The organism is Neobacillus niacini (assembly GCF_031457145.1).
Taxonomy (GTDB): Bacteria; Bacillota; Bacilli; order Bacillales; family Cytobacillaceae; genus Neobacillus; species Neobacillus niacini_J.
The window spans coordinates 1-115,343 of record NZ_JAVDVZ010000014.1; the positions used below are offsets into that span (position 1 = coordinate 1).

96 protein-coding genes, 9 pseudogenes and 1 riboswitch (1 of these 106 running past the window's edge) are annotated in these 115,343 nt (G+C 35.2%); of the genes and pseudogenes, 19 read left to right on the forward strand and 86 right to left on the reverse strand.

All coding sequences use genetic code 11. The features are described from left to right. Positions 1 to 276: 276 nt before the first annotated feature. The gene (locus J2Y03_RS23440; protein ID WP_310199210.1) at positions 277 to 1,116 is read right to left on the reverse strand and encodes a DMT family transporter; all 840 of its coding nucleotides are present in this window, start codon (positions 1,114 to 1,116) and stop codon (positions 277 to 279) included. Between the two features lie 166 nt (positions 1,117 to 1,282). Here J2Y03_RS23440 and pdxR point away from each other — a divergent pair. Then, positions 1,283 to 2,678 (forward strand): annotated as a pseudogene (gene pdxR / locus J2Y03_RS23445) (MocR-like pyridoxine biosynthesis transcription factor PdxR). Between the two features lie 315 nt (positions 2,679 to 2,993). On the opposite strand, the gene J2Y03_RS23450 reads toward pdxR, so the two are convergent. From J2Y03_RS23450 to J2Y03_RS23480, 7 genes are all read right to left on the reverse strand, one after another. Continuing rightward, the gene (locus J2Y03_RS23450; protein ID WP_310199016.1) at positions 2,994 to 3,455 is read right to left on the reverse strand and encodes a hypothetical protein; all 462 of its coding nucleotides are present in this window, start codon (positions 3,453 to 3,455) and stop codon (positions 2,994 to 2,996) included. Positions 3,456 to 3,789: 334 nt separating this feature from the next. Beyond that, entirely contained in the window at positions 3,790 to 4,560 is a 771-nt protein-coding gene (locus J2Y03_RS23455) for a hypothetical protein (RefSeq protein WP_310199018.1), read from the reverse strand. A 354-nt stretch (positions 4,561 to 4,914) separates the two neighbouring features. Further along, entirely contained in the window at positions 4,915 to 6,180 is a 1,266-nt protein-coding gene (locus J2Y03_RS23460; RefSeq protein ID WP_310199020.1) for an erythromycin esterase family protein, read from the reverse strand. Positions 6,181 to 6,196: 16 nt separating this feature from the next. Next, on the reverse strand, positions 6,197 to 6,754 hold the full coding sequence (locus J2Y03_RS23465; protein ID WP_310199022.1) for a DUF2812 domain-containing protein: 558 nt from the start codon (positions 6,752 to 6,754) through the stop codon (positions 6,197 to 6,199). Further along, positions 6,741 to 7,058, reverse strand: coding sequence for a PadR family transcriptional regulator (locus J2Y03_RS23470; RefSeq protein ID WP_310199023.1), 318 nt, complete (start codon positions 7,056 to 7,058; stop codon positions 6,741 to 6,743). The genes J2Y03_RS23465 and J2Y03_RS23470 overlap by 14 nt, the downstream gene beginning before the upstream one ends. A gap of 1,257 nt (positions 7,059 to 8,315) precedes the next feature. Then, a complete protein-coding gene (locus tag J2Y03_RS23475) occupies positions 8,316 to 8,696 on the reverse strand; it encodes an NUDIX domain-containing protein (protein ID WP_310199025.1) in 381 nt (126 codons plus the stop codon). Between the two features lie 323 nt (positions 8,697 to 9,019). After that, positions 9,020 to 9,640, reverse strand: a complete 621-nt coding sequence (locus J2Y03_RS23480) for a reverse transcriptase domain-containing protein (protein WP_310199027.1) — start codon at positions 9,638 to 9,640, stop codon at positions 9,020 to 9,022. A gap of 681 nt (positions 9,641 to 10,321) precedes the next feature. Between J2Y03_RS23480 and J2Y03_RS23485 the strand changes: the two genes are divergently transcribed. Beyond that, the gene (locus J2Y03_RS23485) at positions 10,322 to 10,597 is read left to right on the forward strand and encodes a hypothetical protein (RefSeq protein WP_310199029.1); all 276 of its coding nucleotides are present in this window, start codon (positions 10,322 to 10,324) and stop codon (positions 10,595 to 10,597) included. A gap of 202 nt (positions 10,598 to 10,799) precedes the next feature. On the opposite strand, the gene J2Y03_RS23490 is transcribed toward J2Y03_RS23485, so the two are convergent. The 8 genes from J2Y03_RS23490 to J2Y03_RS23525 all read right to left on the reverse strand — a co-directional run bounded on the left by J2Y03_RS23490 (position 10,800) and on the right by J2Y03_RS23525 (position 16,123). After that, entirely contained in the window at positions 10,800 to 11,456 is a 657-nt protein-coding gene (locus J2Y03_RS23490; RefSeq protein ID WP_310199031.1) for a hypothetical protein, read from the reverse strand. Between the two features lie 313 nt (positions 11,457 to 11,769). Continuing rightward, positions 11,770 to 12,813, reverse strand: coding sequence for a serine hydrolase domain-containing protein (locus J2Y03_RS23495; RefSeq protein WP_310199034.1), 1,044 nt, complete (start codon positions 12,811 to 12,813; stop codon positions 11,770 to 11,772). Between the two features lie 145 nt (positions 12,814 to 12,958). After that, the gene (locus J2Y03_RS23500; protein WP_310199036.1) at positions 12,959 to 13,096 is read right to left on the reverse strand and encodes a hypothetical protein; all 138 of its coding nucleotides are present in this window, start codon (positions 13,094 to 13,096) and stop codon (positions 12,959 to 12,961) included. A 46-nt stretch (positions 13,097 to 13,142) separates the two neighbouring features. Then, positions 13,143 to 13,274, reverse strand: coding sequence for a hypothetical protein (locus J2Y03_RS23505; RefSeq protein ID WP_310199038.1), 132 nt, complete (start codon positions 13,272 to 13,274; stop codon positions 13,143 to 13,145). 82 nt (positions 13,275 to 13,356) lie between these two features. Further along, complete coding sequence (locus tag J2Y03_RS23510) at positions 13,357 to 13,806, reverse strand: SgcJ/EcaC family oxidoreductase (RefSeq protein WP_310199039.1); 450 nt, start codon at positions 13,804 to 13,806, stop codon at positions 13,357 to 13,359. Between the two features lie 158 nt (positions 13,807 to 13,964). Then, on the reverse strand, positions 13,965 to 14,189 hold the full coding sequence (locus J2Y03_RS23515) for a cyclase (protein WP_310199041.1): 225 nt from the start codon (positions 14,187 to 14,189) through the stop codon (positions 13,965 to 13,967). A gap of 247 nt (positions 14,190 to 14,436) precedes the next feature. Next, the gene (locus J2Y03_RS23520; RefSeq protein ID WP_310199042.1) at positions 14,437 to 14,901 is read right to left on the reverse strand and encodes a DUF3291 domain-containing protein; all 465 of its coding nucleotides are present in this window, start codon (positions 14,899 to 14,901) and stop codon (positions 14,437 to 14,439) included. Positions 14,902 to 15,220: 319 nt separating this feature from the next. Continuing rightward, positions 15,221 to 16,123, reverse strand: coding sequence for a LysR family transcriptional regulator (locus J2Y03_RS23525; protein WP_310199044.1), 903 nt, complete (start codon positions 16,121 to 16,123; stop codon positions 15,221 to 15,223). A 105-nt stretch (positions 16,124 to 16,228) separates the two neighbouring features. On the opposite strand from J2Y03_RS23525, the gene J2Y03_RS23530 reads away from it, so the two are divergent. After that, entirely contained in the window at positions 16,229 to 17,614 is a 1,386-nt protein-coding gene (locus J2Y03_RS23530; protein WP_310199046.1) for an MFS transporter, read from the forward strand. Continuing rightward, positions 17,611 to 18,555 carry an NADP-dependent oxidoreductase gene (locus J2Y03_RS23535; RefSeq protein WP_310199048.1) on the forward strand — a complete coding sequence of 315 codons (945 nt, stop codon included), beginning with the start codon at positions 17,611 to 17,613 and terminating at the stop codon, positions 18,553 to 18,555. The genes J2Y03_RS23530 and J2Y03_RS23535 overlap by 4 nt, the downstream gene beginning before the upstream one ends. Before the next feature lie 666 nt (positions 18,556 to 19,221). On the opposite strand, the gene J2Y03_RS23540 is transcribed toward J2Y03_RS23535, so the two are convergent. From J2Y03_RS23540 to J2Y03_RS23600, 13 genes and pseudogenes are all read right to left on the reverse strand, one after another. Further along, the gene (locus J2Y03_RS23540) at positions 19,222 to 20,478 is read right to left on the reverse strand and encodes a nucleoside permease (RefSeq protein WP_310199050.1); all 1,257 of its coding nucleotides are present in this window, start codon (positions 20,476 to 20,478) and stop codon (positions 19,222 to 19,224) included. A gap of 50 nt (positions 20,479 to 20,528) precedes the next feature. Continuing rightward, the gene (locus J2Y03_RS23545) at positions 20,529 to 21,464 is read right to left on the reverse strand and encodes a nucleoside hydrolase (protein ID WP_310199052.1); all 936 of its coding nucleotides are present in this window, start codon (positions 21,462 to 21,464) and stop codon (positions 20,529 to 20,531) included. A 243-nt stretch (positions 21,465 to 21,707) separates the two neighbouring features. Continuing rightward, positions 21,708 to 21,809, reverse strand: a riboswitch (purine riboswitch). Positions 21,810 to 22,325: 516 nt separating this feature from the next. Further along, on the reverse strand, positions 22,326 to 23,315 hold the full coding sequence (gene xerA, locus J2Y03_RS23550; protein WP_310199053.1) for a site-specific tyrosine recombinase/integron integrase: 990 nt from the start codon (positions 23,313 to 23,315) through the stop codon (positions 22,326 to 22,328). A gap of 460 nt (positions 23,316 to 23,775) precedes the next feature. Next, positions 23,776 to 24,579 carry an Ltp family lipoprotein gene (locus J2Y03_RS23555; RefSeq protein WP_310199055.1) on the reverse strand — a complete coding sequence of 268 codons (804 nt, stop codon included), beginning with the start codon at positions 24,577 to 24,579 and terminating at the stop codon, positions 23,776 to 23,778. 392 nt (positions 24,580 to 24,971) lie between these two features. Further along, entirely contained in the window at positions 24,972 to 25,943 is a 972-nt protein-coding gene (locus J2Y03_RS23560) for a hypothetical protein (protein ID WP_310199057.1), read from the reverse strand. Between the two features lie 29 nt (positions 25,944 to 25,972). Then, on the reverse strand, positions 25,973 to 27,424 hold the full coding sequence (locus J2Y03_RS23565) for an MBOAT family O-acyltransferase (protein WP_310199059.1): 1,452 nt from the start codon (positions 27,422 to 27,424) through the stop codon (positions 25,973 to 25,975). 155 nt (positions 27,425 to 27,579) lie between these two features. After that, positions 27,580 to 28,989, reverse strand: a complete 1,410-nt coding sequence (locus J2Y03_RS23570; RefSeq protein WP_310199061.1) for an AMP-binding protein — start codon at positions 28,987 to 28,989, stop codon at positions 27,580 to 27,582. Next, the gene (locus tag J2Y03_RS23575; RefSeq protein WP_310199063.1) at positions 28,982 to 29,230 is read right to left on the reverse strand and encodes an acyl carrier protein; all 249 of its coding nucleotides are present in this window, start codon (positions 29,228 to 29,230) and stop codon (positions 28,982 to 28,984) included. The genes J2Y03_RS23570 and J2Y03_RS23575 overlap by 8 nt, the downstream gene beginning before the upstream one ends. A 1,247-nt stretch (positions 29,231 to 30,477) precedes the next feature. After that, positions 30,478 to 30,864, reverse strand: a complete 387-nt coding sequence (locus J2Y03_RS23580; RefSeq protein ID WP_310199212.1) for a hypothetical protein — start codon at positions 30,862 to 30,864, stop codon at positions 30,478 to 30,480. Beyond that, positions 30,831 to 31,445, reverse strand: coding sequence for a hypothetical protein (locus J2Y03_RS23585; protein ID WP_310199065.1), 615 nt, complete (start codon positions 31,443 to 31,445; stop codon positions 30,831 to 30,833). The genes J2Y03_RS23580 and J2Y03_RS23585 overlap by 34 nt, the downstream gene beginning before the upstream one ends. A gap of 189 nt (positions 31,446 to 31,634) precedes the next feature. Beyond that, positions 31,635 to 32,305, reverse strand: a pseudogene (locus J2Y03_RS23590) (GNAT family N-acetyltransferase). Between the two features lie 18 nt (positions 32,306 to 32,323). Then, positions 32,324 to 32,995 (reverse strand): GNAT family N-acetyltransferase, encoded by a 672-nt coding sequence (locus J2Y03_RS23595; RefSeq protein ID WP_310199067.1) that lies wholly within the window; start codon positions 32,993 to 32,995, stop codon positions 32,324 to 32,326. A 31-nt stretch (positions 32,996 to 33,026) separates the two neighbouring features. Then, positions 33,027 to 33,890 (reverse strand): annotated as a pseudogene (locus tag J2Y03_RS23600) (carbon-nitrogen hydrolase family protein). Positions 33,891 to 34,133: 243 nt separating this feature from the next. Here J2Y03_RS23600 and J2Y03_RS23605 point away from each other — a divergent pair. From J2Y03_RS23605 to J2Y03_RS23615, 3 genes are all read left to right on the forward strand, one after another. After that, entirely contained in the window at positions 34,134 to 35,609 is a 1,476-nt protein-coding gene (locus tag J2Y03_RS23605; RefSeq protein WP_310199069.1) for a spore germination protein, read from the forward strand. A 133-nt stretch (positions 35,610 to 35,742) separates the two neighbouring features. Further along, positions 35,743 to 36,738, forward strand: coding sequence for a GerAB/ArcD/ProY family transporter (locus tag J2Y03_RS23610; RefSeq protein WP_310199071.1), 996 nt, complete (start codon positions 35,743 to 35,745; stop codon positions 36,736 to 36,738). After that, positions 36,735 to 37,826 carry a Ger(x)C family spore germination protein gene (locus J2Y03_RS23615; protein WP_310199073.1) on the forward strand — a complete coding sequence of 364 codons (1,092 nt, stop codon included), beginning with the start codon at positions 36,735 to 36,737 and terminating at the stop codon, positions 37,824 to 37,826. The genes J2Y03_RS23610 and J2Y03_RS23615 overlap by 4 nt, the downstream gene beginning before the upstream one ends. A gap of 61 nt (positions 37,827 to 37,887) precedes the next feature. Here the strand turns inward: J2Y03_RS23615 and J2Y03_RS23620 are convergent, their stop codons facing one another. Further along, positions 37,888 to 38,253, reverse strand: a complete 366-nt coding sequence (locus tag J2Y03_RS23620) for a winged helix-turn-helix transcriptional regulator (RefSeq protein WP_108669074.1) — start codon at positions 38,251 to 38,253, stop codon at positions 37,888 to 37,890. Positions 38,254 to 38,401: 148 nt separating this feature from the next. On the opposite strand from J2Y03_RS23620, the gene J2Y03_RS23625 reads away from it, so the two are divergent. Further along, positions 38,402 to 39,394, forward strand: a complete 993-nt coding sequence (locus J2Y03_RS23625) for an NADPH:quinone oxidoreductase family protein (RefSeq protein ID WP_310199076.1) — start codon at positions 38,402 to 38,404, stop codon at positions 39,392 to 39,394. 44 nt (positions 39,395 to 39,438) lie between these two features. Here J2Y03_RS23625 and rpiA read toward each other — a convergent pair. Next, positions 39,439 to 40,095, reverse strand: a pseudogene (gene rpiA, locus J2Y03_RS23630) (ribose-5-phosphate isomerase RpiA); the annotation flags it as partial. Between the two features lie 95 nt (positions 40,096 to 40,190). After that, positions 40,191 to 40,298, reverse strand: a pseudogene (locus J2Y03_RS23635) (hypothetical protein); the annotation flags it as partial. 316 nt (positions 40,299 to 40,614) lie between these two features. Between J2Y03_RS23635 and hxlA the strand changes: the two are divergent. From hxlA to J2Y03_RS23650, 3 genes are all read left to right on the forward strand, one after another. Beyond that, on the forward strand, positions 40,615 to 41,247 hold the full coding sequence (gene hxlA, locus J2Y03_RS23640) for a 3-hexulose-6-phosphate synthase (protein ID WP_133370872.1): 633 nt from the start codon (positions 40,615 to 40,617) through the stop codon (positions 41,245 to 41,247). A gap of 8 nt (positions 41,248 to 41,255) precedes the next feature. Beyond that, a complete protein-coding gene (hxlB, locus tag J2Y03_RS23645) occupies positions 41,256 to 41,813 on the forward strand; it encodes a 6-phospho-3-hexuloisomerase (RefSeq protein ID WP_310199079.1) in 558 nt (185 codons plus the stop codon). Between the two features lie 115 nt (positions 41,814 to 41,928). Continuing rightward, complete coding sequence (locus J2Y03_RS23650) at positions 41,929 to 42,648, forward strand: 3-ketoacyl-ACP reductase (protein ID WP_026566628.1); 720 nt, start codon at positions 41,929 to 41,931, stop codon at positions 42,646 to 42,648. Positions 42,649 to 42,707: 59 nt separating this feature from the next. Here J2Y03_RS23650 and J2Y03_RS23655 read toward each other — a convergent pair whose 3' ends face one another. The 3 genes and pseudogenes from J2Y03_RS23655 to J2Y03_RS23670 form a co-directional block, all read right to left on the reverse strand. Beyond that, positions 42,708 to 42,971: a hypothetical protein gene (locus J2Y03_RS23655; protein ID WP_026566627.1), complete on the reverse strand. Its 264-nt coding sequence runs from the start codon at positions 42,969 to 42,971 to the stop codon at positions 42,708 to 42,710. 566 nt (positions 42,972 to 43,537) lie between these two features. Next, positions 43,538 to 43,729 (reverse strand): hypothetical protein, encoded by a 192-nt coding sequence (locus J2Y03_RS23660; protein ID WP_310199082.1) that lies wholly within the window; start codon positions 43,727 to 43,729, stop codon positions 43,538 to 43,540. 16 nt (positions 43,730 to 43,745) lie between these two features. Continuing rightward, positions 43,746 to 44,479 (reverse strand): annotated as a pseudogene (locus J2Y03_RS23670) (LysR family transcriptional regulator). A gap of 117 nt (positions 44,480 to 44,596) precedes the next feature. Between J2Y03_RS23670 and J2Y03_RS23675 the strand changes: the two are divergent. After that, the gene (locus J2Y03_RS23675; RefSeq protein ID WP_310199086.1) at positions 44,597 to 45,070 is read left to right on the forward strand and encodes a DinB family protein; all 474 of its coding nucleotides are present in this window, start codon (positions 44,597 to 44,599) and stop codon (positions 45,068 to 45,070) included. Here the strand turns inward: J2Y03_RS23675 and J2Y03_RS29020 are convergent. From J2Y03_RS29020 to J2Y03_RS23725, 10 genes and pseudogenes are all read right to left on the reverse strand, one after another. Further along, a pseudogene (locus tag J2Y03_RS29020) lies at positions 45,053 to 45,322 on the reverse strand (HNH endonuclease signature motif containing protein); the annotation flags it as partial. The gene J2Y03_RS23675 and the pseudogene J2Y03_RS29020 sit on opposite strands and share 18 nt — an antisense overlap. Positions 45,323 to 45,558: 236 nt before the next feature. Then, positions 45,559 to 46,278, reverse strand: coding sequence for a hypothetical protein (locus J2Y03_RS23685; RefSeq protein ID WP_310199089.1), 720 nt, complete (start codon positions 46,276 to 46,278; stop codon positions 45,559 to 45,561). Beyond that, positions 46,275 to 47,150 carry an ABC transporter ATP-binding protein gene (locus J2Y03_RS23690; RefSeq protein WP_310199090.1) on the reverse strand — a complete coding sequence of 292 codons (876 nt, stop codon included), beginning with the start codon at positions 47,148 to 47,150 and terminating at the stop codon, positions 46,275 to 46,277. Before J2Y03_RS23690 ends, J2Y03_RS23685 begins: the two co-directional genes overlap by 4 nt. Positions 47,151 to 47,172: 22 nt before the next feature. Further along, positions 47,173 to 47,862 carry an alpha/beta fold hydrolase gene (locus J2Y03_RS23695; RefSeq protein WP_310199094.1) on the reverse strand — a complete coding sequence of 230 codons (690 nt, stop codon included), beginning with the start codon at positions 47,860 to 47,862 and terminating at the stop codon, positions 47,173 to 47,175. Between the two features lie 65 nt (positions 47,863 to 47,927). Next, entirely contained in the window at positions 47,928 to 48,512 is a 585-nt protein-coding gene (locus J2Y03_RS23700; protein WP_310199096.1) for a TetR/AcrR family transcriptional regulator, read from the reverse strand. 2 nt (positions 48,513 to 48,514) lie between these two features. Next, complete coding sequence (locus J2Y03_RS23705; RefSeq protein ID WP_310199098.1) at positions 48,515 to 49,273, reverse strand: alpha/beta fold hydrolase; 759 nt, start codon at positions 49,271 to 49,273, stop codon at positions 48,515 to 48,517. A 275-nt stretch (positions 49,274 to 49,548) separates the two neighbouring features. After that, positions 49,549 to 50,955: a catalase gene (locus J2Y03_RS23710; RefSeq protein ID WP_310199100.1), complete on the reverse strand. Its 1,407-nt coding sequence runs from the start codon at positions 50,953 to 50,955 to the stop codon at positions 49,549 to 49,551. Positions 50,956 to 51,494: 539 nt separating this feature from the next. After that, entirely contained in the window at positions 51,495 to 51,704 is a 210-nt protein-coding gene (locus J2Y03_RS23715) for a hypothetical protein (protein ID WP_132097401.1), read from the reverse strand. 410 nt (positions 51,705 to 52,114) lie between these two features. Next, positions 52,115 to 53,569: pseudogene (locus J2Y03_RS23720) on the reverse strand (AAA domain-containing protein); the annotation flags it as partial. Between the two features lie 29 nt (positions 53,570 to 53,598). Next, a complete protein-coding gene (locus J2Y03_RS23725; RefSeq protein ID WP_310199105.1) occupies positions 53,599 to 53,898 on the reverse strand; it encodes a hypothetical protein in 300 nt (99 codons plus the stop codon). 365 nt (positions 53,899 to 54,263) lie between these two features. Here J2Y03_RS23725 and J2Y03_RS23730 point away from each other — a divergent pair, with 365 nt between their 5' ends. Next, complete coding sequence (locus J2Y03_RS23730) at positions 54,264 to 55,826, forward strand: ABC-F family ATP-binding cassette domain-containing protein (RefSeq protein ID WP_310199107.1); 1,563 nt, start codon at positions 54,264 to 54,266, stop codon at positions 55,824 to 55,826. A 582-nt stretch (positions 55,827 to 56,408) separates the two neighbouring features. Here the strand turns inward: J2Y03_RS23730 and J2Y03_RS23735 are convergent. The 3 genes from J2Y03_RS23735 to J2Y03_RS23745 form a co-directional block, all read right to left on the reverse strand. After that, a complete protein-coding gene (locus tag J2Y03_RS23735) occupies positions 56,409 to 56,576 on the reverse strand; it encodes a hypothetical protein (RefSeq protein ID WP_310199109.1) in 168 nt (55 codons plus the stop codon). A gap of 81 nt (positions 56,577 to 56,657) precedes the next feature. After that, entirely contained in the window at positions 56,658 to 56,942 is a 285-nt protein-coding gene (locus tag J2Y03_RS23740; RefSeq protein ID WP_310199111.1) for a hypothetical protein, read from the reverse strand. A gap of 907 nt (positions 56,943 to 57,849) precedes the next feature. Continuing rightward, positions 57,850 to 58,170, reverse strand: a complete 321-nt coding sequence (locus J2Y03_RS23745) for a ribonuclease E inhibitor RraB (RefSeq protein WP_310199113.1) — start codon at positions 58,168 to 58,170, stop codon at positions 57,850 to 57,852. A gap of 174 nt (positions 58,171 to 58,344) precedes the next feature. Here J2Y03_RS23745 and J2Y03_RS23750 point away from each other — a divergent pair, with 174 nt between their 5' ends. Next, positions 58,345 to 58,635 carry a BRCT domain-containing protein gene (locus tag J2Y03_RS23750; RefSeq protein ID WP_310199215.1) on the forward strand — a complete coding sequence of 97 codons (291 nt, stop codon included), beginning with the start codon at positions 58,345 to 58,347 and terminating at the stop codon, positions 58,633 to 58,635. 90 nt (positions 58,636 to 58,725) lie between these two features. On the opposite strand, the gene J2Y03_RS23755 is transcribed toward J2Y03_RS23750, so the two are convergent. The 4 genes from J2Y03_RS23755 to J2Y03_RS23770 all read right to left on the reverse strand — a co-directional run bounded on the left by J2Y03_RS23755 (position 58,726) and on the right by J2Y03_RS23770 (position 64,031). Then, positions 58,726 to 59,055, reverse strand: coding sequence for a DUF6884 domain-containing protein (locus J2Y03_RS23755; RefSeq protein WP_310199115.1), 330 nt, complete (start codon positions 59,053 to 59,055; stop codon positions 58,726 to 58,728). A gap of 40 nt (positions 59,056 to 59,095) precedes the next feature. Beyond that, a complete protein-coding gene (locus J2Y03_RS23760; protein WP_310199117.1) occupies positions 59,096 to 60,235 on the reverse strand; it encodes a hypothetical protein in 1,140 nt (379 codons plus the stop codon). 665 nt (positions 60,236 to 60,900) lie between these two features. Further along, a complete protein-coding gene (locus tag J2Y03_RS23765) occupies positions 60,901 to 61,725 on the reverse strand; it encodes a helix-turn-helix domain-containing protein (RefSeq protein ID WP_310199119.1) in 825 nt (274 codons plus the stop codon). A 425-nt stretch (positions 61,726 to 62,150) separates the two neighbouring features. Further along, a complete protein-coding gene (locus tag J2Y03_RS23770; RefSeq protein ID WP_310199121.1) occupies positions 62,151 to 64,031 on the reverse strand; it encodes an RNA-directed DNA polymerase in 1,881 nt (626 codons plus the stop codon). A gap of 277 nt (positions 64,032 to 64,308) precedes the next feature. On the opposite strand from J2Y03_RS23770, the gene drt3a reads away from it, so the two are divergent. Then, on the forward strand, positions 64,309 to 65,649 hold the full coding sequence (gene drt3a / locus J2Y03_RS23775) for an antiviral reverse transcriptase Drt3a (protein WP_310199123.1): 1,341 nt from the start codon (positions 64,309 to 64,311) through the stop codon (positions 65,647 to 65,649). Positions 65,650 to 66,223: 574 nt separating this feature from the next. Here the strand turns inward: drt3a and J2Y03_RS23780 are convergent. The 9 genes from J2Y03_RS23780 to J2Y03_RS23820 all read right to left on the reverse strand — a co-directional run bounded on the left by J2Y03_RS23780 (position 66,224) and on the right by J2Y03_RS23820 (position 83,944). Next, entirely contained in the window at positions 66,224 to 71,536 is a 5,313-nt protein-coding gene (locus J2Y03_RS23780) for an FtsK/SpoIIIE domain-containing protein (protein WP_310199125.1), read from the reverse strand. Further along, positions 71,533 to 73,065, reverse strand: coding sequence for a hypothetical protein (locus tag J2Y03_RS23785; RefSeq protein ID WP_310199217.1), 1,533 nt, complete (start codon positions 73,063 to 73,065; stop codon positions 71,533 to 71,535). The genes J2Y03_RS23780 and J2Y03_RS23785 overlap by 4 nt, the downstream gene beginning before the upstream one ends. After that, on the reverse strand, positions 73,065 to 74,906 hold the full coding sequence (locus tag J2Y03_RS23790) for a hypothetical protein (RefSeq protein ID WP_310199127.1): 1,842 nt from the start codon (positions 74,904 to 74,906) through the stop codon (positions 73,065 to 73,067). The genes J2Y03_RS23785 and J2Y03_RS23790 overlap by 1 nt, the downstream gene beginning before the upstream one ends. Positions 74,907 to 75,209: 303 nt before the next feature. Beyond that, entirely contained in the window at positions 75,210 to 76,025 is an 816-nt protein-coding gene (locus J2Y03_RS23795; RefSeq protein WP_310199129.1) for a phosphoadenosine phosphosulfate reductase domain-containing protein, read from the reverse strand. A 12-nt stretch (positions 76,026 to 76,037) separates the two neighbouring features. Further along, complete coding sequence (locus tag J2Y03_RS23800; RefSeq protein ID WP_310199131.1) at positions 76,038 to 79,451, reverse strand: hypothetical protein; 3,414 nt, start codon at positions 79,449 to 79,451, stop codon at positions 76,038 to 76,040. Beyond that, a complete protein-coding gene (locus J2Y03_RS23805) occupies positions 79,448 to 80,314 on the reverse strand; it encodes a DUF4007 family protein (protein ID WP_310199133.1) in 867 nt (288 codons plus the stop codon). The genes J2Y03_RS23800 and J2Y03_RS23805 overlap by 4 nt, the downstream gene beginning before the upstream one ends. A 445-nt stretch (positions 80,315 to 80,759) precedes the next feature. Further along, positions 80,760 to 82,634: a DUF2075 domain-containing protein gene (locus tag J2Y03_RS23810; protein ID WP_310199135.1), complete on the reverse strand. Its 1,875-nt coding sequence runs from the start codon at positions 82,632 to 82,634 to the stop codon at positions 80,760 to 80,762. Further along, entirely contained in the window at positions 82,631 to 82,945 is a 315-nt protein-coding gene (locus J2Y03_RS23815) for a nucleotide pyrophosphohydrolase (protein WP_310199137.1), read from the reverse strand. The genes J2Y03_RS23810 and J2Y03_RS23815 overlap by 4 nt, the downstream gene beginning before the upstream one ends. A gap of 339 nt (positions 82,946 to 83,284) precedes the next feature. Continuing rightward, complete coding sequence (locus J2Y03_RS23820; protein ID WP_310199139.1) at positions 83,285 to 83,944, reverse strand: hypothetical protein; 660 nt, start codon at positions 83,942 to 83,944, stop codon at positions 83,285 to 83,287. 323 nt (positions 83,945 to 84,267) lie between these two features. Between J2Y03_RS23820 and J2Y03_RS23825 the strand changes: the two genes are divergently transcribed. Further along, complete coding sequence (locus J2Y03_RS23825; protein WP_132097346.1) at positions 84,268 to 84,570, forward strand: EthD family reductase; 303 nt, start codon at positions 84,268 to 84,270, stop codon at positions 84,568 to 84,570. Between the two features lie 82 nt (positions 84,571 to 84,652). Beyond that, a complete protein-coding gene (locus tag J2Y03_RS23830) occupies positions 84,653 to 84,820 on the forward strand; it encodes a hypothetical protein (protein ID WP_310199142.1) in 168 nt (55 codons plus the stop codon). A gap of 245 nt (positions 84,821 to 85,065) precedes the next feature. Here J2Y03_RS23830 and J2Y03_RS23835 read toward each other — a convergent pair whose 3' ends face one another. The 16 genes and pseudogenes from J2Y03_RS23835 to J2Y03_RS23910 form a co-directional block, all read right to left on the reverse strand. Continuing rightward, positions 85,066 to 85,827: an IclR family transcriptional regulator gene (locus tag J2Y03_RS23835; RefSeq protein ID WP_310199144.1), complete on the reverse strand. Its 762-nt coding sequence runs from the start codon at positions 85,825 to 85,827 to the stop codon at positions 85,066 to 85,068. A gap of 257 nt (positions 85,828 to 86,084) precedes the next feature. Continuing rightward, the gene (locus J2Y03_RS23840) at positions 86,085 to 86,405 is read right to left on the reverse strand and encodes a hypothetical protein (RefSeq protein ID WP_310199146.1); all 321 of its coding nucleotides are present in this window, start codon (positions 86,403 to 86,405) and stop codon (positions 86,085 to 86,087) included. A gap of 401 nt (positions 86,406 to 86,806) precedes the next feature. Continuing rightward, positions 86,807 to 88,189 carry a cytosine permease gene (locus J2Y03_RS23845; protein ID WP_310199148.1) on the reverse strand — a complete coding sequence of 461 codons (1,383 nt, stop codon included), beginning with the start codon at positions 88,187 to 88,189 and terminating at the stop codon, positions 86,807 to 86,809. 184 nt (positions 88,190 to 88,373) lie between these two features. Beyond that, a complete protein-coding gene (locus J2Y03_RS23850; RefSeq protein ID WP_310199151.1) occupies positions 88,374 to 89,159 on the reverse strand; it encodes a creatininase in 786 nt (261 codons plus the stop codon). Positions 89,160 to 89,265: 106 nt separating this feature from the next. Beyond that, positions 89,266 to 89,394, reverse strand: a complete 129-nt coding sequence (locus tag J2Y03_RS23855) for a hypothetical protein (RefSeq protein ID WP_310199153.1) — start codon at positions 89,392 to 89,394, stop codon at positions 89,266 to 89,268. A 728-nt stretch (positions 89,395 to 90,122) separates the two neighbouring features. Continuing rightward, positions 90,123 to 90,455, reverse strand: coding sequence for a hypothetical protein (locus tag J2Y03_RS23860; RefSeq protein ID WP_310199155.1), 333 nt, complete (start codon positions 90,453 to 90,455; stop codon positions 90,123 to 90,125). An 84-nt stretch (positions 90,456 to 90,539) separates the two neighbouring features. After that, positions 90,540 to 91,526, reverse strand: a pseudogene (locus J2Y03_RS29145) (DnaD domain protein). Between the two features lie 336 nt (positions 91,527 to 91,862). After that, complete coding sequence (locus tag J2Y03_RS23870; protein WP_310199157.1) at positions 91,863 to 93,065, reverse strand: MFS transporter; 1,203 nt, start codon at positions 93,063 to 93,065, stop codon at positions 91,863 to 91,865. Between the two features lie 181 nt (positions 93,066 to 93,246). After that, positions 93,247 to 94,083, reverse strand: coding sequence for an enoyl-CoA hydratase/isomerase family protein (locus J2Y03_RS23875; RefSeq protein WP_310199158.1), 837 nt, complete (start codon positions 94,081 to 94,083; stop codon positions 93,247 to 93,249). Positions 94,084 to 94,133: 50 nt separating this feature from the next. Then, on the reverse strand, positions 94,134 to 94,697 hold the full coding sequence (locus tag J2Y03_RS23880; protein ID WP_310199159.1) for an OsmC family protein: 564 nt from the start codon (positions 94,695 to 94,697) through the stop codon (positions 94,134 to 94,136). Positions 94,698 to 94,741: 44 nt separating this feature from the next. Beyond that, positions 94,742 to 95,698 carry an NAD(P)H-dependent flavin oxidoreductase gene (locus J2Y03_RS23885; RefSeq protein WP_310199161.1) on the reverse strand — a complete coding sequence of 319 codons (957 nt, stop codon included), beginning with the start codon at positions 95,696 to 95,698 and terminating at the stop codon, positions 94,742 to 94,744. A 63-nt stretch (positions 95,699 to 95,761) separates the two neighbouring features. Continuing rightward, the gene (locus tag J2Y03_RS23890) at positions 95,762 to 97,444 is read right to left on the reverse strand and encodes an AMP-binding protein (protein WP_310199163.1); all 1,683 of its coding nucleotides are present in this window, start codon (positions 97,442 to 97,444) and stop codon (positions 95,762 to 95,764) included. Positions 97,445 to 97,472: 28 nt separating this feature from the next. Continuing rightward, positions 97,473 to 98,786 (reverse strand): TRAP transporter large permease, encoded by a 1,314-nt coding sequence (locus J2Y03_RS23895; protein WP_310199165.1) that lies wholly within the window; start codon positions 98,784 to 98,786, stop codon positions 97,473 to 97,475. 15 nt (positions 98,787 to 98,801) lie between these two features. Beyond that, entirely contained in the window at positions 98,802 to 99,278 is a 477-nt protein-coding gene (locus J2Y03_RS23900) for a TRAP transporter small permease (protein ID WP_310199167.1), read from the reverse strand. A gap of 201 nt (positions 99,279 to 99,479) precedes the next feature. Then, entirely contained in the window at positions 99,480 to 100,538 is a 1,059-nt protein-coding gene (locus J2Y03_RS23905; protein ID WP_310199169.1) for a TRAP transporter substrate-binding protein, read from the reverse strand. A 105-nt stretch (positions 100,539 to 100,643) separates the two neighbouring features. Continuing rightward, the gene (locus J2Y03_RS23910) at positions 100,644 to 101,450 is read right to left on the reverse strand and encodes an enoyl-CoA hydratase/isomerase family protein (protein WP_310199171.1); all 807 of its coding nucleotides are present in this window, start codon (positions 101,448 to 101,450) and stop codon (positions 100,644 to 100,646) included. A 302-nt stretch (positions 101,451 to 101,752) separates the two neighbouring features. Here J2Y03_RS23910 and J2Y03_RS23915 point away from each other — a divergent pair, with 302 nt between their 5' ends. Then, complete coding sequence (locus J2Y03_RS23915) at positions 101,753 to 102,637, forward strand: LysR substrate-binding domain-containing protein (RefSeq protein ID WP_310199219.1); 885 nt, start codon at positions 101,753 to 101,755, stop codon at positions 102,635 to 102,637. Positions 102,638 to 102,872: 235 nt separating this feature from the next. Here J2Y03_RS23915 and J2Y03_RS23920 read toward each other — a convergent pair whose 3' ends face one another. From J2Y03_RS23920 to J2Y03_RS23950, 7 genes are all read right to left on the reverse strand, one after another. Beyond that, positions 102,873 to 104,537, reverse strand: coding sequence for a UvrD-helicase domain-containing protein (locus tag J2Y03_RS23920; protein ID WP_310199173.1), 1,665 nt, complete (start codon positions 104,535 to 104,537; stop codon positions 102,873 to 102,875). Next, positions 104,500 to 107,115, reverse strand: coding sequence for a hypothetical protein (locus J2Y03_RS23925; protein WP_310199175.1), 2,616 nt, complete (start codon positions 107,113 to 107,115; stop codon positions 104,500 to 104,502). The genes J2Y03_RS23920 and J2Y03_RS23925 overlap by 38 nt, the downstream gene beginning before the upstream one ends. Positions 107,116 to 107,118: 3 nt before the next feature. Next, positions 107,119 to 109,632, reverse strand: coding sequence for a UvrD-helicase domain-containing protein (locus J2Y03_RS23930; protein WP_310199177.1), 2,514 nt, complete (start codon positions 109,630 to 109,632; stop codon positions 107,119 to 107,121). A 186-nt stretch (positions 109,633 to 109,818) separates the two neighbouring features. Then, a complete protein-coding gene (locus J2Y03_RS23935; RefSeq protein WP_310199179.1) occupies positions 109,819 to 110,139 on the reverse strand; it encodes an iron-containing alcohol dehydrogenase in 321 nt (106 codons plus the stop codon). Between the two features lie 137 nt (positions 110,140 to 110,276). Next, on the reverse strand, positions 110,277 to 111,623 hold the full coding sequence (locus tag J2Y03_RS23940; protein ID WP_310199181.1) for an FAD-dependent oxidoreductase: 1,347 nt from the start codon (positions 111,621 to 111,623) through the stop codon (positions 110,277 to 110,279). A 357-nt stretch (positions 111,624 to 111,980) separates the two neighbouring features. Then, complete coding sequence (locus J2Y03_RS23945; protein ID WP_310199183.1) at positions 111,981 to 112,700, reverse strand: DUF6241 domain-containing protein; 720 nt, start codon at positions 112,698 to 112,700, stop codon at positions 111,981 to 111,983. 374 nt (positions 112,701 to 113,074) lie between these two features. Next, positions 113,075 to 113,938: a gamma-glutamylcyclotransferase gene (locus J2Y03_RS23950; RefSeq protein ID WP_310199185.1), complete on the reverse strand. Its 864-nt coding sequence runs from the start codon at positions 113,936 to 113,938 to the stop codon at positions 113,075 to 113,077. A 179-nt stretch (positions 113,939 to 114,117) separates the two neighbouring features. On the opposite strand from J2Y03_RS23950, the gene J2Y03_RS23955 reads away from it, so the two are divergent. Continuing rightward, complete coding sequence (locus J2Y03_RS23955; RefSeq protein ID WP_310199187.1) at positions 114,118 to 114,312, forward strand: hypothetical protein; 195 nt, start codon at positions 114,118 to 114,120, stop codon at positions 114,310 to 114,312. Positions 114,313 to 114,316: 4 nt separating this feature from the next. Here the strand turns inward: J2Y03_RS23955 and J2Y03_RS23960 are convergent, their stop codons facing one another. Both J2Y03_RS23960 and J2Y03_RS23965 read right to left on the reverse strand, forming a co-directional pair. Further along, positions 114,317 to 114,598, reverse strand: coding sequence for a 5-methylcytosine restriction system specificity protein McrC (locus J2Y03_RS23960; protein WP_310199189.1), 282 nt, complete (start codon positions 114,596 to 114,598; stop codon positions 114,317 to 114,319). Positions 114,599 to 114,726: 128 nt separating this feature from the next. Next, positions 114,727 to 115,343: the 3' portion of an extracellular catalytic domain type 1 short-chain-length polyhydroxyalkanoate depolymerase gene (locus tag J2Y03_RS23965; RefSeq protein ID WP_310199191.1), read on the reverse strand. It continues 556 nt past the right edge of the window; 617 of the gene's 1,173 nt are visible here — the last part of the coding sequence; its start codon lies off the right edge, out of view; the stop codon is at positions 114,727 to 114,729.

A 115,343-nucleotide genomic window follows, 5' to 3' on the forward strand; every position in this document is an offset into this window, starting at 1 on the left:
TTCGATTAATCAGTTATAATTGCGTTTCAGCAATCCTCCTATTTCGTGCTTTAGCACTTATAAGGAAACGTTTCGCACAGTACATTTCTTCACAATCTCCATTTCTCTTAATTAGCGTTACTAAACAATCTGGCCCTATACACAAAAAAGACGCGTTCCTAAATAAACGCGCCCGATTGTTGAAGAACTATACTATCTTATGTTACTGCAAATTCAAATACCTTTACATTGTTAAAAGGTTATTAGACACCCGGTACGTTCTGTTTATAAAAGCTTTTACCTTGAAAATCGTTTTGCTGCAGCAACACAAAACACCACACCGACATTTACTAGAACGAGTAAAAAGTCAACTTCCTCTTGAAGAATAACAGCTGCAAGTAAGAGCCCAAAGAATGGTTGCAATAGTTGTAACTGCCCCACTGATGCTATGCCACCTTGAGAAAGACCCCTATACCAGAAAACAAATCCTATATACATGCTAAACAAGGAAACATAAGCTAAACTCACGTATGTTCCAATACTAATTCCTTCCCAAGAACTTGGAAAAAGATAAATTGAGAGTATGGCCATAAAGGGCAGGGACAATACAAGCGCCCAAGAAATTACTTGCCAGTTACCTAATTTACGAGATAATTTAGCCCCTTCTGCATAGCCTAAGCCACAAACTATTATAGAGATTAACATATAAAAGTCGCCAAGTAGCGAAGACTCTCCTCCTTTAAAGAAAGCAAACCCTGCAACCAATAAGCTTCCTATTACCGAGAAGACCCAAAAAACAGGGCTGGGTCGTTCGCCACCTCTTATTACAGCAAATATGGCTGTTGACAATGGAAGAAGACCTAAAAAGACTATGGCATGAGCAGAAGTATTATGCTCAAGTGCCAAAGCAGTGAGAAGTGGGAAGCCAATAACAACTCCGAGCGCCACAATAATTAGTGATAATATATCAGATTTTTCAGGTCGTTTTGCTCTTAAAATCATTATGACTAACACGGATAATAATCCAGCAATTGCGGCACGAAATACCGTAAGAAAGTATGGATCAAGCTCGCCGACAGCAACACGAGTTGCAGGAAGGGAACCGCTAAATATAAGTACTCCTATAAAACCATAAATTCAACCTTTTGCTGTTACATTCACTATAATCACTCCAGAATCCTATATTTTGAATTATCTGGTCAAAATAATCATATTGATTATAATAAACGTAAGCTTAAATTGACCTTTTGAAAAAGGCCAGTTTTATATTTTTTAACAAAGTCAGTTTGAAGGGGTACCATCAATGGACTTAACGCCGTTTTTAGACAGGGATTCCAAAATTCCATTGTATCAAACTTATTAAATTCTTTAAAAGTAATATGCACGATGGGCGAATTAAAAAAGGGATGAAACTTCCCTCAAAAAGACATTTAGCCAAAAAACTACTTATTAGTCAAACAACTGTTGAACGAGCATACGATCAACTCTTAGCAGAAGGCTATATTTTAAGTAAGCCAAGGAGCGGGCTTTTTGCAGATTATGATGAGTCATTTTTGATACACCCTGATTCAAAGACTGCTGAATTACCTGTGCAAGATGTTAATGTAATAACAAATGAGATCATTGATTTTCACTATGGTCACGTTGATTCTAGTTTTTTCCCCCTTTCTGCTTGGAGAAAGAGCGTGGTTGCTAGCTTAGATAAGTATTCAGAAAAGCTTTGTCGACCTGGTGACGTCTTAGGAGAGATTGAGCTTCGAACACTTATAACCGAGTACCTTTACCAATCCAGAGGCGTAAATTGCGATCCAAATCAAATTATTATTGGTGCAAGCACCTCTTACCTCCTGCAGATGTTATGTCACATTCTAAACACCAGTTTAAAAGTGGGCTTCGAAGAACCTGGATACCCAAGATCTAGAGAAATTTTTGAGTTAAATCGAAAAGAAATCATCCCTTTACCACTAGATAGTGAAGGTTTAAGAATGGACGCAGTTAAGAAAAACATCCCTGACTTAATTTATGTAACACCGTCGCATCAATATCCTTTAGGAAGAATTATGACAATTAATAGAAGGCTAGAATTATTAAAATGGGCAGCTGATAATCATTCGTTTATTATTGAGGATGATTATGATGGTGAATTTAGATACAGTGGTCAACCTATTCCTTCCTTACAAGCGCTTGATAAGGAAAATCGTGTTATCTATTTAGGGAGTTTCTCAAAGTCCTTTCTTCCTACACTACGCATTAGCTATATGATTCTTCCGCAGTCATTATTAAAGAAAGCAACTGAGGTTACCTCGCTATTTAAACAAACGGTTTCTTCAAATAATCAATATGCTCTTGCGGAGTTTATACAAAATGGAGAATGGCAAAAACACTTAAATAGAATGAGAAAGCTTTACCGTAAGAAAAGAAAAATCATTTTAGAAGCAGTTAGAAGTGAGCTAGGTGATAAAGTTAAAATTCACGGGGAAAATTCCGGTCCACGAATGCTCATTGATGTTTATTTAGAGTTAAGTGAACAAGAACTCATACAAAAAGCTGAAAATCATGGTGTAAGAGTTTATCCTGTATCTGATTCATACAAAAAAGGTTATGAATTTAAAACAATTTCTTTAGGATTTTCAGGAGTATCAGAAGAAGAAATAAAAAGAGGGATTTATTTACTGAGTAAATCTTGGGGTTTAAGATAAGAGATTTCCTGCCGCCCTTATTCGGGCGGTTTTTTATTTTTCTAGAAGCTATACTTCTTCAATTATCTAGCCCTTAAATGCAAAAAGAGCGTAATCCTTACTACAGGAAAGCGCCCTTTTCTTGAATAAGCAATAATAGATTATTCATTTCCCTAATTCCATTAAATATGCCAAAAATCCCTGCTTTTTTGATCGAAAGTCGTGATTTTTGGCATTTTAATGATTATAGTTTATTTTGAAAACACTACACTACCTATAAGTCAGCCGTTTTATTACCTTAACTTGGTAGACTGTCAATCCCTGACGCTACCCCCTTTAGAAAGTATCCGCCTCTTTTTCATAAATCTCTGTTTCAATCGCTTCAACATGCTCATCTTTTAGCTTTTGTTTTGGATGAGGATGAAACCAATGGATTTCTCCTTCGTGAACAAACCCTTTGAACTCTTGTCCTTGCACTTTAAGAATGACTTGACGGCGCTCGTGTGGTCTGTCTTCAAACACTTGCTTCATTTCAATATCATTAATCCAACCAGAAATCCCACTTTGCCCCAACAATTCGCGGATTTTGTTTTCGATTTTCGCTTCTTTTTCCTCACCTAATATTTGTTTTGGATTTGGATGCATCCACGTAATTTCACCCTCGTGAAAATGACCTTTAAACTCATCTCCATCAACAGTAAAAGAGAATTCGTGTCTCTTATGTATTGGGTGGCCACTAAGTATTTGTTCAACTTCAAAATTCCTAACTTCCGGATTTTCTACATTTTCTTTCGTCATCGTCTTTCCTCCTTAGTAATCTACATATTATGAGGATGTCCCAAATCTCAGAAAAAATGACTAACGAATCATTTTGTACTCTACTAATTAAATTTGTTCTAGTTAAATTAGAACATACCATAGTTCACTTCTTCACTTACCTACATGAGTTTAGTGAATCCTTACATAATCGACATTCCTTTAAAATTTTCTGTTTGATCTATTAAATGACCCTATAATGGGAAAAGCACTTACCTTATTACAGGAAAGCGACCTATAATGGAATAAATATATGTATAATTTCACTTGTGTGGGGGACTGTCCTTTAGAACTTCAAATCCTTCAGGATAGATGCTTATCGACACTTCTGTGAATCTGACATTTTGTTTTTGATTAAGTTATGGAGTTCTTCTGTACTTTTCTTTTGCTCTGTTGAGCTATGCCTTGACTGCTTCTTTGTAATTTCCTTGTATGAAATCTGATCTGTATTACCCCATCTCTTCCAGGGAACTTTATCGTATTTATGGTGCTGGTAATACTTCCATGGATGGATACTCCCCGGCGCATAATTATACGTGCCCATGTTTACCGGATCGTTTACCATCTGACCCGTCTCAGCATGATAGACAACTTCAAAGCGACCATTCGATGATATAAACTTCACATTATAAGCAGCGTCATATTGGCTAACTTCATACCGGTGATATCTAGCGCTGAATAGCTGCCATTTGCCACATGCCACTAGTTCAATCATTTCTTCTAATTGTTCAGGCGCCCCTCCATATCGATTCAGATCATTGCGAAAATAATGAATCTCTTCCGTGATATAAGGGAGTTGTTTGACATGTTGATCAAATGTCTCAAAAAACAGATCAAATTGCTTATGCCCATTCAGAAGCTCTTGATTTTCCACCAGATCACGCATTATAGGCGTTAGGATTGCATGTGATGCAATTGCTTTGGATGTATCAAATATATACCATTTTCGATGCTCAGAGCGAATTTGTTCATACCGCTCTGAGAGTTCAGAAAAGTATGCCTCTGATAAAAAATCAGCCTTGATCGCTATAGGCACAACCGGATATACAAAGTCTTTCTCTAGTCGATGGTACCCGTATATCGACACTAAAAACACGAAAAAAAGAATGATAAGAACCGTTTTTGGCGACCGACTTTTGATTACTATCCTAATTTTTTGCCCCTCCTCTTCTCCCAATTTCAATCATTCCTCGCCAATCCTTTTTCCTGTATTTCCTGCACTATTGCAATTTTCATTTGACAGTTTATTTTCTATATAAACATCAAATTACCTGCTGTTATTCAAGAATCTTGGCCCGATGGAAGCGCAACCTTTCCCCTGTTAAAGCGCCCTATTATTGAACGCTGATTCATTTTGATAGAATCGCATTCTATTAATTGCTTAACAAAATTTAACTGCCAATCATTTGTGCCCTAAACAGCAATTCTATACCTAACATTGTTATTCAATTACGGTTGTAGGATTTGCTTCTTTTACAATAATAATACCGTCATAGGCTTGACTTGGTGTCATTTTAATTGTATAGAACATTTTCGAAATCTTATACCAGGACTTAAAATCGTCCCCTGTATTGATCATTTTTTGCTCTTTATTGATAATTTCCGAGAAATCCTTTGATTCTTCAGCTTTTTCAAATCCGACGTAGAAGATATTTGGCTCCACTTCACTAAATGCATCCACTAGACCATTATGGTTCTTGACTGTGAAAGTCTCTCTTTTATCGGAGTTGCGGTTTAAGGCCTGAAATTCGCTGTTTATTAAGTCAGTGCCAATCGCAAAATATTTCGGACCGTATAACTCGTTTAAATAACTTCCCATCGATTTATAACCAGCTAACGAGGCAGATGTTTTTTCAACATGTCCATTATGTCCCGAGAATAACACCATATCATGACCGCGGGTTGCTTCGAATTCAGAAATCCATTGCAAATTGTCAGCTAAATACTGATCACGAAGTTGTGAGTAATCCCCATCATTTAAAAATAGAGCTGTACGTTGTTTCATAAGCTGTGCATACTGTAAAGCAAAGGCAAAAGCTTCTGGAGATGACTGTTCTACATAAACCATTTTATTTGATTGTAAATCTAAAACGATATTATCGAGCGCATTATCAATTTCCTTCAGCTGACTCGCCGATAACGACCTCATTGTATTATTTGAAGCATGTTCCAGTTGTTCTGCATATTTGTGTTCCGCATCCATGTTAACAACTTCATAATAATCAAGCAGACCTTTTTTACTGTAATCATATCGCTGCATATCATTTCCGTAAAAATATATTTTCTCATCTTCGCTCGCCGTAGCATTATAATCACGCATCCATTGAATAAGATTGATCATTTGCTTCGTCTTATAAATGCTGTAATCAAGAGCGTTCACGGCTTCTTCAGCAGTACCATTTCCCCCTAAAATAAAACGATTAATCTGCTGCCCACCTCCAAAATCTGCCTCTAGGACAAAGACATGGACATTCTCTTTTTTATTTAATACCTCAAATACATCTTTTTTCAACTCTTGAAGTTCAACGTTACCATGTGTCGCTTCTCCCAAGCCTATTACTTTTACGTCATTTGGGATATCGATTTGTTCTACGGTTGAAATGTATTGCTCGGCTTCGTCAACTGTTGTACCACGGTTACAACCTACTAATAATACCGAAATAAATATTGTCGCAAATAATAAGGAAATTTTCTTAAAAAATATCATTTTACACCTCCTCGTATTATTTTTCTTTTAACATTGAATACTTTCGATAAGCTTTATAGAAACTGCTACCAAAGAAAACAACCATAAGGGCGGGAAGCAACCTTAAAAGGGCAAATGGAGTTTCAAATAAAAATGCTTTCCAAAATAATGCACCTTTCATACTCCAAAGACCTTCGGCTAAATATAAACCCTTGTCAGGCATAGAAACCAAAAACAGCATACCCAACCAAAATGAATAACCCATCAATCTTTTATAATAATTACTCTTTGATTGACGATCCGAGAAGATTTCATTTTGATCATTATCTTCTTTTTGCCAATATCGAATTCCACCAAGCCAGGAGCCATTTATATAAATCCAACCGAAGTCTTCATATATCCCTTTGTAATCTTTGAACTTTTTCTTTGATAAATAATCTTGATAATCCAGTCGCATCACATATCTCTTGTCGGTTTTTTCGAAAATGTATATTCCTAATCCACTAATATTTGTACAACGATAGCCTTTTTGTAATTGCTCGTTCAACCATTGCTCCTCTTTTTCAATATCAAAAAATATCTTAAATTTCTTCATTCGATTCACTTCCTTCGTACAGGGATAAAATATGCAATAACCTGTTTTGTTCCATTTTCAAAATGGCGCTTCCTTCGGCAGTTATCATATAAATTTTTCTCCGACCCGAATTTCCAACAGGCTCAATCCAACCATGCTTATCCAAGTTTTCAATCGCACCGTATAATGTACCAGCTGCTAATATAACCATACCATTACTTATTTTTTCTATCTTCTGCATTACAGCATAGCCATGGAGTGGCTCACGCAGAGCTAATAAAATATAATGCATGGTTTCAGACAACGGCAATAATTTATGTTTCATCTTCTCACCCTCTATTCAGTTCGGCTATATAGTTGAACTTAATAATAACATAATACAGTTCAACTGAATAGTCAACTATGTTTTCAAAATTAATCAAAGGAACTTAAAGTAAAAAGCTTAATAACAAGGCAAATTTCAATCTAAAAAGTCGCTTTCCTTTATGTAGGAAAAGCGACTTTTTGTGTGTTATATGAGATTATTTATTGAACTACCTCAACCAGCAGTACATTAACTACAAGTTAAAGAAGCGTTAATCCTTCTAGGATCAACGTACCAGTTAGTCCAACATGGTATAGTTTTATTCTTCTTCCATCCATAGTACAGAGACATCCTTCCAGCCATAAGCAACATCATCTACTACCATTCCTCCAAACTCACTCTTCACACTTGGTCAGTTCTAAAAAAGTTAGTTTATTATCCTCTAAAACGACCTTCTACCTACGGTATAAATAATTTTGGTAAGCAAAAAGGGGTGTTACTTTTGTAAGATTTGGTAATGCCTATTCCCTATAGAGGATACTTTTAAAAGACGAAGGACAAAAAAACGAGAATTTTGTCGAATGATATAAACGTTAAGCAAATAGTCTGATTACAATAAGCAAGACAAGGAGGTAATACCTCCTAAAAAAGTAAGTATTCTCACGAACCAATACGATTTTTCTATCAGCCTTCAACTTACTTATATATGTCTTTAATAATCAAAATTATAAATTATAAATTTTGAGGTGCAAATATGTCATTTAATCTTAAAAGTAAAGTGTTAGAGAAGAAAAAAAAGAAGGAAATACTTATTCGTAAATTAGATTTACTGTTGAAACAAAACAGAAAATTAAAGACTTATAGTAAAGATGCATAGATTCCAGTTATCTTAGAAGAGAATTTTATAGAAAGTATTTATAATAAGGCTGTTTTTGTAAATATTGCTGCTCCGAGCTAAGTTTTACGTCCTAAAAAGGTTTTTTTCTGTGTAATATTTTATCCTATCAGCGAATTTCAGAGATCTATCAGCGAAATTTCAGGTTCTATCGGCGAATCAAAAAAGATTTTTATCAAAAATTACAATATAAAGGTCAGCTGTCAAATGAGATCGAACAAGGCCATCCTTCTTCCTCTAACCTACCACTTTACTTCAATAAGAATAGCCATACTTCCTTCTTGAAGTATGGGAACCGTTAACTAATTAATAGAATTTTATTTTTTTAAGTGTCCATTTAATTCAATTAATTTGTTCTTAATAAGAGGGTCGATTTCTTCGGGTTATTGATTAAATCTAAAAAATCCGGCTTCTATTCCTTGATTACTCTCTGGAGTTATTTCTCCTTCGTACTCGGTACATAAATAACCAATTGCAACAGTATGATACCTTTCATCGACTCGATTTATTAATTCCTGGCCTGAATAGACACCAAACAATTTTAACGCCTTGATATTTATGCCTATATTTTCAAAGACAATTCGTGTAATACACTCTTCAACTGACTCATTTAACTGTAAAGTGCCACCTGGAATAGTCCAGATTCCATCTACGTTTTGACTCAAAAAAATTTCTTCTTTATAATTAATGATAGCTACACTAGGTCGCACGATGATTAGTGGAGAATCCCCAATCATTTCTCTTATATCTTCACAATACCCCATAAATACCTCGAATGATAAAATTCTTTATGAAAGTAAGAAACCTTTTACTTGATTTCAAATATATGTATATAAAGGAGTAGCCTACTCCTTTTAAGATGGAATTTGTCAGCCACCTTCTATGCAAGTTGTAGTGGAACTACCTACAACATTATTTAGTTCGGTTAATAATACTTGGAGAGTGTTTTCTGTAACTAATACCTGTAATGACTCAATATGTTGTAGAGTAGAGAACTGATTTCAATGAGATAGCTTACGCTATCCTCATTTAATTTCAGCTCCCCCTCATACGGCTTTCCGATGTTCTTCTTTCTTGTGCATTACGGTTAATTCCGTGCTAGTTTCACGATTAAATGATTTACTTCCTCCTGAATAGTCTTTAAGTTACCATGTTTTCTTCTGGTGTTCTTTTTCTTGTTGTAAAAGAGTGTGAGCCTTTCGAGCACATACCAGTCAATCTTATTTAGCCACTTATACGCAATTGGTGAAATCTTGTAATAGTTCTTAAAACCTTGCAGTTTTCTATTTAATCCCTTTACCAATTCTTTTATGTCTAAATATAACTTGTTTCTTGGCTCTGTATATGCCTTAATCTTTGCTCTCATCTTTATCATGGCATTCTTCTTCGGAATATGAGCCATAGCGTAAAAGGGTCTTCCCCCTTTATTATGTACTTCGAATTTACGATTGTGGAAACCTAGGAAATCAAACCCCTCTTTATTATCAAACAAGTGGACCAGTTTTGATTTGTCCCGATTAATAGTCAAGTCTAGCTTTTTCATAATAGCCTGTAATACTTGTATACTATCAATCGCCTGTTGTTTTGTTCTTGTTAATATTACAAGATCATCTGCATAACGAATTAGTTCTCCTAGGTGATGGAATTTCTTTAACCAAAGCTTGTCCAATGTATTTAGATAAATATTTGCTAGTAAAGGAGAAATCACTCCTCCTTATGCAAAGTAAAACATTATGCAAAGTAAACATACTAAAGCCTGTTAATTCAAGATTCTCATTCCATTTACTTTGCATAATAACTAATCTACTTTAGTTCTGAGAGCCAGGAAAGCAATGCTTGATCCTGACTCCAATCTGGAAGATTGCTATCAATCAGATCTGGATAGGCAGTTTCAATTGCTTTCCTGATGCTCATTATGTAAATTTCATCCCTAGTGTCATTTATGCAGCACATAAAATTGGGGATGTATATACTGCTTTTAGCAGTGCAAGATCGTATCTTTCTGACTTTGAATGTGACAATTTCGGGCAATTATTATCTAATCATGACGAAATGCATCTAAAATATTTAAGATCTAAATTTCTACAAAGTTCATTATCCTTTTACAATTACGCAATCGATTTATCTTGGCAAGTTATTTGGTTTTATCTCGGAGACAATTCCTATTTATTTATGGAAAAACAAGATTATTACAATAAATATTCTCAAATGTGTACCTTTCCAAGTTTACTAGAAATGGTCGATTTAAGGGACAGGCAAGATTTCATGCAGCATTTAGTCGCTTTTAACTCCAATGAACTAACACATGAAGTTAGAAAATTATACAATTATGTAACACACTGAGGAAGTTTATATACAAAGGACTTAGGCGAGCAATATTAATAACATGATGATGAACTTCAATATTGATGGAGAAGAATTTATACCTCAAATGATTACCAGAAGAGAATTCGATTTAGATGAATGGAAGGAAAAGCTAATCGAATTTGATAAATCATTTTTTCATTACTTTGAACAGTTAACCTATTTGATCCTTCCACAAAATTATCAAAGTGCTCAATATGATTTCGAATTATTCCTAAATCACTGTCATGCTAGGATGGAATTTAGACGAAATGAAATGGAAGAATATGAAAGACGTTTTAATGAGAACTTTAATGGATAAAAAATAAAACAATCCCTAGTCTAAAGTTAAACCGTTCCGTTTTAAGGTGCAAACCACATATATGGTAATGGAAATGGCGTGTAAACTGACTTCAGTTTAGCACGCCATTTTTCTGATTTATAAAAATAATAAATGTCTTATTCAACAAAAGCCCCCGTAAGTTGAATAAGAAAGCACGTTTTAATTAATTCCCTTTTATTAGTTAGTAGTTTTCTTCAATTGCAGTTACAACTCCATTAGTTAAATAGATATATCCGTAAAAGTTTAAATTGTTACGGTATATCCATATTTCTGAAACCCCATTTTGAGTAGTAGTTCTCTTAATATTATCAGGTTCGCCTAAAGTTGATAATTTTACAATTTCATCAGCTTTCATCCCAATTCTTGGTTGAGGTCGGATAATTCGTATCTTCGTTTTATAATAATCCTCACCCCTTATTGCATTAGCACTAGCCTCTAGCATTGTTTTCCCTGAATAAGCCGCTACCATTTTTCCATTTGCGGTTAAAGAGACAACGTACTGTCCTTGATCCGCTATATCATACTCTTTCTTTACAAATCCCGAACGAGTTTCATACACTCTTATCGGAGTTCTTGATTTTAAATTCAACTCTGTTGGTTTCCAACCTGGATTATATGCTTTATTTCTTGCTTCTTCTATACGTTTTCGATCTTCTTTTTCATTATTTTCTTTTGCTTTTCTTTCTGCAATTTTCGCTTCGGCATTAGCATTTAATTCAGACCACATCTTTTCGTAAGGATCCATTTCGATTTCAAATGATTCCTCCTCATTGTTAAGTGCTTTTTCCCTTTTTTCTTTAAACCATCTTGAAAATATAGACAAACCATTCTCCACCATTTACGTTCTCTTATAGATAACATTATATAATTATTTAAAGAACGAGTTGAAATTAAAAGAACTTTTATGATAAAAATCTTCCATTACTTTTTTAGACTAACATGCCCTTTTGTTGAGTAACAAAAAGGGAACCGCCTAAGCGATCCCATCTTTAACAAAAGCACCCGATACTTTAAGTACATCTTTTCACAATATCCTAAATTAATTTTTTAACTTACAGGAATTGGTTAATCCACTACATTTCCCCTTTCCACAAGATAGGGCGCCACTTTTATTCTCGATAAGCGCACGTTAATGGAAGATACTTTAGTCTTCATGATTTCATAGACATGGCAAGTCGCATCACCAGCCGTACAGGAGTTGCTGGGTTTTCCATTTGATTGACATCTCCAATAAAAAACATATCCTTTTCGGGATAGTAAAATGCTAAGGAACCTGTTGAACCAGAATGACCAATTAACTCACCTTTTCCCATAAAAAGAGTTGCAAGACCATTTAGTGGAACTCTCATATATCCAGCACCGTAATGAATTGGAAGCATAGAAGCCTGCAACCTGTTATTTACTTTTAGTTCATGAAAAACAGTATTATTAAATAACTTACCTTTAAAGAAAGTCTTGATAAATACCATTAATTCACGAGCCGTAGAAACACAACCGCCACTTGCGCGAATGCTCCTAAGTAATTTTGGACGGTAAAAGGCAGTGTCCTTATAATAAACATACGGGATAAAATCATCCTCATCTTTCGGGAGATAAGTATTTTTGAGTTCTAAAGGAACAAAAATTAATTGTCTATACACATCTTCCAATGTTGAATTAGTAACTATTTCAATTATTTTTCCGAGGATTTCAAAGTTTATATTTGCGTAATGAGCTCTTTTTCCCATATCTGGTGCAAAGTGTGGTTTTATTTCCTTCGTCTTTATTATGGTTTCATTAAAATCAATTTGCACATCCTTATAAATAGCACGTTTTTTCGACTTATTGCTACCCTCCTCAATCACATCCCTCAATCCACTTGTATGAAACAATAAGTTCGAGAGTGTAAGTCTATTAGAATACTCTCGACCTTTGTAAACGTGAAGGTTCCTTAATGTGTCTTTTTTTAAATATCTTGTTATTTCATCATCCAGTGACAGTTTTCCCTGCTCTCTCAAAATAAAAATACAAGTGGTTGTGAACAGCTTTGTGATACTTGCAATAAAGAATGGCGTATCTACATTCTTACCCCCGTACCCAAAACTGTATGAAACATCTCCATTGGAGTTTTCTACGAGAAGAACAGATTCATGTATTTGCTTTTTCTTTGTAACGTTTCCGAAAATTTTTTGGAATTTTTGTTTTTGAATTTCCATATGGCTTACCTCCCCCCATGTTATTCATTATAATAACGATTTTGACTGATACCATTGTTCCATTAAATGTCCCGATTGCGGAAGTTCGTTTAAAAGACCTCTTATTAAAGTAAAGCACCCATTTATTCAATTGGCTTATATATGTTTAGCGATTTTCTTTCAACCATTTTTTAAGTTCTTCAAAACGCTCATCTATATGTTCTTTAATAAGCTTATAAACGATAAACGATGCTATCCAAACCAATACAATAGGTCCTATAATTGCAATCCAAGGTATATGCATATCTATCTAATCCCCCTTATTTAGCTAAAATTCCATAAAAAGAACGTTATTCCCTCTTAAACAATCCTGCTCCGTTAGCTGAAGAAGGGATCGCTGTTGCAATCCCTGTTCTTGAACTCTTGCTACCCGTTAATTCAATATGCAAAGCAATCCTTCTTAAGCCCCAATTAGTTGACAAGGAACAAATGAAAAAAACCTCCTAAGTTATGAGAGAGGCTGTCACAATATCTAAAGATTGGCTTCTAAGATGACGGTTCATATTACGGATTGAACGGAGGAATTTCTTGGACGAAAGTATTCTGTCCTGCGGCAATTCGCCACGTTCCTTGTTCTTTTACCATCACATAAATAGCGAGACTCCCCTGCCCGATTTCAATTATCTTTCCTTCGGAAGTCGTAGGATATTGGTGAATGTGTGCAATAGCTACATCAGGACGAACAAATTGGATGCTTTCAACCGAATAGTGAGCATATGAGTTGCGGAGCGGTCCTGCCAATGTAATCTTGTGTGCTTCATTGATTTGATTCCAACCAGATAGGAGCACGCCGACAACATTAACCCATGTTGCATATTGAGTGAAGTGGCTGTCTAATTTATCGGCATCATGTTGATTAAATGCAGCCTCCATTTCGGCAATTGTTTGGTGAATTGCACCGATTTCTTGCTGCTGTTCCTCACTTGAATCATGAACCTCGGACTTTTTATACATGTTAGTTTCTCCTCCTAAATATTGAGTATTAGTATTTCTTTACTAATATATGAATTAAAAACTAAAATGCACTGTTCAACTAACCTGCCACTTTAGATCAATATGAAAGCCAACTGAAATGGCAGCTTAAACTTGTAGTTCTTTAAAATAAACATTTATTATTTCTGGTCAGGATGTCTTCGTTTATGTTTTTCATTTATGATTTTCTTGTTAAGAATCCGTACTTTACCAACCATTAGCAACCTCATATCTTCTACAATATACCTAGCTAACTCTTCGTCAGAAATGTCATCTCCATCAATATCAAGACGGAATTCTTGTCCTTGAATTCCATCGCCATTCGTAAACTCAATTTCAAAGTCGAATAGAACTCTTTTTTCCATTTGGAATCCACCTTAACCTTAGTTTTATAGTGTTATTTATATTCTGGCTTTAAAGAACAAATACCATCTTCCACATTTCCACTGCCTCACCCGTTAGTCAAATAAGAAAAGGGATCGCCGCAGCAACCCCATAATTAACTCTTGCCTCCGATAGTTTAAATGTAATACTTCACAATTTCATCCAGAACAAGTAAAAATGGCGATAAAATGTTACAGGAAGTTGTATTATTCCTTAAGGGTCCCCCTGCTACTTAATCATGAACGTCTCCCCTTTTTCATCAAATGCATACTTAAAATCAAATGCAAAAGGAGTGGGTCCATGTTGAATATAATAGTTATATCTCCTGAAAGCCTCCTCCCAAGAAACATCCTTCACCTTCTCTGTCCACCACACCACATATGTAGGTTGTTTCTCTTGATGAGGTTCAATCCACTTGTTCCTATTTCGCAACGCTTGGCTATGTTTCCCTGAATAGGTAAAACGATATAAGGATTGAAGGCTTTTCCATACCGTTAGGGTCAGAACAGGGTAACCTTTCTCTTTAGCTTCTTCAGGGAAAGGCACTCCATCTGATGAAAACTCCTCTATAAGATGTCCTGATACAGATGCCTGACGCATCACTTTATATCCCATTTCATAAAATTCACGAGAGGCAGGGTGGTCATAGGGGTGATTTATCCTGCCAACAGTATAGATTGAAACTAATGCCATAAACAGCCTCCATCTATAGTCTTTTCCTAGATATATTCAAGTAAAGATGTGAAAATTCCTTCTTTCACTAACCTGCTCCTTTACTTAAAAAGAATAGCCATACTTCATTGTTGAAGTATGGCACCCGTTTATTTAAGTATATTTTTTCACAATCTCGTCGAGCGCATAGGATTAAATGTGTTGTCCATGCAAAAAGACGGCTTCTTATTAAAGAAAAGTGCCCTTTTGTGAAAGAAAATGTGTTATCTCTAATTTCATTTAGTCGAACTGAATAAAGATTAGCCAATGCTTCTTTTTGGTTTTTATACAGTATTTTTTCTTAACTATCCCCGTTATTATAGTGTTGTATGAGGAGTTCCTGAAAGTTTTGTGCAGCCAATGATAAGTATCTCTTTTCCGACCAAGATAAATAATAGATTCGTTGATTTTCAGATTCCTCTATGTGCAAATAATGAAATGGAATATCTTTTTCCAACAAAGATTCTAACCAAAAAGCAATTCCCAGATTTGATTTCAATAATTCCTTTATTGTATTCGCATCGTCTGCTTCACACACAACATTCATTGTAAATCTAGCTTTTTGGCATATTTCATCGGTTGCATCCCGAAAGGAATGCCCCTTTTTAAAGTGGATGAAATCTTCATTTGAAATTTCACTTAATTTAACGCTCTTCCGATTAGCAAGGGGATGTTTAAAGGGAACGGCAATCAACATTTCTTCAGTCTGAATTGGAATATTTGAAATTCCATTTTTGTTAATCGGTTTGCAAGAAATAGAAAAATCAATCCCGCCGCTTTCTAGGAGCTGCTCTTTCTTTTCAATTGTTGTAGTCTGGGAAATAGTAAATTGAACATCCGGATAGAAAGTTCGAAAAGAATTGATGACATCAGAAAAATGAGGCAAAAAAGTGGTGTCGATAGAAACTGTTCCCCGTTCCAGTCCTGCCATATCAGCTATTTCCCGTTTTCCTTCTTCTAATGCATGAAGTGCTATCTCAACTTTTTCCAAAAATACCCTTCCATACTCATTTAGATTAATTTGCCTCCCTGTACGGTTAAATAATGGTACTCCAATATCTTTTTCCAGCCTTGCGATGGTTTGGCTAAGAGCAGGTTGTGTGATATAGAGCTCGTTTGCAGCCTGTGTCAAATGTTTTAATTGAGCAACCTTTTGAAAATACTTTAGCTGAAGCAAATCCATTTCATTTTTTACTCCTTTCATAAGCTTAACGTTATCATTATATAAACGAATATATATTTTCCATTATATGTATTTAAAAATATACTGTTAATGTGGTGATAATCCTTATTAGGAGGTCTGGAAACCATGACACTTTCAATCCTGCAGGAAACTCGTATCATTCGTTTGCTTTGTTTCATGGTCCCATTTGCGATCATAAACAGCTTTATGTTGAACGTGGCTTTACCTGATATATCTGAACAGTTTACACTATCTCCTTCTATTGCAAGTTGGGTGGTCACTGTTTCGGGAATCATTTCAGCAATGGGTGCCCTAATATACGGAAAATTATCAGATCACTTTGGAATGAAGAGTCTTGCTGTTTTTGGGGTTCTTTTATTTTCCGCTGGATCCATCTTTTGTTTAATTGCTCCAGATTTCTCTCTGTTAATTGTTGGCCGTGTGATCCAGGGAATTGGTGTATCATCTATTCCCACTTTAGCGATGATAGCCCCTGTTCGCTATGTTGATGAAGAACGCCGTGGAAAAGCACTTGGGATTCTAGCCTCTGTCATGGCATTTTCAGGAGTAATTGGCCCAATATTGGGCGGGATTTTTACTGGAATCTTGCATTGGCGTTTTTTATTTCTTTTTTCCACGTTCATTATTCTAACTCTTCCTTTTATTCTCAAATGGTTCCCGAATGATGTACAAAAAAAAGCTGGAAAAGTGAATCTACTAGGTGCAGGATTACTAACCGCCTTCATTATTTGTCTAATGGAAGCTATTACCTTGCTGAATATTTGGCTTTTTATTGGATCTATATGTTTATTAATCTTATTCCTTATTCAGCAAAGGAAATCTATTAATCCTTTTATTCCAATACACCTCTTTCAAAATGCTGCCTATCGTTATGGAATCATAATGGGTGCAGTGAATACCTCTGCCAATTTTGGTGTATTTCTGATCACTCCATTGCTTTTCAGTCAATTTTACGGATTAAATGGGTTTTGGATTGGATTACTATTGGCACCTTCAGCTATTACTTCAGGCTTGTTAGGATTATATGGCGGGGCATTGTCTGATCGAAAAGGAAGCAGATATGTAATAAGGCTATCTCTCGTCCTTCTAAGTATTGGTTTTCTTTTACTCTCAATTCTTTCGGGATATACGTATTGGGTCCTGTCTTTATGTCTGATTCTCACGGAAATTGGATATGTTTTTATGCAGCCATCTCTAACTAATTGGATATCCAGAAAACTATCTGTAGAGCAATCAGGCATTGGTCTAGGTGTATACAGTTTGTCAAACTTTATTTCCATTGCCATATGTGGAGCCATTACTACCAAACTAATCGAGTTAAACCATTTCCCTCTCATAAACCCCGCTGCCTTCGATAGCCAAACAGCAATATACAGTAATATATACTTTGGATTTTTCATACTGGCAATGTTAAATTGGCTATTTGTCACATTTTATGTAGAAGACGATAATGGCTACAAAAAAATAAAGGAAGGATATGATTCATTATGATGAAAGCCATTCGGGTTTACCAATACGGTGGACCGGAACAATTAAAACTCGAAAGGATTCCTATTCCGCAGCCCAGCTCTGATGAGGTGTTAATTCGGGTTCATACCGTTGGGGTGCTTCCGTATGATTGGAAATACCGTGAAGGTTACTTTAAGGATAGTCGGCCCGCAATCTTTCCTTATACACCTGGGACAACATTTGCAGGAACTGTGGAGAAAATTGGCCGCAATGTACATGATTATCACATCGGACAGGAAGTCTTTGGACGAAGCAAATATGGAACTTACGCTGAGTTTACCGTAGCATCAAGAGAAGAAATTTTTCCTAAACCTTCAACAATAACATTTCAAGAGGCAGCAGCAATCCCTGGGAGTGCTATTTTAGCGTGGCTTACTCTATTTAGGGACGGAGAATTAAGGGAAGGTGAAAAAGTGCTGATTCATGGAGCAGCAGGAGGATTTGGTTCTATTGCAGTCCAATTGGCTAAATGGAAGGGAGCACATGTTATTGGAACCAGTTCAGGGAGAAATTTAGACTTCCTGTCCTTATTAGGAGCAGACAACGTCATTGATTATACTTCCACCTCTTTTGAGAACATAGTCCAGGATGTAGACCTGGTTGTCGATACGGTGGGCGGAGATACGTTAGAAAGATCCTGGTCCGTTGTGAAAAAAGGAGGAAAACTTCTATCTTTAGTTGAACAGCCATCAGCTGATAAAATACGTATGTATGGACTAAAAACCGTCAAACCGTTTACTCCGTATTCTCCTGAGGAAACAAAAATTATTTCTCAGACAATTTCCCAATTGATTGCAGATAGAAAGTTAAGGATCGTCATTTCAAAACTTGTTTCATTAGAAACGGTGCAGGAAGCACATAGGATATCTCAGCAAGGTCATGGGCGCGGGCGCATTATTTTAAAAGTATATGATGATGATTAAGTTCTAACTTTTAGATCGTGGAACAACCAACCAACCTAGAATCAAAAAGTAATTTACCAGACATAAAAGCCGCTTGTTGTATGTTTTCTAGTAGACCAATCAAATTATTCATTTCCTCACATATTTGTGAGGTCTCTTTTTTTATTATCTTTCTTTATAGTTAAAAAACCTTAACAATAACTATTTACGCATTTCTTAACAGATTCTTGCTTATTCCACATAATGGCCCTTTTCATGAAGAAAGACGCTTTTCTTATTTCAGAAACGCGCCCGATTGCTGAATAAAAAAACCTACAAAATTTTGATTAAACCTTTTTAAAAGGTACATCTTTATCTCAAATACACACAAACTTTAATTAAACAAATAAATCCATTTCATTGTGACAAATTTATCACCGATTCAACAAAATCCTTAAACAGCTACACTAAACGAAAGTTTAATTGAGTTGGTGCTTATCCGTTGTACGTCAATGTTTATCAGCTAAATTTAGAAAAAATATTGACGTATAATGGAGCCCGATCACCGCCACTTTTCATAAGCTTGTCCTGTGTTTACACAAGACCTCTTTCCAAGGTACTAAAATTAAAAAAAAGCAGCATTTCCCCAAAGAGGAGGAAATTGGCTGCTAATTTTATCGTTCATATCCTAACTTGAAATCATACAGATCAAGTAGCTTTATTTACATGGTTCGCTGTATCCTGGCTGTGTTTGTATTTAAAAGTTATCGCAAAAACGATTCCAAGAACGATGGTATAGGCAGCAAAAACTAACCAGATATTCTGCCAGTCTTTTATGCCGTCAACCGTTAAATAATCCACTATTTTCCCACTAATCACAGCACCTAAATAAGCTCCCAGTCCGTTCACCATTGTCATGAATAAGCCCTGTGCACTCCCACGAATTCGGTGATCCACTTCTTTATCTACAAACATCGATCCAGAAATATTAAAGAAGTCAAACGCTGCACCGTACACTATCATGGATAATAGTAATAAGATGAACCCTAATCCGGTTGGGTCTCCAAAAGCTAATAAACCGAATCGCAACGTCCAAGCCACCATACTCAATAGCATGACCGTTTTAATCCCAAATTTACGTAAGAAAAATGGTATGGCAAGAATAAAGACTACTTCTGAAAATTGTCCAATTGATAATAAAATAGCTGGGTATTTCACAGCAAGACTATCTTTATAATCAGGATTTAGCGCAAAATCATGAAGGAATGGGTCTGCAAATGCCAAATTAATTTGCAGTGCAGCACCGATCAGCATTGCAAACACGAAAAAGATGGCCATTTTCTTTTGTTTAAATAGGACAAAAGCGTCGAGTCCTAAGTGGCTTACCCACGACTTCTCTTTCTTAACAGTTGCTGTTGGACAATCAGGCAGCACAACTGAAAATAATGCCAGTAAGATAGCAGCCCCTGATGCAATGTATAACTGGATATTGCTTAACTCAAATCCACCAACACTAATGAGCCACATGGCAAGAATAAAACTAACGGTTCCATATACACGAACGGACGGGAATTCTTTCGTCGTATCGAGTCCTTCTTTTTCTAAACCAATATAGGAAATAGTATAAGATAATGAAATTGTCGGTATGAAAACCATAGCGTTAAAAAACATTACCCAAAACATAACGGTTGGGTCTGAAGCTTGTGCTGCTATAAATAAACAAATCGCTCCAAGAAAATGTAAAATTCCATACAATCTATTCGCTTTCATCCATCGGTCAGCGATAATCCCTATAAGGCTTGGCATTATAAGAGAAGCAAGTCCAGATGCGCCATAAACCGCTCCAACTTGTGAGCCAGAAAAATGTAATGTATTGATCATATACGAGCCAAGTGTAATTAGCCAACATCCCCAAATGAAAAACTGGAGAAAGATCATAATTTTAAGTCGAGATTTAATTGTCATTGTTTTCCTCTTTCTAAGTTGTTAATGTCTAAGCTGTACTTTTCTAGTCATCAAGCTTTTTTAGCTAATTCAGTCATATAATCGAAGAATGCATCACGATTCACATCGTAGACTACATTCACTGGACGTCCATCAGCTGTTTCAACTGTACGGCCTTGGCTTGGACCATCTGTGTGGACAATACTGTTAATGGTTTGTACTTTCACAAGATCACGATTGCCAACAAATGCGGTTGTTAACACATCCCACAAATAGTATGTGGAGTTCGTTGAAAAGTGAACAAGTGGTGGTACCATCGCATAACATTGGCCAAGAAAATCCACACCAATATTTTGGCGTTCTTTTGCCCAACGCTCACGTACATCTAAAGTTAACGGTACTTGGTTTGTACTTTCAAGCGCCACTAAATCAATTTCTATGCCGGTTTCCCATACACGAGCAGCTGCTTCAGGATCCCAAAACACGTTCCATTCCGCTGTTCCATCATGTTCAGGTTCATGTACGTTTCCTGCTTCACGGAATGTACCACCCATCCAAACAAGTCTTTCAATTTTCTCTTCAATCTCAGGAGCTTCATCTAATGCACGAGCAAGATCTGTAAGTGGGCCTGTAAATAATAAAGTTGTTTTTTCTTCAGTTGCTAGAACCGTATCTATTAAATGAAGATGTGCTGGTTTTTCAGCCACTTGTGTTACAACTTTTCCAGATTCATTTAAAATCGGTAGGGCATCAACATAAAACGCATGCATACGCCAATCTTTTGGAAAAGGATTTTTCCCACGAGAATTTGACTCAGCTACTTCAAGGCCGCCGTTTCCAAAGCGATCAATAATTTTTCTGCTCGCAAACACGGCAGGTTCTAAATAACAATCTGCTGGAATGACTGAAACACCTGTGAGCTCAACCGTGTCCATTTTTAGTAATAAAAATAGCGAAATAAGATCGTCAACTCCGCCATCGTGATTAAAATAAATTTTCTTTTTCATTATTTTCTCGATCCCTTCATGGTGAATTATTATAAATTGCTTGGGGTTCATCCAACGATTTTTTTGTTGGAATACTCGAATAACGTCGCACTTTGTTCCGTACTAAGAGCCATAGAAATTTGCCTGACGTGCCGCTTCGCATGATAGCTTATAAAAAACATCTTAAAATATAAAAAACGCTCCGATAGCTACCGGAGCGTTGACTAGGGCATGTAAATACAAAAAGGAAGAATTAATCCTTCTTCTATTTAACACTCACCTCGTAGTCAAACCCTTTACGGCGGCTTGGTAGAAACTCTTGGGCCATATCCCCAATATTATACGACATAATTCAAGATTCAATTCGAATTTATAATAGCAATAATTTGGGGTTCCGTCAACTAAAACACGAACATTTTTCGTTTTTCGTAGTTTATCATTCGTGTAATTGAAGCGTTTTCAATATTATTCTCCCTTTACTGCTTTCACACTTTTGCTATCTGGGGGCTGACCTAAATCCCTCAAATGCTATATTCTATTCAGCACAATTTAAAATCGAAATAGTCAGGATCTGAACCGTCGCGAAGATTTTGGTTTAACCCATGATCCGAACCAAGGTGGACATTCATTAATATTTTTGAAAGTGAAGTTCTACTCTATTCATTTAGAAAAAAAGAAACCTCTTCTCAGTTCTTCAACTCTTGCAACCCGTTACCTCGTAAATATTTAACAAACCATCTTTATGAGTATTCTTACTCCTTCTGTCTCCTCAACAATCTGGCCCGATTGTTGAACACCTACCCGATAAATAAAACCTTTTTAATAAGGTTATCATAAACGAAATTATTTGTTGCGTAGTATGAGTCGAATGACAAACAAACATTATTGAATTAGATACTTTTTATGTTGTTCACGTTTCCGTTCATGAGTAATTTTGGCATATCTTAGTGTGGTATCTGGTGAACTGTGACCTAATAGCTCTTGTATGGCTACAAGTTCAGCTCCATTATTTAATGTTAATGTTGCAAAAGTATGTCTTAAAACATGAGGACTAACCTTGTCCTGTAGACCCACTTTCTTAGCTATCATTCCTATTTCTCTTTGAATTCCTCGTTTAGATAACCTTCTATAAGGTTTTCTCTCTGTAATCATTAAGGCTTTACAGTCATCTTCGCGTTGTTTTAAGTATTTATTTAAATGATACATTGCTCTAATTGAAAAATAGACTTCCCTTTGTTTATCACCTTTACCTATAACTAATGTGCTCCTATTCTGTTGATTGATATCAGCAATATTTAACGCATAAACTTCAGATAAACGACAGCCGGTTGCATACAATACTTCAAGAAAAGCACGTTGTCTAACTGTTTCACATGCTTCTCTCAACATTTCCAATTCTTCGATTGATAACGCTTTAGGAAGACGGTACTCATCTTTTGGAGCTTTTAATTTTGTAGTTGGATCACGTATAATATATTCTTCAGAAGCCAACCAACTAAAAAAACTCTTTAAAACAGATAGTTTCTTTCTGATTGTGCTCATTTTCAAGGATCCATCTTGACTTAGGTACATTCGTTTATCTGCCGTAGCTATGTCCTCAGCCTTCTTTTTTACGACATCAGCAAACATACTTAATTCCAGGATATAGTTGTCTAGAGTAATAGAACTTAAACCTTCTAGTCTTTTGGCCGATATGAACAACTGTATTTTATCCTCCAGATCAGGGTGCACCTCTCCTAATTTAACTTTTTGAATATAATACTCTGATAGAACAGTAGATAATTTATTCTTTGTGGTTTCCACTTCGATATTTGGATATAACTCTATTAATGCTACCACTAAATCTGATAATATTTTCTCTCCTAAGTTCATAAAAGCAACTCTCCTTTGTTTTTATTTGTAAACTAAGGATTGCCTATTCAAACACAAAAAATACCAACTGAGTATGAACAGCTATTTATTTTCGTAGTTTTAAGTCTTTAAGTAAGAAAGAGACGATTACTTTTGGAGTAATCGTCTCTAATAGTTGTATACTGCCAGTATATTTGTACTGCGCAGCAATATTTATTTGTTTTTGGGGTCTCGGCAGAAAAAGCGAATCTTCAACGTTAAGCAAATAAGATCATAAAAAAATCGATTGCCTTTTCAATTAGGAACCGATTTTTTTTGCTAATTAAGCTAACTCTACCCATTAGTTCATCTTGTTCTACAAACTTTTGTCCTATTACGTATGTATCTACACATAAACGGAACTACTTATTCTTAAAACAAATTTTTATTGATTTTAAAAATGAAAAAACAGGATTGACTCTCAACTTGTTCAAAATTTTTATTATAGACCTAAACTATTTGCAGCGTAATTAGCATCTTCATTACTAAAACCCTCAAATACTAACTGTTGAATTAAGCCACTTCTTGAAAACGAAGAATAATCTAGGTAATCTTCAGCCATTTTTACTGCTTGTTCTCGCCAATCTACATTAATTTTTTCTACTGCAAAAACAGCATCTTCATTACTAAAACCTTCAAATACTAACTGTTCTATTAAGCCACTTTTTGAGAATGCAGTATAATCTAAGTAATCTTCAGCCATTCTTACTGCTTGTTGCTGTGACACCGTTCCAGCTGCTTTCTTAGCCTGCTCTTCGGCTGCTTTTTTAGCTTGCTCTTCGGCTGCTTTCTTAGCTTGTTCTTCTGCCGCTTTCTTAGCTTGTTCTTCTGCTTCTTTCTTAGCTCGTTCTTCTGCTTCTTTCTTAGCTTGTTCTTCCGCTTCTTTCTTAGCTTGATCTTCTGCTTCTTTCTTAGCTTGATCTTCCGCTTCTTTCTTAGCTTGATCTTCCGCTTCTTTCTTAGCTTGATCTTCCGCTTCTTTCTTAGCTTCCTCTTTTTCTTTTTCTGTTTGACTTTCATTCTCTAACTCTATTTGTTCGCTTTTAACAGCACTCTCACTTGCGGGAGGTGTAGTTAATCCAATTAAAGTGAAAAATACTACTGTTGCAATTCCAAAATACATTGCCACATATTTCCTATTTCTTTTGGCTGCTGGAGACCACGATAATACAATATTAGGTTTAATTAAACCAATAATAAGTGCTAAAGTAGATATAAGAAATAATAGTACAAATAAATTATCCATTCCTTTTCCTCCTATATTATGTAAAAAATAACAAAATTATAACAACTTAATTATATCATTAATATAGTAGAATATCCCCATAAAATTCAATAGAAATGCAGGCCTTTCGATTTAGACTGTTAATTTCATTTTTACAAGGAGTTATTTTGATTGTGAATTACGTTTTTCTCCCTTTCAACCGTAACGGATTACTTCTCCGAGGAATAGGGTTTTTTCCCTCAAAATTCACTTGGTGAGGAATTATCATTCTTTTATGAATAGTGTATTTGTACTGCGCAATAAATTTATCTATTGTTTTTCTAATTGCTTATGCAACAATAGCGCCCTTTAATGGAATAACTAAAAACCTCTGTCTTAAATAAGTTAATATAAATAATAGTAATTTAAATCGCTCACAAATAGCCCAATTTCTTGAGGTCCCTGTAAACTATCCAAGAGAACATTTTTCTTCCCTCTCTGTTTAAATGATCTGGATCGATAAAATAATTTTTGTTGTCTGCGAATCTTTGATCATTCATATAATTTAAAAATGGGACATCTAATTTAAGAGCTTTTAAGTGCTGAAAAACAAGTCTGTTCATTACTTCTTCATTAAAATATTCTTTATAAGACTGATGTACTGGCTCCATGGTTAATATTACTCGGTAGCCTTTCTCGCTACAATAATTTACAATCTCTTTTAACTGCTTCATATTTCGTTCACTATTATTGTTCTCAACCGCTTCTCTGTATTGTGCTTCTACTTTCTCATACTTTCTTTCCGAATAGTTTCTACCGTTATTTGCCCAAGGTTGATGAGAATTCCATTTAAAGTTTTTCAATTTGCCCGAGAGCGCAGAATTAAAACTACCACTATTTGTCCCAGGTAAGTACAAGTATCTATAGTAATCAATTAAACGAAACGGTTCAATTTCGGTACGATCCAAAACTTTATAATAATTTCCTATGTGCTTGGCCTCAGAATTTGCGAAAGTAATTTGAGAGATGGAAACGATAACTACACCATCAGATTTAAGATACTTGCCATACTCTTTCAACAATTTAAAGTCGTACTGAATCGTCTGAGCAGGAAGTGCTAAGTCCAGATGGGATAAACCAGTAGGCTTGAAATAATAACCATACATTGAGTGAGATGCACCTAGGTTGATGATATTAACTGGATATGGATGTTTCTTAAACGCCAGTATTTCATGGTTAATATTGTAATCATGAGATTGCTTTACAAAGTTATTGACTGGCATAAACAGTAGTAAAACAACAATGATGATAATTGTTAACTTAATAAATAATCGTCCCATAGCAAATCCTTTCAAAACAGTGCTTCTTTTACTAAAATGACTGATTGGCTCACGAATAAACTCCAACCAAATTTCCCATGTAATTTGTTTTTAGATTAAAATCCACCATAAACAAACCCCTTACCCGAAACACCGAAAATAAGGACGGATAAAATGATAAAAATATAAAATGCAAATCTAGTGAATATCAAGCGCTGCGATAGCGATTTCCATGTTGAAGTATTTCTTCTTTCGATATACTGAAATATTTGTACAATAATAAAGAAAAACATGAAGATCACTAAATCTAGCAGCGAATATATTTCTAATGCTTTAATCATTCCCGATGGTCTCCAGGAGCTAAGTGTTAAGAAAAGTTGGGCATTTTCAAATGCATGTGTGACGGAATCCGATCGAAAAAAAACTCTAGAAAAGCAAACTAGCAGGAAGGTGATTGAGATTTTCACCCATTTATGTAGCACTGGACTTCTATCCAATCTAATAAATGAAGCTATTTTTCCACGAAAATGTTTTGTATAATCTCCAAACACACGATAAATCCCATGAATTAGACCCCATAAAACAAAATTCCAAGCGGCTCCATGCCAAATGCCGCTAACTAAAAAAGTAATCAAAATTGCTAAATAAATTTCACTTCTCTTCTTTTTCCCCTTACATAACGGGATAAAGACATAGTCCCTTAGCCATGTAGAGAGCGTTATATGCCATCTATTCCAAAAGTCTGATATCGAAACTGCAAAGTGAGGTTGCTTAAAGTTTTCTGTCAAATTTATCCCTAGCATTCTTGCACAACCGATGGCAATGTCACTGCATGCTGAAAAATCAGCGAACAATTGTATCGAGAATAGAATAGTAGCTAATACGATTTGTGAACCAGTCGGGTTAGGACTATCGAAAACACTGGATACGATTGGAGCTAGTCGATCTGCAATTAATGTCTTCTTAAAAAAACCCCATGCAATTCTTTTCATCCCATAGTTTATATTTTCATAATTAAAACTATGTTCTACTTTAAATTGCGAAAGCAATTTCTTAGCACGTTCAATCGGCCCAGCAACTAATTGCGGAAAAAACGCAAAAAATATCGAAAAATAACCGTAATGTCTTTCTGCCCTTTGCTTTCCATAATAGATATCCACAAGATAACTTACTGCCTGAAATGTATAAAAAGAAATGGCTAATGGCAGGACAATTTCTTGGTATGGTACGGTATAATTCCAATCCATGTATTTGGCAATCGCTCGAAGTGAGTCATTTACAAAATTAAAATATTTAAACCATCCCAGAAAAAACAATAATACGGAAATACCAACTAGCATGACCTTTTTCTTCTGTTTTTTTGTCTCCTGTTTTTCAATGATAATTCCAGTAAAATAAGTAAAAGCTGTGCTTGCAAGTAGTAACGGTATAAATTGAATACTTAGGATAGCGTAAAAAACGTAACTTGCTACTAATAATAGAATCCATCTTAATCGATGCTGGATTAAATAATAGGTAAAAACAATTATTGCGAAAAATAGGAGAAACTCAATTGATATAAAAGTCATTCAATCACCTGTGTTGACGAAATGCTCAGAAACTAATAATCTATAACCTAATGCAGAATTCACGTTATTATAATGCTTCACCTAGAAGGCGACACAATTAGTTTCAGATTTCAGTATTTAAGTTTTGTCACGTGTACCACATTTCTGTTACGGGTTTAGGTTACTATAAATTGTTCATATTTAGGTAACTCGGAATAGAGGATTTTTCCAAAATGATTACGTGGGATTTTTTCAATTCTCATAATCTTAAAGCCTTTTAAGTTTAATTTTTCCTTGATTATTTTTTTTATTGAAACACAATCTTCATTCAATGTGTAAATATACATTTGGTCATCCGTCCCAGCGCAGATACAATCATGACCATACTCTTTTAAAAGGCCTTCAACTTCATCAAGACTGATACGATTCCCATAGATTTTAATCATTCTTTTGATCCGGCCAGTAATAAAGAAATACCCATCCTGATCAAAGTAAGCCATATCACTTGTACGCAAAATTCCGTTATTCTCATCTTTTTTCGAAAGATCGAATAACGACTCAGCATACCCCAAAGAAACATTTGCTCCTTTGTATATCAATTCGCCGATAACATTAGGCTGTGTAATTTTGTTGCCATTGTCGTCTTGCAAAATCAGTTCTCCACCTGGAATAGCAATACCAATACTTCCGACTTTATCAAGGGATTTTTCATATGGTAAATAGCTCATCCGAGCCGTTGCTTCAGTTTGACCATACATGGTGAAAAATTGTTTTCCTTTCTGATTACAAACTTCCGCAAATTTGTACGATAAAATGGAGCTTAATTTTCCACCTGCTTGAGTTAGTTTTTTTAAACTTGGAAGATGAAACTCTTCAAACTTCAGCCTATCAAGCATCTCATACACGAAAGGAACGCCACCGAAAGTTGTTACTTGCTGCTCTCTGCATAAGTTCCAAAACTCTTTTTTCATGATAGATGCATCCGTTACAACTATCGTCGCCCCGCATATGAAATGACTATTAATTATCGAGAGACCATAGGAGTAATTCATTGGAAGTGTTGTTATAGGTTTATCGTCTGCATTAATGTCAAGGTACTTTGCTATTGATTCAGCATTACTGAAAATATTTTTATAACTTAAACGAACAAATTTAGGGCTCCCAGTACTTCCTGAGGTTGTTAAAAGGAGCGCAAGATCTTCATGAAGATCATGTTGGAAATATGTCGGACATCTAAATAATGTGTAGTCTCCAAACACAAATGAACTATCCATTACTTTTAATAGGTCTTGATTTTCACTACTCGCCCAAATATATGCAGGCTTATAAAGGTTAATCAATCTGCGCAACCAATCAATATGGATAGATGCATCCAAAAGTACAGGTACAACACCACCTCTAATAAAGCCCACGTAGCCAAGTAAAGACTCTTTATTATTTGAACATAAACAAAAAACGAGCGTTCTTTCACCTACATTACCACAGATAGCGTCGGCAATTTCTACCATTTCAGAGTAAGAATATTTGCGTTCAGCATATACAGCGGTGCGGTTCCCAAACTCCTCCAATTTTTTGAAACTATTCATTAATAAAGTCCACTCCCAACCGTTTCAATAGCTCAATCCCTGACTTGTAAGAATTAAACTCTGTAATCCAATCAAAATCTATTGAGACATCAAAAACCTCCTCAATCTCAGTAATGAGTGTCATATGTCCGATTGAATCCCATTCTCTTGTTTCTCCAAGTGCTAACTCTTCACATACATCATCTTCCTCCAAGTCCAGCACATTAATAAATGCATTTCTATATTTTTCGATATTTCTCATCATTTACACCCTTTCAATCATTACTGTCTCCTGCATCTGTATGAAGATCTTGTTAGCTCAAACAGTTTCTATATCTGACAAATTATCTAGGGTTCAGCAGCCACATCTTGAAGATGATACACCTGAAAATTACGGTAACCTAATCGATATTTCTGTCTCAAGTTATACTTTTTTGTCGAGAATCATGCACACTTTAACTCTATTTCTTAAGTACTGAAAAAAACACTCTAGCTCGAAGAAAAATATTTAGAATATCGTTGGAAGATATAATAGACAAAATGCGCAACCATTATGGATTACTCAAATCAATAATTCTGTTATTTTTCATCGAGACACCACTTATTAGCACATTTTCATTTCCCCTTATTGATAACGATAATCATTTTCATACATGATTTTAGCATATCACTTTTCAAAAGGTCAACAACTCACGTAATAATTTGTGTTATGATACTTTCTGTAAACGAGGTCAATGAATCTTTTATGATATTCGTAAAGCTTTCCATTTCGTAAACATCTACTTTTTGGATAATTTTAGAGGAACATTCACCAACAAAAAACAAACAAAGTAAATACTACAGTCATCAATAATAGAGACACTCTTTTTAACGAGAATTAAACGTCTGAATAATTAGATAATTTATTACGAATAAAGGTACATCTATATTCAATTATTAAATTTAAATTTCTAATTCATTAACAGGTGTTATTCAACAATCTGGCCCGATTGTTGAACACCTACCCGATAAATAAAACCTTTTTAATAAAGTTATCATAAATGAATTTATTTGTTGCGTAGTAATGGTCTAATACGAAAAAAAGACCACCCTAAAAGAGTGATCGCCTTACATGATTTTTGAATTACAAGTATCGTTGTACTGTGCAGTAATTGTTCAACAAAAAAAGAAGCGTAAGTTATTTCAAACTTCCGCTAATTTTCAAGACATTAATTATGTTAGGCGTAGACTATGTTTCCGTATACCACATGTGCGGAGTGTATGTGGCAACACAATAAGATGTTGGTGAGTTTACCTTGCTGCTTTATTAACACCGCTAATTTGGGGCTTTAAATTTATTCTCTGTATATATGCAAAAATCATCATTAATTTTAATAATGATCAATATAAACATTCTTAGAAAAATCATATAATTAAGCTCATGAATATCTTCACTGTCATCTCCACTTGGCTGTGTACCATGACTATACCTATTTCGTAAATCCAAAGCATTATTGAAAGATGATTTATTCAAGTAGTAATTAATATAATCCTGTTCTGATAAACTTTATAATCACTAGCAGAAACTTCTTCATTCCTTAATAAATCGAAGAAATTATCATATTCTCTTCCTAAACTAACACTATTCTTCCCTTTAAAAAAAGTTAGCACCAATAGGCTCAAGGCTTCTATTAACAAAAGAGGCAATGTAAACAGAAGTAGACATATGACTAGTAATAAAAACTCTCCCATTCCCATTGCGATTGGAAAAGTTTTCGTGAAGCCATTGATGTTAAACATGAACTCCAAAAGATAAAGATTCGAGAGAATAATCCAAATACTTGTTCTCAGCTGAATGATAAATAGTGGAAAGATGTTACGAATCATATGTACAATAAAGATTCTACTTTTCCTAATTGCTTTAGCCTTGAGGTATAAAACATAGTCCCTATACTCTTCCCCTCTAGGGTCTTAATTAGAAATTGCATAAAAAACAGGGTTGGGAGGAAAAAGATGGTTACAATAGGCACAAAATAGGGCTTATGACCAAAGATGCCATATAGCTGCAAAAATTTCAGTCCAGTTGTTTTATAGAGTGTGATCACGAAAAACATAAAGAGAAAAATGACAAGTAAATCCGGAACGGACTCAAAAAAATCCGTCACTTTCCTGAACAGTTTCCCTATTTTTTGGGGTGCCATTTGCACCATTAACGCTCCCAGCATACCAACAATAATAACCACCATTAAGGATGCAAATACAATGGTCATCGAATAACGATAGCTTTCAGCCATATTCATTTGTTCAAATAAGCCCATGAATTGAGGATCATTAATTTGAGTCAATTTTTGAATATTAATCTCAATAAATTTCCAAAACGGCTTAAAGTTAATCGTTAGTGTTTTCCCTATTCCTATTAATGTAGGTAGTGCAAAAACAAAAAGGATTCTTGAAATCATGAGAACAATCCTAAGGGGCAGATCCAAATATTTTTTCATTTTTTACCTCTCTCACTTTTAAATTGTCCGATATAGATAACGAACCCTCTAAAGGAATTAGACGTGACAAAACTGGTCTTTGTTCACATTTTTATAAAAAATGAACTTTTTCATATTTCTCTCTTTTTACAAAAAAAGCTTGCCGACTTTAGTCTAAACTGCGACTTAATCAGCAAGCTTTTTCAATCATTAAAAATATAATAATGCCACTTTTTCTTTAGCTTCTAAGTTTTCAATCATTGAATACCAAGTCTCTGGTTTATTTGATAAGACGGTATAATAGCGTTTCAAAAATTTCACTATTAAGTCTGTTTGCAGTTCATTCCTTTCTCCATCCATTGGGAGGAAACATAGGTCTAGACCAGTTACAGCTTCTCCATCATTGTTCCAGGACGGGTGAACATATGGAAAATCCAGACGTTTGTATCCAAGGTGTGCCAGCACTTCACGACGAACATAAGGATCCATCGGCTTAACACCGCCAAATTCATAATGCTCTACACGATATGGGTCATAGATTTCAGCAAACATACCCATCAGTTTCTTCCCATTCGCTGCTGCTAATTCATTCAGGTCTTCTAGTCTTTTATTCGCTAAAAATGGACCGATGCCCAAGCCTGCTTGGCCAATAATTGTAAAATCCGTCATTGCTACATTAAAGTCTTCATAATAACGGTACTCAGTTGCGCCCACTACTTTTCCTTCATGAACAGCGACAAAAACACGGATACCTGGATCTTCTAACGGTTCTTTCCAAAGATCAAATTCTAGTACTTCTTCTGGGGGAACACATCTTGCATTAATTGATGCATTTGTTTAAATAACGGATCGTTGATATTGGTAATTCTACTATATTCCATTGGATCATCTCCTTTTCTTTATTTTGAATGGGAAAACGGATTTTTCCATTCCATTAGCGTGCCATAATTATACGATTCTTCATCCTCTAAATAATTTGCTACTACTTTTACTGGTGTACGGCCGCAACGGAGGAGAAAAGTGATAACTGGATCCTTCAGCTCCCCTTTTACCACAGCATCTATATATTGTTCAGGTGACTTTTCATTCGCATGTTTGTGATAACCTGGCATCCTACCCCCACCAAGCAGTCTTTCCAACCCCAAATGAACAACAACATCATACATAGAAAACATCAACCACTTGCCTAAACCTAACTTTCGAAAAGATGGACGGACACCTATATCGACAACGTAAAAGGTATTCCCTTTAGGGTTGTGGTTCCGGATATAGCCATTATCCGTTATTTCTTCCCAGGAATGTTCTGGATGTTGAGGATCAAATTCGACAAGAAGTCCAGTCATAGACCCAGCTATTTCACCATCCACTTCGATACATAAAGCTCCCTGTGGAAAAAGAGTCACATGATTATTTAGTTGCTCTTCATTCCACCATAATTCAGATGGAAATGGAGGAGGAAAGCTTTCCTGTTGAATACGAATTAAGTCAGGAAAGTCCTTCTTTTCATAATTTCGGATGACAACTGGAACAGGTTTGTCTTGGTCAAAAACGAAAAATTCTTTTCGATACATGAGGAGTCCCCCATTTCATTGATAAATCAGCTTATTTTGTTTCCCAATCTGGGTAAAGATCTGTACGTCGGTCACGCCATGTGGTCACCGATCCTTTTTCACGAACTTGATATAATAGCTCTAAATTCAAGTCTGCTGTAACGATCATATCCTGATTAATCTCACCTTCTACCAAAATCCCTTTTGGCGGGAATGGAATGTCATTTGGTGTGATGACAACTGCCTGGCCAAAATTGGCACGCATGAAATCAACGGTTGGCAGCGCACCGACCGTACCAGTTGTGACAACATAGACTTGATTTTCGATGGCTCTTGCATGACTTGTGTAACGAACACGGTGAAAGCCGTGGCGATCGTCTGTACATGATGGACAGAAAATGACATCTGCTCCTTTTGCCTTTGCCATACGAACGATTTCCGGAAATTCAATGTCATAGCACGTTAACATAGCAATTTTCCCTTTTTCAGTCTCGAAAAATTCCAGACCGTCTCCGGGACTCATATTCCACTCATGTACCTCTGTTGGAGTTATATGAAGTTTCGCTTGTTCCACCACTCTTCCATCCGGGTAAAACATATGAGCAACGTCATAAAGGCGATCATTCTTACGGGTCACATGTGTTCCACCTATAATGTGCATCTTATATTGTTTGGCAAGTTCGATAAATAACGACCGGTACTGATCGGTATAATCAGGTAATTATTGGATGGTTAATGCTTCCCCTTTATCGTTGCCAATGGACATAAGTTGAGTAGTGAAAAATTCAGGGAAGATGATAAAATCGGATCCGAATTCTTCTGCTGTTTTTATATAATGCTCCACCTGGTCTGCAAACTCTTTAAAAGAGCTAATGGTATGAAGATAATACTGAACGGCTGATACTCTCATTTGCATACAATCCCCTACTTTCTATTTGTCATAATCATTTAATCCTATTATTAACGAAATGAAAAATTTGAACAAGTACGCACTTTTTCATTACATAGTGTAAAAAAATATACTGTAAAATTTATATAGTTTCCCCTACCTTATTTTATTAGTATAAAAAATCTTTTCTTTTTCATACTAAAAGGAAGAATTACCATTACACTTTTTCTAAAGTGAACAAATGGCAGCTTATATCAGTGAGGGATGTTAATGTTTTGGAAAAAAGGTAAAAGCATTGCTAATGATAGTAGTGACACACAACAACCTGTGCGGATATCACTAGACTCTCTAAAACAGGTTTTAGACAATATGGACGATATAGAGATAATCGAACGCACTACACTTAACGATCAAAAAGTTGTCTTTATCTATTTAAGAACCTTAATTAACCAGGATCGTTTGAATGAATCGATAATAGAACCTGTTATCCAATGTCCACATGCCATGATTTACGAAAGCATAGCCACACCTAAAGTAATGAAAATCCAATTACTTGAAGAGGCACAGAAATTACTCCTCACCGGTGCTGTACTTCTGAATGATTGTATCCAAGAACAATGGTTGGTCATTCCTCTTCCTAACGAATTAAGTAGGGGGATTGAAACCTCTGAAACAGAAACAATTTTATACGGTGCAAAAGATAGTTTCACTGAACAATTAGAACCAAATATCACCCTCATACGCAGAAGACTTCCTATTACTGAATTAAAAACAGAGAAATATAAAGTAGGTTCATTAAGTGAAACAACGGTTATCCTAATGTACATAGACGGGTTAACCAATCCTGAATATATATCAATAGCAAGAAAGAAAATCTCTGAAATTAACTTTGATTTATTTTTCGATTCATCCCAGGTAGCGGCATTTATGGAGGAACATCATCACAGTATTTTTCCACAATTCCAACAAACTGACCGCCCAGATGTTTGTGCTTATTCCTTAGGGCTCGGTAAATTAACTATCTTGGTAGAGAACACACCGTTTGTATTAATTGCACCAATCACCTTTTTTCACCTTTTCCAATCACCTGAGGATTATATTAATCGTTGGCCAGTTGCAAGTTTTTTAAGAGTTATTCGATATTTAAGCTTTTTTCTGTCCGTCACACTGATACCATTTTATGTTGCACTAACAACCCACCATTATCAAATGATTCCCTTACAAATACTATTTGTTATAGTGGAATCTAGAAGTAAACTACCTTTTACACCATTTTGGGAAGCAATACTGATGTTAACTATTCTTGAAATCATAAAAGAAGCGAGTTTACGGATGCCGACCAAATCAAGTCAAACCTTAGGGGTGATTGGTGGTATAGTTATCGGTCAAGCAGCGGTTCAAGCGGGTTTTGCGAGCAAAGTATTAATTGTATTAGTTTGTATTTCAACCATCTCCTCATTTTTAGTACCAAACTATTTGATGACGAAGGCAAATACACTCATTCAATTTGTTTTTCTTCTCCTTTCATCCTTTTTTGGTGTTTTTGGCATTGCCATGGGAGCTGTTGCCATTTTGGCACATCTAAATGGTCTTACTTCCTTAAAACAACCCTATTTTTCACCAATCGCTCCATTTTACTGGAAGGACTGGAACGATCTCTTTATTAGAGGGCCTTTAACAAACATGAAATCCCGTCCGGATCATTTACACCCTTTACAGAAATGGAGATACAAACGAAGGATGTGATTCAAAGGTGGCCACATTTTCCTTATTTGATAAATCATCTAAATTTGACGGAATCTATGTCTTTTTCATCGTCAACCGTTTCCAAATGCTTTACCTATTTTTTTTAATGCCTACCTACTTATTACACCCGTTTATGATTTGGGGCATTGTTGCAATGGCAATCTTTTCCCAACTCAATATAAGGCTGTTATGCAAATGGCTAGAATCAAATTATGCTAAAAAGGGATATCAAGGTTTTGTAGAGCTTTTTGGTGTTCGAATGGTAAGGCTTTTGACTTTTATAGGCCTTATATTGATACTAATCAAAATAACGGTGATCACACTTGGATACTTAGAAGTCATTCATGATTTTATTTTCCCATCAATGAATTTAAATTGGATTATTTTTTTCATTCTTCTTACGAGCTCCTATGTTGCTTCACTAGGAATGAAGAATACCATACGGTTTGTGGTAATTGTTTTTTTATGTGTTTTTTGGATAATTTTTTTATATTATCCCTTTTTTTTCCCCCCAATCGCTGCATTACATGATTTGTATCCCTTGATACCAACAAATTGGACAACGGATTCATGGAAAGGATTGTTACTCATTTGGTCTTCATATTCAGGACCAGAGTATTTAATCTGTTTAATTCCTTGGATCAAACCGCAACAAAAAATGCGTAAATATTTAACCTATGCGAATGCTCTTTCTACTTCAGAGTATTTGCTATTGTTTATTGCGAGTTTATTCTTTTTCGGTTCAAATTATTTAAGTAAAAGTAAATACCCTATTATTCATATGATTCGATACTTACAATCTCCCATGTTTGAACGACTGGATATTATCCTGATTTCACTGCATATGTTTTTATTGGTGTTTGCTATATCAATTTTCTTGTTATGTATATATGGGGCTACAAGAATCATCCTAAAAAAAACAAGTACCCAACCTTCACGTATGGGTTTTGCTGTCACTTGTATTATGTTATTTCTCTGCTTTGTAATTGTGAATAATTGGATTTGGTCCATTGAAACCGAACAAAATATTCTCCTGAATATTCAAATTTGGTTAAGTGGAATAACTTACTTTATCGTCCCAACATTCTTGCTCCTATCGACAAAGCTAAAAGGGCGTGTAAAAGCATGAGACGAAAGAAAATGCTTTTAGTTTGGGGAATCTTTGTTTCATTCGTCATGATTCCAGGATGTGCCCCATTTGTTGAGAACAACACAATTGAAGATATTGCCCCTCTCACTTTTTGGTCAATTAGTAAAGGCGAAAAAGGAAAAATAAAAATGAGTACATTAGTCCCTCCATTAGTAAATGAGCCAAAAAGCTTATTAACACTAGAAGTTGATCTCCTTAAACAGGGAGGAAAAGACTTTAATTTAAGATATTATCGTGAATTGAAGGTTGGACAACTCCGTTTTTTTTTAATTCATGAGGAATTAGCGAAACAAGGGATTATTCAGTTGATTAACACGCTATTGACAGACTATGATATTTCGCAACGAATGTATTTAGTAATCGTTAAAGGTAATTTTGACGAATATATTAACAGACAAGCAAAGAAGCAAGAAAACCTTGATTATTACCTGTATCGGATGCTAAGACACTATGAGAGGAAAAGACAAGGTGAAATGACCATTGTCAATTTGCATGAATATAAAAATGAGCTGTTTTCACCATTTTCAGATCCCGTTCTTCCTGTTTTCAAAGTAGCGAAAGATAACTTTACTTACGAGGGGACTGCTTTTTTTAGCAATGATAAATTAATAGAAACGGTCACAAGTACCGAAGATCAAATATTTCAACTTCTTGACAATGATCACTATTTGAAGTTTTTTCCAATACCCAAATTAGATGTGGTTATTGGGCATCTACGCTCAAGAGTAAATGTGGATTTAGATAAAAATCTTTCCCTAGTTACAATAAACGTGAAACTAAATGGAAGAATTGAGGAATATCAAGGTAATAAAAATATCCTCAACGGAAATGAACTGATGCAGCTTCATAAGGAAATTGAAATTGAATTAGAAATGAAAACTATGGACCTCATAAAAAAAATGCGAGATCTGAAGGTGGATCCTCTTCAAATCGGAACACACACCCTTAGCCCCTTTTCCAAACCCATCAGCGAAAAGGTATGGTTAGCCGCTTGGGGAAAAATGAAAATAAAAGTTAATTATCAGCTTTATTTTGAGGCATTACAAAATACTAAAAATAATTATTAAATTATCATGAAAAGAGGTTGACCCCCTTGGCCGGAGTCAACCTTAGCTTACCAGTTAAAATTTACCTAATCGACTCTTGTCTTACTAAAGGATTCAACCCAGCAGTTTCCATATAATCTTTTCCCCAGTTATACATAGCATCGAGAATCGGCATCAAGCTTCTTCCTTGTTCAGTAAGGGAGTATTCTACTTTTGGAGGAACCACGGGATAGACTTCGCGTTTTACAATCAAGTCTTCTTCCAGTTCTCGCAATTGATTAACTAGCATTCTCTGCGTGATCCCTGGCATAAGAGCTTTCAGTTCACCAAATCGCTTCGTTCCCTCTTTTCCTAGATGCCATAGTATAAGCATCTTCCATTTACCACCGATAACGGAAAGAGTTAATTCTTTTTCACAATTAAACATCTTATCCTGCATTCGCGACATTTCACTTCACCTCCATATTTATTATAACCTACAGTATACTTTTTTCACTATATAAAATAAAAGTATGTACTTGTGATATCCTTCCATACATTATATATTAGCAGTGAATATATAATTCTATTCTGCTGTTCAAGAAAGGAGTTAAAGAATGATGGAACAATTTAAAGCATTGATGGTAGATAAAAATGAAAACGATTTTTCTGTTCAAGTCAAAAATATTACCTTAAATGAGTTACCTCAAGGTGATGTTTTAATCAAGGTTTCTTATTCAGCGATTAACTATAAAGACGGTTTAGCTAGTATTCCGAATGGAAAAATCGTCACAACCTATCCCTTTATTCCAGGTATTGATTTAGCAGGTGTAGTCGTATCGTCTCAAGATCCACGCTTCCGCGAAGGAGATGAGATCATAGCAACAAGCTATGAAATTGGGGTATCCCATTATGGTGGTTATAGTGAATATGCCCGCATTCCTGGTGATTGGATTGTCCCTTTACCTGAAAATTTAACGTTGATGGAATCAATGATTTTGGGGACAGCAGGTATTACTGCAGCCCTCTCCATTCAAAGGTTAGAAGATAACGGTTTATCGCCAGAAAAGGGCAAAGTCCTTGTGACTGGAGCTACTGGTGGGGTAGGAAGTTTAGCTGTTTCGATGCTTTCAAAAAGAGGATACGAAGTTGTCGCTAGTACGGGTAAAATTTATGAGAATAGCTTTTTACATAAGCTTGGTGCAAAAGAGATTATCTCTCGTGAAGATGTCTTTAACGGTAAAATTAAACCCCTTGATAAACAAATTTGGGCTGCGGCGGTTGATCCAGTAGGGGGAGAGACACTTGCATCCATCTTAAGTAAAATCCAAAACAATGGTTCTGTTGCGGTGAGTGGCTTAACTGGTGGAGGAAACGTTCCAACCACTGTATTTCCCTTTATTTTACGTGGCATAAACCTTCTCGGAATCGATTCTGTTTATTGTCCAATGCATGTTAGACAAGACCTTTGGAATCGAATGGCAACCGATTTAAAACCTTCTACTCTTTCTGAAATTATACAGAAAGAAATTACACTTGAAGAATTACCTGAAACCTTACCTACTATTTTAAAAGGACAAGCAAGAGGTAGAATCATTGTAAAGATATAAAAAACATTAGAGAGGGACTCAAAGTCTCTCTCTAATGTTCTTACCTTCTTAACATGACAACATTTTTCTTGATCTAAAGTGATCACCAAGTCAGTCATTCCAACAAACAACCCATTTTCAACTACTCCCGGTATCATGTTAAGCATTCGTTCTAACCTCTCAGGTTGAACGTACTCAGAAATTTCGCAGTCAAAAATATAGTTCCCATTTTCAGTAATAAACGGATTTTCTCTGTTTAATCGAATTTCTGGGACTAAACCAATGGCTCTAATATGTTTTTCCGTCATTTCATACCCGAACGGAATAACTTCTACAGGCAACGCACCTAATTTCTCTACCCTTTTTGATGAATCTGCTACAACAATAAATGTTTTAGCTCCTCTCGCTATGATTTTCTCTCTTAAAAGTGCGCCGCCACCACCTTTGATTAGTTCTAATTCTGAATTGACTTCATCTGCTCCATCAATAAAAATATCTATACTTTCTATTTCACTAAAGCTAGTAAGTGAAATGCCTAATTCTTTAGCAAATTCTTCCGTTTGAACAGAAGTTGGAATACCTTTAATGGAAAGGCCTTCCTTCACTAGCTGACCAAGCTTTTGTATGGTATAAAAAACTGTCGAACCCGTACCAAGCCCTACAACCATGCCATCTTTAACAAACTCTGCTGCTTTTTCACCGACTATTTGTTTTTCATCCATTTTTGCACCTACCGTAATATTTTTTCACATTACTTCATTAATATTGGCTAGAAATACGGATTTCATTTTTATACTTTGAATTTTACCCTTAATCCATTTTTTCCTAAACCAATTAACATTTGCAGCATATGATCTTGAAACATTTCGCGAATAGCACCAGCTTGATCATAATAACCAGCTCTCTCTTCAACCCCAACTGTATCCTCTCCCTGGCCATAACAAACTTATACAGAATTGAAGAAATGCGAAATTTCACATTGCCTTGTTATAACTAAAATAATAGTAAATAAGCGGATTTTTAATAGTATACTTTTTAACACTATGTAAAATAAAAGTGCGTACTTTCAATTTTAAATTATACGTTGTATACTTGCAATTGTTCAGCGAGAGGACATGATATCCCTTATTGCTGGCAGGTACAGATAATGCACTATAAGGATAATATTACTGTAAAAGTTTATTACCCTTTGGAGACATTATCACTTTACAACAATTAAATAATTATAGGAGTGAATATAGATGGAATTACAATTAGCATTAGATTTAGTCAATATCCCAGAAGCAATTGAGCTGGTAAAAGAAGTAGAGGAACATATTGATATCGTTGAAATCGGTACACCGGTTGTAATCAATGAAGGTCTTCATGCTGTAAAAGCAGTTAAAAAAGCATTCCCTAACTTAAAGGTATTAGCAGACCTAAAAATCATGGATGCAGCTGGTTATGAAGTAATGAAAGCTTCTGAAGCAGGTGCAGATATCGTCACAATTCTTGGAACTGCTGAAGATATGTCTATTAAAGGTGCTGTTGAAGAAGCGAAAAAACAAGGTAAAAAAATCCTTGTTGATATGATTGCTGTAAAAGATCTTGCTGGACGTGCAAAAGAAGTGGACGCTATGGGTGTTGATTATATTTGTGTGCACACAGGCTACGATCTTCAAGCTGTTGGAAAGAACTCTTTTGAAGATTTACAAACCATCAAAGGTGTTGTAAAAAATGCTAAAACTGCAATCGCAGGTGGTATTAAGTTAGACACACTTCCAGAAGTCATCAAAGTACAACCAGACCTTGTCATTGTAGGTGGCGGGATTACTGGACAAGCTGATAAAAAAGCTGCTGCTGCCAAAATGCAACAAATGATTAATCAAGGGTAATTCAGATCATGAATACAACTCAATACCTAGCTGAAATCATAAAAGAGTTAAATCGCTCCGTAGATTTAATTTCGAATGATGAAGCTGAAAAATTAGTTAATGGGATTCTTGAATCAAAAAAAATCTTTGTTGCAGGCGCAGGTAGATCTGGATTTATGGCCAAATCATTCGCCATGCGAATGATGCACATGGGGATAGATGCCTATGTGATTGGCGAAACAGTAACCCCTAACTTTGAAAAAGATGACATCTTAATCATTGGATCAGGTTCAGGAGAAACGAAAGGTTTAGTTTCCATGGCTGAGAAGGCAAAAAACATCGGTGGGACGCTTGCAGCTGTAACCATTTTCCCTGAGTCCACTATTGGACAATTAGCGGATATCACAATTAAGTTGCCTGGCTCACCTAAAGATCAGTCGGAGAGTGATTTTAAGACGATTCAACCAATGGGCTCATTATTTGAGCAAACACTTTTACTATTTTACGACGCTGTGATTCTTCGGTTCATGGAGAAAAAAGGTTTGGATACCAATAAAATGTACGGTAGACACGCCAACTTAGAATAAATATATTATTCCTCGAGTTCTAAATAGGAAAGACCGCAAGCTGTTTCCATGCAAGATTGCGGTCTTTCTGTTAGAATGAACTACTTCAATTTGTAATAATTTTAGGAGTGATAAAATGATTTCTTTAAATGGAAAAACTGCAATAGTTACTGGCGCAGGAAGAGGCATTGGACGTGCTACTGCTATCGCCTTAGCAAAAGAAGGCGTTCATTTAGGCCTAATCGGCTTAAATATGTCTAATCTAGAAAAGGTAGCTGCTGAACTAGCACAATTTGATGTAAAGGTTTCTGCAGCAACAGCAGATGTGACCGATCTTGAATCCGTTACCCATGCTGTTGAACATATCAAATCAGACTTAGGCCCAATTGATATCCTTATCAACAATGCTGGTGTTGCTAAATTTGGTGGGTTCCTTGATCTAACACCAGAAGAATGGGAAAAAATCATCCAAGTCAATTTAATGGGTGTGTATAATGTAACAAGAGCAGTATTACCAGGAATGATCGAAAGAAAATCAGGAGATATCATCAATATCTCTTCATCTGCTGGCCAAAAAGGTGCTCCTGTTACAAGTGCTTACAGTGCTTCTAAATTCGCTGTTTTAGGGCTAACAGAATCACTTATGCTAGAAGTAAGAAAACATAATGTCCGTGTTACTGCTTTAACACCAAGTACGGTCGTTACAGATTTAGCCATTGATACAAATCTTGTTAAAGGCAATGAAGAAAACGTGATGCACCCAGAAGACCTTGCAGAATTAGTCGTGGCTAGTTTAAAATTTAATCCAAGAGTATTCGTTAAAACAGCTGGATTATGGTCAACAAATCCATCATAAAACGAAGCAGATCCAGTGGGGTCTGCTTCTTTAGTTCGTACAAAATACTCTTATATGTATCAGTGATACAAGGACATTACTTTTTCTAAATCAACAATTAACTGGTTAACTTCATTCTGTGCTAAGCGTACAAGCATTTGATCGTATAAAGTAATAATTTGCCCATCCTCTTCATGCTGATGTTTTTTTAAATAATGATAAATATTATTTAACTGGTCTTCATTAAGGACCGACTCTGTTTCGAAATTCTTAACTTTCTGTAATGAAAATTCATTGATAGTCGAATCAAATTCACCTGCAATAATATTCCCTTTCACGAACATCCTCTCACTCCTCAAAGTCAGTATAGGATAGTTTTCCCACATAATATGTTAAATAAATCTTTACACCTCAAATTTAAAGAATATGAGGGCTTTTCAAATGTTCGATAGAATATCTTTTATTCTATTGAATAGTATCGTTGTACTGCGTAATAAATACAACTGATGATTTTTGGTCGTGCTTATTCAACATTAACGCCCTAAACAACAAGAAGCGTTATCCGATAAATGCCCCAAATTTTACAAATGCGATAAAATATGGTAGAATATAATTTCAAGTGTAATGAGGTCTGGTTCCAAAGTTCGATTCTTTGCCATCTGTATACTTGCATTCCTATCAATTTGTGTACTTCGTTATATAAGTTTGCTACCAGAACAGATAACATTGATGGAGGCGATGCAAATGAAGATAACAAATCCAATATTTAGCATTATTTATGAATCTTTATGGGCTTTCGAAATTAGTTTTATTGCAGGAATACTTACAGGTGTGTCTGGGCAACAACCAGGGGCTCAAACCTGATTACATTTGTGAAAGTATAGGTATAACCTATACTTTTTTTAGGTTCTTAATCCTTAGGAATTATGTGATAATCTTTTTTTACTTCTTTTATGACTTTTCTTAAAAATTTTGTAGCGTACCCTAGTGTGCCTAATAATACGTCATTTGCAATATTTATTGAATATGCATTATATGCCGGTATATTTATTGATTCAACATTACCTCTGTATTCCTTCCAACGATATTCCTCAACATCCAAAAACGAAACTTTACGCTTATGTGTCTTTGTAAGTTCTAACCATGGTAATCAATGATGATAAGGTTGTAGTTTCAATTTTCGGTTTAATTCGGAATCCTAATTTTTGACAATAATTATCAACTAATTTGCGGCACTGATGATCGGGAGGAAACATCACTGTCTTCATCTCTTGCAAATCGTTGAATTTAACGGATCTTTGCTTTGAAAGTGGCGTTTCTTTAGCAACGGCTAAAGAGAACTCTTCATGAAAAAGCGGTATTTGTACAATTCTTCATCTGGATTAGGGGATGTCGTCACACCAATATCAATAATTCCTTCAATCACTTGTTCGGCTACTTTAATTGTTTCGACTAATGATAAGGATACATTCGGGTAAGTACTGTGAAAATCTAGAAGCAATGCATTGAACATAAGGTCAGCATCTCCGGGTAAGATCCCAATGGTGAGAGAACCACCTTTTATTTGTTTCAGTTCCGAAATGCTTTCGTGAGCTTGCTTCAAATGTGAAAAAATATGCTTACTCTGTTCATATAGCAGATTACCTGCTTCCGTGATGGTGATCCGTTTGCCGATGCGATTAAAGAGAGGGACACCCAATTCACTTTCCAGTAACTTGATTTGCTGGCTTAGATTAGGTTGAGAAACCATAATTTTCTCTGCTGCTCTTGAAAAATGAAGTTCCTCGCAGATAACCATAAAGTATTCCAACTGCCGTAATTCCATGTTAACTCCCCTTCCAAACATTTTCATAACGATAACTTATCATTATGATAAGAAACACTGCATTGATAAACTTTTGAAGGCTAGATATACTTACGTTGTAACTCGTTGTTTGAATTTTCAAAAATTTAATGGAGGTTTTTTATTATGTCAAATGCATTGTTGATTACGGCTAAATCTGTTCGCCAAATGGTTATTCAACTGGTTCAATCGATTCCTGAGGATCTGTATGACGTTCAACCCCAACAGTTTAACAATACAATTAGATGGAATATTGGACACATTGTTTTTGCGCATGATTACTTTCTTTCGATAGCGTTACCGTTTAGTTCTAATCTTCCAGGAAATTACACAACCTTATTCAATACAGGAACTACTCCATCTGAATGGACAATAATACCTCCAACAAAAGAAGAACTTATCCAAAACTTATCTGGACAGCTTGATAAAATTTCCGAGGTATCTCTTGGCACTTTGGATAAAGAGCTAAAATCCCCAATTGAAATGGGACCACTGAAATTCGAAACGACGGGAGAGGTTTTTAATTTTGCCACTGTCCATGAAGCGATGCATTTTACAACCATTTCATCTTTATTAAAAGTATTAAACTACCAAATATGAAATGTGCAGGTCTGTACGATGGATTATTTTGTGTACCTCCTTGTGGAGGATTCGTATATTATGGAATTTATCGGTTCCTCCCAGATGCAACGGGATATAATGGTGACAGTGTATTTCGTGGGCAGACAAATCTATGCCTGTAATTTCACATTTTCCCATTTTCAAACTGTACCGACTAATCCGATTATCCATATACTCGACACTTCGGTTGGGGATCTTCGATTTCATCAGAAAGCCAACCTCTCGTTGGATTTAATTTAATATTGTTTTACAAATACGATTTCAATTTGTTGCTTTACCATCACTTGTGATACGGTTTTACCTTTCTTAATGTTTAATCAACAATTAATATTCAACAATATGGTCCTTTTCATGAAGAAAGACGCTTTTCTTATTTCAGAAACGCGCCCGTTTGTGGAACATGCGGTCTATTAACCACCTATGATGGAAAAAAGCTGTTAATTTGATTACTCTTATAAGTCTTTTTACTAATCCTTTTTCGACTTAGCCGTTAACGGCGCATTTCGCATGATGGGATATGTGATGAACAATGCAATCAGACTAATAGTGATCACAAAAGAAAATATCACCATGTCATGAAAGTCCTGAGTCACTAACCATTCCCATATTGAAAAATCCATCAAACCACTGTACTTTAATAGCGTACCGATGATCACTAACACCATCAACCAGATTACACTTTTCTTGAAACCAAGTCTATAATATATCGTAGAAAACAGAAATGCGAAGGAGAAGGTAAAAATACTTAACATAAAATCTATTAAATAATAGGATAGGAAGGTATACTCTTGATTTAAAAAGGTTGCTGGATGCAATATCTTAGCAGCTACGTCCCAGCGTTCATAAAGTGTTAAGAGAATCCATTGAAAGACGTTTAAAATAAAGGTGATGACCAGTACACTTACTAAACCTACCACATAAAAGGTTTTCAACAAATTGATCCTTGTACTTCCCATTCCTATTGCGACAGGGAAAATAGTTTTGAATCCATTAATTGCAAATAGAAGAATAAAAAAATATGTTGGTCCTGAGATTGCGGCTATAACATCTTCTCCCAAGGTGAAGAAATATCCAATGAATAACCATAACAAAAGTACAGGAATCGTTATATACAGTAAAAGCAACTTCCCGAAGGCAAATAGTGTCTCTTCATAAACCATCCTAAATGTCCCACTGTTCAAGTTCATTTGTTCACCTCATCTCGTTCTTCCGTTCTATTTAATAAATAATCATGTAGGGAGGCTGGTTCAATTGATAAGCCATGGGACTGAGCAAAATGCTTCCATTCGTTCGTATAAGGTTCATCGAGCATGACTTTCATTTTCGTACCCATTTCTTGTTGCTCCAACACAGTGTGCGACTGGATGATATTTAAAAATGAAGTCTTCTCTCCACTTAACCAAATGCCTTTTTCCCGCATCGTTTCCATTGTTTCATGGAGAAATACTCTACCATCATGAATCACTACTAACGCTTCACATAGAGTTTGAATCTCTTCGATATGATGGGAGGATAAAAGAATGAGCCTTGGGTTTTCTTCATAACTTTCCAATAATACTTTGTGAAATTTCTTTTGCATACCTATATCTAAACCATTGGTCGGTTCGTCAAGTATTGTTATATCAGCATTACTTGCAATACCGATAATAAATTGCAGTGCTGATTTCATACCTTTAGAGAGCTTGCTCACATTTTTGTTTTCATCCAAATTAAATACTGTTAAAAGCTCTTTCGCAAAATCCATATCAAAATTTGGATTGTAAAAATCACCAAAGCGTAACGCATCTTTTACCTTCCAAATCTTACTGAATGGATGATCTTCTTGCATATAACATAAATGATTATTTGTTCGATCATGGTTATAAGGATTAAATCCCTGTATGTTTATCTCACCTTGATCAGGTTTTAAATGACCAGCTAACAACTTCATAAAGGTCGTTTTCCCAGTTCCATTTCGCCCCCAAAGTCCAACGATAATTTTCTCACTCTCTATCAAATTAAAGTCATGCAATATTTTGGTTGAATCATAACTATAGTGAACCTGATTGACTTCTATCATGATTGATTCTCCTTTTCAGTACTCATGAATTAAGAAAACTTTTTACAGTAGCTAAAAAGGCTGGTAAATTATCATCATGCACAAAATGTCCAGCAGTCTCTATCGTCACGAATTCACAATTCGGAATAAGCTCAGAAACTTCCTGCAATTTGTTTTGAGGAATATGACTGGACCCACCACCTATAATAAGAGTCGGCATGATAATGTCGGTAAGACGCGCCCACCATTCTGGATTAGGTTCATTAAGTTGCCCTAGAATCGAAGGTATAACCTCCCAATCAAACGGTAGGGACTCAGAAGGTTTAGAAGGAACTTCGATCGGCTTTCCCTGAAAAGGAGGAGGTGTGTCTTCAACGATCAACCGTTCTATCCTTGTCGGAAATGTCTCTGCGAAAAGATAAGATACTGTTCCTCCCATCGAATGACCAATTAGGGTAAACCTTTCTAAATGCATGGCATTTGCAAAATAAAGTAAGTCATCACACATCAGTTCAAAAGTGTATTTACTAGTTCTCGCGCTCCCACCGTGACCCCGTTGATTTAAAGCTAAAACGCGGTATTTTTCTCCTAATACAGCAGCCACTTGATCCCATGTTTCTGCACTTGCTCCCATTGCATGAAGTGCAACAATCGGTGGTGAAGAAGATTCCCCAGTCTCGCGATATTGAAAAGTAAATCCATTCAATTCAATTTTATTCACCCGTGTTTCCATCTCCAATCATCTCCTTTGTAGGATTTCATTATTTGAAACCCTTTATGTCCCTATTAAACGATAGACTAGTTACAAAATTCCCTTATAATCTGCTCCTTTAGTTCTTCTATCGGAAACTTCTGTGGATAGGTAGATATCATCAACATAATACCTTGTAGCACGGAAGAAAAATATAATGATCGTTTCCTTGGCTCCCTTTCTCCCATTCTTTCAAATATTTTACATTGTAACTCAAACTGTCGAGCGTTTTCTTCGATAATGAGACGACTATATTTAATCAACTCTACATCAGCCTCTGGCTGAGTTTGCAGGTGAAGATAAAACCGATGGACTTCCGGGTTTTTGTGAATATTATCAATGGCACCATTAACTATATATGTAAGCTGTTCACTAGGTGTCTCCAAGGAGACTGCTTCTGTCATTACTTCAACCACTTCCCCGATTCTATCCTCGACCATTTCAGAAAGCAGTTCTTCTTTTCCTTTGTAATAGTTATAGAGTAACCCTTTCGAAATGCTCGCATGTTTAGCTATATCGCTTATCGGAGTAGCGTAATATCCCTGTTTCATAAATAACTCCATAGCTGCAGCGCGTATTTTTTCTTTGGTTGCTTGTCGAATTCGTTCATTTTCTTCTGGTGTACGTGGCATTTTTAACTTCCATCCTCTATAAAAGTAGTGATTTCTTGATATAAATCTTCAAAATGAGTGAGGGGTATCATATGATCGGCATCCTCTATTTCGATGAAACGGATGTTTGGAACCTTAAGGAATTTATCGGCAACTCGAAAATTATCTTCTAAATCCTTTTTGCCAATCATAAATAAAGTTTCGGCTTTCAATTCTCCTAATCGTTCCACCGCTTGCGGCTGAGGCCAATTCATGCAGAAATCAGCAGGCCACTTAAATATACGTTCGAAATGATGCCTGAGCATTTGAACAATGAGATCTTTTTGCGGACTATTGATCACCACTTGATATGTTGGTGAATGAAGGGCAAGCTCTAACATCATATCTATATTAGGGGCAGCTTCCAATATTTTGTTATGATATTGTACAAACTCTTTTGAATAAATAAAACCAGTCAGAGAAGGGGCAATTAATACAAGTTTTGATACTCTTTCAGGGTAATTAAGAGCGAAATCGGTAGCAATTTGACCACCCATGGAATGGCCGATAAGTATTGCCTGATTAAGTTCTAGGTAATCCAATAGTGACAGTACATCCTCAACATAGTTTGCATGTTTTATAGGGGCTGGTGATTTACCTGCACCGCTGCCATCAAAAGAAATCACTTTGTAATTCTTAGATAAAAGAGGTATCAATAATTTCCACAGCCTCATATCAGATCCACCACTATGGATAAGAACAACAGGATGCCCATTGCCAGTGATCTCGAAGTATACATCCAATGCAATCCCTCCGAATTTAAATGAATTTTCTGTCTTATTTTATTATTGAATGAATGTTTAGTCAATAGAAAACGCAATTTATTTTTAAATGGATCTAAGATATAATTTCTATTAAACAATCTGGCCCTTTTCATGAAGAAAGACGCTTTTCTTATTTCAGAAACGCGCCCTATAATGGAATAATTAAAATATGATTTGCGCCTTAAAAACCCATTAATTTTTTTTTCGCTAAAGCCCCCGTTCATTAGTCTTAGAAAATTTTAATTTTTATATCTTTATTGTTTTTTTAGTTGTATCTCAATTCTTTTTGCCAAGTCAGATGATACCTTATTAAAATACTCCATAACTTTCTTTCTAATATCATCGGATATGACTATCAAGTCGTTAGCTAAATTTTCTACAAGATGTTCTTTTTCTATAGGAGATAACATCATATAGAATTCACCAGCCTGCACAAAATCATCATGCTTTGTTATAGAAGTTCTTTCTAGTTTCCCTTCAACATATCTTCCATCACCACTTGTAATTTGATTAGCTGGTGTCCAATTTTGCTGTTGGTTAACCGGTAATTTACGAAATTCAGCCCCAATTCTTCTTCTTTGAGAATCACTATAAATATTGGCACGGCCCTGCAGTATTTTATCATCAGATAATTCTGCGCCGTCTAGTAAATTTGACGGGGAGAAGCCGACCTTTTCTACTTGTTCCATATAATTATCAGGATTTTTAGTTAATACCATTTTGCCTACTGGTATTAGAGGATATTCTTTTTCATCCCATACTTTTGTATCGTCTAAAGGATCATAAGAAAGATTTGCTTCATCCTTTAGGTCCATAAGCTGGACATATAAGCCATATTCCACCGGTTTGCCAGCCGCAATCGCATCGTATAAATCTTTACCAGCGTAATCAGGATTTTCAGCGGCTAGTCTATTTGCTTCTTCGCGACCAATGTATTGTACACCTTCAAATGGGTACCAATGGTATTTAACGTACTTTCTAATACCTTGAGCATTTATCCAAACATATGTATTTACACTATGTCCTGGAATGTGGCGAAAACTTTTTATCGTACCAGCATCCGAGTATAACCGTACAACAAAGTGAATCGATTCAGGCGCTCTTGCTACAAAGCTCCAAAACCTATCAGGATCAATTAAATTATTTTTTGGTGAAGGTAAGAGTGCTTTAATAAATTCCGGAAATCGTATCGCATCACGAACAGAAAAGACAGGAATGTGATTAAACAAAAGGTCAAAAACGCCTTCTTCTGTATAAAATTTTGTAGCAAAACCACGCACATTTCTAGATGTATCAGGTGTTCCTTTCGTACTGACAGCTAACGAAAAGCGAACCATAACAGGAACTTTCTGATTAGAATTTTGTAAAAAGCTCAGTTTTGTATGTTCGGACATCGAATATATCGTTTGAAAATAACCAAATGCACCAGATCCTTTTACATGAACAGGTCTTTCTAAAATCTTTTCATGAATAAATTCTTGTAAGGTTTCGTGTAGTACACCATCTTGTTCCAGTACAGGTCCTCTAGAGCCGACTGTCTGTGAATGAAGTTTAGCTGACTCATCATTATTCCATTTGGACAGGTCTCTATATAACTTTTTTCTTTCATTATAGTCTTCTTCTGATAAAGCTTGCCTCTGTTTAGAATCTTTTTCATTCATTATAATGCCCTCCAAAATTCATTTTCCATCAATTATTACTAAATATGATTTTTAAGCCTCGAATATGTATCTTCTACTTTTATTTTCAACATTTAATGCATTGATAAAAACAAAAAAACTACCTCTCTATGCTTCGGATAGTTTTTGAAATTTCATTATACGGTTTTCTGATGTCCGATAATAAAGGATAGCAGACATTAACACCAGGAATTAAAGATTCTAATGTCCTCTAGGGCTTAACAAAAAAAGATTTTATTATTTCCGCTAAAGCTTAGATGTAAAAGTTACAAGTATCTTGAGGTTACCCGTTATGCAGAATATGGCCCTATAACGGAAAAAAGCGATCTTCTGTTTTGAAGAAACGCGCCTGTTAGTTGAAGATAAGTACTTTCAAATACTTTACTTATTTCTACCGGATTTTATCGATAGATAAAGCAAGTTTATAATTTGCAAACATAAGAGTTCCTCTAAAAGGACTCCCATTTTGGAAGTCCACTGCATGCCATAACCCTTCGGTTAAAGGATGACTTTACTTAATTCTAATCTCTTGTTTTGGAGCCATGATTGTCATCATCAACGGTACCTTTCCCCGCCATGTTGTCGAGCGCTCCGCCAGAAACAGCACCTGCAGCTGCAACTGAACCAAATGGATCAAGAGCAGAAGCCATGGTATCCCCAGTAAAAGCACCTACACCAGTTCCTACTGCCTTGCCAGTATCGTCACGTTTGCGTTTGTTGATATCAGCCATCTATTTCACTCCCTCGTTTTATATAGGGAAGTGCTATTGTTTTAGCAGCACTGTCCCGCAACATATTTTGCCCAATAGGGACAAATTTACGAGGAGGGGTTAATAAGCATTTGTAAATTTTTTTACCACCCAGTGATATTCAACAATCTGGCCCGATTGTGGAAGACTGCTCTTATGGAAATCAATTAACGTTGTATAACACCTAAAACATTGTTGATTATTTCAAATGTATGAAGTGGTAAAACACTCTGTCATTCATTGGTACACTTTTTGTCATTCAGTAGTAAAAACTATGTCAAGGATGTTACATTTCATTGGCCGTAATCAGTTTAGAGTAGTTTTCGAAGAATTCTCTACAAATGAAAAATGTCCAGGAACAACTATTTTATTGTTACGGACACTTTACTCAATTATTTTACAACATGCTCACGTACATTTTCTCTTCTCAGTAATTCCTTCACCAACTGATCAATTTTCTCAATCTCAGCAGAAGAATTCTTCCACCAGTTTCTGCTCCAGATTCTTTCAATTGTCCAGCCCCTGCTTTCTAGGAACCTTTGACGATATACGTCTCTTTCCTTAGCATTTGCTGAGCTATGGTACATGGCTCCATCGCACTCTATTCCCAAAATATATCTTGATGTATCATGGGGATGAACAATGGCCATGTCGATTCGGTAACCTGACATCCCTACTTGTGTTGTTACCTCGTATCCCAGGGTCCTTAGTTGAAAATAAACTTGCTCTTCAAACGGTGAATCAAAATGCAATTCCTTTTCCTGTACATGTGTATTTACATTTTCATTTACTTCTTGTACCACGGCGTTTATCTGGTCAACTTGGGAGTTTGATACAGCCTTTACATATTTTAAATAGGCTTTTAGTAATTTCGGTCCCATTTGAGAAGTGTTAGCAACATTTAACTCCTCAGGTTCAATGCTAGAAACAACCGTAATAGCTTCTTTTGCCCGAGTGACAGCAACATTCAGACGGTTTTCTCCACCTTTTTGATTTAACATCCCGAAGCGATTATAAACTTTGCCTTCTTCATTTTTTGCATAAGTAATGGAAAAGAGAATAATGTCCCTCTCATCACCCTGCACATTTTCAATATTTTTTACGAAGACTCGTTCATCAAGATCTCTCGTTAACATTTGATTATAAACGGAGCTGAATTCTTCGTCTTCACCTACTTGTTTATCAATCTGATCTTGTATTTTCGTTTGCTGCTTGGAGTTAAAGGTGATAATACCCACTGTTTTACCAGGTTGATTGATCAATATATCTTTAAGAATTGAAACAACCTCAATCGCTTCCACTTCATTTGATTGGTTTATCCACCTGCCATTGACTTTATGCCACTTAATCGCTGGCGGTTTTTTAAACGGAACAACATTTGGTGCAATTTGTACATGACCATTATAGAATGCATGATTGGAATAATTGATTAGCTCTTCATATTTAGAACGATAGTGCCATTGAAGGAGCTTTTCAGAAAATCTCCTTTTAGCTAAATTTAACAAGCTAATGGACTCATCGATATCATATTCTTCATCCTCATCATCCTCATTTACAAAAGAGGATTGAAACAGATTATAAGGTGGTAACTGTTTTTCGTCACCAGCGATAACCACTTGTTTTGCACGATAAACAGCAGGAATCCCACTTTCGACCGTACACTGGGATGCTTCATCAAATATGACTAAATCAAACAATCCATCTTTTAATGGAAAAATAGATGAAACAATTTCAGGTGAGGCTAACCATACAGGAAGGATATCTACAAGTCCATTACCTGCAGCTTTGAGGCCATTTCCCCTGTTCAATGTGTATTCAGCGGCTTTCGCGAGGGCATTTTTTCCATAAATTGAAACAACGTATTTCGTCTTTATCTTTATTTTTCCCTCTTTTGTATTTCCTCTGTCACGACAAAAGCAAGGTCGTCATTTCCAAATAAGGATAATACCCCCATAATAGTTTCATCCGTTACTTCACCGGCATCATCTTTTGGTACGGTTAATTCGATGGCTTCTCTCAATGCCGGGTTCGCGCTTTGGTTGGGATAGGCACGTAGATAGATTTCTTCAGGTTCGAGATCATGATTGATGCACCACTGCGCAAAGTCGAGGATCATCATCTTTTCTTGACCTTGGTAGTTTTCGATTATTTTTTCTTCCAATTCTTTCTGATTCATATAAATTCTCCTTTGAAGGATTTAAGAAGATTATTATACAGTGAAAACTGCAGGAATGAAAAAGGAAAATAGAAGGGATAAATATAGCTTTTATGAAGAATATCCTTTAAGGCGGGGGAGTTCAACAATAAGGCATTCATGAAGTGGAAGAAATGATCCTAATGCTGCATTTCTTTGGAGTCAAGAAGCATTGGGTGGGGAAAACAAGAGAACCGTCCCTTTGTTTCCAAATTTACTCCATTCAACTATTCCATTTTCTGTGTTATAGTTCAATATTGAACTATAACAATCAGATGAACGATTTTATTATTATTTCCTAAACTAAACGAAACAAAATAAAATGAAATTTAAATGAGGTTAAATATATGAGTGTATTAACGGTTACAGACCTAAACCACGGATTTGGCGATCGTACGATCTTTGATAATGTTTCCTTCCGCTTGTTAAAAGGTGAACATATAGCTTTAATTGGGGCAAACGGCGAAGGTAAATCGACGTTTATGAATATCATTACAGGGCAACTTCAGCCTGACGATGGAAAAATAGAGTGGTCAAAGCATCAACGAGTCGGTTATCTTGATCAACATACGGTTTTACAAAAGGGAATGTCAATCCGTGACGTATTAAAAACGGCTTTTCAATATCTCTTTGACGTTGAAACGAATATTAATACCATTTATGAAAAGATTTCAGACGTTACACCTGAAGAAATGGAAAAATTGTTAGAGGAAGTTGGTACATTACAAGACATATTAACAAATAATGATTTCTATATTATTGATTCTAAGGTAGAAGAAGTGGCACGTGGTCTTGGACTTGATGGTATAGGATTAGAAAAAGATGTTCATGATTTAAGCGGTGGGCAACGAACGAAGGTTTTATTAGCCAAGCTATTACTAGAGAAACCAGATATTCTTCTTTTAGATGAGCCTACAAACTATTTAGACGAACAACACATTGAGTGGTTAAGACGTTACCTGCAAGAATACGATAATGCTTTTTTATTAATTTCTCATGATATTCCCTTTCTTAATAGCGTTGCAAATGTGATCTACCATTTAGAAAATCAGAAATTAAATCGCTACGTGGGTGATTACAACCATTTCCTTATTGCCTATGAAGCTAAAAAAATACAAGTTGAAGCTGCCTATAAGAGACAACAATCAGAAATTGCTAGTTTAAAAGATTTTGTAGCCCGTAATAAGGCAAGGGCATCTACCAGCAGTCTTGCCATGTCGAGACAGAAAAAACTCGATAAAATGGATGTTATTGAAATAGCACAGGAACGACCAAAACCTGATTTCAACTTTAAAGAAGCAAGAACCTCAGGTAAATTAATTGTTGAGACGAAAGAATTTGTCATTGGGTACGATGAGCCACTATCAAAGCCGTTAAATCTTTATATAGAGCGTGGACAAAAAGTGGCATTAGTTGGAGCGAATGGGATTGGTAAGACTACACTCCTTCGTAGCATGCTCGGAGAAATAAGATCTCTTTCTGGTTCACTTGAACGCGGTGAACATCAGTATATTGGGTATTTTGAACAAGAAGTGAAAACGGAAAATCAAAACACGTGCATCGAAGAAATATCGAATACGTTTCCTCAGTTAAGCCAAGGACAGGTACGCGCTGCTCTTGCGAGATGTGGGTTAACTAGAAAACATATTGAAAGTAAAATATCCGTATTAAGTGGTGGAGAGCAAGCGAAAGTCCGGTTATGTAAGCTCCTTAACCAAGAAAGCAATATCCTTGTTTTTGATGAGCCAACCAACCATTTGGATAAAGATGCAAAAGCTGAGCTAAAACGAGCTTTGAAATCGTATAAGGGAAGCATGGTCCTTATCTCTCATGAACCTGATTTTTACCAAGATGTGGTAACAGATATTTGGGACGTAGAATCATGGACAACGAAAGCCATCTATACTTGAACGATCCGAGTAGGAGTCGCCATTTCTGACTACCCATATGAATAGTAAAAAAGGAGAGCCGATTACTCTCCTTTTTTCTTATATTCCATAAATCTTCAGTGAAACAAGATTTTACACGGCGGCATGCTACCTTCTTCATTTTATTGACAAATCGTTTAATTTAACTTAATCAATAATACCAAACAACTTCCCATAAATCCCCTTCCATCGTAGTTCGTTAATTCCATTGAAATGTCTCATCTAATTCAATCCCATTTAAAGAGTAAGTCAATATTTCTCTTAAACTCATCTCTTGTGGCTGATGCATTAAGTAGGTATATAATTGATAGAGGTTGTGGCTATGGAATGAGGATTTTCCATAGTTTTCTTGAAAGTTTTTTTTATAAAATTTACCATCGATGACAATTTTTTGCTGGCCGTTTTATGGGTTAGCGAAACATCTGTCTTTTCCAAATGGGCAATTAAGATTGATCCACCTCAAGCTGCCACTGCATGACCTCTGAATGGACACGATAATCCTGCTGCTCTAGTTATAAAAGTGAAACAGAAATATCTTGAAAATATGATTTAACGAGGTATCGTCTATTCCGCAGAAAATAAACTCCAGTTTCCGTGATTATGGGAAAGTAACGTTAATTCATGTAGTAAACCAGCAATATGAACCATCCTCATGTAATGGACATTGTATCCTCCAAAGTACATTTTTAAAAAAATGGCCTTGGTTAGCAGCAGTGTATCCACTTCCGGCATGTACTCTAAATAGGTGAAGCTGCGATTTCATGTTTCCTCATTAACGTAGCGATTGACACAAATTGCTCTTCATTACTTGGTTTAACAAGATATTCCCTGAATATTGATCTTTTTCGCAAATGACAATCGGTTGTCTAGCAACAATATATAGGACATTAAATCATTCATCATCACGCGACCGCCTAAATGACTTGTGGGTTCCTTGACGACCACATAATTTTTCACCAGTCCCCGACGATGGATGGCATGGACTTCTTGTACAAATTGCTTCGCGATAAAGTCATAGGTAATCAAATCTTCATCGATATCATTGGACCTCTTCACCAACTCCGGCAACTCATTCACATAACTAAGTAAACAAAACAAGTTGCGAATTGGAACTTAAAACAAAGCTTTCCATCTTAAATTCCCTCAATCAGTGACTGAACGATTTCAGGGAGATCAAAGATGTATTCCTCAATTAAAGTAATGATTTCAAAGGTCACTATCCACTCATACCATACGTTTTCGTTCCCGTATTGAGGTTTCGCCGTGAAAAAGGAATGTCCAAAATTAGAAGTGCCACTACCAGAAGTTTATCAAGATATGTAGATTTATAGAGTATAAGGTGCAGCTACCGCCTATTTCTAACAAAAGTGGTTATTATGGAGAGTTAGCAATTGCGAGTGAGTAAACCCAATAAAAAGTTACGTGGAACATTTTTGTAAATCCAAGAAAATCCGGGACTGACACAGGCACCGGATCTCTTTGATTTGTTTTCTAAGTGCGCAGAAATCTTAATTCCACTATCATTCATATAATATACCCGAAAATGTCTTTGTTTTGGATTGCAAACTCATCCAATGATACTTAGCCTCATATGAAGTTCGTGTTCCTCAGACTGGAGGTTTTCCCGCTCGCTTCCTTCAGCTTCCACGTCACCGTGGACACCCTTGCGTTAAGCTAGCCATTACTTCTACTTTCATGGGTCGGGACTCACACCCTATAGATTGCACCCATGCGGGGCGTACACTGAAAACGACCCAAGTGTGTTTGAGCACTTGGGTCGTTTTCGTTTAATCATAAAAGAACCTTAAACCAAAGGGCATGCTATTCCGTTCGAAGGAATCAAGCTTAACCGAAAATCGGAATCATGCTGAACTTTTGTCTTTTTGCAGTACCGTACCTAACCTACTTCTCCTTCAATTGCTTCAAAGGGTTTTAGTACTTGATCGATTGTTTCTTTATTCTCCGAAAACAAGTCGGAAGCATCTTTTTGATTCCCTCAATCCTTTTATTCTACAAAAACACCCCAACCATCAGAATAACCACCATGTGGTTTACTTAAGCTATTTAATTTATTCTGTATTTTAATTAATTCATTATAATTTAATAACATTCTTTTAGAGCAACAACATGCCCACTCTTCAGTTTCGTCGTCTTGCTCTAAGAAACAATTGAATCCTTCTTCTTTTAGTACTTGCGATAATTCTTCACCTGTTGCTTTATCAGGCACGGCAACAAAAAAGTCCACTGATTGTATTTTTTTAAAATCTAATCCATCTTTATATAGACTATGTAAAGCATCACCATCAGCATCATTTGGAAATTTCATTCGTTTTTCCTCCATATTCTAGTACATTCATTGTTTTCATTATAATTCACTTATATCTTTTCGACTAACCATAAATTTTTGTTGTTCAAAAAGATATATAGCCACAACGGCAATTCGGAAGGTACAAAAAAATAAATAAAATTTAATGTAGCCAAAATTGCCGCTACAGTTGAAATCTTTGATGATAACCATACTTTTTTTGATAAAATCATTGTCTTTATAGGTGAACTGCAGCAATTGGAAATAAAAACAGCTATGCAAAAAGTAGTTGATTTAGGTGGAGTTATCAAAAGTGGCGTTAGCAGCAAAACGCATTATTTAGTCATCGGTATTCAAGACAAATCTCTTGTATGTGAAGATGGTTTAAGCACCGAGGGGGAAAAAGCCTATGATCTTATTAACAAAGAGATAAATATAAAAGTTATTAATGAATCCCAATTTATGAGTTTGATTGGTTATTTATGAGAGAAAAGTAAGGTACCATCCCCCTGTGAATGGTACCTGGTTTTTCCACCAACGCGGACATTAGAGGGCTACAACTTTGATTTCTTTATTCTACAAATCTCGACATATACCGTGTGGTGGCACAAAATCTAGGTATTCTCGGTATTTCTTTCCGGCATAAAAGTCTACTACCTTTGGATTTATTTTAATCAATTGTTCATATACATCTTTCGCCCATTCTTTCCGCTGCAATGAATTCATATTATTTAACGTTAAATCATAGGGTTCAATGATAGTATCCTTGCTAAGTAATCCATATTTCGCTGAAATAATAAACCAATCATCATAAACCAACTGATTAATATATTGAGTAGCTTTTTTGAATAACTGGGACTCTTGATACATTTCGCCTGCAGGACATTTTAAGGGATTTTCGAGCATCCCTCCATTTAAGACTTTTCCTTTTGTGCTTTATTAATGCCTATATGTCTATAGTAGGTGGTAAATCAAATCCTAGTATTCCAATATTCAGTATCCTATTAAAAAAAAGTTCTGATAAAATTGATTGCGGACAGTAAAAGTCCCTTCCATAAGGTTTAATTTTCCAACCTTCAGCAATTGCTTTTTCTCCGCTCCTTTGACAATTAGTTACAACAAGATTTGCTGCATGGTTTCTAGAAATTCCTGTTTCTTGATAATACTTTGTAGCATTGGCAATTGAACGATAAATAATGTTATATATTTGGGATACCGAGAAAGATTCAAGAAGCCCATCTATAACAGCCAATGTCTTTTCTCCTGGAGAAAAACTGAACTTCACTTTTTCCATACTGTATAATAGGTACTCTAAAACTTCGCCCTGAGAAATTTTTTTCCACATTTCAAAACAGAAATCTTTATCTTTTATAAAGATATCAGATACTGGGTGCATGAGCCTATGAATTAAGGATTTAATATCACTATCTATAGGTTTGATGTTTAACGCATACCGCACATGATAAACATAGTACGTGCTCGGAAAATTCTCATCATCTTTAAAGGCAGAAATTGGAGAGGAAATATGTGGTCTGATAATTTGACGATTTGTTAGACTCAAAACAATCTCATTCTGAATATCATCAGTAGGACCTAGCTTATTCTTATACTCCTTAACAGGTAATATATATTCCATACTTTCATCTAGCCCTGCACGTAATAATACTGCCAAGTATAAAAGTTCTATTAAAGTAAGTTCTTCTTCCGGAAACATCGTTTCCTCATTTGGAAGATAAATGTTCAATATTAAGTTACTCTTTCTCTTATTCTCCCACTCCAATTTCAGTTTGCGATATTCATTGCAAGTATTACAAGGACAAAATTCCTCCTTTTGATGACCGCAATTTGGGCAAATTGGCGAAGATAAGATATTAGAGGTATTACGTGATTGGTATGTTTGTATTAATTTAGTCCCACAATAAATACATTCCGCTTCAAGAACAACCGGGGGAAACTCTTGAACCAATCTGCTAGGAATTAGTTTAATTTCAAACTTAGTAATCAATTGCTTAATGTTAGCTCCCTCATAATATTCATTTATAAGCCTCTCAAGTTGCTCCTCTGTTAAATGTTCAAGTTTACTCACGAAAATACACCTTCAATTTAATTATTCTATTAAAAAATTTAAAGTACTGGGACGGTTTTAAAATTTTCTATTGAATATAGCGATTGTCCCGGACAAAATGCATCAAAATCTCCGATAGAGGAGCAATTTCCCTGGCAGCCAAAATTAACAATGCTAAAGTCAATGGCAAGTAGCTACGTTTGTGGTTTCGCTCTAATCAATAAAGTGAAGTTTCTGTATAAACCTGGTATAACGGCTGTCATTCAGTTGTAAATTCCCTGGCAATCACTGATAACATTATTTCATCTCTGGCACATTTCTGGGGCTGCAATTATTATTTTTAATATTTTTTGCGAAAACCACTCTAACTTATGTCATTTATGACTTTCACTGTCTAAGAACCGTCCAGGTGTTTATCAATCATTTTTTTGCAATTTAGCAACTTTATTATAAAAGTATGTGTTAAATATAATCAAACATAAACTAATTTGCAACTATTTATTATTTCAAAATCACAAAAAGTTTATTTTTGAAGATAGAAAAAGACCTTTCCCATAATGTATATCTGCGTCAGCGGATATACGGGAAACGTCCTACCTACCAATGTATTTATCTAAAATTAGTGTCTAATTATTTAGAAAAATTAGCTTAATATATCAAAATTCAATTTTTTCTTTATTGAAGAGTTATGCATATTTACCTTTAAGGCATTCCAAACAAATGGCTTGTAAATTTTCTAGCGTATCATTTTCATGTTTAGAAAGCGGTTCAATGTGATCAATTACAATTTTAGAATCAGGTGCTTTAGCTCCGCATATCTGGCATGTAGAGTTATCTCTTTTTAGAACCTTGTATCTGTCTGAAGGTGAGATACCGCTTTCTTTTACCCTATAACTAACTGACCTTTCTCTTAAATAGGTATTTTCCATTACTGGTGTATTTTTAGGTTTATTTGTATTATATTTATCATCTTCTGAATTACTATTTTGTAAAAAATCAATTAGTGTAAGCAAAATAAAAATTTGCCTTTTTTGATTTGTATTCACCAACAAATGTTTTTGTAAGGTTTCTAGGTCAAATTCTTTTTTTAAGCAAACATTTAATGCCGATGGATTTAATATATTAATCAGCTTTTCTTTTTTTTCCTTTGTAATATTCCCTTCAGCAAGTTGACCTTTTATTATTTCTAAAAGATAAACTATTGTTTGTTGAATAAACTCTTCTATATTATTTGTTTCTAGAAATTCATCCAATCCAGCATGAACTAAATTATTTCGAAGATCTCTATACTTTAAATAACCAGCTCTTTCAAGCAACTTTTGATAGTTGACATTTAATTGATCACTTAGTTTTTTTAAGATATCTTTTGAAGGAATACCCCTTTTACCATTTTCCAATTGAGATAGATAAGGGGTGGAAACACCAGATAAGGATGATAAAGATTTTATCGTTAGACCTTGTTTGTGTCTTAATTCTCTTAAATAATTTCCAAAATCTTTAACATAGTCCATCTTTCTTCTTCCTTTCAGTTATCAACACAATACTTTGTATAGGAAATAATATAAAAATATTCTAAATTAAAATTTCTGTGGCGTAAAATGAGTTCCAAATTAATGAAATTCAAGAAGTTCAAAATGTTATAGATAGTTATTAAATACGTTATACTGCGAATATTATATAGTATTTGCAATGCTTTTAATTATTTACTGGTAGAATACATTATGCCATCCAAGCTATGCTTCTTGTTGTTTAAACTCAAGTTAGTTTCCCATACAACAATCTTTGTATTTTTAATTAGATTGTAGGAGCGGAAGAGCTAGAGCATATTTTATTTAATAAACTTCTGTATTTGGTGAAAAGTACCCCTTCAATATTCCTGAAAATTATTTATTATTACATTCATTATCCTTATGTGAATTATTTACTATATTGATCTTTACCCTGAATGTCCTGTATCAATTTGTGATGATTTTTTCTCTAATACTTCTACTATATCCTTAATATCAGCAGTCCATTTCATAAACGGCTTATCAAATCCTTGTAAATAATATAAAAAGAAATTGTATAAGTTCTTTTCCGACCAATCAATATTTATCCTATCTACCATTGTTTTAAATTTAATAATCTTATCTCTTGTTTCTTTACATAATATTTCACATGAATAAAAATCATATATTAAATAGAAATCTCGAGAAAGCAAAATAGTTTTAATCTTATTTTTATTTACTAAAACTTCATCAAGTAAGCCTTGAACTCTATTGTCAATATGTAAATTAATTAATTTTCTAACTCTTTTATATCTGTATTTTCTTTCTTTTGTTCCAAGATAGTATGAGATAGTTGCTAAAGTAAAATAATCATCTTTTTCATCAAGGAATCTCAATAATAAACTTTCTGGCAAGTCTTTGGGAATAAACTTTAAAAAGATAAATAAATTAAGTACTTCTATTCTTTTTTTCGAGTGATATTTAAGTAATTCAAGTGACTTCTTATATAACAAGTCAGTAATATCCTCACTTTTATCTTTTTCACTTAGATAGATAAATAATGATAGCTTTATATATTTTAAGATATTGGAAGTATTAATTGAGAATATAATTATATATTGAAATAAATCAATCAATTTAAAAAACATGTACTTTCTGATTGATAAATCTTTTTGTTCAATATCATTAACAATTATTTTAATTTTATTTTCAAAAAATTTTAAAACGAAACTAATTATTTTATGTTGTTCACTAGGATATTTTATTATTATTGTTTTTATCTCGTCAGTTAACTCCTGAATGATGTTATTTACAACTTTATAGTTATTTCCTTTATATTCATTCAATGTTCTACTAAAATTGATAAGTTTTAAACGAATTTTACTCTCCCATAAATTATTCCTTAGAAATGGTCTTCGTTCTAGCTGACTTTTTGATTCATTTATAGAAAGTCTATATCTAAAACTAGCTTCTTCTATCACTTTCTTAATGTAGAGAGCATGGGCTTCATCGTTAGAGAAAATAAAAACATCATCCATAAATCTAACAATCTCGTAATCAATTTTGTTAATTAATTTATTATTTCTTAATTCTGTATGGACAATTTTATCGATATTACAGAGAACAATTTCTGCTATGTATCTTGAAAATTCAGGACCTACTACTATTCCATTAGTTTCACCATAATTAGACGCTTGCAAAACTTTATCTAATATAGAGGAGATTCTCATATTATTCCTAAAATCTTTAGCTAATTTTATATCACCTAGATAAGACCAGTCGAGAGAGTGAGTATAAATATTATAAAAACAGTTTTGGAAATCAATTCTTAAAAGTTGACTATATTTAATTTCAAGCTTTTTTAAGAAGTTTGAATTGAAAAAATCATTTATTTTAGTAAACCTTCTTTTAATAAAATAGCTTGTAGGGACTGTAGATGATTCTTCTGATTCATCGCTTTCCTCGTTAAGAAGTGAAAGCAAATTTTTAGATATGGTATCATTGGTATTTATGTTTTTATTACTTATCTTATTGGGGTGTCTTAATGAGAAAATGGCATTTTGTTTAAAGTAGTTTATAATTTCCAAATCGTATTTTTCTATCACCTTTAACATATATAGTTGTGATAAAGGATGAATGAGACTTATTATCCTTGTACTAGATTCATTTTTATAAATAAGAAAATTAAACGGTTCTGTTTCTTCAATTTTCTTATTAAATAATTTATTAATTGAGTATTCATTCCAAATATCTATTTTTTCTCCGTCTAAAGAATTTAGAAATTCATATAAGTTATCATTGGAAAATATTAACGGTAATTCGAAAGGCAATACATCAGTTAAAATAAATCTACTTTTATTAATAATTTTTATTCTCTCCTCGTTAATTAATATGGTAATATTATACTGTAAGGTTAGGCGTCAGTATAGTTATTGTAGTTCTTTTTACATTGCTTACTTTTATTCATCATGAAGATTTTGCACTTATACTAAGTTAAACCTAACAGGTCTAAAAGAAATAATAACTAGTTAATATTTCTGACCATGTTGGATTCACACAACCCAAAATGTTCGCCTAACCCTACTTCATTTAGGAGATGTATTAATATTGAAATATCAACTAACAAAAGATTTATTAAAAAATTATTTTTCCACTCTATATGACCAATTAAAAACAGGAAATGACCGAGTTAGTAAGCAAAAATTCAATAAAATAAAAGAGCAAGAATTTAATTTAATACTAAAGAAAATAGATAATAGTTCATATAAATTTACCAGTTTAAAGGAAATTACTTTACCAAATAAAAGAAAAGTTTATATTCCTACAATCAGAGATAGGCTTGTTTTAGAATATCTAAAGGATAGAATTAAACAAAAGTATAGAATTGTATATCCAAATAGGGATGATATTATCAAATCACTTTTATTAAAGTTTGATTCTAAAATGGATTACTATATTATTAGGCTGGATATTAAACAATTTTTTGATTCTATACCTCAGAATATTTTACTTAGTAAAATCAAAGAAAAATCTCTACTTTCAGCTCATGAATATTATATTTTAAAGGAACTTTTTAAAAAAGTTAAAAGCGGAATACCTCAGGGATTAGCAATTAGTAATGTTTTGTCCGAAATTTATATGGAAACTTTTGACCATGAGCTTAAACAGATTCACAATAGAGTAAATTATTTCTGTAGGTATGTTGATGATATTATAATTGTTATTAATGGAACAATACCTGAAAAAGAAGTTAGCCTTATTAAAGAGAAAATTGAAATGATTTGCAGGGGTCATTACCTTCAAATAAATCGTAACATAGAAAAATATAAGTTTACATGTTTTCCAATTGCAAATATTAAAGTTAATGAAAAATATACTTTTAATTATCTTGGCTATGAGTTTCTATTGGAAAATAAAAAATTCAGCTCAACTATTTCAAAAGATAAAATAGAGAAATTTAAACAGAAAATATATTTTTGTTTTCAAGAATTTAAAAATAATCATAATTTTGAACTTCTTCTGACAAGATTGGATTTTCTAACAAAAAAGAATGCAGTTGTAAAAAGAGAACAATTTATTACAAAGAACAAAAAAATTAAATATAGAAACAAAAGAATTTGCTTCGGATTTATAGAAAATTATAATCTTATTAAAGATGAAGAAAAAAATAAAATTGCAAAAGATATTGATAATATCATTTTATCGGAAATAAACAGTATTAAATATATAATAAACTCCAAACTACTTAATCTAAATATTATAGATAAAAAAAGACTTTATAGCATATCTCTTTCTAGAAACATGGATAATTTTAATGCGATTTACCGCTATAAAAAAACTTTTTATATTGATAAATTAGTTTCTATAAATCCAACCTATACCCATTCTGCTCTACAACAAAAAGGATATAAAGAATTAACTAAATTGTATTTTAACTATTTGAAATAAGTAAATTAGGTATCCCAACAATGACTATAAGATTCACATGAATAAGTTAGACTAATAGCTTAGAGTGTCCATTTTAGGATACTCTCTTTTTTTGTTTCAAAGTATCATAAATTTATTCCCCGCCTTATAAAAACGATAAAGACGTTTATAGATATCTTTTTAAGATTTTTTAGTGAAATTTAATTACCATATTGTAAGAACCGAACAACTTAAATATAACATGCCCTATTCACCACTCTTTTTCAATTCTGCATAAATTGATTATGACCAATCTGGCCCGTTTGAGGTTTTTAACTTTTATCACCGAAGTTTTGAAGTGATAAACTTCATGTCATTCTTTGGTACACTTTTTGTCAATCAGTGGTAAAAAATATGTCATTAATGGTACATTTCTGTGGCCGTAATCATATTATTCCAAAGCCCTTCTTTTCGTACAGATTTCATTTTGCTATTTCCCAATTCACAACCAATTACTCTCGTCTCCTAAAATCATTATTAGCATAAATATATAAATAAGAAGCCACATTTTTAGTATTTTTGTGGCTTCTTAACACAAATCACTTACATCATTGTATCAATGCTGTCCTTGCTTAATTGCATTCACTACATCAAATGAATCTTCACTTGATAAGAATGGAACCTGAGCAAAAATCAAATTTGATTCCCCTGAGAGCCTTGCAGCTAGATGACCATTATTTAATAATCTTTCCGCTCCTTTTTCTCCTAATGCAATTTCTGAAGTACCTGCACTTTCGACTTTCAGAATCAACCTGTTACCTAGATTATCCCGTAATTGGACAGGTAAAGCATCTTTATCTGGTCTTTGCGCAGCAAATATTAGGTGAATACCAGCAGCTCTTGCTTTAACGCCTAATCTCTGAACAGAAGCAGAAACAGTATTTTTATATTCATCTACTAACATCCAATCAGCAAATTCATCATGAATCAAGAATATTAATGGCATTTTTTTATCTTCAGTGGCCTTCTTATTGTATTCTTTAATGTTTGGTACTTTATTATCCCTAAACGTTAGGTAGCGACTTTCCATTTCAGTAACTAATGACTCTAAGATAGATGTTGCTTTATCCTGGTCAATTATTATACCTTCAGTTAAGTGAGGTAATTCCTCCAAACTTTGATAATCAACACCAAATTTAGGATCTATTAGATAAACTTGAGCCATTTCTTTTGAGTTGGTCGCGCAAATATCAAGAATTAAATTTTGTAGTAAAATAGATTTACCACTTCCGGTAGCACCTGCTATTAGAGTATGTGGTGCGTGTTGTTGTAAACCTTCAAATCCTCCACCTAAGTTCAGATATAGTAATTCCCCATCCACTTCCTTAACTCCAACAAGAAAATTCATATTCATACCAGGCATGATTTGCTTTAATTTGCGTCTCTTCCAAAGGTCCCTCAAATAAATAACTTCACGCTCTGGTCTTGCTATAAATACAACTATTTCACCTGGCTGAGCTACTACATTCAATACCGCTAAAGCATGGGTGGTTAGTAATTGTGATTTTTTCCTTTCAATGTCCTCAACTTTTAAATTATCTGAGCCTTTCAATCTAATAATCCCTGAGTTAGGAGTAAGGCGTGATCCTAGTACTTTTGCCTGTAAGTTATACGACATTAATGCTGTTTTTAGCTTTCTTACTACTTCATGTAACCACTCTTCTGCCTCATTATTTAAAGAATAAGCTGTTTCATTATCCTCTATCCATTTTTCAATATTAGATCCACCCCAGAACTCTGTATTTCCAAGTCCAGAAACTTCCTGAGATGTGTCTCTATTAACTTCATTATCTAAAGAACCTGTTCCTATTTCTTCAGAGCCAGAGTCTACTGATTGCTGGTTTGAATTATTTCCTTCTGTAGTAGGTTTATCCTTATTATCCTCTGAATTAGAATTGTCTCTATTCTTTAGTATTTTACTGTCAATCTTAATTTCATTACTTGGATTTGATGCCTCGAGTATTTCCCATGGCCTTTCGTCGCCAATATCTTTTCGAATATCAGTTAATTCTTCACCTCTGAAAATACCTAATACCAATTCCCTAACCTTTTCTCTGTTATAAACTTCCTGGTAGCAGTTTTCTAAATTATTTAGTTGTATCTGTTCACATTCTAAATTACTGTCATCTGATGAACTTGAGACAAATACGTGGGAATAGCCTCTTAAATCAATTGGAATTTCACCTTTTCTGATACCTTCCCTCCATTCTTCTAATGAGAGAGAACTATCTTGAGAAAACTCTACTCCTTCGACTAGCATATCACTAATCCTTGCAAGCCAGAGATCTCTATCTAATCTACTAGGACTTCCAAACAAAGCATCATTAATTCTTATGATTGTATCACTTAACTGCTTTTTAGATGTTTTTTTTGCATTTGCTAAACCTTTTATATCAATATATTTACATTCTGTTATTACAATTTGTAAATATAACTTTCCATCTTCCTCCCTTGGACATAACGCTAATATATCAGCTATTTGCTCTTCCTTTTTGCCCAGCCAAGAAGCATAGTCATCTAAAAAGAACCATCCTATTGATTCCGAATCCCTAAGTTCAGAGGTAATTAAAAGTTTACTAAGAACCACACCCAGTAATTCACTTGCAAATTTGCCTCGTTTTGCAGCTCTCAATACAATATCTCCAGATAATGCATTCGCTTCTGCTATAAAATGTTCAGCTATATTAATTAGTTCTTCCTCTAATAATCCAAGGTTAAGATTACCTAACCTTCTTTTAACAAGTATTTGTAGTAAATTTAACTTTGACTTTGTTGAGACTACTAAATTTGGTCCATTTGATTGATTATGTTGGTATTTAATAACATTTACGCCTTGATTCCTTAGCAATCTTTGATCTAATAACTCATCATAATTAGCAACCCATTCACCTATCTTATGAGCTTCATCAAAAATATTTCTTGTTTCATCATTTTGAAATGATATTTGGCGTGATGGTAAGAAATAATTATCCTCTTCTATATCTAGACCCTCACAAACTCCTCGTAAAGCAGTTAAATAAGACCAACCTACTGATGGTTGACTTGGGCATGCTAGATATGCTGTTGATTTCAGCTCATCCTTTGCTGCTGGCCTCCTCCTAGACCATCTTGGGGGATAGTGATTTAGCAAATCTTGAACGTTTCCCTTCTTAACCGGTGTCCATATAAACTTTGCCTCTCTAGAAATCACTTCTTGTAAAAAGACAATATCAGAAGGTCTTTCGTCGTTTGAATCGTTTACTGAAGCTGTATCAGCCATAACCCCAATTCGAAGACGTGCCATAAAATCACGTGAAACTTCGCTAGCAACAAATGTATCAGAGTCGTTATCCGTATTTTCAATCATTTTGGTATATAATTCACTTAGCTTTTCCATATTCCTATGGCGTAATATGACTTGACAACGAATATCATCGTTCTTTTCCCGTAAGGAAGACAGTGACTCTACTATTGCTTTCGGCAACCTTGTTGAATCACAATTATATAAAACAACACCTAGATTCGTACTTTCATGTGGTTGAAGTTCAATATACTTTTGAACTAAAGAAGCAACTTTTGCACTAGCTTCTTTAGGATCTTCGTTCGTTTCTTGGTCATTATACTTTTTAATAGGCATTTCCATTAAACTATAATCATTTACTGTATCAGATATGGAGAGTAATTCAGGTTCCTTTCCTCTAAACCCAAAAGTAACTTCTGGATAGTATGGCTGAGCAAAATCATGTTTTAAATCTGAAAAGAACAATTTGGAATCCCCAAAATCTACTTCTTCTGACTCTAGGATATATCTCACTATCCTCTCAAATTGAATAGCTTTAATAGCTAAAGATGCCAACCTCATTGGGTGCCATGGTGCAACGATGGACATTGGCTGTGGTCCATCTACTAGCACGTTACCAATATTTAAAATTGGTTGCCAAAGATTAACCCTATTTATATCACTAGAGGCGTATACCTTTAACGCATTAAGTAGATCGTCATAAGCATTGCATTGAAGTATTAATGTTTCAGATGAAAGTCCATCCAATAGGAAATCCTTTATTGATTCTTTATATAAATTTGAAAAGACCTCCCATGTCTTATTTATCTCTTCATAATCTTCTCCTGATAAACGTTTATCATTAAGAGCATCTTTTAAGTTTAAAGTAAATTGTTTTCTTAAATCATTTTCAGTATTGTAAACACCAACTAGCGACCCTCTATTCTGTCGATACACGGCATGAAGAGTTCCTACATCATTTAACGATATACCTTGCAACTTACCCTTTTTACTTATTGGATTTTTTGATACTCTACACATTGGAAATGTTTTTTTATTTAGCCTTAATAAGTCATTATAAAGTTCTAGACCAATTTTATTTGGGTCACCTTTCCAGATTAACTGAACTTGATGTGATGGATATGAGTCATTTTCATATTCTAATTCTACATAAAATTTAATTTGAGTAGAATTTTGCGAAACTGAAATGTTTTTTCGATACTTTGGTTTGTTTTTTGCATCATCAAGTAACTCATCGTATTTAAACAACCAGTGTACATCCCATATTATATTAGGGTGAGTAAGTCCCTCCATGCCTCTATACCTAGTGCTAAAAAACAAACCTATATTGGCATTTAATTCAAGCCATTGACTCTTACTGTTTCTTTTTTGTGTTCTAATTTTTAGTTTTTTCTTACTAGCAGTATTTCCGCTTTGTGAAAACAATCTCTCTACTGATTCTAATAATCCAATAATAAAATCATCACATTCTATTGGTTTACCATATACAAATCTATCCCATTTAGATTTTAATGATCTGTTAGTATCTAACTCTTGACGATGAGTCTCATAAAACTCAATATCCTCTTCAGAAGGCTCGGAGCTTGTTCTCTTTGAGAGTGTCTCAAGATAATCTCTATCATCCTGTGTAATGATGTCAGAATGCTCATCTTCCAAGTGTTCCAATGTTTGTGTACCTAAATCTACCTTCTTAGTTTTAATACCTGAAAAGAACATATAGATGCTATCACGTTCCCATTCAAAATTAGCTAGGGCATCAGCCTCTAGAGTCCAACCAGTTTTTGATTGTATAAAACTTTCAATCGCTGGTTTTACATGGTCAGGTATATCCTCTTTTACTTTATTATATGATGACTGTAAATCTTCATTTTCTATAATTTCTCTATTAGGATATTGTTTAATAAGGTAACAGGCACGTTTTGTTATTGAAGTTTGATAAAGATCTGCCCATCTCCTTTTATGCCCTAAAAACTTCTCAGGAATTGCCTCGAAAAGTGCTGAATCACGTGGCATTCTTAACGATGGTAGTGCCCAACCTAAAGCTGAAATTAATGGTATACTATCATTTAAAATTTTGTTTCTAACTTCAACAACATACAGGCTAAACCTTTCTAAACTATAATCACTAATATCCTGTAAGCCATTTAAAGCTTGCTTCCAGTATTTTTTCTGATCATCAGTTAGTGCTAATCCTACACTAGCAATGTTCACCCAAAATTCAGGATTACTCTTTAAATCCTTTGCACCTATAGTTGTAATATCCCTTAATGATTGCCCTTGATCATCATTAGTATTAGCAAGAATTATAGCTGGTTTATCAATTGGTGCATTTCTCCAATATGTTGTTTTTTCGTCTGTTGTTACATTTTCAGGAAGGTTATAACCCTCTACCAACTTACCTGGAACCTTTATCTCAATATATGAATTAAAGTCTATGTCAGATAAAATTTCTTCACATATTCTTGCAACTTGTCTTCCTGTTAGCCTATCAAGTAAAAACCTAGCAATACCTTCAGAATCGCCATTTATATTAAGGTTAGCCCTAAGATATTCAGTTGCAACTTTTCCAATTAAATCAAGTTCATTCATCTTATTCCCACCTTTACAAATGGATTTTCTACATATGCACAGGCATCTGATAATCTTTTAAGAAGCCCCATGCTTGAGAGCCTTTCCTCTAATCTAACAGCATTTTCAGAAAATGCTTCCATATCTGCTTGACCAGTTTCTAATAATGCTTCAGCTTGTCGGTCTCCAATAATAAAACCATATTTAGTATATAAGCGATCTAAAAACTCTTGAAATTCCATTTTTGATTCCACATTACTTAATACTAACGCCTTTAGTAAGGAATCTGTAGGAGCATATCTTAACCTTCTACTACTTCTTTTTGAAACTAATCCAATTTCTCTTCCCCATACTCGATGAAAATTTTGAACATGCTGTTTATGTCTTACACTAGCTTTTTTGAAAAATTCATCTAGCAGTCCTTCCGCAGATGTAGCCTTGGCTTTATCATCATCTCTCCATGAAAACCTTCTTACAATTAAATCTCTAGCAGCCTCATATGGATCACCTGAGGTAATTACTTTATCCCATTCTTCAGTATTTTTAATACCAAGAATATATTCCTCAATTGCTTGTTTAGAAAGATTATTATTATGAGAGTATGAATCTGATGCTAAATCTCGAATAATTGTTTTTTGCGGTGCTATTATCTCTAAAATAAATGTTGTATTATTCAAATTGTTTAATACTTCTTTAGAACGATTTAATGAATAAATTATCATATGTAAACCCGTAATGTTAACCAAATGAGGGAATACATCATATTTGGGCATATTACAATTAAATAAATTTATCCAGTCATCAGATAACAAATCGTATTCTGGCAAATTACTATATGGTAAATATCCACCTTCTCTTTTCTCACCATCAAATTGTTCATCATCTGGTTGAAGTAGTGCAACAAGTCGATTAAAAGATGACTTTCCATCAAGAATTTTATTACTTAAATAGCCAAGAATCTCATCTTTCTTATGACTTCTAGAAAGCATTAAATATAATATTTCCCCAGTTCTTGCAAAGAACCTTCTATCATTACTTATACTAGTGCCTGTAACTCTCAGATCCTCATATAAACAATCAGGACCATATGGGAAAATAAATTGAGAACTCCATCTCTTATTATTTTCACCTTCTATTGTAGAAGAACGTAAGAAATTGATTATTTCAACAAAGTCTTGAAAAGAAGTAAATCTTTTCTTTAAATATGAATAATCAACAACGTTCATTCCGCCACTATTTTTGTTCATTTCATCTATCCATTTATTCCATTGAGAATGATTATCATTACGAAAATTTTTCTCAATAAGCTCCATTTGTGGATTATTAAATAAAATATTTCTTAAATACATACGAGGGTAAGTAGTATAACGTAAAGTGTTAAAATTCCCTTCCTTAAATGCTCTTCCATTTTGATTTTCAGACTGAAGTACATTTAGAAATTCCATAATACATAACCAGGGCGTTTGCTCGTCGTATAAACGATGTCCCCATATCGCTTCATCCACCCACATACTAGAATCCATTTTTTTGGGCCGTGGTAACTTCTCCATCACTCAAATTCCACCTCCACTGTACGTCTATATAGCATTCCCTCATTATTTATACGAAGTAGTTCTAAAACCATTCTATCCGGATCAGTTTCATATACGCCTTCAATCTTTTTTCGATACTCTAATTGATTTAACAATCTACTTTTAAATGCTAGTAAATCCTCATAACATTCACGAGAAAAACTTCCAGGGAGTTCTCCCTCAGCAACTCTTGAGATAAACTCATATCTAACTAAATGTAACTTTAGGCTTACATGGTCAATTTCATCACTTAAAGATATCTTAACAATTAATACAGGTTTTCCATTTTCAAGGTTAATATCTACACTTTCACCTCGATTTGGCCTAACTGATATCTCTGACTCAAACACCCTACTTATTTTTGATTGTGAGTGGCTACCTGATGTCGATAGATAAATTACATCACTATCTTTAGTGAGTAATCCTGTAGATATCCGATTTATGCCTTTTACTAGTCTAGTTAATATTTTTGGTTGTACCCTTTTTCCATTTTCTAATTGGCGATGAACTTTCTCCAAAAATTCCCCGGCATATTTAAATGAGGTTAAATCCCAAATTTGAATTTCCTCTATATCAATCGCATTCACAGTAAAGAATAACCTTTGTCTTTGAGACCTTAATCGGTTTAAGAAACGATCACTTTCTTCTTTACTTACTTCACCCTCAAGATAGGATTTTTGCTCTGCTTTAAAAGTCTCGTCAGCACCATAAAATTCATCAGAGGTCATATATTTTTTAAATAAGTCAGTCAATTCAGGGTCATCTTCCCCGAATATAAGGATATTATCTATAAAATTATTACTTTCAGTACCTATTCCAAATCTATTTAATGTTGAAAAAATGTCAGTTGTTTCTCTACGTCGTTCACTCAGATTTTCCCCAAAAATATTTCTATAAATGCTTGCACTTGAGACAGACCTGTTTTCTGATATTTTCGGTACTTGGCCACAGCTCATTAACTTATCTCTAGCATCCGGATGTCCTAATATCATATTTGAAATTAATAATAATAACTGCCTTATCGGAATATGTACCTCGTTTAATTCACATAACTCTAATAAATCAACTAACCTATCTAGAAGAACCTTTTCATTTCCAGATCCTTCTAGGCGCTTCTTATTCTCCCAAATTGGACATCTCTTCTCTACGGATTCATTTTCTTTAAGTGAACAGTTATGGCACTCATCCCAACCAGGATGACTAACCACAGACTTGACAATCTTTGGAAATACCTTTGCAGAATTTGTTCTACTAAGATTAATGAGTTGTAAATTATATCCTTCTTTTTGTTGCTGTTCGCTGACCAAAAGGTCCTCAATGCAATCTGCAACCTCTGAGACAATATAGTTACACTCAATATTTTTCCACTTTTCTAATAACTGGCCATCATTTGCAGCAACAAGAAAAACCTTCCCATTATCCTGTTTAATTGATTCTGCCATTTCATTAATTATGTATCTATTATCTTCTGATAGCTCACTTAAGTCCTTAATTACATATAAAGAATGTTCTTTTAATTGGAGAATCTTAATGGTTTCACCATTATCCCACTCTTCCTTATCCCCGCCTAAGGCCAACCATACTTCACGACAATAATATGTTTTACCGTCACCTGCAGTTCCTGTTAAAATTACCGAACTTGGATAACTAGTTTTAAAGTTTGCAATTAACTCTGATAGGTACTGTGGTTCAACCTTAATTGGTGCTATCCCTTTTTTATCTATTGTTCTTTGGATAGATTCATCATACATATTATCGTTCCTTGGTATTGGTCCATATTGCCTAAGGAAGTTTATCCAACTTGATTTGTTTATTGACACATTTGCGCCCCCTTTTCCTACTAAATCTAGTGGTATTACCATCTTAACCATATTTTAACATATAAAAACTAAAATACTTTAAAACATTATTAAAATAATATTCACACTATCCAATTAACTAACTTTTTAATCAAGCCAGTAGCATTTCTGGTCAATTATTTGTTCTACATTAGTGTTAGGGAACTATAAAAGTAATTCATAGATCAACTTCAATCTAAATTATAAAGAGCTTGGAATTTTCATTCCAAGCTCTTTATAATTTAAAAAAGTAATAACAATTTGTTCTTTATAGTATTTTAATTATCAAGCATAGTGACAAACACAGGGTACATCATTTTCTTCTACTAACTTTTTCGCAACATCTGAGTCTTTGTCTAACTCTTTTCGATATTCCTGTAAGGTAAATGGCTTTCCATTCCTTTTAAGAATAGTAACATCACCTAATTGTTCTCTTAATCGATTTTCCATTTCCTCTTGTTCAATATAAACACTAGGCCATGTATCATACAAATGTTTATAATGGTTAAAACCACCTCTTACACAACGGCCACCACAATTAGCATGGGAGAACCCTAAGTGATACATTTCAGGAAGCTTAATTTCCCAGTCTTCTACAATTATTTTCTTAATTTCATCATCTGAAATATTGCTCTCATAAAGTGGAAACACTGTTTTTACTGGTTGTTCTTCTCCATCACGAGGAAGTAGGAAATGATTATATAATGCCTCAATCCCCTCACGTCTTCGTTTCTCATGTTTGCCGATTCCAAAGTAGAGAATTGGTTCAAATCCGTTATCACGAAGTTCTTCAAGATAAATCATTGTTTGTCGAACTTTTAAATCCGATGAGCATTTTGCAAGTCTTGAGTTTCCAAGAAAACGTGTTTCTTCAAATACCTCCTCTGGAGTTCTTCCATCTCTAACTTGCTTTATATCTATACCTATCTTTTCTGCTACTTCTATCATGAACCGTTTGTTATCTTTATGTTCCCATAGTGTATCAGTGAAAAACAATTGTGATTTGTTTTCACCGTGTTTCTGTACCATTAAATACGCGACATAGGCACTCGCTGCACCACCGCTAAACATAGCAATATATATTGGTTCTCTACCGTACATTCCAATCATCCTTTATTTGTTTTCTTCATAGTAATCTACCAATAACTTATATAGGAGTGCAGTAATTTCTTCTTTTGGTAGTTTTCTAGCCATTAATTCAAGATCTGTTTTTACATTAGAATAAATAATACTACCTTTTGGAGATAAATCCCGCTTAGGTATTACTAAGGTCTTAGAATCGATTTTCACTTCATGATATTCATCTTTAAGGTTTTCACTATTTACTTCTAAGAGTAATTTGACTGTTTTGAAGAAGACTTCACTTGTAGCATCAGACCAATCTTCTCTGTCTACACCTACCAATTCACTTGACAACTTTTTTATCCAGTTATTCTTATCTGTTGATAATATCAAGTTGAATAACTTATTATCAACTTTTAATAACTCATTTTGATTTTGAACGTAATCAAATAACTCTTCAAAGGAATTAGTATTTGTTAATTCAAATACTGTATTCTCAATATGTTTCTTGTGATTTTGAGAATACTCTTCACATTCTTGCTTAATTTTCTTTACCACTTCTACATCTAGTTTTAAATTTAATAATTCTTTTAAAGCAGTATTTGGATCAAACTCACCTTTAGTAATAAGCTTTTTAAAAACATTAGCTTTTGTTGATAGGCTGTTTGTTTTTTGAGCAATCTTTGGTAGGCTGTTTATCCACCTTAACAGCATTCTGTTTAATCTAACACTAGGATTGTAAGAGGAATCTAACTCAGCTCTGTAAGAGTTAAAACATTCATCAATTACATCTATTACACTTTTATACTTGTTATCTAGTTTTTGATGACTAAAAGTATAATTTTCTGGTTTATCGAGCATTCTGTCATATAATATGTCACCATTTACATCATTAATGTAAGAACCGTCTTTATGGTAAAACATTATATACTTCCATTCATTTTTTAAGATAGCAGTCAACAGTACAGGAATAATTGGTTCTCTTATACCAAAATCTTTTCCCTTAAAGATCTTTACTAAAGTTAAAAATTTTCCGCTTTCAGATTTTATTTCCTTCATTAATTTTTGTCGTAATAATGATATTTCTTCCCTTTCATTTTGACTATTAATATTATTATTTTTTACCACAGATGCATATATTAACTTTGCAGGTCCTTTAAATTTATAGTCACTTTCTCCACTAATAATAGCGTCTATGACCTCTTTAGCAGCATTTAATTGTTGTTTCGAAATATTCCTTCTGTTAAAAGACTCATTATTTATTATTGGAGTACGCCCATAATATTTAGCTGAAATAAGAGATAATTGTTCACTTAGCGCTATTCTACTTTTGACGTTTATGTTAGTGCCTTCGTGAATCCAGAAAGATCCTTTATATTGTGATATTGGTTCTAGATGTTGCCTAATTCTATGGATTGTATTTTCTTTAATCTTCAACAGCTCTTCTTCAACAATTGGGTCTTCATTTAATAAATATTTATCCTCTAATAATTTCTCAATTGATGATAATTCTAAGATTTCCTTATCAAAATTATTAAGTGGTTTCTTTGGTAATGCAAATATTAATCGGGAATGACCTTTGCTTAATTTAACAGTATGGTCTTTTATCCATTCAATATCTGCATCCTTCTCAGGGATAACATACAAGACATTAAGATCTGAATCTGTATCTTCGCTAATAGTTAGTAATAGTCTCTCTGTAAGGTCATTCGCATATATAGGCTGTATAGCAGCAAATCTTATCATGTTCTTTTCATCATTATATCTTTTGGGATAAGCATATTTTGTATCTAATACTTTATTAATAATGCTAATACTATCGATCTTATTAATGCCTAAAAGATTTTTTTCATTTATTTTCTCTTTTAAATCAATAGAACTACCTTCGAATACTTCCCAATTTCCATCGAATAATCTATACCTTATAAGTTTTTTATGTTCGAGTAATTCAATCACTTCATTAACTTTATTTATCTCCCAATTAAGTGCAAAACATATAAAATCCTTTGTTAGTTTCCTTTTACTACTTAGATTTGCAATATCCCACAACGTTAAAAGCTTTAATATCTGTAACTCACTAAAAGTGGAAGTGGAACTCTCTACTCTCTTTTTCACTCTCAAATATTTAAGGTATGATTTTCCGATTAAGGAATCACTCATAAATTCTTGAAAAGCCGGTTCAAAATAATCAAATAACTTACTTACAAGATACCATGTTTTTTCTGTAAGAAAGTAGTTTGTCAAACCACCATTTTCATTACTTTCTAGGAATGTAAATAATGTCCTTTCATTTTGAGCTACAGCATTTGCTAGACCTGGAAGTGTGTATAGTGTAACGGGATGTAAAGGAAAGGAGTTTTCGACAACTAATGTCTTTTTCTCTCTTCCATTTAGCTCTGGAAATAGATCATATTTAATAATTTCATTTTCAAAATTGTATTTCTTACTCCAATCAATTCTATATCCAGACGTAACTTGACTAGCAAGTCTAATAAATGTTGCTGGATCACTTTGGGTATGGTAAATCTTAAATCGACCTTGAATTCTCTTGAATTCACTCTGTAGATCTTCCCCATAACTTAGGAAATACTGATTTAAGTTTCTATGGGTTATTAAAAGAATATTAAAGTTTGCACTTGGATGATGGTCAGCTACTTCTGCTATATCTTGAATGTCCTGCATGGCTTCAACTGTTTCATATTTATCCAAGCTTTGAAGAAACCTTCCAAATTCATCATAAACTAAATATATTCCATAGCCCTCTTTTTCTAGTTCATTTAAAATAAGTGTAAAATGTTCAGTTAAGTCAAGATTGTAAGATAGACTTAATTCAGCACCTGCTGTTAGTAAAGGATAAATCTTTTTGAACCAATCGATTGCCTCAACTTCATATCGATTTATGTCATTAATAAAACTATCAATATTCCAATTGTTTAGCTTTAAGTGATCATTAAACTGAACATAGGTCTCATGATATTCTTCTTCCCATAATGAGATTTTATTTTTAATTTCATCAACATAAGAGGGAATAGAATAATCAAATCCATATTTACTAATGGACTTGTAAATTGAAGAAATTATTGCTTCACGCAAGTTTCCTTGGTTTCCATTTATTACTACAGGTATATATTTTTTTTCTAATTTCCTTACTTGATTAAGTAAATGTCCAACCGTTGCCTCTTTAGTATTTACTTTATCAAATTTATTTACTAACTCAATGAAGGTTTCCTCTTCAATGTCTTTTGAAACAACATTTGCTATTAATGTTCCAATCATAGATTTTCCTGAACCATATGATCCTATTAATATATGTGACTTGTTTCCTTTATCTAAGAAGCCTTCTAACACTCCTGAAAGACTTTCTGAATGAGTAGGAGTAGGAATGTATCTTTCTACTATCCAATCACTACCTAGATCGAGCTTTATATTAACACTTGATTTGAATTTACTCTGTGTAATTATCATTTTAATGCCCTTTCTTTACTTACATACTCTTCTTTTAAAAATTCAATAGGATCAACAAGAGTAACTCTAACTAAATCCAATCTATTTGTTCTATCAAATACAAGTGGGTACTTAGAAGTGTTTATAAGTTGTTCTATGGCCCTCACAATCTCACTTCTTTGTAAATTAAATACCTTACCCCATAGATTTTTATTTTTTTCAATCTCATCTATTGATATTTCTGATTGACCATATTTCAACAGTACGTACATTAATGCTGTTAAACCTATATCTTCAAATTTAGGATTTCTTTTATATATTCTACCATCCACTTCTTCTATTAGATTTAATGCTGTAAGAGGACTTTGAATAACTTCCTCCGGATCATCTGATTTGTTTTTTGAAAAATACTGCTTAACTAGACAATCAAGGTCCCGTTCTAATGTATCAGTTGAATTTTTAGAATCGTAATTCTTATTTATCCATGTAATAAGGTCATTAAGAGCCTCATCTTTTCCAAAAGAGTTTTTATTATATTCATTAAAAAGCCAATACCAAGTTGTTGATGGCTCATCACTATCCACAATGTGATAGTGAATGATGCTTACAGTATCATTCATCTCTATATAAGGGTCATAATCATTAAAAATTTTTCCAAAAGGTGAGATAGTGTGAATTACTTTATTATCACTATTCCGTTTATCCGTTTCACAAATATCTGTAGCTTCAATCCAATGTTTCAACGATTTCACCATATTAGTCCCTAAACCTATCAATTCTGAGGCATTTTTCTCGTAAAAAAATCTATTATTATCTAATTGCTGAATAGCTTTTCTTAACCAATATGTTCTAAGATAAAAACTTTGATGTTGTCCAAAACCCAATTTAGTTCGCTCCTTTATTTCTGGAGGTTCCTCTCCAGAATAACTACTAACTCATTCTATCATAAAAACTTAATAAATTCAGTTATCAACTTTTTAAATTATATCCATAAATAAATATTAATTTTTCACCTTTACTAACATGGTATTGATCAATTGGCCATTAAAATGAGAAGAAAAACATGATTTTGTATTATGATTTCGGTGCCTCATACCCAGAGGTTTAGCATATTTTGACGAAGAATGCTAGTAAAAAGATAAACTTCATGAAAAAATTAGTCAATTTTTTGAATATACCTACGATTTAAATTTGCGTGCAACGCCAGTGGGTCAGTCCCCAGTCTAAGTAACGCTTTACTCAATTGGGGGACTGGCCCCAGTAGCACTTTGTATACTTAAAGTAAATATGCACATTCATGTTGCTTGAATGTGCATAAAATATCATTAATTAAATTTCGCTTATATATTCTCCTTTGCCGCTTCGATCTTTAATATATCTTTCTAACCCTTTATCACAGCAGTAAACATAACACCCCTTCATCCCTCTAGTCATTAACGTCTTATACGTATTCCTGACTAGTTCCACCAGCGGATCTGCCTGTCCCTTTTTCGGTTTAGCCGGTTTTGCACCTTTATCCTTAAACTCATCTCGTCTTACAATTAATTGTTTGGTTTCTTCATCATACCCCAGGTCCTTACCGATAATTACGCCGACATAATCCATTTCTAGTCCTTGTACCGTGTGGATACATCCAATTTGTTCAGCGCATTCTGGATGAATAGCCCAGTCAATCCTGTTAGGTTCATTCCATGGTAAGGCAAAATTATGCTCTTCAATTATTACGTCATTAGGAAGCTTTCCATTAACCAAGTCTTTATTCCACTCCCATGCATAACCAGCTAAAAGTCTGCCACCACGTTTATCAACAATTTCCTCTTTCAACTCTTGAGGATTTGAAACAATTTTATAATCAAAATCTCCTTCAAGGGTAAAAGTATCCTCATTATTGTTTAGAATGCTTTCTAGCCAGGAGATGTAGTTCCCTGACCCTGAGCAGCGATACTGGGATTCGAGTTCGATCGTGTGAATGTCAGCCCCAAATCTAGCGGCTTCTTTTTCTACTTCCTTCACACTGCCGATGTCCTTTTTGGAGATTTTCTGAAAATCATCAACAAAAAAAACACTGATTCGTGCTGATCGAATAATTTGTGTTACCTGATTTTCCCCTTCAATCTTCTTTTTCATATGTCCCTGCTCTTTTAACCGATGCGCTTCATCGCAAATAAGGACATCAAAGTAATTTTCTGGTGCTTGTACATAGGAGGCAGACCCTTTAAATAAGTCTCTAACCTCCACATGTCCGGATGTTCCAATTAGCTTTTTCCGCAGCACTTCTCTAAATGCCTGATTAGGGGTTATATACTCCACAATTGCATTAGAATTTAGCATATAGCTCATTAAATTTAATCCTATAACCGATTTTCCTGTGCCAGGGCCACCCTTGATTATAATGACATGCTTCTGGTCTGTTTGTGTTTTGAATTGGTTGTATTTACTGACAACCTTTTCATATGCTACCTTTTGTTCATCTAATAGCACAAACTCTTCATTTCCCTTTAAAAGTGATCCAACCGTTTCGACCAGTTTTTTTGAAGGGCGAATTTTACCATTTTCAATGGTCTCAGCGATTTCCCTACCATTTCCGTTTGAAACCAGCTTCCGAATATTTTTTGCTAATTCTCGATCACCGAATTGGAAGTACAGAGGAGATTCTTGAAGATAATTTCTATACCTTTTGTCAAGAAGCGGCTCACCAATACTAGCCATAATATAGTTATGTAAATAAGCACAGGAATGTAGCTGAATGGCGGATGAATCACTGTAAAGAGACTCATTGAAATTCTGCAAATATCTCTTGTAAGAGGATGCTTGGTAGGCAGGATGAACCGTTTCCCGTTCCCTTCCTCCTAAAAAAGTCCGAATAATCCCATCTCCTTCAGACACCTTTGCTTTCTGCCATTGTTTCAACTCGATAATTAAAGCATTGTTCTTGCCTTTTTCGTCTTGACCTACAACAAAGAAGTCGATTCTTTTTTCAGAAGAAGGCAGCTTACATTCTAACAAGACATGCGTATCCTCTTTTAAATCTGCATCTCTTAGTACCTTAGCCATTTGGGGAAGTGAGTTTTCCCAGGATCTCAACTCACTGCCTGATACCACTTTGTTCAATTTCGCTAGGACATTTTCTTTGAGAACGTAACCAATTTTATTTTCATAAATATGATTTAAAAATTTCGAAGAGGACTCATTATAAATGATCATTTGCTTGTTTCCTCAATTCTGTTAACAGGATATTTTATAGCGTTTTTCGCCAGCTTTCTTAAGACTTCCTCTTCTAAATCAATCTCCATCTTATCAGCAAGCTGCACAAGATAAATTAAAATATCAGCCATTTCCTCTTTTATATTTTGTCTTGCCTCAGATACTGCTTCATCACTCGTTCTCCACTGGAAATTCTCAAGCAGTTCACTTGCTTCCAAGGAAATTGAAATGGCCAAATCTTTTTCACTATGATACTTTTTCCAGCCTCGCTCATCACGAAAAGCTAATACTTTTTGGCGAATCTCATTCATTTTGCTTTCTCCTATACAACATTCAAAATCATTGCTTCTATTTTACGCCAATATTACCTAATTTTAAAACTTGTGTTCGATTTATCCACCTATTAATGCTAAAAGTCCCACAGGCACTTTACTCCTATCGCAAAACGTGAATTTGCAGATGAAAATGTATAGTAAAATATATATGAAATTGCCCGCATTAGCGGTGCTTTTGATTGTGATAAAAAATAGCAAGGTCTATTTGAACTGAGCTACCTCAAAATTTAATTTCAAAGCTTTTTCTGCTAATACACACAGTTACAATAAGTAGATTTATAGATTAATACAAAGCTTAATTTTTAATAAATATTTCTATCCGTGCCAATTACCAGTATTCTTAAATAAAGTAATGAAAGGATAGTTATCTTTTTCACCTGAATAAGGTAAAGTGTCCGTGAAAATCCACACCGAATCACCTTTATCAATCATAGTTTCTATTTCATTACTATCGGAGTAGGGGCTGTTATACCAGTTCTCTAAAAACATTTCTTTCCAATTATCTTTTATTGGTGCATGCATAGTAAGATAACTGGCTTGATCAAACAATGTTCCTTCTTCACCGTTATTCATTTCCTTATATTTCTCTATAACATTCCAAATCTCTTCAGCGGTTAGATTATCATAAAAATTCTTAGACCAATTAATTCCCTTCGCATAACCATAATCTGAGCTACCCATATACTCGTCAAATATATATGTCCTTAGTGTTTTCTTTAATAGTTCCATTTCTTTAAGAGAGACACTATCATCTGCTATAGGCGTTGAGAGTGAATCAGTGCTACTGCTCACTTCTTGTTCTTCTTCGTATCCTTTTTCATTAAGTTCATTAGCTCTTGAAGAATTTTCATTAATTGAAGTTTCACTTACCAGTTCATTACCATTGTTTGATTCAGCAGGAAGTTCATTAGAAGAACACCCAAATAGTAGTACAAAAAACAGTGAATAGGTTCCAAATAGATAAAATCGGGACATTTTATCATCTCCTTATTTTTATATCTAATTGATGAAAATATATCTTAAAACTACCATAATATTCAATAAACATTTCTGATAGCAATAGATGAACCTTTGAATAATTGGATGGTGCCACTTTTCTTGTTTCCACTACTCCAACTTCTGATGTAGCTTCCCCAATTATGACACCCCGTACCGCTCCAAATTTCAACCTTCTCTTTTACTAGATTCTCGTTGACATAAATTGATTTAGATTTACTCATCTGTATTACTGAAAGTGGAATAAATTGAATGCAAATTCATATATTTAACTAAATATACAATAGAAGGAGTGATAGGATATGGCAAAAATGGTGGTTATGTATGAGGAACCAAAGGATAAGGAGAAATTTGACGAGCACTATTTTAACGTGCACGTTCCACTTGGCAGGAAAATCCCAAATATTATTAAAGATTCTGTGCATCGAGTAGTTGGCTCACAAAATACTCACTTAAACTTATACCTTATTACCATATTAGAATTTGAGAATATGGAAAAGCTACAAGAAGCATTTGCAAGCCCAGAAGCAAAACTAGCAGAAGAAGATGGGCCGAACCTTTTTCAATACTTAGAAAAGCCACCGATTATTACGATTATCGATTAGCAAAATATATTCAGGTCGTGCTAAAGTTCACAATGACGAAGAAAACATGGTGTTCATCGTTGCGTTCAACGACGAAAGTTACATGACGACGATTGTTCAACAAGCAAACGGTGGGAACGTGGTTGCTGGTGGAGTGTACAACCAAGAAGCCGAGATCGCATCGAAGTACAAGCGGGTAAACGTAATAAAAAATAAAGTGCCAGGTACCTTCCATAATGGAATATGCCTTGCACCTTTTTCGGCCAATTAATATAACTGTATGGTTTAACCAAATACACCAATCAATTTCCCATAAATCCCTTCCACGAATCATCCAAGTTCAATGTCATCACTCCATGGTGTTCCTCTTGATATCTGCCATCCATTATTCTGATTGTCGGAAAAAGGTTGAAATGCCCAAATTAAAAGTAGAAAGTCGGGTTAATGCCATCGAAAATTTAAAACTTAACAACCAAAAAAACAAACAATCTAAAACGACTTATCTGTTTACGTCCCCTATTTTACCCCATTTTGAAATCCGAGGCGGCTTGAGATTTTTTCTCCGGTACTGATAATATAGCTTTTTAACTCTTCAAGACGGTCATCTGCCATACGGATGGATGGTCCTGAAATACTAACAGCTGCTGTTATATCTCCTTCGTTATTAAAAATTGGTGCTGCTAAACATGTAATTCCAGGCTCATTTTCCTCAGACTCAATTCCATATCCCTGATTCCTGATTTTCTTGAGTTCAACCATGAAGCTCTCTTTATCTGTGATTGTATTTTCCGTATGCTTAGGCATTCCGTTCCTTTCAAGGAGGTCGTTTACTTCCGATTCTGTTAAGTTAGCAAGTATAACCTTACCGACACTTGTACAGTGTAACGGCGCTCTCCTTCCCACCCTTGAATGAGTACGTAATGTCTCATTTCCTTCCAGCTTCTCAATATAGATGACTTCTCCATCATTGAATAAAACTAAATGAATCACTTCATTCGTAATTGTTTCCAGTTCCTTTAAAAATGTCTTTGCTTGTGATCGCAAATCAATCGATTCAAGCAGGATAGCACTCAATTCCAAAGGTTTATAACCCAATTTATACTTTTTGGTTTCCGAATCCTGTTCAACATAGCCATGTCTGACCAGTGTAGCCAGCAGGCGAAAAATTGAACTCTTATTTAAGTCAAGTTGGGAGGCTAGTTCGGTGACCCTAACCCCTTCTTTCTTTTGGCTCACCAACGAAACAATCGTCAAAGCCCTATCAACTGATTTAACCATCATTATCCTCCAATTCTACACAGACATACTAATACTTTTATTATAGCGTAGTAGAAAAATCCCAAGCTATTTTAATATCATAATTTATAGTGTTTTGGTAACTCGATGGGAAGATTGAGAGGATTAATATAGGAGTGGCCCACACTGTTTGTAGTGGGAGCTACTGATGGTACAGATTGTCCACAAAGGCTAAATCATTTTAACGGTTCAGGTCCTTTTCAATTTGGGTACCTATTTTTATTAGGTAGGAGATCAGTTTAGGATTCCTGCTTTGAAAATTTTATCTGTGCCCAGTCATCCAGCTTTTTTACATGTTTTTTTCCAATAGTAAAACCGTACAGAATCAGCAGCAAAATGATCAGCGTAAATAAATCCACTTTTTTTGTGAAAATGAAATTAATAATTCCCAATAGTACCTGGGGAATCACTCCTGTGATAGCAAATAACACTGTGGCAACCTTGAACCAGAAGTCTGATTTTAAGCCGTACCTAGCATATAGGAGGAAAAAGATTGAAGCCCACGCCAGCACCTCAAGGGTCACTAAGATAATCCATTTATTTTCCACTAAAACATTCAATGTTGCTCAACTCCATCTTTTTAAGGATTTTTCTTCTTATGTTGTCGCCAGATTTGACCATCATCGGACTTTTGGAGATTTTTGGATTTTCAGAATTACAAGACAAGATACATCTTGAAAATAATTCGGAGGGCTACTTACTCACTAAGCTATTATTTTATTCCTTTTAAAGGCAATGCAGTTAAAATCTAGAAAGAATTAATCGTAATAGAAGAGGTTCCTTACAGTATTGAAAACAAACCATTAGCGTACAACGAGATCATTATTCGTGATTCCTTTATGAAACTGCAAGTCGTTTACAGACGAGTGCAGCATGTAAATCATGATTAGTGTAAATTTTGGAGTAGCGATTAGCTACTCCAAAATTTATTAAAAGCAAATCACTTACTGTAATTTATCTATTAAATAGACACTTTAGGATCATCATTAACTGTAAAATCCGTAAGATTTTCGCCCGTTTCGGTAACCATAACTGGGAATTTTTTCGCAAACAAATTGCCTGCCAAAATATAAAGCACCGATGTAGCACCTAAGGAAACAAAGTAATTATAATCCAAGAACAAAAGGCCAATTACTATACCTATTAGATAACAAGATAAGGATACGGGATTGATTCCATGCCAATAGGAGTATTTTCCTTTGCTGTTAAATAGATCTCCAAGACTGTATTTCCTTTTTCGGAAGTAGTAATAATCTACGGCTATGATTCCCAGCGCAGGACCTCCAGCTGCACCGAATACAGCTAAAAACACGTCTAAAATTGGCCCATACTTCCACGGCTGTAAAACAAACGCTAGCACTGCCACAATTACTGTGGCTGTCTTGAAATTAATCTTTTTTGGGGCAAGTGCACATATTACGTACACTGAAGGGAACAGATTTGCGGCAGTATTTGTTGATAATTGTGCCACGAATACAAATATGGCTAATATTGCGATTATTAAATTATTCCCCCCGGCTACTAAATTCGTAAGATACGGCAGCACTTCTGAACCGGTCATGCCGGGTACTAAAACTATGGTAACAATGCCAATCATTGTAAAAAACATAAATGCAGGGGCAGACATAATACTGTACGCAATCAAGTGTGCTCTAGCGGCTTTTTTCATGTTACCATCTTTTATCTTACAGTCTTTAGTAAAATCGTTAAATCCCATGGCAATAGCCGCATAGCCACCTAAACAGACACCAAAACCATAAAGCCAGCTTTTACTTGTTCCCGCTGTACGACCAAGGTCCCAAATATCAACCAAGGAAGCATTATGAGTTTTCATCAATACATAAAACATAATACCGCCAATTATGATCATCAATGGAGCTGCAAAAGTTGTAAATCTCTCAATTCCTTTGGCACCGGCTATTGTTACTAAAATGAGCAGCGATGCATTAATAATTATGCCAACTACCATGTTATCAAATCCAAAAACAGCTGTCGTAAACATGTTTACTGCTGATGCACCTATAAAACCGTTTAATCCTACAAAAATAATTGCAGGTAACGCACGCACTAGCCCTACAATCTTCCCTCCCAGCGGTCCTGCCACCGCCGTTATAGTTGTGGCGAAGGAAACGCCATATTTCAGTCCAATCTCCTGTGTGACAAAACATGCTAAACACACCAGCAGCTGACCAATCAGATTAATCCAGACAAGTTCTCCAACTGTATAATACTGTACCAAAGGTGTCATAACCAAAAAACCTGTCACCTGCACCGCGATTCCGAACCAAATCATACCGATACCAAATGGAGCGATGGTTCTTTTGGGTAATTCTACTGGAGCCAACGATTCGCTATAGAGATCATGTTCCGATTTTGGCTGAAAATTAATTATTATTTTCCCCTCCCAAAATGTTATCGAAAAACATTAAATTTACCGTTGCCTCCAGCGTATGAGTCCTTGATACCAGGCTAGCATTGTTCACCAACATCAAGGTCTTCGCGCGCACCTAAACAGCATAATATATTGCCTAGTTCTCCTTTTCCCACCTTTTAAATTCCATATTTACAGACTCTATTAGATTTTGAGAGATTTCTTTCCATAGCACTTCGCCCTTGTCCTTCGTTGCTAAAGATGCCTTCCACAGTATACCGCTCTCTGTCGTAATTCTTTTAGGAATAGGCAGCATGTCGTAAAATGGATAGTATTCCGCTTTATCATCTATTGCCTTCGAAAAATCGACTAGTTCAGGTGCTACATACATCATCACAGATGTTTCAAAAATAGAAGCATGCTCAATCCCCCAGCCGGGAAAGTGTCCCTCAAACACATACTCCATTGTCTCAGGTTTTAGTTCACTAAAGGGAGTTTCGATTATAATCAACTTCAAATCGGGATACTCTTGTTTTCTATCCTCGTAAACATTGTACGCAGCATCATAGATAAAATTTGAATTCTCAAAATGCCAATTAAAAAGTACTATTTTTCTAAAGCCTGTTCTGATAAATTCCTTGACAACATCCATAATTATAGCGGTCAAGGTTGAGCCACTAACAGAAGTTGTGCCTGGGAAGGTCTGTCCTCCACCGGTACAGGGACGCGAGCGAAATCCATAGCAAACCGTAGGTGCCACGATCAAGTTTGTCTCCTTTGCCACGTCATGTGCCATTCTCTCCGATAGAAGAGCATCTGTACAAAGAGGCATATGTGGGCCGTGCTGTTCCGTCGCGCCGATGGGTAGAATTACTCCGGACCCACTGTTTACTGCATCTCTGACCTCCATCCAAGTCATTTCAGACATTAATCTTTTAAGCATTGATAACACTCCCATTCTACTTTTGTTATAGGTTACTCTATTATTACTGTGGTTTCGGCATGTACGGCTAAAATAGAACTAAGCCGGGAAAAAATGGACAGTGGTATCAATAAATCTGGGAAGAATATAGAGGCAACGCATCAATTTTCTCAGCATCACCCCCTTTGATTCCCAGTTGTTTTGCAACCTGGATAATTAAATCAAATAATTGCATAATCGACCCCTTTAGCGACATTTTCCACCCTCTTAACCGTTGAAATAGCAACTAATGTAAGCGCTAACAAAAGATTGTTAATACTAATTCAACCCACTTTGGCAAACCTCCTCCTTTCTTTCGAAAAAAATACACATGCCTCCTTTTGAGGGGCTTCTTACCAAATTCCTCTCCCTAATCAAAAAAGATCATGAGAGGAACGATAAACCATGTTTGGACAAATTACTTACACCTTGCTCCAAGCTTCGATTAGTGTTCGCTTCGAATGGACGATCACAATTTCCGAACTTTCATTTCCAACCGGCTTTACCTCAAACTCTGTTTTTTATATATTCCCGGGTGGCCACTTCCGGGGTGATGGGTCATTCTGACAATGTGCCGGCGGATTGTTTTTGTTAATCCTTGCAAATATTCCTTGCGATCTGCAGTAAGTTGCATTTTCACCTCTCCTTCGTTGTTTATTGCGAAACTATGTTTCCAATACATTTTAAAAATGCAGGATTTTTCAATCTGGCGTATTTGTGTGTTGCCTATTACGAGATGCAGTTCCTAATATATTTTATTTAAGAAAATCTTAACATTCCTTTAAAATGAATTCAATAATATTTTTTGAATTTTCTATCAATTCTCTCTACAAAAAATGACATGTCCGTAGAATTATGTTTTTTAAATGATTAAGCCATATAACGGTTAAAGAGGTTGCAAGCGTTTTAGGAAAACACGAAGAAACAATTAAACGTTGGAATCGTTTAGGTAAGCTTACTATGCACAAGGCTCCATGCATCCATTAAGGTGCGCTTCGATTGCGCGATCACTACATCAGATGATTCATTGGCGACTGACTTTACTTCAAAAGCAACTACGTTCTTACTTCCTTTTCCAATATTGCCAATTTCCAATAAGGCACGCAGGTATTCAGCTAATTCTTCAACATCGTTTTCACTTCCCAGATAGCCAAAACGAGGATGCTGGTCACCATATGCCGGGTCTGTTGGGTCTTTAATTTTACAATTGCCAATATGAGCATAATTGATATAGTCACGGGTAACTTTTAAAGCATCAAAGGAAGTTTCACGCTGCATTGGAAGATTATTAAAAAGTGTCAGGCACCATCCAATTCTCCGCCTTCATCAAGCTTCCTAAAAACGCTTTTTCAACCATGCTCATCATTCTTCACCTACCGGTAAGTCAAGTTCAAATCCAACTGGAATCGCTCTTCCGGCAGAAAACGATTGTGTTGGATGCCTATGCTTTGATATGGACTTTTGTTTCTCATGGTAGGAATCAATTACTTCTAAGGTCAGTAAAGATTCATTTTCCCAGTTTTTCAGAATCCCCACCACATAGCTAAGCCTTCGCTTGTTATTGGCACACGCAATTTTCATCGCTTTTAAAATCACAGCTTTTGGCTGTAAAAAGCAAGAATCATCTAACCAAGCTAACAGCTGCTGTTTCGCATTCATGTTCGAAAAACCAAATCCATTGTTGTCCCAAAACTCCACAATTTCTTTCACATCGTTTTGATTATTCTGAAATGCATTCTCTTTGACGGGTTTGTACTCTATATTAGGAGTAAGTGCTTTTTCTTGTTGTTGTTGTTTTTCTTTTTCTTCTTCTTTTTGTCCACCTATCGTCCTACGTTTGTTAACGTATCGTCAAATTCTTGAATATCAGTCATTATGTATGTATTCGTTTCATCTCGTTCACAGTCTTCATTGCCAGTAAACATCTGTTCTTGTCTACAAAAAGATTCATAGAGGCTGCGAATGTCCTTCTTTTGAATGGTCTCCGAAACATATTGAATCAATGAAAGATCCTCGACATCCTTTAACTCAGAAATAATACAATCCATCACCGGTTTCCCGCCTTTATCCAGGTTATATTTCCCCCAATTTTTCATCGCCAATTCTCTCGTTTCAGGATTGTAACGAATCAGCTTGTGATGGGAAATGAATCGTTCCATCAACGAAATAACACTCTCAATTGAATAACCCATATCAAAAGCCATACGGTTATTCGTAATTTTATAGATTCCCGTTTGAGTTGAGCATGGATTCGTAAGCAGATAGAGGTAAAAGTATCTCCGGTGTCATCTCCTCCGATACCATTGGGTTGTCCCAAAATTCTGTACGTACCATTCTAAACTTTGCCATCTTCCACCACTGCCCTTCTTCAAAAAAGATTCCTTCATCCTTTATATATTGATTAATGAAGAAAACGGACATGGTGCTTTAAATAAAAATGTGAATGTTTTATGACAAAAAAATTCTATGATACCTTTCATTCTCCTGTTAGCTATATAGACTGGGTACTCACATTGTAAAAAATAAACAAACGTTCCTTACAATATGTAAGTTTGGCATCCCAATTGGTTATTTTATTATCTTAGTACAGCTAGGGTTATCCAATTATTTACTTTTTAATTGATGGAAAATGAAGTCAAACCAAAAACTCCAAACTCTATTTCAGAGTTTGGAGTTTTTCTTTTACTATAAGTTATATACTCTAGATTCAAAGTATTTAAATTTAACCATTGAAATTATTCCTATAATGGGGCCAATGCTTAATAAGATAAAGACAAACCTCCATCCCAACAAAGTTTGAAAGATTGGAATTAGGTTTATTGACAAGATTGTAATTAGAAACCCTATACACATCTGCATAGTAAGTGCCGTCCCAATATAGTCTGCTTCAGCGAACTCTGTAATTCCAACAGAAAATTGAGCAGAATCAGCAATGACCGACGCTCCCCAGATAATGGATATAAGAACAGTTAGCCAAATGACACCACCAAAAGTAAAACCAATCAATATCGCACAAATTGCGCTAATTGACATACAAATAATCGTTAAATTCGCCCTTCCGATCTTATCTGCCACTATCCCGCCTGCTATACACCCTATTCCCCCTGCAATTCCAATGGTAACAAAAGAAATAAACATACTAAGCCAGGGATCTACATTTGGAGTAGACTGTAGAAAACTGACAGTTAAAAACATAGGAAGCCATGTCCACATTGCGTATAACTCCCACATATGACCGAAATAACCATAATTCACTAACATGACTGGTTTATTTTTAAGTATCTTTCCAAATACAGAAAAAGACCAAGAACTATTTTTAGAAACTAATTGAATATCCGGTAATAGGGAGATAATAAGAATAGCTGCTATTATTGATAGAATTGAACTAATCGTAAGTACCCAACGGCTATCCATATTCACTGTAAATATCGATATAAAGTGTGGCAAAGAGGAACCTAAAGTTAAAGAAGCTATCAATATGCCAGTTGCCAAACCGCGTTGTTTTGGAAACCAGTATGCGATCATTTTTACTGAAGTTGGATATACACCAGCTAAAGTCACACCCGTCAATATACGTAATACTATACCAATCACTGCCTGGTCTACCATGATCAAGAATCCATTCAGAATTGCTCCCAATAGTGCTGAGATAGCAAACAACCTTCTAACATGAAAACGATCTGCTAACCCAAAAAATGAACTTAAAAATGCTCCAATGACAAATCCAGTGGGAATGGATGCAGCCAGTAAAGCTTCTTGGCGCGGGGTTAGACCCCAGCTTTGCTTTATTTCAGTGGCAAAAACGGATGCACTAAACCACAGACTTAAGCAAAATATGACCGCTATTCCAATAATCGTTAATGCCAGCCATCGATTCTTGATCATCATTCACACTGTCCTCCCTGATGTATCCAACTAAATTATGTATTAGAAAATGTAATGTCCAAAAAATAACAAACCCCATAATAGGAGTTTGTTATTTTTTAATAGGAATTCGTATGCAGAATTAAACTTATTAAAGCATTATATCAAACTATTCACTGCATGAAATTAATTTTTTTCAAGTAATCTAGTCAAATTCTTTATTGGCATTGGATAGGAAGCTTTTTAATCCTTCATCTTTAATTTTACTTCCAATTGCTGAAGTCTGCTTCTCTGAATTTAGGAAAAACATAGAAATGGCTGCTTCTAAATTGTAATCTAATGATTCCTTTATGTTCATCATTTCATAGATTTTGTTAATGGTGACTTTCGTTATCTTAAGCGCGGACGGTGGAATATTCGCCATCTTTTCTGCGAGCTTAAAGGATTCTTTCATTAAATCCACTTGTGGAACAACCTTGTTATAAACCCCAATTCTATATCCTTCTTCAGCATCCACAGAGTCACCAGTGAATAATAATTCTTTTGCTTTTCTAATACCAAGTACCCAAGGCATCATTAATGTTCCAGGTGCCGCCCCAAATCGAATTTCTGGTTCACCAAAGATCGCTTTATCGGAAGCAATCGCTACATCCGCAGATAACACCCAATCGGCTGCACCTCCTAATGCGTATCCATCAACTGCTGCTATTACAGGTACCCGAAGATTCCACATTTTCATAGAAACGCGCAACAACGACTCTAAGTGATTTCTCCAAACCTCTGATGGTTCCTCTCCTATCGGAGTCGGCAAATCAAACGTTTCTTTCAAGTCAGCACCTGCGGAAAAATTATTATTTGCCCCTGTTAGAATGACCGCTCGAATATTTTTGTTACTATCTACAAGATCAAGTGCATTCCAAACATCTTTCGTAAGTTGTTCACTGATCGCATTGAGATGTTGCGGTCTAGACATGGTTATGACTGCAATGTTTCCGGAAATTGAAAAATCTATCGTCTCAAAATTGTTCGCGTCGGTAGTCATTATATTTAACCTCCAACATCATTTGTGTATCTGACTGCATAAAATGGCATTTATTTTTCAATCACTAATTCAGACACTACTTTTACTTCATCGGCAATCGTTGCTCGATTTGGAGATGTTTCTATAACCTTTTGATGAATTTCTTTTAGATCTTCTTCACTCCCATCTGCCTTTACCCTAATGATATATTTCACTTCCTTCATACCTATCGGAGAAGTAGGATTAACTTCAAGAAAACCTCTAAGATCCAGTCCTCCTTCTATATCAATCTCTAATTTCTCCAGTTTGATTCCTTTTACTGCTGCACCAACTGTATATCCCACTACCATACATGCACCAAACCCGCCTAATAAATATTCCTGTGGAGTTGGTTTTGAATCATTGCCAAGAAGCTGTGGCGGTTCATCAATCTCAAAAGAAAAGTTCCTTTTAATCTCTTGTTTTCCAAGGGTTATTCCTTGAGTGGTCACTTTTGATTTTGTACCGCCAAGCCACTGTAACTTCACTCTATAATCAATCATGGCATCCTCTGCATTTTCACTTATCACCCTTTTGTAATTTTCAAGCCCCTCAACATTAATTCCGTTTATTAACTCATTCACTTTATTACTCATGGTATTTCCTCCCTTAAAAAGTTTTTTAAAAGAATTGCTTACTATTAGCTGAATTTCTTATACATTTCCTCAGCTTCATGAATCATGTCGTTAATTAATTGTGAAACGGGTTTGATATCACGAATTCTTCCTATGACTTGGCCAGCCCAGCCAAATCCTTGCTCTTCTGTTCCTTCATATATAAAGCGTTTATTCGCAGTACCACTAATTAAGTCCTTCAAATTTTCATATGTCGGTAATTCTTGTTCTGCTGCTAAGATCTTATCTGTCCAGTTGTTTCTAATAACACGCGCAGGCGCTCCTATACTCCGTTTTATCACTACCGTATCTGTTTCTTCACTTTCAACAATCCTTTGCTTATAAGCATCATTGGCATGAACACATTCTTCCGTTGCAATGAACCGCGTCCCCATTTCTATCCCTTGGGCACCTAACGCTAAGGCAGCAAGTAATCCTCTTCCATCTCCAATTCCACCTGATGCAATAACAGGAATCGATACAGCATCAACTACTTGAGGGACAAGGACAATTGTCCCTACATCATCGCGTCCTAAGTGCCCGCCTCCTTCTTGCCCCACTACCATTACGGCATCCGCTCCGAGCTTCTCAGCCTTCATCGCTTGTTTTTTGGAAGCGACCAATACGAGCTTTTTGACATCAACACCTGCTAGTTCGTTAAAAATAGGAGCTGGATTTCCCCCTGTCATTGAAATAACCGGAACCTTCTCGTCAACAGCAACCTGTAACATATGACTAAATGTTCGGCCATGCTCTCCAATAGCAAAATTAACACCAAAAGGTTTATCTGTTTTCTCACGTGTTTTTGCTATTTCTTCTCTTAATTCTGATGGAGAAGATAAACTCATGGCTGTTATTTGACCAAGACCACCTGCATTCGATACAGCTGAAGCAAGCTCTGAATAAGCTAGATAGGCAAGACCACCCTGAATAATCGGGTAACGTATTCCTAAAAGCTTTGTTATTCTTGTTTCAAAATTCATTTTTATTCACCTTTTTCTTAATGATTTTATATTCTGAATTTTAACGAGGTCATCTTATTAACTTTACTGTGTCTCCTTTATTGCATCAATTCCCTTAGAAGTAACCTTAATACCGCCGTCTTTTTCTCGGTCCCAGGTTAATCTAGTCATGCCCCTCTTACCTTGCTCGCGAAGAATATTCTTTCTCGTCTTCCCGGTAGGAGTTCTTGGAAAATCATCAAAAAATTCTATATACCTCGGAACCATAAAATACCCCATATTTTCATAACAATAATTAAAAATCTCCTGATGACTAACGTCTGCACCTTTCTTTAAGATAATACAAGCTTTAATCTCATCTTCCCCGACATCTGCAGGAACTGGAATAACGGCAGACTCGATTACTTGTGGGTGCTTGTCGACGACACTTTCTATTTCGAAGGAAGAAATATTTTCACCGCGTCTACGGATGGCATCTTTTAATCGATCAACAAAATAGATATATCCATCCTTATCCTTATATGCACGGTCACCCGTACGGAACCATAGTCCTCTCCAAGCTTCTACTGTTTTTTCTGGTTTATTGTAGTATTCAAGCATTACAATATGAGGGATTTTGGGACGAACAATAATTTCACCTTGTTCATATTGGGAACATTCAAAATCATGTTCATCTACAATTTTCAGATCATAATATTGTTCAAAATGACGGCCCGCTGAGCCAGGTTTGTCTTCATCAAGTTCCGTTGAAGAAACGATATTCCATTCCGTACCTCCGTACGCGACCACTAATTTTAATCCAAACCGGTTTTGTATTTCATAATAGTTATCTTTAGGGGATGGAATCACATAAACAGCACGAATTGAGTTTTTGACATCATCTTCTTTCTCTTTTTGGTTGTATAACATCGGTAGAACTCCACCCAACGAGGATAGCAATGTCACTTGGTGTTCATGTACGTCATTCCAAAACGATGTGATACTAAATTTCTTCTTTAAGATCATCTTAGCGCCAGACAACATACATGCCATCGTTACAAATTTAGCTGCAGTATGATAATAGGGGAGAAAGTTTAAAGAAATATCGTCTTCCTTGTAATGCATGATACCCGCATGAGTCAAACCCATGAAAACCAAATGATGATTGGAAAGAAGTACCCCTTTTGAAGGTCCTGTTGTTCCCGACGTATAGATAATACCTACCGGATCATGAGGATAGACAGGATTATTATTTATTTCATTGAACAGATGTCTAATTCTTACCTCGGAATACTTAGTGACCCTTTCCCATCCCACAATGTTCCAACTAGTTTCATAGGAATAATCGTTTTGTCCATGAGAAATGACATATTGAATTTTCTCTAATCCAGCTGAGATCTTATTTAATTCTGCATAATATTCTTCATCGACGACAATATATCTCGCATCTGAATCATTGATTAAATACTGGAGGGTTTCACCTTTATAAACTGTATTGATTGGCACCTCTATGGCTCCAATTTTCGCAAGAGCGAACCACACTGAAATATAGTCTGTAGAACTAGCCATTAAGACGGCCACATTAGTTCCCTTTTTAATTCCTAAATCCAACAAATTGGAAGCAACTATATCTACTTTTTCTTTCATTTCTGCATAGGTTACCTCCCTGTTTTTTTCATCAATACTCACGTAGAAAACAGAGCTCTCGTTATTTTCAAAACATCTGTCCAACATCTCACTTAATACTCGTTGCTCATATGGCAATGACTCTATAAAACTATGAATCATCGTATCTTCCTCCTAGACCCTAGAATTATCATCCAAATGCGTTATTTGGTATGAACAATGCAATTTCAGGAAAGATATAGATTAAGATAATTAAAACTAGAATTGGTATTACAAATAATAAAGCTCCCTTAAATATTTCACTTAGAGTTAATTGGTCTGTCACTCCATTTAGGACAAAACAATTCATACCAACAGGTGGTGTTATTAAAGCCATCTCTATTAGTAGAACAATAATCACTCCAAACCAGATCAAATCAAATCCTAGCATATCAACGATTGGTAAGATGATTGGTACTGTCACTACGAGCATAGCAATGGTATCCATTAGAGCTCCGAGAATAATATACATACACACTATTAGAATAAATATCATTGTCGGTGAAAGTTCAGAGGCAGTCAGGAGATCCGCTAGTATATAGGGAATACGAGTAATCACTAATACATAATTTAAGATAAATGCTCCAATTATGATCGCGAAGAGAAAACCAGTTGTTGTTATCGTATTAAACAATGCCTCTTTAAAATTTTTCATATTCATTTTTCTACGAGTTATACCAATAATAAATGCCCCAAATGCACCGACCCCAGCAGATTCCGTTACCGTAAATATTCCTAGATAGATTCCCCCTATAACCACAATAAATAGTAAAACAATTGGTAGGTTACTTTTTAGAGAAATAAATCGTTCTTTCCAACTCACTTCATATTCTTCTGCTGAAGCTGCTACGAGACTTGGTTTAAATGTCACAGCCAAATAAATTGTAATCATAAACAGAATGGTAAGTAGTATCCCCGGAAGTATACCTGCCAATAGCAGTTTTCCAATTGACTGTTCCGTAATCATTCCATATATAATAAAAGTTGTACTGGGCGGGATAAGGATACCTAGTGTACCCCCCGCTACAATTGAACCTCCTGTCAAACTTTTATCGTAACCCGCTTGAAGCATTTCTTTTGTAGCAATGACACCCATTGTTCCAGTTGTGGCTAAGCTTGAACCAGTTGATGCACCGAACATAGCGGAGGAGCCTATCGTTGCCAATCCTAATCCACCTTTAAACTTTCCAAACCATAGCCGAAAAGTCGTAAATAATTCCGAACTAATTCCGGCTGAATATAAGAGATGCCCCATTAATACAAATAGTGGAACAGTCAACAGTGTATAGTTATAACCCTGATCCCACACGATACTATTAACTACTGATATAAGCGCTCCCAAATCCTTTAAATATATAACTCCAATACATGCGGGAATTGCCATGGAGATCGCAATTGGCACACGGAAAAACATTAAAATAAACACAAAAAGTATGACGAGAATACCAATAAGTTCAGTATCCAATTTATTTGCCCCCCTTTATTCAGTAGCTTTAAGTTGTTTCATAGATTCATAGCATTTTATGATAATTTCAAATCCCCATGCAGCAAAACCCATAACGATAAATAACTTAAATGGGTAAAACGAGATATTCAATAGGTCTGATGATTTCGATAAATCACTTTCTGAAATGAATACCCAACAAACAAGTACACAGAAGATAAAGGTAAAAATATGAGCAAATAGATCAAAAATCACTTGAATTCTAGCTGGTAGTCTATCAACAATAATCCCAATCGAAATATGAGAATTTGTTTTTTCAGTATAGGCTAAGGACCCCATTATCAATAAGACCATAGCAAATTGAGTAATTTCAATATCTCCAACAACAGGGTGGTCTACACTTCTCATAAGCGCAAAGACAGTAACGAGGGGCATTAGCAATGCCAACGTAATAGCAACCACCCATTTATTAATAAACGTAAAATATCTAGTTAGATTAATAAAAGTATTCAATACCATCCCTTCTTTCACAGCATTTCAATTGCAAACTGATTCCAATACTAGCTCTTTGTATGTGATGACCAAGAATATTTTATACGAATGGATAATCAGCCCTAAAGGTAGCTCTTATCCTAACTACCTTTAAGGAAAATTGATTTACACTTATTAGTGATTCAGAGGAATCATAATTTACTATTAAACCCTCCCAGTTTACTACTTATAAGGGCTTTCAATTCCCTCTGCTTCTAATAATTCAAGATAGTAATTCATCATCTCGTCGCCTGGATATCCCTTGCTATTAGCCTTGTTAACCCAATTTTCCCAAACTTCCTTAGCTGGTGCCCGAAACTTCTCTAACTCTGATTCTTCTAATTCAATAATTTGCCCATCCTTGCTTTCAAATTTCTTTAGTGCATTTTCTTGTTCAGTGACGTACATTTCCGCAGGCATATCTGCTAAGAGAGGACCAAATTCTTCTAAAAACCTTTTTTTCAAGTCAGCTGGTAATCTATTTAATGACTCGGTATTGATTAAATTGACCCAAGACTGTGAGTCAATACTGACACGAGTTAAATATGGTGCCACTTCATAAAAACTAAATCCAATTGATCCAATAGCCGGATAAATTACACTATCGACAGTGCCTCTCTCAAGTGCTTCATACAAATCAGCTTGTGATAGACTTACAGGTGAACCACCCCAAAGATTAACTAATTGGACTTTCTCATCTCCAATTCCATTTATTTTTTTTCCTTTCAAATCAGTTAACGATTTGATCGGAGTTTTACTTACAATATGGTACGGGTCGGATCCAGTAAAAGATAAAAATGTTACATTATCATCATATTTATCAGATAAAAACCTTTGATTGAATTTTTCAATTATTTTTCTCTTATCAAATGGATCACTAAGAGAAAAAGGCAATTCTCCAATTGATAATGGGAATAACATCGTGTCATCTTGAACACTTGGGTTCGCATAACCTATATCATATACACCACCAGCTATATCCTCATAAACTGATTCATAAGGACCTAATGCTGCACTTGGATAAATATTGATTTTTATTCTGCCATCCGTTTCTTTTTCCACATATTCAGCCCAATTCTTAACGGTCTTTGCGTAGTTATGAACCGCAGGAGGCTGGATATTAAAATCAAATTCGTATACCTCATCACCTCCACTACTTTCAGATGAACTTTTACCACAAGCAGCTAAGAGGACAACAAAAGATAATAATATAATGGATAAGAAAATAGGCTTGATTTTCATTTTTCTCCCCCTTAAAATACTGATTTTTGTTTTACTATCTTTTCTAGTGTTAAGTCTCTGGTTTAGTTAAGTATGCGCTTTCATAAATCATGTCATGAATTTTTTTTATTCAACTAAACTATTACCTTTTTCTTTTTTTCTTTCTAAAAAGCTCATTATCATTTCTTTTGTCTCACCTGATAAGACCATTTTCTCCGCCAATTCTGGTTCTGTAATGTTCATATCACCGATATTTCCTGCAACTGTAGCATTCGCTAACTTTTTTGTCATCCTAATAGAAAGCTGTCCCTTACTTCTAATCGTTTTAACAATCCGGTTCACTTCATCTTCCATTTTTTCTTTTGAGACAATCCTATTTACTAGACCTAACCTTAAGCTTTCTTCTGCAGTAACATCTTCACACAACATAATTAACTCTTTTGCTTTCGTTGCCCCTACAGCCTTTACTAGTCGAGGAGTACATCCCCATGATAAAAACATACCAATGTTTGTTTCCGGAAGGTTAAGTAAACTATCATTCGAAATAAGACGGAAATCCGCTGCCATTGCAATGGCAACTCCCCCACCATATGCGGATCCACTTAAAGCCGCAATCGTTACTTGCTCAATATTTTCCAATTTTTGAATCATTTCCTGACCTAATATTTGCATTAACTTAAATTGTTTTGAAACTTCTTTTTCTCCTTGCGAAATATCATATAATTCATTTAAATCATAGCCAGTTGAAAAAAACCTTCCCTCATTGGTAAATATTACAAAATTAATTTCACTTTCTACTCTTAAGTATTCAGTCAGTTCAATTAACTCTTTTATCATGACCATGTTGATTGAATTTCCTTTTTCTTCCCGTTTTAACCATACAGTCAATACATCATTGTTTTTTTCTAGTAATAGAGTTTCAAAGGTTTTCAATTCTATACCTCCACTAATTTTTTTTAATAATCAATTCTATCTGTTCTATAGAAATGAAATGCTGAAATCTCCCTCCTTAACATCTTCTTTGCCAGTTTTTTTCGTGTTGTTTGTTTAATCTATTGTATCGCTTTAATTGACTGAATATTAATACTATTATCAATTGTATTAATACTCTAAAAGTATTAATATTATCTATAGATGTTTCTTTGTGACAACTGGGTCCTTCTAAGCTAAATAAGATAGAATATTAATAAAAAAATAGTTATGAATAGTTTGTAGGAGGTGTATAGACCTTGGAAATGAGACAATTGAAATATTTCATCGCAGTTGCAGAGGAACTACATTTTAACAATGCTGCGAAGCGACTAAATATTAGTCAGCCTCCCCTTAGTTTACAAATCAATCATTTAGAAAAAGAAATGGGGGTAAAGTTGTTCTATAGAACAAAACGCAATGTTGAATTAACTGAAGCTGGTAAATTATTTTTAGATAGAACCTATTCTATTTTCAGTAAACTCAGTGAGGCTTGTGAGGAAGCAAGTAATATTCAGAATGGGGCATTAGGTCAATTAAAAATAGGGTACACAGGATTATTAAGTCAACAACTAATAAACTTTTTCCACTATTATCGCTCTAAATTTCCTAATGTAAATGTAGTTTTTCATCAAATGTCAACCGCAGATCAGATTAATGCTCTGAATGATAATCAGATCCATATTGGCTTTACTTGGGAAACTGTTAATTCAAAATTATTAAATAGTATTGTTACACGCCGTATTCCTTTTGTCATTGCCTTACCATCAAACCATCCTCTCTCTCATAATAATGATCAACTTGATCTAAGGGATTTTTCGGACGAGAATTTTATTATGTCGTTAAGAAAAAAGGAACCGAATTATTATGATACGATCATAACGGTATTCCATAAAGCTGGGTTTACACCAAAAATATTTCAAGAAACGGATGGTATTTATAATATCCTAACCTTTGTTGCAGCAGAATGGGGAGCGGCAATCGTTTCAGAGCTGTCTATGGAGATTCAAAAGCCTGGAGTGGAGTTTAGGAAGATTGTTGGTGAATATCCAACTGTCGACTTATCGCTAACGTGGCGAAAGGATGAAAATTACCCCGTACTAACCAATTTCATTTCAATATTTAAAGAATGGAATGAAACTAATAGTTAATTATTCAATTAAAGTGTCAAATCAACCCTGTTTATCTAGCTCTTGGTATCTACTTTAAACAAATTGAACCTTCTATCTGTCTTCAGATTTTTTATAGAAATATACAAAAAATTAATATAAAGGTGTGAAATTCGGACTATAATCAAACCATCATAAAATTGACCATTTAACAAAAAACTTTTTGTTAATAATCGAATAGGTTTAATTAAAATAGTACCTTTCTAATAGAAAGGTACTACAATCGTTTGGTTATATAATCTTTACGGTTAAAATCATGAACGAATGGAGAAATCGCATTCTCTTTATCTGATTTATAAGGATAAAATAAATAGACCTCCTGCTTGGCTCTTGTCAGACTTACGTAAAGAATCCGTTTTTCTTTGTCTTCAAGTGTCTTCAAATCTTCTCCGATATCCTGCTTCATATGCTGCCGCCGTTTGTATAAAGCTTCTATCTCATCGATATGCGGATACGTCTTGTTATTAAAATTGAGGATAAACACATAATCAAACTCAAGTCCCTTGGTTTCTTTTGCCTCTAATAAATATACTTTTGGTCCTGAATGAGATCCGTAGCTGGTATGACTAGTCTGCCGTTTTACTGTGAAACCCCTGCCTAAGTAGGTATAGACATTGTTGGTTTCTTGCTCTTTATTAAAACGGTGAATGATGACAAAAGTCCGATCAGGATGTTCTGCATATTGCATTTGAATAATATTGATAATCTCATCAAGCATTTTTTCAACGCTTTTGAAGCCTCTAATCATCGGCTGCTGACCCTGTCTGGGAAAATATTTCTCATTGTCATATCTTGAATCTTCTGCTGTCCTTTCAAACTGCAGGGAATTCGCCAATTTCATGATTTGATAGGTAGACCGATGATTTGTTTTTAAAATAACACTGCTTCCTTGAACATTTATTCCAAGAGATCGATAAGAGAATGGGCTCGCTTTAAAGATACGTTGTCTTTCATCTCCGCTTAGCGTTAACGTTCCTTTATTCAAAAATACAAGCACCTTTAACTGCATCGGCTGCAAATCCTGCATCTCATCGACAAAGATATGGTCATATTTTTCTGTCCCGATAATTCGGTGGAAATTTTCTATCAATAATAGAGCATAATCCTCACGGTCAATCCGATTGTAGAAATCTTGATTTTGAAGTTTACGATATTCCTCGAATAAGCGATAGATGGTCTCCCTTTGTCTTTTCGAAAGGTTTGGAAGTTTCCCCCTCCCGACCCTTTCACACTCAAAGTAATCTTCCTTTGAAATAAACCCATTTCCTTTCATCCAGGAAAATTCCTCAAACAAGAAATTGGTATTCTGTGTTTTCTTTATCGTATGAATCGATGGATAATCCTCCATTTCCTCACTATCAAGCATCATGATGAGAAGAAACATTCTGGCCAGAATATTATCTTCTTCCCGGCTCAGCTTTTTATGAGAGGTTTTAAACTTTGGAACGGTTACACCAATTGACTTCAACAGGTTGTATGCCAATTCATGAAAGGTGTAAAAATTGACAGTGTGCTGCTGTTCCTGAAGTTCTTGATAAAACTCGGACTCTTTAAACCGTTTCTCCGCATCCCTGACTAACTCATGATTAAACGAAACAAATAAAAACCGTTTATTAAATTCCTCGGACATTTTTTGCATCATTCGTGACAGGAGAGTAATACTTTTACCGCTCCCTGCTACACCTTTTATTAATAAATCAGTTGAACTATTTTTCGCCACGACGGCCTGCTCGTTGCTGAGTTCAATATTTTTTAAAAAACGGGACGTTTTCTCAGAAAGATTATCTTCTTCGCTAAAGCCTGCCCATGCCCGCTGGATAAGCTGAAACGCTTGTTCTGACTTTTTATAATGTTGTTCCAGTTCCGGCTTCATCACGATCATCAAACCCTTTCCCTTTGATATCAACTGGATAGTAAGCGTCCTCGCAATAAGAGTTGTGCGGACAAAGCTTACAGAAAACGGAAGGGGTCGCCTTTAATAACAGGACATTACTTGCTGCAACAGAAGAAAGCAGCTCCCTTCTCCTTGATTTTTGCATCATGTCAAACGAACGTTTCCAATGTTCACTTTCAAAAGCGCCTCGATGGGTGAGAAATTGAAAGTATGTACTGCTTAACGGATAAGTAATATCGTCATACTGGGTATGGCGGCTTAAACCAAATCGAAGAGTGGATTGTATTAGATGTTGTTTTAGATTATTATCCACAAGCGCACGTAAGCGGATTTGACTCATAAATGGGAAGAGGTTTTGTAATAAATCAATTATCTCTTCCTTCCCAGTCCCAATCGCCCCGTATATTTTCACCAAATTTCCAATCAAGAACTGGGTATGGAATGATGATGAATAAGTGGAAAATAAATCTGAAACGGTACTATAGTAGAATCTTCTCGGACATAACCGCATCTCGACAAATTCTTCCTTTGGTAAAGCCTCCAAAGCCCTTAAGGTTTCTTCCATATCATTTTCAACCATAAGGTTTGGTTCGTACTCATAGGGATTCTCCTGGTGTTCATTGTTTCGTTTTAGCTTTAGGATTTCAATATAAATTGATTTATCAAGATTCTCCTCATTATTGAAATTGCGAATCCATGAAAATGTGATGGGACCTTTATAGCTTACCGTCAAATAAAACAAATACTTAGAAAAGGAAAGACGATGTTTTTCCCGGAACAAGTACATATTGGCTGCTGGATGATTTATTTTCGTCAGCAGTTCTTTTGAAATCGGCCAAGGCATTGGTGCGGAGGCAACGGGAAAATGCCGCTCATCCATTCCGCAAAAATGAAGCGGCGACTGATTTTTTAAATAGATTAAACCATCCACTTTTTCAAAGCGATGAATCTTAAAATCAATCAACGCTGGGTTTTCTTCATCGATTTCGATATCATTCTTGTCCAGGCCATTTTTTAAAAACACAATAATGGCATCCGCTAAATCCGAAATATGGTAGTCAGCCTGGTCATCTACCGGATTGGTTAACGATTCCTTCAAGCGTTCAACTAGAGTATTTTCTTCATTACTTAACCGTTCACGATGTAATTGGGCATCTTTCAGTAATTGTTCAATTTTATTAAAATGCTCTTTAATCGTCATACGTTCCTGCTTTACATTTAACAGCCATCTGGCATCCTTAATCAGCTTTTGGAAATGGATTCGGATTCTTTTCAGGTCTTTTAACGGGACCGAGAAGAAGGAAAACCGTAAACCAGGACTAACTCGTACAGCCTTAAAATGATCATCCCTGGAAATATTGTAGTTTTTTAGTGAGTTCGAAATAGAAAGTTTTGAGAGCATGAGTTTATTAAGCCGGTCATACCACTCACGATCAGTACGGCAATCCGTGAAATACGGGAGAATTTTATCCAATAGATGGGTTAATTCACGTGCGTTCCCCTCATCGTCCTCGAGCCATCCGGATGCAAAGCTTTCCCTGATAATTCTTTCGGTTAAGACGTATTCACCCTCAGCTTCTTTCCAAATTGAGTGCAGATGCAATATATATTGCCCTAAAGGATAGGAAAGAAAGTGACGTTCCTCCACATACGCTTGCGGATGAAAATCCCGGAGCCGTGTGTTTAATTCCTCATCATTTGGTGAAAGATAAACGGTTTCCGCTTTGATATCTTTCACAAAATCGATTACGTAATTATACGCTGTTTCCTCCAAATCCGTATTCAGAGGTTCACTATTCATTCCTTCGAGCAGGTTGGCAAACATCTTCCCTGGTATTACCTCATCGTCCCTGGTGATGGTCCAATTTTCACGGTCCGTCCACCCGTGTAATGAAGAGAAATTTTCTTCAAGGAAGCCAAAAAGGCTGGGATTTTCCCCATCATAAAGATTTAAGAATACTAAATGAATGCCAAGGTCCTTCCATCGGTAAAAAATATAATGCTGCACAGGGGTAATGAAGTAAAAGCCGTGTAGGACGATAGAAGACATATTTCGATTTGGATGCACTTCATCTAGAATCCTATTTACATTTTCTACTGATTGTAAGTTGTTTTTGGCAATTCCAAGAAAAAAAGAAAACTCCGGAAGCATTTCAGCCCATAAATCGCAAAACAGTTTTTCTTCTTCTGTCTGGCAATGTGGCCTTAGCATATCGGGTGTTAAAAAAATCTCCGATAAATTTCTCATTGTAATCAGGATATTTAATTTATTTCGCTTAAAGGACAGCAAAACTTCCTGGTTGGCCCCTGTAAATTGACGAAGCTTATCAGACAAACTGGCATATTGGCGAAACCGTACCCGTGGTGTATTCCAGCCAGGATAAAATTTATCGACTATCTCTCTTGTTGCTGTGATATAGGGGAACATGTTTGACATGGATTTTAGGCCAGAAGCCAAACTGGTTGTTGCACATAAATGCAGAGCTGATTGATGCTGCCTAACCGCATCCTTTGTATGAAAGGTATACGGATTGTTGTAGGTAATCACACTTACATTCTGATTCAAAGCTTACTCTCCCCTTTCTGCTGAAAGAAGTTTGGACCATGTCCAATTATATTGATCATTCTTTCGATTGCGATGAATCACTAGCTGCTGCTTTGCCCTTGTCATGGCAACATACAGTAACCGCGTTTCCTCCTGGATGGACTCAAGGTTTTCGTGCTGGTACAGTTCATCGTAAAAATCATTACTTTTCATACCTGCATTCTGCTTCTGAATCAGCCAGCCTACTTTTGTTTTTTCTTTATTGAAAATAATTTTACTAAATGGCGGTGTAAAAATTCTTTCTGTAAACGGAATCAAGACGGTGTAGTATTCAAGCCCTTTTGAGCGATGGACAGTGGTGATATGAACATAATCCAACGCATCCTCGACATCATGAATGACCTCTTCTTCATCTCGATTGGTAGCGATGTTCACCTGCAGCCATTTTTCTATTTGAGCTAACGAAACAAATTCCTCTGAAAACGATTGATGCATTTTTTCAAATAATTTCCCTAAATTCAGCTCATACTGCTGCGCGTATAGGAATGCATCTTGATTTAACTGTTCCATAGGATACTTCTCTTCCTGCGATTCTTTCAGTTCATCTAATCTCCTGGAATAGATCCACTGCGCAGGTTTTCTTTGCTCTAAAATTCTTCGAAGCACTGATAACACGGGAAGTACCTTTAATTGTTTTTGGTATTTTTGAAAATCAAAGCTTGACTGCCTCTTAATATAATCGATTTTTTCTACTGAATATCCTTTTTCAGAGATTAACCCGTTAATAGTAAAAGGAGCTTTTCCATACGGCCCATAAACAAGATTCGAAACAAACCTTGCATCATTTGGATATAAGAGCCCTAAAATAAGAGAATGGAAGTCCCTTACCGGTTTGGAGCGGTAAAATCCTCCACCCACCTCTAATTTCGTTAACAGGTCGGCTTCCTTGCACCAAGCTTGAATCATCCGTGCCTCTTCGGTTGTCCGGGTTAAGACAGCGAATTTTTCCTTATCATCAGATTGCCCTTTTTCACTATTGATTTCCTTTACCCGATTAAAAGCCTTGCGAATTTCAGGCATAATATAACGTTTCATCTGTTCTTTTTGTTCTTCTTTTTTATTGTCAATCGTGAAAGCATTCTCCTCATTACTTACAAGCATACCTACTAACTTATCTGAACTCTGTGCACCAGTTTGATAGGTAAGATACTTCTTTTGCCCCCACCAGGAAAAATAAATATCCATCTCGTCGAGAAGTAATTTTCCTGTTCGATAGTTCTTCTGCAGGTAGTAATCTTGAGCATTAATGATAACATTTCGTTGTTTTAACAGCTCGGTGATTTCTTCAAACGCCGTATGGTTTGCACCGCGGAAACGATAAATCGACTGTTTGATGTCCCCTACAACAAACAGCTTGGACGAGAAAGCTTCCTGAATGATGGCAAACAAGCGAATCTGAATATCATCACTATCCTGGAACTCATCTACAAAAAGGTAAGAGATTTTGGAAGATAGGTTTTTAAAGGCCTCTTTACCATATTGCTCTTGGATATAATCCATTTCCCTGGATAAATCACTCAATGATAAGCTATTTTCCGTGACTTTTGCTTGGGTAAACCGTTTCTCGACATTTTTAATTACGGTCTCGAGCAATTCATTCATTTTCTCATGACCCTCTGCTGCCGTTCCAAAATTAGCCTTCAATATCTCTTTGGTCGTAAAGCCTTTTTGCTCAAACTTCTCCCAAAAATCATAGATAACATCGATTAATTCGTACATCCTTAAGGGCGAGATAATATTTTCAATATTTCCCTGGACAGATGCTAATTCTGATTGAAAATATGAATCTAATTCCTCCTCAATCCAGCGGCGTTTTTCCATTGTAAAACTGCGCAGCCGTACATTCAGCCCATAGCCGCGGAGAGAACCAATTTCTCTTAATAGGCTTTTGGCGAAAGAATGAATCGTTTGAATTCGCATGTTATTTAGCTTTTCAATCCATTGAATATATTCCTTTGCCCCTGTTACATTGAAGCGGGAGAAAAGTTCCTTCCTGAGCTTCTTATACATATTCCGGGCCGCTTCGCGCGTAAACGTTATCATCACAATTTCAGCCGGGTCCAGCTTCCCTTTTATTAGAAGATATAAGATTCGATCAATCATGACCGTTGTTTTCCCCGTGCCTGCTCCAGCTTTAACCATGATATTCTCCTCTAAGGGAGCATGCTCAATCTTGTACTGATCATAATTAAATTGGTGGAAGCTTTTGGCGATTTCTTCAACCTGTTGCAGGTTTTCACCATCTGTAACTTGAATTGGGTTATGTATTTGTAATTCCTCATTCACAAAAATGTAAAGAAGCTTGGCTTTTTTATAGTCCTTTTGCAGGAATTCATTTATTTCGTTAACTCCTTCACTATTTGTGAACAATAATATTTTCACACCCGTATTCATATACGAGCATAATTTATGTATATTAGTTTGGATATAAGAAATGTCAGCATATAATGCTAAAGAATACTCTGGCTCCTGTCCCAAATAAATCCTCCTCAATAACTTTTGCAAGAATCATTCCTTTCAATATTATTCCAATTTTTCGTATAGTACAAACAATTAATACTGTTATCTTCTATCAATTCTATTGTTAAATCATTATTGGAATAATATTTCTCTCATAAAATAGTTTTTTGGTTTACTGAACAAAAATACCCTCCTAGGAAAAATTTATATCCTAGGAGGGATATTTATAAGATTTAAGCAGCCGTGCATAGCACGACCCATTATCTCCGTATCTCTTGGATTTTGAGCAACCTGATCATACAAAAATGGTATGTACCCTGCTTGTTCGAGATCCTGTAATACCCGATTGATCAACCCCAGATTTACTAACCTTTTATCACTGACAATCATAATCCTTTTTCTATCAGGAAAGTGTTCGGAAAATAAGCTGGAAATTTGCTTTGTTACTTGATTCCCCATTACAATTCTTGTGCCACAATGAAACTGACTTCCTTCCACATTTACATCTCCTCCTTTAGTTTCCAATTTTTCCTAATCAAAATAACTCCCGATATATGGAGAAACCCCGATAATGCTATTTCATATAATGAATATTCAGATTATTCGATTCCTTATTACCGATTTTAACAAACGTCTTTTTCAATATTACTAGATAGAAAATACTAACGATTATTTGTAAATGCCCGCTTCAACACACTTTTTATAATTCTTGGATGCATCAGGGTGGAAGTTGGGCGAAGTAGGTGCATAACCTTAATAAAAGAGTTATAGACATCTTTATTCTCAGATGATAAGAGAAAAATATTTTTCGCATACCATTGCTGAATAGAAAGACCTGCGGGCTTTTTCCCGATAGTATCCGGATAACGGAAATCTTCTGTTATCACCATATTCCAAATAGGGGTTATGATTTTGACGGCCTGTTGATGAAAGGTTTCTATCATTTTTTGATTGGTGTACTTTTGACTCGTAAGCAATTTTTTTAATGCTAGCGCTTCTAGGATTGCAATAGTCATACCTTGCCCAAAAAAAGGATCTATTCGGCATAGCGTATCCCCAATCATCAAAAGACCGTTTGGAAAATTAATCACCTTATCAAATCTTCTCCAAGTGATATTTGGCACACGGAAGGTAGAGGTGCTGGATAAATCAGTGGCACCTTTTAGTTCTTGATAGATGTCCATTTTTGGCAATTTTTTGGCTATTTCTATAAAGCTGTTGTCACTTTTCAGAATTTCTTTTTCGTTTATTTCGTTATGATATCCCATAAAAGTGACTAAATAACGATTTCCCTCAACCTTCGAAATGCCTCCCCCGATTTTTTCAAATGGCGGGTTTGGATACACAAGTTTAATGGACCAGTCCCTGGTTTGGTTGTCAGGGAGTTGAAGGGTTTTTGTAAAATAACTTAAGTCAATTTTAACCTTCTCCTCTGGAATATGAACTTTTCGCTTGTTTAGCCATCTTGAGGAAAGACTGTTTACTCCGCTTGCATCTACAACCAGGTCCGCATTTATGGTTCTTATGGAGTCGCTGCCATCGATTATTTCGACTCCGGTAATTCGATTTTCTTCTTCAATATATAAATAGTTTTGAACGTTTTGGCTATACTGTATGGTTACGTTGGGGATCCTTTTTAAATATTGTTCAATAACCCATTCTAGATGCGGGCGTGTTTGAAGAATGGTTGTGTAGTCTCCAACAAAGCGGAGTTTCCAAACCCCATGGTGAAACCATGCAATGTCTTGGGTGGAATTGATTTTAACAGCTCCGCTTTCGTTAAACTTCTCAGGAATACCAGGAAACAACTCTTCGAGACCATTCGCACCGGCAAAAAGAAGTGCATGGATATGCTCACCTTGTGGTGCACCTTTTCTCGGAAAAGGTCCATGTGGTTCTGAATCACGTTCTAAAATAATTACCTCTTGAAAAAAATCAGACAGAACACGTGCTGCCAATTTTCCAGAAAGACCTCCGCCAATAATAACAACTTTTTCCCTTCGTAACAAATCATTGCAACTCCTATCAATATTAATTTAAGTATTTACTCCATACACTATAATCCTATTAATTGGTGACTTTTGAAGGCTATTATACATAAACACCCTTACCAAGAAGATACTCCATCTCTAAAATAGTTATATATTCTGTAAACTATCAATTATTCACTCTTTTATTGAATCTGCCCCGTATATGTACAAAATTTCACATTCTTATATTTATATTAACATAAATATCCAATAACTTTTCAAAAGGATACTTTGATTTCCAAGGAATGGTTTATCTGATGCATTCGAATGTTATTGATTATAGTTAACATAATATAATTATGTTTATTCAATACAAAGAGCCTCCTACATGTTTTATTAGCGAACTCCAAATTGTTCCTTTACAAGTGCCGCTTCTTCACTTGGGCTTAAGATTCCATATGCTTTTCCAACTGAACCATCTTTCATTTTCCACATTGAGTTATGTTCAGCTACAATATTACTAAAATCATTATTTAACCAATCAGTGACGATAGCAAGCATATCAATATTTTGATTAAATGCAGGATTCTCCTGGAGGACTTCTTTCACTGCTAAAAGGTTCACCTCGGTCATATGAACAAATCCCCACTTCTCTTCTGAACGTACCTTTTGGTGAGTCATATTATGTAGAATCTCTAATAATTCTCCTTCTGAAGGAGATTGGTCTATACCTAAAGTGATTTTTGCTTGAGTAATGTCGTCTTTTAATTCTGCCAAACGTGCTTCTTCTTTGATCTTTAGATTTCGGTCAAACTCTTTTTTCACCAAATCGATTCTATCCAGTAGCTTCCGTTTTTCTTCGCTTTCTGGCAATGAATATACTGCTTCTTGAGCAGTTTCTATATTCTCTTGGATCGGATTCATTTCCGCACTAATGACCTTCGTTTCTGCAATTCCAATCCCTTCTAGGGAAGCTTCTTTCTGAACTTTTTGTTGAGTTTTAATCACAGCTTCACTCTTTTCTTCTTGGTAAAACTTATATCCTATCATTCCTCCACCAGCTAACACGAAGCCCGAAAGAACAATGATGGCAAACTTATAATTACGTATACCCATGATGAATCCTCCGTTATTCATTGCAAATCATACTTTTTCGAATCATAATTTAATACACGGAATGAATAAATTCATTGTAAGAATTATTCATATATTTTAACCCGATTCTTCTCATTTCTTCCTGACTTCCTACATCCCCTTCATCTGGTGCCAGTTCGTGTTTCCATAAAACGATACTCGGAGTCTCAGGATGATGTTTGAAGTCAAAACAGATTAAATCCCCGGTAATTTCATATCCAAAATGAAGAAAATGGACATAGGTTTATCATTTTTTATGTAACTATTTTAGGGAAAAATGATATCGTGGTATCGATTAGTACATTTTTAAGCTACGCTTCAGTTCAATGAAAGTTTGACTGGTAAAAGCAGCAATTTTACCTATCTCCATGAATCGAATGTAATGAATGAATATGACTTTTAATAGTAGAAATATAGTCAGCAGACAAAAAGCCATTTGCTCCACTATAGATCTCCTGTTCATACCAATCAGGGGGAGTGGTTTCCGCCTGTTTGTTTACAACAACAAATGTTAATGCCTGAACCATCTTACCGTTTACTTCAAGTGTTACGAAAGTGGGACGGTATGCTTTTGGTGCACCTTCTCGTTGATACAAGTATTCTTTTAACGTTTTAACCGGAATTTCATATACCTTTCCTTCCACTCTTCCGCCTTCTTCAACAATATCCGCTCGGCCCATTCCATCAATGAATGATCTGCGAGTAAAACGAAGCTTATAGTTGGTTACTACACCAACTCCAACCATGTTTTGAAAGTAGTGAGTAACGCCATCCTCTATGAATCTTTTGTTGTCCATACAACTGCCGTAGGCAAAATAAAGAACATAATCATTTTTGTTTAATAAGAGGTTGTGCTCCTTCCAATCTCCCCCCGGTATTTTCCTTTTTACTAAATTTTCTTTGCTGGCTATATACAAAAAAGCACGGTAGGCACCTTTGTCGGTATAAACTCTTTGTTGTATTCTTTCATACAAATTATCATTTCTACCCTCTTGACAGCCTTCAAGCTGGTCCAGTCTTTCCAGTTCCTCTTCCGTAACGGAGTAAAGTTCACCATAAATACGGGATGATGGTGATTGTGTCATTGCAGGGTAACCGTATCCTGTGTCATACAATAATCCATTGGTCCAACACTGTTCCGCCATACATGCAGCATTTTTTAAAAGGCGGGCATTTACTTCTCCCCTTCGTAATGTTCCATAAACAAAAACGTTAACCATATCTTCACCACTCCTTATCTTTGATCGCTTGAGTATCTATCGAAAAGGATGGTATTCCCCAACCATTCAATGTCCTCATTTATAATTGCTTGATTTTGAATGACCAGGACACATCCTGCGATAGCTTTAGCTAGCATTTGGCCACTTGGAAAGCGACTATTTTAAGCCCCTAATAATGGTTGGTCAAACGTAAACAACGCTTCATTAATTTCGTGGATATTAAAGCTGCCTTCCTTGGTGACCGTGGGGACGGTTCTGGCGGTCTTTTTTGTCTAACTTGTACCATGAGAACCGTCCCTATTGAAAAAAAGTGCCAGGCACCATCCATAAATTTGGAAGGTGCACACTTCTCTCTATTAAAAATACCCTACTAGCATTTTAGCCAATAAGGTAAACATCATTTACATTAATTAATAACTCTTGTTTCAACTTTCCTAAGCTTTTTTCAATCCTAGTAACATTAACAAAAAACAATTTAACATTAATTTCGACCGATTGATCGCTATAGGAGGCAAAGTTTACAGATACATCTTTCATTTCCTCAATTACCGGATATAATTTCCATACTTCGCTTGTTTTATATTTCTTAGAATACGCGTACATTTGGTACATATCTGCTTGCGATATTCCATAATTCTGATGTGGATTATTTGATTTCATCAATGACAAAAATGTAGGGCTCCTTATTTTCCTGCACGTTAATGTAACATGCCATTTACAATTCCAGGATCATCATAGGGGAAACCCCACCAACTTTGATTACTAGGGACGGTTCTATAGTTTTCTGTTTATTTTTTTCTTTTTATAAGTTTTGAGAGTAGGATGCTAAAAAAGTTCTTTTTTGGTGATTTGCTTGGTGATTCGTCCTGCGGTTTGACCGTTAACTCAATCGATGTTTTGACTGATGATTCAATTGGTAATTCCGCTGCTGTTTCAGTTGGTGTTTGGACAGGTGGATTGACTGGCAGCTCAACTAGTGCCGAGCTTGGTTTTTTGGCCGGAATCTCGATCAGTTTTTCTTCCGGCTGTTGTTGATGCTTACTGAAAAAATCCCATATGATCTCTGTTGCGTTTGGACCCGAGGGGTCCGTGTAAGAACCATTCGGGCGTCCACCAGACCAGGTATGCCCCATTTTATCGATCATCCAAAGTTCCAATAATGGTTCGCCGTCCCCATCATTATATACATGCTGGGTATAGCTATTTCCATTTATTATATCTGATTTGACCAGGGCAGGGGTAACATCAGCAAGACCTATACCGCCTTCAACGAGAAAATTGGTTTGAGCCCATTGGGTAATAACCTGCTGGCCGTTGATGGGGTGGACCGTTGTATCACAGATCCCATGGAAAACAACCACCCGTATTTTTTTCTTATACTCTCCCATCTCTTGAAATGCACTGT

Coding starts and splice junctions, on each gene's coding strand:
- J2Y03_RS23960 (WP_310199189.1), bottom strand. CDS start 114,598: ATGAAATCAAATAATCCACATCAGAATTATGGAATATCGCAAGCAGAT.
- J2Y03_RS23470 (WP_310199023.1), bottom strand. CDS start 7,058: ATGAAACATAAATTATTGCCGTTGTCTGAAACCATGCATTATATTTTA.
- J2Y03_RS23780 (WP_310199125.1), bottom strand. CDS start 71,536: ATGAATGAACTTGATTTAATTGGAAAAGTTGCAACTGAATATCTTAGG.
- J2Y03_RS23530 (WP_310199046.1), top strand. CDS start 16,229: ATGACACTTTCAATCCTGCAGGAAACTCGTATCATTCGTTTGCTTTGT.
- J2Y03_RS23485 (WP_310199029.1), top strand. CDS start 10,322: ATGATGAACTTCAATATTGATGGAGAAGAATTTATACCTCAAATGATT.
- J2Y03_RS23690 (WP_310199090.1), bottom strand. CDS start 47,150: ATGATAGAAGTCAATCAGGTTCACTATAGTTATGATTCAACCAAAATA.
- J2Y03_RS23460 (WP_310199020.1), bottom strand. CDS start 6,180: ATGATATTTTTTAAGAAAATTTCCTTATTATTTGCGACAATATTTATT.
- J2Y03_RS23495 (WP_310199034.1), bottom strand. CDS start 12,813: ATGGAAATTCAAAAACAAAAATTCCAAAAAATTTTCGGAAACGTTACA.
- J2Y03_RS23595 (WP_310199067.1), bottom strand. CDS start 32,995: ATGTATCGAAAAGAATTTTTCGTTTTTGACCAAGACAAACCTGTTCCA.
- J2Y03_RS23610 (WP_310199071.1), top strand. CDS start 35,743: ATGATTTGGGGCATTGTTGCAATGGCAATCTTTTCCCAACTCAATATA.
- J2Y03_RS23905 (WP_310199169.1), bottom strand. CDS start 100,538: ATGAAAATCAAGCCTATTTTCTTATCCATTATATTATTATCTTTTGTT.
- J2Y03_RS23735 (WP_310199109.1), bottom strand. CDS start 56,576: ATGCCGGAAGTGGATACACTGCTGCTAACCAAGGCCATTTTTTTAAAA.
- J2Y03_RS23820 (WP_310199139.1), bottom strand. CDS start 83,944: ATGTCCCGATTTTATCTATTTGGAACCTATTCACTGTTTTTTGTACTA.
- xerA (WP_310199053.1), bottom strand. CDS start 23,315: ATGAACTTAGGAGAGAAAATATTATCAGATTTAGTGGTAGCATTAATA.
- J2Y03_RS23860 (WP_310199155.1), bottom strand. CDS start 90,455: ATGCAGCGTGAAACTTCCTTTGATGCTTTAAAAGTTACCCGTGACTAT.
- J2Y03_RS23850 (WP_310199151.1), bottom strand. CDS start 89,159: ATGCTTAAAAGATTAATGTCTGAAATGACTTGGATGGAGGTCAGAGAT.
- J2Y03_RS23870 (WP_310199157.1), bottom strand. CDS start 93,065: ATGATGATCAAGAATCGATGGCTGGCATTAACGATTATTGGAATAGCG.
- J2Y03_RS23475 (WP_310199025.1), bottom strand. CDS start 8,696: ATGGGGTATTGTGAAGATATAAGAGAAATGATTGGGGATTCTCCACTA.
- J2Y03_RS23655 (WP_026566627.1), bottom strand. CDS start 42,971: ATGTTCGTGAAAGGGAATATTATTGCAGGTGAATTTGATTCGACTATC.
- J2Y03_RS23525 (WP_310199044.1), bottom strand. CDS start 16,123: ATGAAAGGAGTAAAAAATGAAATGGATTTGCTTCAGCTAAAGTATTTT.
- J2Y03_RS23715 (WP_132097401.1), bottom strand. CDS start 51,704: ATGGCTGATATCAACAAACGCAAACGTGACGATACTGGCAAGGCAGTA.
- J2Y03_RS23695 (WP_310199094.1), bottom strand. CDS start 47,862: ATGGAAACACGGGTGAATAAAATTGAATTGAATGGATTTACTTTTCAA.
- J2Y03_RS23545 (WP_310199052.1), bottom strand. CDS start 21,464: ATGAAAAAGAAAATTTATTTTAATCACGATGGCGGAGTTGACGATCTT.
- J2Y03_RS23945 (WP_310199183.1), bottom strand. CDS start 112,700: ATGGGTATACGTAATTATAAGTTTGCCATCATTGTTCTTTCGGGCTTC.
- J2Y03_RS23710 (WP_310199100.1), bottom strand. CDS start 50,955: ATGAATGAAAAAGATTCTAAACAGAGGCAAGCTTTATCAGAAGAAGAC.
- J2Y03_RS23890 (WP_310199163.1), bottom strand. CDS start 97,444: ATGATTCATAGTTTTATAGAGTCATTGCCATATGAGCAACGAGTATTA.
- J2Y03_RS23570 (WP_310199061.1), bottom strand. CDS start 28,989: ATGAATAGTTTCAAAAAATTGGAGGAGTTTGGGAACCGCACCGCTGTA.
- J2Y03_RS23800 (WP_310199131.1), bottom strand. CDS start 79,451: ATGATAATTACACAGAGTAAATTCAAATCAAGTGTTAATATAAAGCTC.
- J2Y03_RS23830 (WP_310199142.1), top strand. CDS start 84,653: ATGACGACGATTGTTCAACAAGCAAACGGTGGGAACGTGGTTGCTGGT.
- J2Y03_RS23450 (WP_310199016.1), bottom strand. CDS start 3,455: ATGACGAAAGAAAATGTAGAAAATCCGGAAGTTAGGAATTTTGAAGTT.
- J2Y03_RS23765 (WP_310199119.1), bottom strand. CDS start 61,725: ATGGACTATGTTAAAGATTTTGGAAATTATTTAAGAGAATTAAGACAC.
- J2Y03_RS23515 (WP_310199041.1), bottom strand. CDS start 14,189: ATGGAAAAAAGAGTTCTATTCGACTTTGAAATTGAGTTTACGAATGGC.
- J2Y03_RS23920 (WP_310199173.1), bottom strand. CDS start 104,537: ATGATCGTGATGAAGCCGGAACTGGAACAACATTATAAAAAGTCAGAA.
- J2Y03_RS23685 (WP_310199089.1), bottom strand. CDS start 46,278: ATGAACTTGAACAGTGGGACATTTAGGATGGTTTATGAAGAGACACTA.
- J2Y03_RS23730 (WP_310199107.1), top strand. CDS start 54,264: ATGAGTGTATTAACGGTTACAGACCTAAACCACGGATTTGGCGATCGT.
- J2Y03_RS23785 (WP_310199217.1), bottom strand. CDS start 73,065: ATGGAGAAGTTACCACGGCCCAAAAAAATGGATTCTAGTATGTGGGTG.
- J2Y03_RS23825 (WP_132097346.1), top strand. CDS start 84,268: ATGGCAAAAATGGTGGTTATGTATGAGGAACCAAAGGATAAGGAGAAA.
- hxlB (WP_310199079.1), top strand. CDS start 41,256: ATGAATACAACTCAATACCTAGCTGAAATCATAAAAGAGTTAAATCGC.
- J2Y03_RS23950 (WP_310199185.1), bottom strand. CDS start 113,938: ATGGTTAACGTTTTTGTTTATGGAACATTACGAAGGGGAGAAGTAAAT.
- J2Y03_RS23855 (WP_310199153.1), bottom strand. CDS start 89,394: ATGTCGCTAAAGGGGTCGATTATGCAATTATTTGATTTAATTATCCAG.
- J2Y03_RS23465 (WP_310199022.1), bottom strand. CDS start 6,754: ATGAAGAAATTTAAGATATTTTTTGATATTGAAAAAGAGGAGCAATGG.
- J2Y03_RS23620 (WP_108669074.1), bottom strand. CDS start 38,253: ATGTCGCGAATGCAGGATAAGATGTTTAATTGTGAAAAAGAATTAACT.
- J2Y03_RS23565 (WP_310199059.1), bottom strand. CDS start 27,424: ATGACTTTTATATCAATTGAGTTTCTCCTATTTTTCGCAATAATTGTT.
- J2Y03_RS23500 (WP_310199036.1), bottom strand. CDS start 13,096: ATGCATATACCTTGGATTGCAATTATAGGACCTATTGTATTGGTTTGG.
- J2Y03_RS23555 (WP_310199055.1), bottom strand. CDS start 24,579: ATGGATAATTTATTTGTACTATTATTTCTTATATCTACTTTAGCACTT.
- J2Y03_RS23815 (WP_310199137.1), bottom strand. CDS start 82,945: ATGAATGAGATTCGCCAAAAAGTATTAGCTTTTCGTGATGAGCGAGGC.
- J2Y03_RS23745 (WP_310199113.1), bottom strand. CDS start 58,170: ATGAAATTTCCAAATGATGCTGATGGTGATGCTTTACATAGTCTATAT.
- J2Y03_RS23795 (WP_310199129.1), bottom strand. CDS start 76,025: ATGTACGGTAGAGAACCAATATATATTGCTATGTTTAGCGGTGGTGCA.
- J2Y03_RS23585 (WP_310199065.1), bottom strand. CDS start 31,445: ATGAAAAAATATTTGGATCTGCCCCTTAGGATTGTTCTCATGATTTCA.
- J2Y03_RS23725 (WP_310199105.1), bottom strand. CDS start 53,898: ATGAATCAGAAAGAATTGGAAGAAAAAATAATCGAAAACTACCAAGGT.
- J2Y03_RS23615 (WP_310199073.1), top strand. CDS start 36,735: ATGAGACGAAAGAAAATGCTTTTAGTTTGGGGAATCTTTGTTTCATTC.
- J2Y03_RS23650 (WP_026566628.1), top strand. CDS start 41,929: ATGATTTCTTTAAATGGAAAAACTGCAATAGTTACTGGCGCAGGAAGA.
- J2Y03_RS23675 (WP_310199086.1), top strand. CDS start 44,597: ATGTCAAATGCATTGTTGATTACGGCTAAATCTGTTCGCCAAATGGTT.
- J2Y03_RS23540 (WP_310199050.1), bottom strand. CDS start 20,478: ATGACAATTAAATCTCGACTTAAAATTATGATCTTTCTCCAGTTTTTC.
- J2Y03_RS23520 (WP_310199042.1), bottom strand. CDS start 14,901: ATGGCATTAGTTTCAATCTATACTGTTGGCAGGATAAATCACCCCTAT.
- J2Y03_RS23885 (WP_310199161.1), bottom strand. CDS start 95,698: ATGAATTTTGAAACAAGAATAACAAAGCTTTTAGGAATACGTTACCCG.
- J2Y03_RS23510 (WP_310199039.1), bottom strand. CDS start 13,806: ATGTATAAAAAGTCCGAGGTTCATGATTCAAGTGAGGAACAGCAGCAA.
- J2Y03_RS23755 (WP_310199115.1), bottom strand. CDS start 59,055: ATGCTCGAAAATCCCTTAAAATGTCCTGCAGGCGAAATGTATCAAGAG.
- J2Y03_RS23605 (WP_310199069.1), top strand. CDS start 34,134: ATGTTTTGGAAAAAAGGTAAAAGCATTGCTAATGATAGTAGTGACACA.
- J2Y03_RS23490 (WP_310199031.1), bottom strand. CDS start 11,456: ATGGTGGAGAATGGTTTGTCTATATTTTCAAGATGGTTTAAAGAAAAA.
- J2Y03_RS23700 (WP_310199096.1), bottom strand. CDS start 48,512: ATGCCACGTACACCAGAAGAAAATGAACGAATTCGACAAGCAACCAAA.
- J2Y03_RS23575 (WP_310199063.1), bottom strand. CDS start 29,230: ATGAGAAATATCGAAAAATATAGAAATGCATTTATTAATGTGCTGGAC.
- J2Y03_RS23625 (WP_310199076.1), top strand. CDS start 38,402: ATGATGGAACAATTTAAAGCATTGATGGTAGATAAAAATGAAAACGAT.
- J2Y03_RS23810 (WP_310199135.1), bottom strand. CDS start 82,634: ATGATCATTTATAATGAGTCCTCTTCGAAATTTTTAAATCATATTTAT.
- J2Y03_RS23875 (WP_310199158.1), bottom strand. CDS start 94,083: ATGACTACCGACGCGAACAATTTTGAGACGATAGATTTTTCAATTTCC.
- J2Y03_RS23880 (WP_310199159.1), bottom strand. CDS start 94,697: ATGAGTAATAAAGTGAATGAGTTAATAAACGGAATTAATGTTGAGGGG.
- hxlA (WP_133370872.1), top strand. CDS start 40,615: ATGGAATTACAATTAGCATTAGATTTAGTCAATATCCCAGAAGCAATT.
- J2Y03_RS23915 (WP_310199219.1), top strand. CDS start 101,753: ATGAGACAATTGAAATATTTCATCGCAGTTGCAGAGGAACTACATTTT.
- J2Y03_RS23535 (WP_310199048.1), top strand. CDS start 17,611: ATGATGAAAGCCATTCGGGTTTACCAATACGGTGGACCGGAACAATTA.
- J2Y03_RS23835 (WP_310199144.1), bottom strand. CDS start 85,827: ATGGTTAAATCAGTTGATAGGGCTTTGACGATTGTTTCGTTGGTGAGC.